Here is a 92521-nt window from a genome sequence, read left to right on the forward strand (position 1 = left end):
CACCTTTTCCGACGGCGTCAGCGCTTCGATATAAGCCGGGCGGCTGAAAATGCGCTCGGCGTACTTCATCAGCGGCGCGGCGTTCTTCGACAGCTCGATACCATAGTGGTCAAGGCGCCAAAGCAGCGGTGCGATCGCGACGTCGAGCATCGAGAACTCTTCGCCGAGCATGTACTTGTTCTTCAGGAAGATCGGCGCGAGCTGCGTCAGGCGATCGCGGATCGCGAGGCGCGCCTTCTCGTGATTCTTCTCCGCTGCCTTGCCCTTCTCATTTTCGAGCGTGCCGACGTGAACGAACAGCTCTTTCTCGAAGTTGAGCAGGAACAGGCGGGCACGCGCGCGCTGGACCGGATCGGCCGGCATCAGCTGCGGGTGCGGGAAGCGCTCGTCGATGTACTCGTTGATGATGTTCGATTCGTACAGAATCAGGTCCCGTTCGACGAGAATCGGCACCTGACCATACGGATTCATCACGGCGATGTCTTCCGGCTTGTTGAACAGGTCGACGTCGCGGATCTCGAAGTCCATGCCCTTTTCGAACAACACCAGCCGGCAACGCTGGGAGAACGGGCAAGTAGTGCCGGAATACAGAACCATCATGTTTACGTTTCCTCAAAAAGCTGAAGGGCCAGCGCGCGGAAAAACCGTTCAGCAGGTTTTTCCTGGCGCCGGCCCCACGCCATGTAACGGCGTGATTATTTGATATGTTTCCAGTACGCGGCGTTCAGTCGCCAGGCGAAAAAGCTCAGGATACCGAGGAACAACAGCACCCACACGCCAAGTTGCCTGCGGGTTTGCTGCGTCGGTTCGGACATCCATGACAGGTACGACACGAGGTCGGCCACAGCAGAATCATAATCTACCGGCGACATCGTCCCCGGAGTCAGTTGCTGGAAGCCGAGGAATTTGTGTACTTTTTCGCCGGTTTTTTCGTCGGTTTCGTCGCCGAATTTCGCCGCACGCTGCCCCTGAAGCTGCCACAGCACGTGAGGCATGCTCACGTTTTGGTACACCAGATTGTTCCAGCCGGTCGGCCGCGTATCGTCTCGGTAAAAACTCCGCAGATACGTGTAAAGCCAGTCCGTGCCGCGCGCCCGCGCCTCCACCGACAGGTCCGGCGGCGTCGCCCCAAACCACCCTTTCGCGTCCTCCGGGCGCATCGCCACGGTCATCGTGTTGCCGACCTTGTCGGTGGTGAACAGCAGGTTCGCCTGGATTTCGTTCGGCGTGATGCCGAGATCGGTCAGGCGGTTGTAGCGCATCAGGTTCGCGCTGTGGCAATTCAGGCAGTAGTTTACAAACAATTGCGCGCCGTGCTGCAAAGAAGCGAAATTGTTCGTGTTGTCCGGGGCGCGATCGAGCGGGAAATTCTCGTCCGCGTGAACCGGAGCGGCCAACAGCGCAAGCACGGTCGCGCCGACCAGCGCGCACATCGAAAGCAGTTTTTTCATCTTCATGTTCTCCTGGCTCGCGATTAGTGAGGCTTGAACCGCACCCGCTCGGGCGGCTGCTTGAACTTGCCAAGCCGCGTCCAGAAGGGCATGCCGAGGAAAAACGCGAAGTAGATCAGCGCGCAGATCTGGGCGATCAGCGTCGCGGCCGGCGATGGCGGTCGCGTGCCGAGGAAGCCGAGCGTCAGGAACGCGATCACGAAGATCCCGAAGAAAACCTTGTGGAAGAACGGCCGGTAGCGGATAGACCTGACCGGCGACCGGTCCAGCCACGGCAGGAAGAACAGCGAAATCACCGCGCTGCCCATCACCACGACGCCCCAGAACTTCGATTCGGTGAACACCATCGCGACGATCACCAGCACCGCAAGCACCGGCAGACCGAGCTTCCACTTGCCGCGCGCGCGCACGAGCGCCAGCAACCCGAGTAGCGCGATGACGATCATCAGCACGATCTTGAATGGATCGGTGGTGGCGCGCAGCATCGCATAAAAGGCGGTGAAGTACCACACAGGCGCAATTTCCGGCGGCGTCTGCAACGGATTCGCGGGGATGAAGTTGTTGGCTTCAAGGAAGTACCCACCCATTTCCGGCGCGAAGAAGATGATCGCGGCGAAGATCAACAGGAAGATCGCCACGCCCATGAAGTCGTGCACCGAGTAGTACGGGTGGAACGGAATGCCGTCGAGCGGCACGCCATCCGGGCCCTTCTTGGCCTTGATCTCAATGCCGTCCGGGTTGTTCGAGCCGACTTCGTGCAGCGCGACCAGGTGCGCGATCACGAGGCCGACCAGCACCAGCGGAATCGCGATCACGTGGAACGCGAAGAAGCGGTTCAGCGTGACGTCGGACACGACGTAGTCGCCGCGAATCCACAGCGACAGATCCGGCCCGATGAACGGAATCGCCGAGAACAGGTTCACGATCACCTGCGCGCCCCAGAACGACATCTGCCCCCACGGCAGCAGATAGCCGAAGAACGCCTCGGCCATCAGGCTCAGGAAGATCAGGCAGCCGAAAATCCACACGAGCTCGCGCGGCTTGCGGTACGAGCCGTACATGAGCCCGCGGAACATGTGCAGATACACGACGACGAAAAACATCGACGCACCCGTCGAGTGCATGTAGCGGATCAGCCAGCCCCACGGCACCTCGCGCATGATGTACTCGACCGACGAGAACGCGAGCGTCGCGTCGGGCTTGTAGTTCATCGTCAGGAATATGCCGGTGACGATCTGGTTGACCAGCACCAGCAACGCAAGCGAACCGAAGAAGTACCAGAAGTTGAAGTTCTTCGGCGCGTAGTACTCGGAAACGTGCTTCTTCCACGTGGCAGTCATCGGGAAGCGCTGGTCGATCCAACCAGCCAGCCCGGTCGTCTCTACTTCGTGTTCGCTCGCCATTACGCTTCTCCTTTTTCGTCCTTCCCGATCACAAGGGCCGTCGCCGACGTGAACATGAAGCGCGGGATGTCGAGGTTCTGCGGAGCGGGTTTGTTCTTGAAGACGCGGCCGGCCATGTCGTAGGTCGAACCGTGGCACGGGCACAGGAAGCCGCCGGGCCAGTCGTCGGGGAGATTCGGCTGCGGGCCTTCCTGGAAGCGCGGCGTCGGCGTGCAGCCCAGATGCGTGCAAACGGCAACAGCGACGAGCAGATGCTTGTTCTCGGCGCGTGAACGGAATTCGTTGTTGCAGTAGTCCGGCAGCGGCATCGAGAACGGATTCAGCGAGTGGGGGTCCGCTACCTGGCTGTCGGCTTTTTGAACATCGGCGAGCATGCGGTCCGTGCGGTTGATGATCCACACTGGCTTGCCACGCCAGGCGACCGTCATCATGTCGCCGGGCTTCAGACCACTGATATCGACCTCGACCGGGGCACCTGCGGCCTTGGCCTTTTCGGATGGTGCAAACGAACTAACAAAGGGTACGACAACGGCAACACCTCCTATGCCGCCTGCTACGGTCGTCGCTACCAGCCAGTTACGGCGGCTGCCATCGACGCGTTCCTCTTCTTTGTCTCGCATTACACGCCCCACTTCTGAGTTGGATTTTTCCTTCACGTCGCTTCTACCGCCGCTAGTTTGCTCGAATGGAGTCGCCATTTACAAGGGCCGATTGCCAAAAACCGTGCGAAGCCCTTGATAACTCAGGGTTTGTCCGTACCGATCGCAAACTTTTTCGCACCTCCTTTTAAGTGCCTTCTGCGGTATTCCTGCTTTGTTCTTCGTTAATGCAATTCGCAATTCAAACGGGATTGGGGATATCGATAAACAGATGTTCGATATCGAACGATTCGGACAGATGCTTGCCCACCGCCTGCACGCCGAAGCGCTCGGTCGCGTGGTGGCCAGCAGCCAGAAACGCGACGCCGCTTTCCGCCGCCGTATGCATCACCGACTCCGATACCTCGCCGGTCACGTAGACGTCGACACCCGCGTTGATCGCCGCGTCGAACATGCCTTGCGCGGCGCCCGTGCACCAGCCGACGCGGCGCAGTTCCATATCCGGATCGCCGAACACGAGCGGCGTGCGGCCCAGCGTCTGCTCGATTTCCGCGGTGAGGTGCGACAGCGTGATCGGCATCGGCAGCGTAGCGAGCCAGCCGAGATCGTTGTCACCGAAACGCGCGTCGCTGATCCAGCCCATCTTCTCGCCGATCTGCGCGTTGTTGCCGAACTCGGGATGATCGTCGAGCGGCAGATGGTAGGCGAACAGGTTCAGGTCGTTGGCGAGCAGCAGCTTCAAACGAGCATGTTTGCGGCCGGTTATCTGCGGTGCCTCGTTGCGCCAGAAGTAGCCGTGATGGACCAGCACGGCGTCCGCGCCCCAGTCGAGCGCGGACTCCAGGAAGGCCACCGACGCGGTCACGCCGGTCGCGAGTTTGTTGATCCGGCGGCGTCCTTCGACCTGCAATCCGTTCGGGCAATAGTCCTTGAAGCGCGCGGTTTCAAGGAGATTGTTCAAGTACAATTCAAGTTCAATCCGATCCATATAGACCTCTAGTCTTCAGATGCTTAGACGCTTCTGGCTGTTATTTGCCCAAGCGGTGACGGTGCTGTTGGCGCTGATGTTCATCATTGCGACCCTCAAACCGCATTGGCTGCAGCGTCAAGGACAATTCGGCAGACAACTCGCCGAACCGATCGTCGCGCTGCGGGAAGTGGCGCCGGGCATCGGCACTGGCCATGCCGAGACGTCCTATGCCGAAGCGGCGCAAAAGGCCATGCCCGCGGTCGTCAACGTGTTCTCCAGCAAGGATGGCTCGCTGCCTCCCGACCCGCGCGCCAAAGATCCGCTGTTCCGCTACTTCTTCGGCGACAGGAACAATCGCAAGCAGCAGGAGCAGCCTGCCTCGAATCTCGGCTCAGGCGTGATAGTGAGTTCGGAAGGTTACATTCTAACGAACCAGCACGTCGTCGACGGCGCCGATCAGATCGAAATCGCGCTCGCCGATGGCCGCACCGCCAGCGCGAAGGTCATCGGCATCGACCCCGAAACCGATCTGGCCGTGCTCAAGGTCAATATGACCAATCTGCCCACCATCACGCTCGGCCGGATGGACCAGACCCGCGTCGGCGACGTCGTGCTCGCGATCGGCAATCCGTTCGGCGTCGGGCAGACCGTGACGATGGGCATCGTCAGCGCGCTCGGCCGCAACCATCTCGGCATCAATACGTTCGAAAACTTCATCCAGACCGACGCCCCGATCAACCCCGGCAACTCGGGCGGTGCGCTCGTCGACGTGAACGGCAACCTGCTCGGCATCAACACCGCCATCTACTCCCGCTCGGGCGGCTCGCTCGGCATCGGCTTCGCGATTCCGGTGTCGACCGCGCGCAGCGTGCTCGAGAGCATCATTACGACCGGAACGGTCACGCGCGGCTGGATCGGCGTCGAACCGCAGGACGTAACGCCGGAAATCGCGGAGTCGTTCGGGCTCGATCAGAAGTCGGGCGCGATTGTCGCGGGCGTGCTGAAAAGCGGCCCGGCCGACCGCGCGGGCATCAAGCCCGGCGACATCCTGACGAGCGTAAACGGCCAGGCGATCACCGATACCACGCGTCTGTTGAACGTGATCGCGCAGATCAAGCCCGGTACGGCGGCGAAAGTGCATCTGGTGCGCAAAGGTCATCAGATCGATCTCGACGTGAAGATCGGCAAACGCCCGCCGCCGCCGAAACAGACGGAAGACGACAACGGCGGCGGCGATCAGCCGGATGACGAAGGCGGCTGAAGCTAATGCCGCGATTCCACGCAATGAATAAGGGCAGTCCGCAATGAACTGCCCTTTTTCATTTAACGCCCGGCACTGACTCGCGACACCTCAACTGGACGGCGGCGGACTCGCATCCTCCACGACCACCGGCTGCTTGCCGACGATCAACCGCGCCGCGACGATGCCAGCTTCATACAGCAGAATCAGCGGAACCGCGAGGATCAACTGCGAAAACACGTCCGGCGGCGTTACGACGGCCGACACCACGAACGCGCCGACGATCACATACGGCCGGATCTCCTTCAGCTTCTTCAGCGTCACCACGTTCATCCGCACCAGCAGCACGACGACGATCGGCACCTCGAACGTGACGCCGAACGCGATGAACATCGTCAGCACGAAGCTCAGGTAATTGTTGATATCGGTTGTCATTTCCGCGCCGAGCGGCGCGTTGTAGTGCGCCATCACGCGGAAAATGGTCGGAAACACGACGAAGTACGCGAACGCCATGCCGCATAGGAACAGCGTGTAACTGCTCGCGACCAGCGGCGCGACCAGCTTCTTCTCGTGCTGATAGAGCCCGGGCGCAACGAACGCCCAAATCTGGTACAGCACGACCGGCAGCGCGATCACGAAGGCGACCAGCATCGTCACCTTCATCGGCACGAAGAACGAGCCGGTGACGTCTGTGACGATCATCTTGCCGTCCTTCGGCAGATTCATCATCAGCGGACGGGCGAGCAGTTTGAAGATGTCCGGCGCCCAGTACACGAGCCCGATGAACACGACGACGACGGCGAGCCCCGCACGGATGATCCGATCACGCAGTTCGACGAGGTGGGAAATGAAGGTCTCTTCAGTGCCTTCGTTCTGGGATTGCTGGGGGTCGCTCACACCGGCCCTCGGTTAGAGATTGTCGATCTGAACATCAGAAGAACCGCGTCGGACGACGCAGGTTGGCAGGCGTGTGCCGCGCAACGCGCGCGGCGCCCGACTGCACGCGCGTGCGCCGCAGGCTCGCTCGCTTGTACCAGGTGGGCGTGGCGCTCTGCTGGACGCGCCAGGTCTTGCGTTTGGGCGCGGCGGCCGGCGTACTGACCGGCCACGAGGTGGCACCCGCGCTGCCGCTGGCCCCGCTGCCGGCGTCTTCGAGCGCGCCGCCGGCGATGCTCGGCGACACCGACGTACCGCTATTCCATGCTTCGTTCAGTTCATTCTCGTGCTTGCGCAGATTGTCCTGAACCGCCGTTTCGACATTGCTCGCGGCCTTCTCGAACTCGGTCTTCATGCGCCGCAATTCGTCGAGCTCGATTTCGCGCGTGACTTCGGCCTTAACGTCGTTGATGTACCGCTGTGCGCGGCCGAACAGCGCGCCGGCCGTGCGGGCGACACGCGGCAGGCGCTCAGGCCCGAGGACGACCAGCGCGACGACGCCGATCAGCGCCATCTTGGTTAGACCGAGGTCCAGCATGAAGTGGAATGTCCGTCAGAAACGCGGGAACGGCGCGAAGGCCGTGACTTAGCGGTAATCGCTCGATTGCTGCGTCTTTTCCTTCGCTTCGACGTCCACCGCGCCGTTGCGCGGCAGCTCGCGCTGCTGCTGTTGCGCGTCGGCCGACGACGAATCGGCTTCCTTCACGCCTTCCTTGAAGCCCTTCACGGCGCCGCCCAGATCGCTGCCGATGTTGCGCAGCTTCTTCGTGCCGAACACGAGCGCGACGATCAACAGAACGATCAACCAATGCCAAATACTCAACGAACCCATGACTACTCTCCTTAACCCCGGCGCCGCATCTCGATGCGGCCAATTTGCATAACCTGAAGCGCGTGCGCTTCATCTCCATATATCTCTACGTTACCGCAGGCTGCACCGCCTCGCTCGCAATGCGGCCAACGTCTCTACGCCTGTCATTGTGGCCACACGATCGCGTCGACGTTATTACACAGCGGTAAAAACAACGGCAGCGCTATTGTCCTCGACCAAAACTCGCGGCGGTGCGCACTTGCCACGCATCGCGCATGAACCGGCGCTCAGCCCATGCGTTGCCAGGGACGCGGTCCCGCGAGAATGTGCGCGTGCAGGTGATACACCTCCTGACCGCCGCCCGGACCGGTATTGATTACCGTGCGAAAGCCCGTTTCGCCGCCGTTATACGCGACCCCCAATTGTTCGGCCAGTCGCGCGGCCAGGATAAGCATTCTACCAAGCAGAGGCGCGTCGCTTTCCGTGCAGTTCGACAGCGTTGCAATGTGCTTGCGAGGAATCACCAGCACATGCGTTTCGGCCGCCGGACGGATGTCGCGGAAGGCGACGAACTCGTCGTCTTCGTGGACCCTGGTCGACGGGATTTCGCCAGCGGCAATCTTGCAGAAAAGGCAGTTCGGATCGTGACTCATCGTTTTCCTGACGCGGTATGACTTAGGCGAGCGAAGCCGCCCGCGCCGAAGTTCGATCCGAAAGCCGGCCCGCCCATACGGACCGGCTAGCGTTCAGACCCAACTGGCCGGATTCGCGAACGGCTTGTTATCGTACAGATACAGCCAGCCTTTGATAATACGGTACAACATCCATATGCTGACTGCCCACAGCACCGGAATGCCGATCACGACGAGCAGCAGCAACGCGCCGATCGCGTAACCGACGAGGCCCAGCCAGAACGTGCGGATCTGCCATTCGAAGTGCGCTTCGTACGGCGTACCGGCCACGTCCGACCGTTTGACGTAGTTGATGATGATCGCGATCAGAATGGTGAGCCCGCCGGTCAGCCAGTGGACCGCATACAGCGCGTACAGCACGTGCGTGAGCGTGCGCAGGCTGCGCTCGCGCTCAGGCTCCATCGCGTGGCGGTAGACCGGCGGCGGATAGCTTCCTTGCGGCTGTTCCATGCTTGCGTCCTCCCGGAGGTGCGGTTACCGCTATATTGGTGGCGCGCGCGACTTCAAGCGGAAACGCCAGATTTCCGCTCCGGCTGCTCAGTCGCCGTTTTCCTCGCGCTCGCGGCTCTTGCGCAGCGCCTTTTCCTCGATGCCCGACAGGCCTTCGCGACGCTCGAGTTCGGCGATCACGTCGGCGGGGCTCAGATCGAAATGCGACAACATCACGAGGCAGTGGAACCACAGGTCCGCAACCTCGCCGACCAGCGCCTTCGGTGCGCCGCCCTGGCGCACGTCCTTCGCGGCCAGCACGACTTCGGTGGCTTCTTCGCCGATCTTTTTCAGCACCGCGTCGTCGCCCTTGTGGAACAGGCGCGATACATACGAGATGTCCGGATCGCCGCCTTTGCGGCTGTCGATCACCGCCGCGAGGCGCAGCAGCGTGTCGAGCGTGGAAGCCGTGGCGGGCGACGGGTTTTGCGTGGATTGCGTCATTTGTAGATGTGTTCGGGGTCTTTCAGCACGGGATCGACGGCCTGCCAGTCGCCGTCGTCCACCGAGCCTTCGAATTTCTGGAAAAAGCACGAGTGGCGGCCGGTGTGGCACGCGATGCCCGATACCTGCTCGACTTTCAGCAGCACGACGTCTTCGTCGCAATCGAGTCGCACTTCATGCACATGCTGCACGTGGCCCGACTCCTCACCCTTGAACCACAGGCGCTGGCGCGAGCGCGAGAAATACACCGCGCGGCCGGTCTCGACGGTCTTCGCGAGAGCCTCGCGGTTCATCCACGCGAACATCAGCACGTCGCTCGTCGACGCTTCCTGCGCGATCACCGGCACGAGGCCGTTCGCGTCCCACTTGACTTTGTCGAGCCAGTTCACTGCCGAGGGATTCATCACGTCACAACCTCACCGAAATGCCCTGGTCGGCCATGAAGCGCTTGGCCTCGCCGACCGTGTGTTCGCCATAGTGGAAGATGCTCGCGGCGAGCACCGCGTCAGCGTGACCGCTCTTGATGCCGTCGGCGAGATGCTGCAGATTGCCGACGCCGCCCGAGGCGATCACCGGCACCGGCACCGCGTCCGACACCGCGCGCGTGAGCGCAAGGTCGAAGCCGCTCCTGGTGCCGTCGCGATCCATGCTGGTCAGCAGGATTTCGCCCGCGCCCAACTCGGCCATCTTGCGCGCCCATTCGACCGCATCGAGACCGGTGGCCCTGCGGCCGCCGTGCGTGAACACTTCCCAGCGCGGCGTTTCGCCGTCGGCCGACACGCGCTTCGCATCGATCGCGACGACGATGCACTGCGAGCCGTATTTGGCGGTCGCGTCCTTCACGAGTTGCGGATTCGCTACCGCCGACGAATTCATGCTGATCTTGTCGGCGCCCGCGTTCAGCAGGCGCCGCACGTCTTCGACCGCGCGCACGCCGCCGCCGACCGTCAGCGGAATGAACACCTGCGAAGCGACCGCCTCGATGATCGGCAGAATCAGGTCGCGCTGATCCGAGGTCGCGGTGATGTCGAGGAACGTCAGTTCGTCGGCGCCCTGATCGTCGTAACGGCGCGCGATTTCGACCGGGTCGCCCGCGTCGCGCAGTTCGACGAAGTTGACTCCCTTGACCACGCGGCCCGCGGTGACGTCGAGACAGGGGATGATGCGTTTAGCTAGAGCCATGATCGTGCAATTCTGCCTATACCGCTGATGAGGCCGCTCGCTTGCGAGCAAGCGGCACGGTGCCGGCGCGAGCGGTTGCGTCGCGCCGCGAGTGAGGTGCCGGCCGGAAGCTGGCGAGGTTCCGGGCGCTTAATCGTGCGACGCGCGTTACAGGCAAGCCATCGGTCGAGCGAGTGCCGCAAGCCGAGGTGAGCGCAACGCCGGCGGCGAGCGCAACCTGCCCAGCACGCGCGGCCGACGCCGTGCTTAAGCGTCGTCGGCTTCGCGCAGCTTGTCCGCGAGCGTCTGCGCGGCCGCGAAGTCGAGGTCGCCCGAATAGATCGCGCGGCCGCAGATTACGCCCTCGATGCCCTCGCCTTCGACTTCGCACAGCGATTCGATGTCCGCGAGGTTCGACAGGCCGCCGCTCGCGATCACCGGAATCTTGACCGCGCGCGCAAGGCGCACCGTCGCTTCGATATTGATGCCTTGCAGCATGCCGTCACGGCCGATGTCGGTGTAGATGATCGACTCGCAGCCGTAGTCCTCGAACTTGCGCGCGAGGTCGGCCACTTCGTGACCGGTCAGCTTGCTCCAGCCGTCGGTGGCGACCTTGCCGTCTTTCGCGTCGAGACCAACGATGATGTGACCGCCGAACGCGGTGCACGCGTCCTGCAGAAAGCCGGGGTTCTTCACCGCGGCCGTGCCGATGATCACGTACGACAAACCGTCGTCCAGATAGCGCTCGATCGTGTTCAGGTCGCGGATCCCACCGCCCAGCTGAACCGGAATCGCGCCGCCCACTTCATCGACTATCGCCCGGATTGCATCGCCGTTCTTCGGCTTGCCGGCGAACGCGCCATTCAGATCGACGAGATGCAGACGACGCGCGCCGCGGTCGACCCAATGTCGGGCCATTGCCGCCGGTTCCTCGGAGAAAATCGTCGCCTGGTCCATATCGCCCTGTTTGAGGCGTACACACTGACCATCTTTCAGGTCGATGGCGGGAATCAGCAGCATAGCAATCGGGTGTTATCTGGGAGTGGATTGAAGGTCGGCGGCAGCGGCTGGCGAGTCAGCCCGCCGCAATACCGTCTCGCTAGTTTAGTACAACTCGTTCGGCGCTCCAGTGGGGCGCCGGTCGGATGCGGAACCGCTGCACCGCGCGACGCGCGCGCGGCAACGGGATGAAAAAAGGCGTTCACGGGTTCCAGTGCACGAAGTTGCGATACACGCGCAAACCCGCCTCGGCGCTCTTTTCAGGGTGGAATTGGGTGGCAAAGATGTTATCCCGCGCTACCGCCGAGGTAAAGGCCACGCCGTAGACCGTTTCGCCCGACGTATGCGCCGGGTTGTCCGGCACCACGTAGTAGCTGTGCACGAAGTAGAAGAACGCGTTGTCGGCGACACCGTCCCACAGCGGATGCGGCTGCGCCTGACGCACGCGGTTCCAGCCCATCTGCGGGACCTTGAAGCGCGAGCCGTCGTCCTGCACCTGGCCTTCGAGCTCGAAGCGCACCACCTTGCCGGGCAACAGACCCAGACCCGGCGTGTCGCCCTCGGCGCTCCAGTCGAACAGCATCTGCTCGCCGACGCACACACCCATCAGCGGCTTACTGCGCGACGCCTCGACGACCGCTTCCTGCAAACCGGACGCGCCGAGACTGCGCATGCAGTCGGGCATCGCACCTTGGCCCGGCAGCACCACGCGGTCGGCCGAGCGGATCGCTTCCGGACGATCGACGATCGCCACGTCCGCTTCCGGCGCCGCTCTACGCAGTGCCTGGGCAACCGAGCGCAGGTTGCCCATTCCGTAATCCACAATCGCTATCGAAGTTTTCATTTCAAGTTTGGCCGCTCTGCCCTCGATCCATCGTTGCCGCCGCGCGGCGTCAAACGACGTGCCGGCAAATGCGGTCCTGCCCGATGAGTCGCTTGAAGGTGAGTGGCCTGAAGACGTTGGAGGCGGTGAAACCCGTGTTAAAGCCTGCTACGGCCATTACGTTAGAGGCTGCCCTTGGTCGACGGAATCTGTCCGGCCGCGCGCTCGTCGAGTTCGACGGCCATGCGCAACGCACGCCCGAATGCCTTGAATACCGTTTCGAGCTGATGGTGCGCGTTGATGCCGCGCAGGTTGTCGATGTGCAGCGTTACGCCGGCATGGTTCACGAAGCCGCGGAAGAATTCAATCGACAGGTCGACGTCGAACGTGCCGATGCGCGCGCGCGTGAACGGCACGTGAAATTCGAGGCCCGGACGGCCGGAAAAATCGATCACGACGCGCGACAGCGCTTCATCGAGCGGCACGTAGGAATGGCCGTAGCGGCGGATGCCCTTGCGATCGCCGATCGCCTTCGCGACGGCCTGGCCGAGCGTGATGCCGGTGTCTTCGACCGTGTGATGGTCGTCGATATGCAGGTCGCCATGCGCTTCGATCTCGAGGTCGAACAACCCGTGGCGGGCGATCTGGTCGAGCATGTGGTCCAGGAACGGCACACCGGTGGCCAGCTTCTGCTGGCCGGTGCCGTCCAGGTTGATCTTCACACGGATCTGCGTTTCGCTGGTGTTGCGAACGACTTCCGCAAGGCGCATGGCAATTCCTCGAATCTGGCTTAAAAGCGCTAGTAATTTGGGGTGGACAAACTGGCGGGCTGCTCAGTGCAGCCGTTCAACGCAGCGGCTCAGTGCCGCCGCTCAATGCGGCGGGTTACCGCAACACGAGTTTCAGGCCGGCGAGCAACTGGGCGTTCTCGTTCGGCGAACCGACGGTCAAACGCACGCAATTGGCCAGCAATGGATGCATTTTACTCACGTTTTTGATCAGAATCCGCGCCGTTAGCAGGGTCTCGAACAATACCGACGCATCGGGCACCCGCACGAGCAGGAAGTTGCCCGCGCTAGTGAACACTTCGGCGCCCGGCAGCGCCGCCACCGCCTGCGCGAGTTTCTCGCGTTCGTCGCGCAATTGCGCGGCCTGCGCATCGAGCACGCCGATGTGGTCCAGCAGGAAATCAGCGGCGGCCTGCGTCAGCACATTGGTGTTGTACGGCGGGCGAACCTTGTCGAACTCGGTCAGCCACGCGGGCTTGCCGACCAGGTAACCGAGGCGAATGCCGGCGAGGCCCAGCTTCGACACCGTGCGCATCACGACGACGTTGTCGAACTGGTCGGCGCGCGGCAGCCAGCTCTTCTGCGCAAACGGCTGATACGCCTCATCGATCACGACGAGGCTCTTGCCCGCCGCGGCGATGATGCGCTCGATTTCGGCGTCATCGAACAGCGTGCCGGTCGGGTTGTTCGGATACGCGAGATAGATGATCGCCGGTTCATGCTCGGCGATCGCCGCGAGCATCGCGTCGGTATCGAGCGTGAAGTCGGCTTTGAGCAGCACACCGACGAATTCGAGATGCGCCAGCTTCGCCGACATCTGATACATGACGAAGCCCGGCACCGGCGCGAGCACCTTCGCGCCCGGCTTCGCGCACGCGACCGACATGATGCTGATGATTTCATCCGAGCCATTGCCGAGCAGCACGTCGCACCCCGCCGGCACGCCCATCACGTGACGAATGCGCTCGATCAACTGCTCGGGGCGCGGCGCCGGATAACGATTCAGCGTGACGCCGGCCAGACGCTGGCCGAGATGCGCGGCAAGTTCCGACGGCAGCGGAAACGGATTTTCCATCGCGTCGAGCTTGATGAAGCCGGTGGCATCCGGAACCGGATAGCTCGTCATTGCGAGCACGTCGCTGCGGATGATGTCTTGAGGTGTCGTCATAGGTTCGGGGGCCGGGCCGGGCGAAAGACGCCGGGTCGGCGTCGTCAGCGCGGGGCGCTGGGGTTGGTCTCTGTCGTCGTTATTGAACGGGGCGGGTGGGCTCGATACGTCGCTCGAGCGGGTGGAAGCCGGAAAACATGGAAGCCGGTCGATGCGGCGGCGGTTGCCGCCCTCGCCGCTTCTCCTGCTCCCGCTTACGCCTGCTTGAGTTCCGCCGCGCGCCAGCGCGATCAGCGCTCCGCCTCAGCCGCGTTCGTTGTTGTTCTGCCGCATCCGGTATTCGGCGCTGCGTGCGTGCGCTTGCAGACCTTCGCCGTATGCCAGTTCCGCGGCAATCTCGCCGAGCGTCTGCGCACCTTCCGCGCTGACCTCGATCAGGCTCGAACGCTTGAAGAAATCATAGACGCCGAGCGGCGACGAAAACCGTGCGGTACGCGACGTCGGCAGCACATGATTCGGGCCCGCGCAATAGTCGCCGAGGCTCTCGCTCGTGTAACGGCCAAGGAAGATCGCGCCTGCGTGACGGATCTGCTGCGCCCACTGATGCGGCTCCAGCGCCGAAATTTCAAGGTGCTCCGGCGCGATGTCGTTGGCGATCGCGCAGGCCTCGGCCATGTCGCGCACCTTGATCAGCGCGCCGCGGTTTTCGAGCGACGTGCGGATCACTTCGTGGCGCTGCATGGTGGGCAGCAGTTCGTCGATCGCTTCCTGCACGCGCGCGATGAACGCGTCGTCGGGGCACAGCAGGATCGACTGCGCGAGCTCGTCGTGCTCGGCTTGCGAAAACAGGTCCATCGCGACCCAGCGCGGGTCGGTCGTGCCGTCGCACAACACGAGGATTTCCGACGGCCCGGCGATCATGTCGATGCCGACCGTGCCGAACACGCGACGCTTGGCCGACGCGACGTACGCGTTGCCGGGGCCGCAGATCTTGTCGGCCGCGGGCACGCTCGGCGTGCCGTACGCGAGCGCGCCCACCGCCTGCGCGCCGCCGATCGTGAACACGCGATCGACGCCACCCAGCAGAGCCGCCGCGAGCACGAGCGGATTCTTCACGCCGTCCGGCGTCGGCACGACCATCACGATTTCGCGAACGCCGGCCACCCGCGCCGGTATCGCGTTCATCAGCACCGACGACGGATACGCGGCCTTGCCACCCGGCACGTAGATCCCCGCGCGATCGAGCGGCGTGACCTTCTGGCCGAGCACGGTGCCGTCGGCTTCGGTGTACTGCCAGCTATGGCTGCCGCACTCGATCTTCTGCTTCTCGTGATAGCCGCGCACGCGTGCCGCCGCCGCTTCGAGCGACGCGCGCCGCTTCGGCTCGAGACTTTCGAGCGCCGCCTCGAGCTCGGCCATCGGCAGCTCGAGCTCGGCCACGCTTTTCGCATCGACGCGATCGAAGCGATTCGTGTACTCGAGCACCGCCTCGTCGCCGCGCGCCTTCACGTCGTTCAGAATCCGCGCGACCGCGCGCTCGATGGCTTCGTCTTCGCTCGCCTCGAACGCGAGCACCGCATGCAGCGACTTGTGGAAGTCGCGAGCGGTGGAATCGAGTTTGCGAATCTTGGTAGACATACAGGTATCCGTTTCGGTAAGGCGCGCTATCGGTGCAACGTCACATTGCCATCGTCAGTCAGGCCGCCGGGGCGGCGGTTTGCGACGAAGCATTGGCAAACGCGTCGAGAATCGGCCGCAACGCGGCGCGTTTGAGCTTCAGCGCTGCCTGGTTCACGACGAGGCGCGACGAAATCTGCATGATCTCCTCCACCTCGACCAGATTGTTCGCGCGCAGCGTATTGCCCGAGCTGACCAGGTCGACGATCGCGTCGGCGAGACCAACCAGCGGAGCGAGTTCCATCGAACCGTACAGCTTGATCAGATCGACGTGAACGCCCTTGGCGGCAAAATGCTCACGAGCGGTTTCAACATACTTGGTCGCGACCCGCAGACGCGCGCCCTGGCGCACCGCGTTCGCATAATCGAAACCGGCCGCGACCGCGACCGACATGCGGCAACGCGCAATGTCCAGATCCACCGGCTGATACAGGCCGCTGCCGCCATGCTCGAGCAGCACGTCCTTGCCAGCCACGCCGAAGTCGGCCGCGCCGTACTCGACATAGGTCGGCACGTCGGTCGCGCGCACGACGATCACGCGCAGGTTCGGGTCGGTGGTCGGCAGAATCAGCTTGCGCGAGCTCTCCGGATCTTCCGCTACCTCGATGCCTGCCGCCGCGAGCAGCGGCAGCGTTTCCTCGAAGATACGCCCTTTCGACAACGCGAGCGTGAGCGGCGCGCTGACCGCCGGCGACGACGACGTTTGCGGCATCGAACTCATGCCCCGCTCCCGGAAACCCGGCGCACCTTCGCGCCGATCGCATTGAGCTTCGCTTCCATACGGTCGTAGCCGCGATCGAGGTGATAGATGCGGTCGATCAGCGTCTCGCCCTCGGCGCGCAGCGCGGCGATCACAAGACTCGCGGACGCGCGCAGATCGGTGGCCATCACCTTCGCGCCGGACAGTTTTTCGACGCCGGTTACGAGCGCCGTGTTGCCGTCGATCGTGATGCTCGCGCCGAGACGGTTCAGCTCCTGGACGTGCATGAAACGGTTTTCGAAGATCGTCTCCACGACTTGCGACGTACCGTCCGCGATCGTGTTGAGCGCCATGAACTGCGCCTGCATGTCGGTCGGAAACGCCGGGTATTCGGAGGTGCGGAACGTGACCGCGCTCGGGCGCTTGTCCATGCGCACGCGCATCCAGTCGTCGCCTTCCTCGACCGTGACGCCCGCTTCGCGCAGCTTTTCGGTGACGGCTTCGAGCAGCAGCGGACGCATCTTGCTCAGCGTGACGTCGCCGCCGGCCGCCGCGACCGCGCACAGGAAAGTGCCCGCTTCGATGCGGTCCGGAATCACCGTGTGCTTGGCACCGTGCAGCTTGTCGACGCCATGGATCACCAGACGGTCGGTGCCGATGCCTTCGATCTTCGCGCCCATCGCGACGAGCAGATGCGCGAGGTCGACCACTTCGGGTTCGCGCGCGGCGTTCTCGATGACCGTCTCGCCTTCGGCGAGCACCGCCGCCATCAGCAGGTTCTCGGTACCGGTCACGGTGATCATGTCGGTGACGATACGCGCGCCCTTCAGACGCTTCGCGCGCGCTTCGATGAAGCCGTGCTCGATCGTGATCTCGGCACCCATCGCCTGCAGACCCTTGATGTGCTGATCGACCGGACGAGCGCCGATCGCGCAGCCGCCCGGCAGCGACACGCGCGCATGACCGAAGCGCGCGACGAGCGGACCGAGCACGAGGATCGACGCGCGCATCGTCTTCACCATTTCGTATGGCGCGACGAGATTGTCGACCTTCGACGCGTCGAGCGCGACGCGCCCTTCGCCGGCTTCGATACGCACGCCCATCTGGCCGAGCAGCTTGAGCATCGTGCGCACGTCCTGCAGATCGGGCACGTTCTCCAGATGCACCGGATCGGCGCTCAGCAGACCCGCGCACAGGATCGGCAATGCCGCGTTTTTCGCACCCGAGACAACAACTTCACCGGAGAGCGGGTAGCCACCTTCAATGATGAGTTTATCCATGCCTGTCGGTTCCTGATCGGTCAGGTTCGCGTCCGGACCTGCCTTGTCTGTGTTCGGCGCGCCGCTTGCGGCGTCGCGCCCTTCCTGAGTAATTCGCACTAAATTTCCAGATTACGCGTTCTGCCATTCGGCGGGCGTCAGCGTCTTCATGCTGAGCGCGTGGATTTCTTCGCGCATGCGGTCGCCGAGCGCCGCATACACGAGTTGGTGACGCTGGATCAGGCGCTTGCCTTCGAAGTTCGGCGAGACGATCGTCGCAAAGAAATGCTGACCGTCGCCTTCGACTTCGAGATGCTCGCACGCGAGTCCAGCTGCAATGTACTGCTTGACCTGTTCGGGAGTCGGCAACATGAGAGAAGCTCCTCGTCAGTGGCGCAGCTTGTAGCCGGTAGCGAGCATGCGCATCGCCACGACGGCCAGCACCACGAAGAAACCGGCGACGATCGCGAGGCTCACCAGCGGGTCGATATCCGACACGCCGAAAAAACCATAGCGAAAGCCGTCGATCATGTAGAAAAACGGATTGAGCCGCGATACTTCGCGCCATACGGGCGGCAGCGTATGCGTCGAGTAGAACACGCCCGACAGGAACGTGAGCGGCATGATCAGAAAGTTCTGGAACGCGGCGAGCTGGTCGAACTTCTCGGCCCAAATGCCGGCGATCAGACCCAGCGTGCCGAGAATCGCCGCGCCGAACATCGCGAACACGATGATGTAGAGCGGCGCGGTGAAGGCGAGCGGCACGAACCAGATCGTCACGATGAACACGCCGAAGCCGACACACAGCCCGCGCGCCACGGCCGCGAGCACGTAGGCCGCGAACATCTCGTGGTGCGACAGCGGCGGCAGCAGCACGAACACGAGGTTGCCGGTGATCTTCGATTGAATCAGCGACGAAGAACTGTTCGCGAACGCGTTCTGCAGCACGCTCATCATCACGAGGCCCGGAATCAGGAAGCTCGTGTATTCGACGCCCGGATAGACCTGCACGTGGCCGCGCAGTGCGTGGCCGAAGATGGTCAGGTAAAGCAGCGCGGTGATGACCGGCGCGAGCACGGTCTGGAACGACACCTTCCAGAAGCGCAGCAGTTCTTTGTAAAACAGCGTGCTAAATCCACTGTACCCGCTCATGCAAGCCCCTCGATCACTTCTGGACCGTTCATCACCTGAACGAATACGTCTTCGAGGTCGGCCTTGCGGACCTCGATTTCTTCGAATGTACAACCGGCCGCGCGGCATTGCGCGAGGATGCGCTCGACGTCGTCGTAGCTCGTCAGGCGCAGCAGATGCTGGCGGCCATTGCCGTTGCCGGCGCCGCTTTCCGCCTCGAGCGGACGCAGCTCGGCGGGCAGCACGCCCTGCGCGAAGCGCACGAACAGTTGCATGCCGGCGAAACGCTGCAACAGTGTGCCGGTGCGATCGAGCGCAACGACCTCGCCACGGCGCAGCATCGCGATGCGGTCGCACAACGATTCGGCTTCTTCAAGATAGTGCGTGGTCAGCACGATCGTGTGGCCTTCGCGATTCAGGCGCGAAATGAACTTCCACAGCGTCTGGCGCAACTCGACATCGACACCCGCGGTCGGCTCGTCGAGCACGATCACCGGCGGGCGATGCACGAGCGCCTGCGCGACCAGCACGCGGCGCTTCATCCCGCCCGACAGCGCGCGCATGTTGGCATCGGCCTTTTCGGTGAGATCGAGATTGGCCATGATCTCGTCGATCCACGCGTCGTTGTTGCGCAGCCCGTAGTAGCCGGACTGGATGCGCAAGGTTTCGCGCACCGTGAAGAACGGATCGAACACGAGCTCCTGCGGCACCACGCCGAGCGCGCGGCGCGCGTTGCGGAAATCGTCGACGACGTCGTGACCGCGCACCGCGATGCTGCCTTCGTCGGCGCGGGCGAGACCGGCGAGTATGCTGATGAGCGTCGTCTTGCCCGCGCCGTTCGGACCGAGCAGTCCGAAGAACTCGCCTTCTTCGACCGTGAGGCTGACGCCCTTGAGCGCCTGCAAGTCCTTGTAGCGCTTCTTGACGTTACGAATTTCTATGGCTGACATGACTATGGGCCGCGTGCGTCGCGGCGCCTGAAGAAGCCCCAATGGAGCTTGGGGACGCGCAAATGCTGGAAGAAACGGAACCGGGGCCGATTAGGGGGCCAGTTCAACGCCCCAAAAAAACGTTTGATTATAGGGCAAAAACTGAAAACCCCGGCCTGGCCGGAAGGAGGGAGACGACGCTAGAGGAGCGTCAATGTCGCGCTGACGCAACCACGCTGGAGGCGCCAGAAGAGAGAAGCGTATCGACGCCGTAGGCCTGCGCGAGACTGGCGAGCCCAGCCGGCAGATTGACGACTTCGAACTTGCCGCCGCGCGCCGCCGCGGCCCGCACCCACGCGAGCAGGACGGCCAGCGCCGACGAATCGAATTGCGTGAGCGGCGCGCAATCGACGCCGCCCGCACCCGCCGCGATGCGTTGCAGACCCGCCGCGAGCGCGGCGTTCGCGCTCTCGTGGGTCAGCGTCGTGCCGCTGTCGAAGCGGTTCGCAACCGGGTTTAGCACGTCGTTCACGACTGCTTGCCCGCGGCGAGTTGCTGATTGCGCTGCGTGAGGAACTGGATCAGTCCGTCCACACCCTTCTGCTGGATCTGCTCGTTGAACTGCTGCTGATACGCCTGGATCAGCCACGCGCCGAGCACGTTGATGTCATACACGCGCCAGCCCTGCGCCGTCTTGTACAGGCGGTAGTCGAGTTCGATCGGCTGGCCGTTGTTCATCACGACCGAGCGCACCACCGTGTCGGTGTCGTCCGGGTTCATGCGGAACGGCTTGTACTGGATCTGCTGGTCGCGCACCTGCGCGAGCGCGCCCGAGTACGTGCGGATCAGCAGCATCTTGAACTGCTCGACCACCTGGTTCTGCTGTTCGGGCGTCGCGGTGCGCCAGTTACGGCCCATCGCGAGCTGGGTGGTGCGGCGGAAGTCCGTGTACGGCAGGATCTTTTCGTTGACGAGCGCCGTGATGTGCTTGATGTCGCCCTGCTGGATCGACTTGTCGCCGCGAATCGCGTCCATCACCTGCTGGGTGACGGTCTTGATCAGCGCGTCGGGCGCGTTGGTGTCGACGGTTTGCGCCGATGCGCCCGCGCTGATGAACGAAAACAACGCGGCAAACAACGGAATCAGGAAGAATTTTTTCATATCGAGCTTTGCCTCAAAAATAGTGCAACAGTTTGGACCGACCTTATCACGCGAGTTCGACGGCAATCCATGCGCAAACTGCGAGAGTCGTATCGATCTGTTACGGCTGCACGTTCAATGCAATCTTAGGGACGGGAAGTTGAAGCGTGAGGGCGGCACCAACTGACCGGCCGGAATCTGCGTTTCCGGGCCGCCTTTCAGGTCGAGAGGCGGTGTTTCGGCGCCCGACGCGGCCTCCGGTGCCGACGCGCCTTGCGGCGTGCCCACGGCCGCGCCGGATGCGGGAGCCGCCTTGGCCGGCGCACCTGCCTCGCCCGTCTCGCCTTCGTCGTACTTCGGCAGCGGCGCTTCCTCTTCGTAGCTCGGCAGTTCCTGCGGACGCCGGCGGTTATCCGACAACAGATACTGCCGGCGCTGCAGATACGCGTTACGCACGAACGAGTATTTGTCGAGCGCCGCGCCTTCCAGCAGGTTGCTCGCTCCGAGCAGGTTCGCGCGCGTGTTGACGATGTTCAGGCCATACAGCGCCCAGCTCAGGCCCGGCGGGTCGACGTAGCTGATCGGGTTCACGTAGTAGTTGCCGAGCGAGCCGACCGCATCGCGCACCGTGCTCGGCCCGAACAGCGGCAGCACCAGATAGGGGCCCGCCGGCACGCCGTAGTGGCCGAGCGTCAGACCGAGGTCGTTGTCGTGCTTCGGGAGCTTCGCGAGCGTCGCGACGTCGAACAGGCCGCCGACGCCGAACAACGTGTTGATCACGATCCGCATGATGTCGGACACGCCGTCGGCGATGCGCAGCTGCAGCAGGTTGTTCGCCGCGATATAGACGTCGCCGATGTTCGAGAAAAAGTTCGTCACGCTGTCGCGAACCGGCTGCGGCGTGATCCAAACGTAGCCCTGCGCAACGGGCTTCAGCGCGTACTGGTCGATCTTGTCGTTGACTGTGAAGATTGTACGGTTCAGCCCTTCGAACGGGTCGCCCTTGGTAGGCGTCTGCACGGTCGTGCAACCGGCGAGCAGCGCAGCCGCCACGGCGACCTTGCCGAACTGTAGGACGCGCGCGCCGCTGCGCGGGGTCTGCAGTGTGGTCTGCATCTAATTCTCCTTGTTGGCCTTACTGGCCGGCAGCGCCGGAGGCCGGCGCGCCCGGCGCCGGTGCAGGGGCGGATGCGGCGGGCTTCGCCGCGCCGGAATCCGCGGCCTTGCTATACAGGAACTGGCCGATCAGGTTTTCCAGCACGATCGCCGATTGCGTCATCGAGATCGTATCGCCGGCTTTCAGCATTTCCGAGTCGCCGCCCGGCTCGAGCCCGATGTACTGCTCGCCGAGCAGACCCGAGGTCAGGATCTTCGCCGAAGTGTCCCTCGGAAACTGGTATTGCTTGTCGATATCGATCGTGACGAGCGCCTGGTAGGCGTTGCTGTCAAAGCCGATCGACGCGACCCGGCCGACCGTCACGCCGGCGCTCTTGACCGGCGCACGGGGCTTCAGCCCGCCGATGTTGTCGAACTTGAGCTTGACCGGGTAGGTTGCCTGGAACGACAACGAGCTCATGTTGCCGGCCTTCAGCGCAAGAAACAGCAACGCCACGAAACCCAGCACCACGAACAGGCCGACCCAGAAGTCGAGAACATTCTTTTTCATCGTCATCCCAAAGTGAATCCGCCGCGCCGCCGCCACTTCCCGCCGTGCGCGGCGCATCAAGCACCGCCGGCACCCGGCACGCTGCGCGGTCTTAGCTGAACATCAGTGCGGTCAGCAGGAAATCGAGCCCGAGCACCGCGAGCGACGCGTACACGACCGTGCGGGTCGTCGCGCGCGACACGCCTTCCGGCGTCGGCTTCGCCTCGTAGCCCTGAAACAGCGCGACGAAGGTCACCGCGAGGCCGAACACCACACTCTTGACGACCCCGGCGCCGACATCGCGCCACACGTCGACGCCGCTTTGCATCTGCGACCAGAACGCGCCGGCATCGACGCCGATCAGCAGCACGCCCACCACGTAACCGCCCAGAACGCCGACCGCGCTGAAGATCGCGGCGAGGATCGGCATCGACACGATGCCGGCCCACAGGCGCGGCGCGATCACGACCTTGACCGGATCGACGGCCATCATTTCCATCGCGGTGAGCTGCTCGCCCGCCTTCATCAGGCCGATTTCGGCGGTCAGCGACGTGCCCGCGCGCCCGGCGAACAGCAGCGCGGTCACGACCGGCCCGAGCTCGCGCACGAGCGACAGCGCGACCAGCAACCCGAGCGCCTGCTCGGAGCCATAACGGTTCAGCGTGTAATAGCCCTGCAACCCGAGCACGAAGCCGACGAACAGCCCCGACACCGCGATGATCACGAGCGAATAATTACCGACGAAGTGGATCTGCTTCGTGACAAGACGCGGGCGGCGCAGCAGCGGGAAAAATTCGAGCACGAGCCGCAGGAAGAAGCGCGTCGCGTAGCCGGCGGTGCCGAGCCCGGTGATGACCGAGCGACCGATCGTACTGATCATGACCTGCCTCCGCCAATGCCGAAGTCCGCCGCGAGCGGGGTCTGCGCCGGATAGTGGAATCTGAACGGGCCGTCCGGCGCGCCGTCGATGAACTGCCGCACGGTCGGATCGGTCGACGCGCGCAGTTCGTCGGGCGTGCCCTCGGCAAGCACACCGCCGTTGGACACGAAGTACACGTAGTCGGCGATCGCGAATGATTCCGGCACGTCGTGCGTGACGAGGATCGACGTGGCGCCGAGCGCCCGGTTCAGCGTGCGGATCAGGTTCGCGGTGATGCCGAGCGAGATCGGGTCGAGACCGGCGAACGGCTCGTCGTACATCATCAGTTCGGGGTCGAGCGCGATTGCGCGCGCGAGCGCCACGCGTCGCGCCATGCCGCCGGAAATCTCGGACGGCAGCAGGTCGCGCGCGCCGCGCAGACCGACCGCGTTGAGCTTCATCAGCACGAGGTCGCGCAGAAGTTCTTCTGGGAGATCGGTGTGCTCGCGAAGCGAGAAGGCGACGTTTTCGAACACCGACATGTCGGTGAACAGCGCGCCGAACTGGAACAGCATGCCCATCTTGCGGCGCAGCGCGTAAAGGCCTTCGCGCGTCTGCTCGCCGATGTCTTCGCCATGGAACAGCACCTGGCCGCGCTGGGCGCGCACGAGGCCGCCGATCAGCCGCAGCACCGTGGTCTTGCCGCAACCCGAGCCGCCCATGACTGCGACGACCTGACCGCGACGAAAGCGCAGATTCAGATTCGACAGGACGAGCCGGTCGCCGTAACCGAAGTCGACGTCGCGCAGCTCGAGTAAGGTCTCGGGATAGGAAGGCACCAAACTGACGATCCTTTTACAGGGAAGGCCGAATTATAGGGCCATCATGCAAAAGCTGCCGTGAGGTGCCCCGTTCCTTGACTATGCCTGACGATTATTGCGTAAACGTGTGTTGCAGTGCAGAAACGGCGGCGGCCGGGTCGGCCGCTTCCGTCACCGCGCGCACCACGGCCGCGCAGCCGACACCGGTCGCGAGCACGTCCGGCAGCACCTGCAGATCGATCCCGCCGATCGCGACGAGCGGCACCACGCCGTCGAGCAGCCGCACATAGCGTGCGAGGCGGCGCAAGCCCTGCGGCGCGGTCGGCATGACCTTGGTCGTGGTCGGGAACACGGCGCCCAATGCAATGTAGCTCGGCCGGAAATGCAGCGCCTTCAGCATCTCGTAGAAGCCGTGAGTCGACAGACCGAGCCGGATGCCCGCGTCGGCCAGCGCGGACAGATCCGCGGTATGCACGTCTTCCTGGCCGAGGTGCACGCCGTACGCGCCCGCCTCAAGCGCCGCCAGCCAGTGATCGTTGATGAACACCTGCGCGTCGTGCGCGCGGCCGGCCGCCACGCAGCGCGCGATTTCGCGCTTCAGCTCGTCGGCCGGTTCGGCCGACTTGCGGCGCAACTGCACCGTCTTCACGCCGAAGCCGACCACCCGTTCGACCCAGTCCGCGGTCGGCAACACCGGATACAGGCCGAGCCTTGCCGGGCAGCGCGGGAACGCCTTGGCGGGTGCCGCCGGCAGGTCGGTAAGGCGCGGAAAGCGAGCGAGGTCGGCCGGGAAAGCATCGTCGGCGCGGGTTTCGTCGCCATCGCGCCACGCGAGCGCGAGCACCAGCGCGTCGTGCGGATCGAAACCGCAGTCGAGGAACGCGGCAAGCGCGGGAATCCAGTCTTCCGCCAGATGGCCTTCGAGGCCGTACTTCTCGCCGCCCAGTTGCAGCGTCGCGCGGTTTTCCGCGGCGACGATCACGCCCGCACCCCGCGTCAGCCAGCGCGCGATCTGCTCGCCGTGCTGCTGTGCGTCGGCGATCACGATCAGGTCGCCACCGTTCGGTTCGTCGGGTGCGATCAGGCAGATGCGCCACGGCGCGTGCGTCGGCGGCCAGTCGCCGAGACGTGCGCGGATGCGCTCGGCGGCTTCGATGAGTTCGTCGGCCGTCGGCCAGAACAGATCGCGGTCCTTCAGCGTCAACGTCTGAGTCATGCGGCACCCCCATCCTGATGCCAGAACGGCATGCCGACCACCGGCGTGCTCGCGTGCGCGCTCTCGCGCTCGGCCATCGGGCCCGCGAGATACGCTTGCCGACCCGCCTCGACGCCCAGCGCGAACGCGCGCGCCATCGCGTCGGGGTGCGTCGCCTGCGATACGGCCGTGTTCAGCAGCACGCCGTCGAAGCCCCACTCCATCACCTGGGCCGCATGCGACGGCACGCCGAGCCCGGCGTCGACGATCAACGGCACGTCCGGCAGCCGCTCGCGCAACACGCGCAGCCCGTATGGATTGATCACGCCCTTGCCGGTGCCGATCGGCGCGCCCCACGGCATCAGCGCCTCGCAGCCGGCGTCGAGCAGACGGCGGCCGATCACCAGATCTTCGGTGCAGTACGGCAGCACCTTGAAGCCATCCTTGACGAGACGCGCGGCGGCTTCGATCAGGCCGACCGGGTCGGGCTGCAGTGTGTAGTCGTCGCCGATCAGTTCGAGCTTGATCCACTCGGTCTCGAAGATTTCGCGCGCCATGTGCGCGGTCGTCACCGCTTCGCCGACGCTCAGGCAACCCGCCGTGTTCGGCAGCAGCGGCACGCCGTGGCGCTTGAGCAGATCGAAGAAGCCCGCTTCGGCGTTGCCCTCGTTCATCTGACGGCGCAGCGCGACCGTCACCATGCCGGGGCGCGCGGCGTCGATCGAATCGGACAGCGATTGCAGCGACGGATAGCGCGATGTGCCGAGCAGCACGCGGCTTGCAAAAGTTTGACCGTATAGCGTCAGCGCGTCGGCGGTCTCGTGAGAAGTCATTTGCATCATCCTGGTTTGCCGTCGCGGCTAGAACCGACCGCGTTGCGGCAATGGGTTTTCGGCGACGGTTGTTGCGTTCGGTAAGCGACAGACTGGCGCGGTCGCGCTCAGCCGCCCGCGACCGGCTGCACGACGTCGAGCCGGTCGCCCGTTTGCAACGCGCGCGCCGCATGCTGCGCACGTGCGACGAAATCGCCGTTGAGCGCGACCGCGAACGGCGGACGCGCGCCAAAGGCGGCGAGCGCATCGGCGACAGTCGCGCCCTCGGGCAGCGACAACGGCTTCTGATTGATATGAATGTCCATGGTGTTCGAATACGGTTCAATCAATGGCGCAAGCGGCATCGCGCGCGGCACGTCGGCCGCTACGCTCGGGCCGGCTCGCGCGCGAAATGCTGCTGGAACAGCTCGCTCCAGCGTGAGTCGCGCCGCCAGCCGGCGAATGCGTCGGCATCACCGACGCGGCCGTCGAGCAGCGCGCTCGCGAAGCGCACGGCTTCGTCGGCGACTTCGGGCGCGATCATGTAGCCGTGCCGGTACAGGCCGTTCACGCGCAGCGTACGTGCGCCGTCCCACAGCAGCGCGGGACGATGATCGGGCAAGGTCGGCCGGCACTGCGAATTCAGCTCGAGAATGCGCGCCTCGCCGAAGCCGGGGTGCACCGAAAACGCCGCGCTCAGCAACTCGAGCGCCGAACGCACGCTGACGGGCGACATGTCCTCGCCCTCCACCTCGGTCGCGCCGATCACGTAGAGGCCGTTCTGCTTCGGCGCGATATACAGCGGGTAACGCGGATGCAGTAGCCGCACCGGGCGCGTCAGCTGCAGGTGAGGCGCATGCACGCGCGCAACTTCGCCGCGGATGCCGCGCAGCGTCGGCAGCACCGGCTTCGCGCCGAGCCCGCGGCAATCGATGGTGATGCCGGCGTCGGGCAGCGATGCGTCGTCGATCGGCGTGTTCCAGTGCGTGTCGACGCCGCGCTCGGCAAGCCCGGCCGCGAGCGCGGACAGCACCTGGCGGTTGTCGAGCTGGCCTTCTCGCGGCAGCAGCCAGCCTTGGCTGAAGCGGCCGGCCAACGCGGGTTCGGCGGCGCCGAGCTGCGCGCCCGCCAACGCGACGAAGCCGCCGTCGAGCAACTCCGCCGGCGCGTTCGCACGCACGCGCCGCTCGAATAGCGGCGCCTCAGTGCGATCCGCGTGATGCCAGACGACGAGCGTGCCGTTGCGCTGGAAAAACACCGGCTCCGGCAGTTCGGCAAGCACGCGCGGCCAGCTTTCGAGCGAACTCGCGCCAAGCCGCGTGATCAGCAGCTCGGCGCTCGCGGCCTCTGCCAGCGGCGCGAGCATCGCGGCGGCGACCCACGCGGCAGCCTGCGAACCGGTGGCATCGCCGCGCTCGTAGAGCGCCACGCGATGCCCGTCGCCAGCGAGGCGCCACGCGACCAGCCGGCCGCACAGGCCGCCGCCGAGCACGGCGAAATCGGGTCGGGCGGGACGGTTCATCGCGCGCGCTCCGTTCGACTGCGGTGGGCAAAACCAAAGCGGCACGGCTCGCCCGAGGCGGCGTGACGAAGGGAAAAATGCATGTCTGAAGAATAGGCGGTCATCGAGTCCTTTCCGTACGGCCAAAAACGCACGTACCCAGGACGAAACCGGCGGGTGAAGCCGGCCGGTCACGACGTGCACATGTGAGCTGCGCTCGCCGCCCGGCGGGGAATGGAAGATGGTTGCTTCCGGAAACTTCCCGCGCCGGTATTACCCGGATCGGGTGCAAAGGGTCTCTCTCAGCCTCGCCGCCCCGGCATGAAAGTCATGCCGCCTGTGGGCGAAGCACCCCTGTTTCGTCGCAGGTCATTAGACCATAAAAGGCGCGGCGCCCGCAAACCAGCGCCCCGCGGTCGCCACCCGGTTTTGATCTGGCACCGTCTATCGAGATGCCGGTGCGAAGCGGCCCGGCGCTCTGGCACAATGCCGTGACCGGTGCCGCAAAAACGCGGCGCGCGCGGTGCTCGTGGCCGCATGCGTGGCGGCGGCACCCCAGCGGATGCCGGCCCCGAAAATTAATTTTCGCTTAAGGGCGTCACGCCAGAATCGGGCGCCCGTCCGGGCTCGCGTTCATCGAGCGTGATAGCGCGATGCCCGGCCAGGCATCGCAGACCCGCGGCAGCCACGCCCTCGCAAAGGGGCCTGCTGCTCGCGGGATCGCCCGACATGGGTCAACCAGATCGGACCCGTACGCCGGAATGGCACTTCGGGTCAGCACTTCATCAGGACGCTCATGACACCACATACTTCCGCCAGCCCCGCGCTGCCGCCCGACGAAAAGGTCTCCGCGTGGACCCTGATCAAGCCCTACTGGGTTTCCGAGGAGCGAGGCATCGCGTGGGGGCTGCTCGTCACGATCATCGTGATGAATCTGCTCGTCGTCTGGATCAACGTGCGCCTGAATAGCTGGAGCAGGGACTTCTACAACGCGCTGCAGGCGAAGAACGTCCACGACTTCCCGCACCTGCTGATGATCTTTACCGGACTCGCGTTCGGTTTCATCATCCTCGCCGTGTATGGACGCTATCTGCGCCAGATGCTCGGCTTCCGCTGGCGCCAGTGGCTGACCACCCGCTACCTGAACGAGTGGCTCAACGACAGCGCGTTCTACCGCATCGAGCGCGACCGTCTCGCCGACAACCCCGACCAGCGGATCAGCGACGACCTGCAGTCGTTCGCGACCACCACGCTGTCGCTGACGCTCGATCTGCTGTCGACCGTCGTCACGCTCGTGTCGTTCATCACGATCCTGTGGTCGCTCGCGGGCGCGTTGAGCATCTCGCTCGGCGGCATGCCGCTGCAGATCCCCGGCTATATGGTGTGGGCCGCGGCGCTGTATGCGGTGGTCGGCTCGCTCATCACGCAGAAGGTCGGCCATCCGCTCGTGTCGATCAACTATCAGGCGCAGAAAGTCGAGGCCGATTTCCGTTTCGGTCTGATCCGGCTGCGTGAGAACGCCGAGCAGATCGCGTTCTACAACGGCATGGAAACCGAGAAGACGAACGCGCGCACGCTGTTCGGCCGTATCCGCGACAACTGGTGGCAGGTAATGAAGTACACGAAGCGCCTGACCTTCGTGCTGAGCTTCTACGGCCAGATCGCGATCATTTTTCCGATCGTCGTCGCCTCGCCGCGCTACTTCGCGGGCGCGTTCACGTTCGGCGTGCTGATGCAGATTTCGAGCGCGTTCGGCACGGTCAGCGATTCGTTCTCGTGGTTCATCAACAGTTATACGAGCCTCGTCGAATGGCGCGCGACCGTGAACCGGTTGCGCGAATTCAAGCGCGTCGTGCATTCGCCGCGTCTGAAGGAATCGGTGTCGCCGGCCACGGAACACGGCGGCATCAATCTGCATTTCGTCGACAGCAACACGCTTACCACCGACAGCCTCCAGCTCGCGCTGCCCAATGGCAACCCACTGTCGCGCATCCGCGATATCGCGATCCGGCCGGGCTCGCGCTGGCTCGTGCGCGGTCCGTCGGGCGCCGGCAAGAGCACGCTGATGCGCGCGCTCGCGGGCCTGTGGCCGTTTGGCGACGGCTCGATCGACGCACCGGTCAACGCGCGCATGATGTTCATCCCGCAGGTCAGCTACATGCCGATCGGCACGCTGAAGGCGGCGCTCGCGTATCCGTCGGCGGCGGACACCTATGGCGACGACGAATGCCGCGACGCGCTCATCACCTGCCATCTGTCGGAATACGCGGACCGTCTGCAGGAAACCGCGCACTGGACTCGCGTGCTGTCGCCGGGTGAGCAGCAGCGCTTCGCCGCCGCTCGCGTGCTGCTGCACAAGCCGGACTACCTGTTCCTCGACGAAGCGACCAGCGCGCTCGACGCGGAAAACGAGTCGCGGCTCTATCGGCTGTTCACCGAGCGGTTGCCGAAGGCGGCGATCGTCAGCGTCGCGCATCGCGAATCGCTCGCAGCGTTCCATGACGAAACGCTCGAAGTCGAGCGTTCTGCCGAAGCGGTAGCGGCGTGAGCGACGCGAGCGGCGCTCACGCCAGCGAAGCGCACGGCGCCGCCGCTCGCGTCGTGCTGATCACGGGCGCCGGTTCCGGCATCGGCGCGGCGCTCGCACGGCGCCTCGCGGCGCCGCATACGTCGTTGATGTTGCACGCGCGCGGCGCAGACGACGCGTCCCGTCGACGGCTCGTGCAGGTTGCCGCCGACTGCACGGCAAGCGGCGCACGCTGCGCGACGGTGTTCGGCGACCTCGCCGAGCGCGGTGCGGCGGAGCACGTGATCCATCAGACGCTCACGAGCTTCGGCGCACTCGATCAACTGGTCGCGAACGCCGGCCATGCGCAGCGCCAAACGCTGGCCGCGCTCGATCCCGACACCTTCGGCGCCGCCTTCGCCGCGATGCCGGCCGCCTTCGCCGCGCTCGTGCGGCGCGCGATGCCCGCGCTCGAAATATCGAAGCGCGGTCGCGTGGTCGCCTTGAGTTCGTTCGTCGCGCATCGCTATCGCGCGGATGCGCCATTCGCCGCGACGGCGGCCGCGAAAGCGGCACTCGAAGCGCTTGCGAAAACGGCGGCCGCGGAGCTCGCGCCGCTCGGCGTGACCGTCAATTGCGTGGCGCCGGGTTACACGCGCAAGGATCGCGGCCCAAGCGCCGACAACGCGGCTGTGTGGGCGCACGCCGCCGAAGCCACGCCGCTCGGTCACGTCGCCGAACCGGACGACGTCGCCGCGCTGATCGCATTCCTGCTGTCCGACGCGGCACGCCACATCACCGGCCAGGTGATTCACATCGATGGCGGCTTGACGCTCGGTTAAGCCTCGCCTGCGCGCCGGCACCTACGGACGCAACATCCGGAAAGACACGAGAAGAGTTCGAAAGCATTTGCGGAGCGCGCAAGCTGTTCCGCGCTTTGAAAATGCCTGCGAGCAGCGACGATAGTCGTACGGGCCGCGCCATGCGTCGGCCGTCGTTGATGTCAGTCACGTCTTTCATCGCAACCGCTCTTCGGACTCCTCGCCCATGTCATTCGCTCGCCGTGTTTCACCTTTGCTCCCGTCTTTGCTCCCGCGCATCGCGCTCGCCTGCGGCGCGGCGCTGCTGCTCACGAACGCCGCCGATGCCGCGCAAACGACCGAGCCGAACCAACCCGCCGATATCTGCCCGGCGCTCACGCACATCGTCGAAGCGAGCGATTTCCGGCAACTGCCGGGCGAGGCCGCCGCGCAACTGCCGGGTGTCTCCCGTACCGACGATTGCCGCGCCGGCCCGAACGCGTACGACTGCCACTGGCGCGCGCACTGGCAAGCCGACGGCGTCATCAACGATCCGCTCGAAGAACTCGGCGCCGACATCGCCGCCTGCTTTCCGCGCGTCGTGCACGACGTCAACACACCCGTGCGCCAGCATTTCGTCGTGACCACCGACGCCCACCGCGTGAACGTCACCGCGAGCGTGCAAGGTCAGAACGAACTGCGACTGCGCGTGACGCGCTGAGCGCGCGGCCGTCGCTGCTTTTGATGCTCCATCGCATTTTGTGACCGGGATCGGGCGCTGCCTCATGACCTCGTCGCCGACCGTGCGCGCGCCAGCGGCAACCAGGCATTGGCGCCTGTGTCTGGGCGCCTCGCTGATATGCCGGCGTCGTTGCGCCCTCGGCGCCTTCGTCGCGACGCTGACGCTCGCGCTCGACGGCTGCGCCTGGACGCTGATCCAGGCCGCCGACGCCACCGGCTCCGTCATCCAGGCCGGTTACGCGATCGCGTCGAACTACTCGTCGCCGACCTTCGTCAACGGGCGGCCCGCGGATTTGCAGCACGTCTGCATCGAAGTGAACCCGACGGTATCGGTCGGCGATTTCGTGCCGGCGCTGCAGCTCGCGCTCGAGCGCCGCGGTATTCGTTCGGACGTCTACAATCCGGGCACCTCGCCGGCCGGCTGCGAAGCGCGGCTCGTCTACAACGCCGCGATCGACTATGGCCGCCGCTCGTTCAGCGACGAATCGATCCAGTACCTGTCGATCATCGATCTGACGCTGATCCAGAGCGGCCGCATTCTGGTCACCGCGCGCTATCAGACCGGCGGCCTGAACACCGACCGTTTTTCGTCGGCCTCGGTCAAGCTCGGCGGACTGATCGAGCGGATGGTGATCGATCGGACCGATTTCCCGCGTCAAGCGCAGCAACAGCCGACCCTGCAAACCTCGCAGGCCTTCCCGCCGGCCCACTGAGTGCCCGCGGCTTTGCTTTCGCTTGCAGCGCCTTACACGGGAAAGGATTGGAAAGCGGTATACGCTTTGCGCGGCCCGTGCGCATCACTAAGATGACCTGAATGAACCAGACCATCCTGATCGTCGACGACGATCCCGTCGTACGCGAGCTCGTCAGCGAATATCTGCACGGCCGCGGCTTCAAGGTCGCCACGCTGGAAAATGGCTTGGCGTTGCAGCGCAGATTGCAGCACGAGCGGCCCGCGCTCGTCGTGCTCGACATCATGATGCCGGAGCTCGACGGCATCAGCGCGCTGCGCGCCTTGCGTGTCGCCGGCGACGACATTCCCGTGATCCTCCTGACCGCGCGCGCCGACCCGATCGATCGCGTGATCGGCCTCGAACTCGGCGCCGACGATTATCTCGGCAAGCCTTTCGAACCGAGCGAGCTCGTCGCGCGGATTCGCACCGTGCTGCGGCGTCGCGGCTCGATCGCGCCGGGCGCGCCCGAACAGCGCGCGCCCTATCATTTCGGCCGCTTCGAAGTGAATTTCCCCGCGCGCGAACTGCGCCGCGACGGCGATCGCATCACGCTGCGTTCGAGCGAATTCGCGATGCTGAAGGTGTTCGTCACGCACGCGATGACCGTGCTCACGCGTGCGCAGCTGCTCGAAAAACTGCACGGCAATAGCGAAGCGCATCGCAATCGCAGTCTCGACGTATCGATCTGGCGCTTGCGTCGATTGATCGAAGTGGACCCGTCGGAACCGCGCTACGTGCAGACCGTGTGGGGACGCGGCTACGTGTTCGTGCCGGACGGCGAGATCGGCGCGGCCGAACGCGGACCTGCGCCGCCGCCCGGTTAGCGGCGCCTGATGGTCGAAGCCGGCTGATCCAGCCCACGCGTCGCACGTAACGCGCAGCGCGGTGTCGCGCGCACCGCGCTAACCCGGCTGACGGTCAAAACGTCAGCACACTCAGAAACATCCTCTGCAGCCAGCCCATCGTCGTCGCATCGTTGACCATGCCGAGGCCCGCCTGCTCGATGCGCGCGTTCGCGACCTTGCTCGACGCGACGTAATTGCCTGCTTCGATGTCCTTGGGATTGACGATGCCCGAGAGTCGAAGACGGTCGCGGGTCCCGCTCATCGCGATCACCTTCTCGCCTGACACGACGAGATTGCCGCCCGACACCATGCCGATCACGGTCACGGCTAGCGTGCCCGTCATGTCGCTGATGTCGCTCAGATTGCCCTGCCCTTTGTAGTCGGTGCTGGCAGAGCCGATGTTGAACAGTTTCGCGAGTCGCGCGGCGGCATTCGTCGATTGATCCGCGGCGGTCGCGGTGATGCTGCTCGCGCGGTTCGCCGACGCGCTCGCGCTGTTGTTGCCGCTATACGATTCCGACAGCCGGATCGTCAGCACGTCGCCGACGTGCTGCGCGCGCGGCGTCTCATACAGCAGCAGCGGCGCGCCGGCCTGATAGATCGCGCCTTGCGTGTTGACGTTCAACGGCGCGGACGCGAGCGGCGGCGCCATCGGCGTTTCGACGATCGACCTGGTCTGCGCGCTCGAACAGGCCGCGAGACAGGTCGCGGCGCCGAGCACGAGGGTGAGACGTAGCGCGGTCATGCTGGCTCCGTGGCGGAAAGGATGAAAGGAGTCGAAGAGAGGCGGCCTATCCGGACACCGCCCGGTTTCGGCGTTGGGATCGCACCGGTAATCAGGGTTGCCAGGCAATCGTCAGCCCGCGTCGGCGCCGCTCGCCTGCCACTGCCGCACGACCGCTTTCAACCACGCATCCGAGCCCTTCAGCAGATACGTGAGCGTGCCGTTGCGGCTGCCGGGCAGAAAGCACAGCGTGATCGAACTCACCGCGTTCTCCCATACGTACATCGGCATCGCGCCCGGCGCCGCCGCGTTGCGCGTCGCGAGACGCGGCGGCCCGTAACGATCCTCGAGCGCGTCGCGCAGATCCTCGGCGGTCAGCTCGTCGATCACGAACGACATCTCGTAGAGACGCAGCGCGCCCTGCCCGTCGATGCGCGCGAAGCGCATCACGTGTTCGAGCGCCGGCGCACCATCGACCACGGCCTGCGACACCGCCCAGCGTTCATCATCGCGATGCGCCCAGCGGCACGCGACGCTCAGGCTATCGTGCGACTTCAGCCGCATGCCGAGCGCTCCGGCCTGCACGTCCGTCTCGCAGATCGGCACGCTGCCGACCGGCGTCGCGCGCACGGTCGAGCCCGCGCGGAATTCGTCGATCGTGATGCCGAGCGCGACGCCGCGAAACGAAAACGGCGCGTCCGGCGAGCGCCGCCGCGTGTAGGTGACGACGCTGTTCGATGCCGCGCCGGCCGCCTTCGCACTGCGCCCGACGAGCTGTGCATGCGCGGCGCACGACAGCACGCCGCCGAGCAGCATCAGTGCACCAACCATCCGGGTGAGCGTCATGATTCAATCGATCGCGGAAGCGCACATGTCGAAAGGCGTCGCCGCCGCATGGCCGACCACCGGCAGCACTTTCAGGGTCGCTGCCGTGAGCCGGCATGGCAGCGCAGCGGCGCCGCAGCCGCCGAGCGGCAACAGCAGCGCGCCGGCAACGAGCCACGCCACGGCGCGCCGCCGCTGCTCAGTAGTTCTGGATAACGGCACGCGGACCTCGCCGATTCACGCAGTCGTGTTGACCAGATGGCCGATGAGCCCCGTGCCCGGCGCAGGCAGTGCAGGCTGCCCGAGCCCGGCGCTCTGCTGCGATTTCGCCACTGCGCCCGTGGAGCTTGAACTGGCGGACTTCTCCGTGGCCGGCTTATTCGCCAGCGAGGAGAAAGGCGTGGAACTGAGCGTATTGTGGATCGTCATGATGGACCTCGCGAAGGCGCGCATTGCGCACCGGTGTCGGTTGAACGCCGCGCGCCGTCGTCCGAGGCAGCGGGCCTCGTTCGGCGTGCGGCGCGACTTGCTGCGGAACCAATCATCGCGCCGCGCGAGTGCCGACGATGGGCGAAGCAAAGCACGCTTTCGCGCGGTTGTTACGATCCGTTCCGTGGGCTTGCGAGGGCTTTCGAGTGCTTGCCAACTGTTGTCATCGCGTGCCTGTCGTCGCGCAGAGTCGGATCAGGCAGTGCTAAAGTAAGCGCTGCACCTTCGCTGATCCGCCCCGGCGCGAGCCCGCCAGCGCCGAGCGGCACACAGTAAGCGTTGGTAAGGAAATGCCCGGTCGCGCGTCGGGCGCGCCAGTCTAGAATTTCGCCATGAATCCACAGGTCCTTATCGTCGACGACGATCCGGTCGTACGCGATCTGCTTTGCAAGTTTCTGCAGTCGAACGGCTTCGATGCGTCCGTGCTGCACGACGGCACCCATTTGCAGCGTCGTCTCGAGCGTGAGCGGCCGTCGGTCGTCGTGCTCGACATCATGATGCCGAACACCGACGGCCTGCGCGCGCTCACCGCGTTGCGCGCCGCCGGCGACGACATCCCGGTGATCTTCGTGACCGCGCGCGGCACGGTGGCCGACCGCATCGTCGGCCTGTCGCTCGGCGCGGACGACTATCTGACCAAGCCGTTCGATCCGCGCGAACTGCTCGTGCGGATCCAGACCGTGCTGCGCCGGCGCGGGCCGTCCACCACGAGCGCACCCGAAGCACGCAAGCGCTATCGCTTCGGTCCATTCGAACTGGACTTCGCCACGCGCTCGCTGAGCCGCGACGACGCCAAGCTGCCGCTGCGCGACAGCGAATTCGCGCTGCTGAAGATCTTCGTCAACAATCCGTACAAGGTGCTGTCGCGCGTGCTGATTCACGATCTCGTGCATCGCGACAACCTCGCGTTCCGCGACCGTAGCCTCGACGTACCGATCTGGCGCCTGCGCCGCGTGATCGAGGACGACCCGTCGAACCCGTGCTACGTGCAGACGGTGCGCGGCAAGGGCTACGTGTTCGTGCCCGACGCCAACGGCACACCCTTCGAGGACGGGGCCGCCCCGAGCGCATGAGAAATCCGCTGAACACGCTGTTCGGCAGAATGGCGTTGCTGTCGGCGGCGGTGCTGTTCGCGATTCAGGCGAGCTGGTTCGTGCTGGTGACGATGCAGCCGCCGCGCCATGAAATCGACGGCTTCGCGCGCGGCATCCTGCTCGTGCTGCAGGCGATCAACGGCGAGCCGATCAAGGGCGCCGCGCTCGCGCCCGCGATGCGCGTGCATCTGGTGCCCACCTGGAACATGCCGACCAGCGTGCATCTGGGCGAGCCGCATGAGCATATGGTGGTCGAACTGAGCCGGCACCTGCGTGAGAACTTGCCGGCCGGCACGCAGATCGCCGTCGACGATCTGCGTCCGCCGCAACTGTGGGTGCTGGTCCCGGGCAAGTCGAACTGGGTCGTCGTGCCGGTCGACCTACCTCCGCCGCCGCGCTTTCTGATCGAATCGGTGTCGATGCTGGTCGCCGGGCTGATCCTGTCGTTGTTCGCGGTGTGGCAGATGCAACGGCCGTTGTCGCGCGTGGCCGATGCGTCGCGCGCGTTCGGCTCGGGCGGCCGGCCTGAACCCGTGCCGGTGCAGGGCCCGCGCGAGCTGCGTGACCTGATCGGCTCATTCAACGACATGATGCGGCGCCTGAACGAAGCCGGCGACGACCAGGCGGTGATGCTCGCCGGCGTCGCGCACGATCTGAAGGCGCCGCTCACGCGCCTGAAGCTGCGCGCAAGCGTGCTGGTCGACGAAAACGAGCGCGCGGGCCTGATCCGCGACGTCGATTCCCTGACCAACATCGTCCAGCAGTTCCTCGAATTCGCGGGCCAATCGGCGGACGCCGGACCTCCCGTCGAAGTCGACGAGTTCTTGCGCGAGCAGTTTTCCTCAGGCGATTACGCTGAGGCCGCTGAAACCGCCGAAGCGGCGGACCCCGCCGAAACCCCGCTGTTCACGCTCGATCTGCGCGCCGGCCCCTCGTTCACGCTGCCGCGTACGCTGCTCGACCGGCTGGTGACGAATCTCGTCGACAACGCGCTCGAACACGGCATGCCGCCGGTGGAAATCTCGACCGCGTGCGACGACCGTCATTGGACGATCAGCGTGCGCGACCACGGCGCTGGCATTCCCGACGACCGCATTGCCGCGGCGATGAAGCCGTTCGTGCGGCTCGACGCCGCGCGCGGCGGCGAAGGCCATTGCGGGCTCGGTCTCGCGATCGTCGCGCGGCTCGCACACGATCGCGGTGGACGCTGCTTCGTGCGCAATCACGCGCAGGGGGGGCTCGAAGTGCGGATCGAATTGCCGGTGGACCCGGCGCTGTCGTAAGGATGCTCGCAGGCAAACGCGGCGCGGACCGGACACTTACCTGCCCTTACCGCATCGACTGTCGCGCGGGGTGCGGCCTTATAGTCACTCTCGGCAACCTCGATGCAGCCCTTCCCGGTCCGCCCGCACCTCTGCGGCGGACTTTTTTTTGCGCTGCAGGAAGGCCAACGAAGCGTGCCAGCGAAGCGCGTCAATGCACGAGCCGATTGCGCAGCGCGTCGACCGTCGCCGTGGAAAGACCGAGGCCTTGCGTCAGGTAGCTCGCCATCGTGCCGTAGCTCGCCTGCACCTGGTCGAAGCCCGCCTGCAGATAATTCTCGTCGACGTCGAGCAACGGCGCTCTCGCCGTCGCAATGGCCGCGCCTTCCTGCGCGCGCAGTGTGGTGGTTTGCGCTGCGATCGATGGCGCGAGATAGACGTTGCTGAGCAAATAGTCCTGCATGATCACGTCGAGCGGAACGTTGGCGATGCTGAGCAGCAGCGCCGCGACCCAACCCGCGCGATCCTTGCCCGCGTTCGAGTGGAATAGCTGCGCGCCCGTGCCGTCGGCGAGCGCGCCGAGCAACGCGCCATAGGCGGCTCGCTGCGGGCCGCCCGTCACATACCCGCGCGCCTGCGCCTGCATGAACGCGACGGCGTTGACGGGAGAATCGACCGGGGGTGCGACGAAGTCGTTCATGCCGAGCACGTTCAGCGTCGAGGATGTCGCGCCGCTCGGCAGCACGTCGGCGGTGCGTGCGATTTCGGCGGGCGTGCGCAGGTCGTAGACCGACACGATACCGAGCTTGTCGAGCGTCGCCGCGTCGGTGCCGCTCAGCGTCAGCGCGTTCGCGCGATAGAACACGCCGCGCCGCATCTGTTTGCCGTCGACGGTCAGGTAGCCGGCACCCGCGCCGCCGACATCGCGGAAGTTGCTGACCGACACGAGCCGCGGCGTAGCCGGCTGATCGGCTTCGAGACTACCGCCGCAGGCGGACAGCAGGGTGCTGCCGAAACCCGCGGCCAGCATCGCACCGGCCGAGCCCCTCAGAAAGCGTCGCCGCGCCGCCGACGCTTCGCCGGGCATGCCGCGCTCCACGGGCACGGTCGTGCTCGCAAGGGCGCGGAAAGGCGAACGGTTTTTCACGGTAACGGACATCGGGGCGACAGGTGTATAGGAGGATAGTGGGGCAGCCGGGGCTGCAGACGCAGTTTAACGTTGACCAATACGTTTTGCGTTACATCGTAGCGGTTAGTAAGAAAAAAAGAGGGACGGTTGGCCCACTGATTTCCGTTCCCTTGCGGTGCCTTATCGGCCGTTACCTCGCGCACGCCCTTTTTGACCCCGACTGGCCTCACGACGCCGCATCCCCGTAGAATAATACGGACACCCTCCCATCCGGCCCCCGCAGGCACAAGAAACCTGGAGACCACAACAAAATATGTCTTCTCTCCAATGGTTCACCGAGCTGACCCCGCGCGAGCGTCGCACGCTATTCGCCGGTTTCGGCGGATACGCGATCGACGCGTTCGACTTCATGATCTACTCGTTCCTCATTCCGACGCTGATCGCGACGTGGGGCATGAGCAAAAGCGAAGCAGGCATGATCGCCACCAGCTCGCTGATTTCGTCGGCGATCGGCGGCTGGCTCGCCGGCATTCTTGCCGATCGCCACGGCCGCATCCGTGTATTGCAATGGACGATCGCCACCTTCGCGATCTTCACGTTCCTGTCTGGCTTCACGCAGTCGTTCTGGCAGTTGCTCGCCACGCGTACGCTGCAGGGCATCGGCTTCGGCGGTGAGTGGTCGGTCGTGACGATCATGATGGCCGAGACGATCCGCTCGCCGCAGCATCGCGCAAAGGCGGTCGGCACCGTGCAGAGCAGCTGGTCGTTCGGCTGGGCGGCCGCGGCGATCGTCTACTGGGCGGCTTTCGCGTTGCTGCCGGAGCAGTACGCGTGGCGCGCGTGCTTCTGGGTTGGCCTGCTGCCCGCCGCATGGATCATCTATATCCGCCGCAATGTCAGCGACCCCGACATCTTTGTCGCGACCCGTCGCGCGCGCGAAAGCGGCATCAACACGTCGCACTTCATGCAGATCTTCTCAGCCGAGCATCTGAAGACAACTGTGCTCGGCAGCGCGCTGTGCACCGGCATGCTCGGCGGCTACTACGCGATCACGACGTGGCTGCCCACCTATCTGAAGACGGAGCGACATCTGTCGGTGTTCAATACGAGCGGCTATCTGATCGTGCTGATCGTCGGTTCGTTCGCCGGCTATATCGTCGGCGCGATTCTGTGCGACAGGATCGGCCGGCGCGCATCGTTCGTGCTGTTCGCGGTCGGCTCGTTCGTGCTCGGCATGGTCTACACGATGCTGCCGATCACCGACGCGATGATGCTCGCGCTCGGCTTCCCGCTCGGCATCGTCGTGCAGGGGATTTTCGCGGGCATCGGCGCGTATCTGTCGGAGCTGTATCCGAACGAGATCCGCGGCTCGGGGCAAGGCTTCTGCTACAACCTCGGGCGCGGGCTCGGCTCGTTCTTTCCGATACTCGTCGGCACCTTCGCGCAGACGATGACGCTCGTGAAGGCGATGGGCATCGTCGCGGGCTCGGGGTATCTGCTCGTGATCGTCGCCGCGTTGTGCCTGCCGGAAACGAAGGGCAAGGTGCTAGGGGCGGCCGGCTCCGCCGCTTGAGATCGTCTGACACCGCAGTTCCCAATCATGAAAACGATCGTACTCGGCGGCGGCGTCATCGGCGTCGCCACTGCTTTTTATCTGTGCCAGCAAGGCTGCGACGTGACGGTGATCGAGCGCGAACCCGACGTCGCCCTGTCCACGAGTTTCGGCAACGCCGGCGTGATCGCGCTGGGCTACGTGACGCCATGGGCCGCGCCCGGCATGCCGGCGAAAATCCTCAAGTACCTGTTCAAGCCGGCCTCGCCGCTGATCTTCCGGCCGACGCTCGATCCGGCCCAATGGCGCTGGATCGCGCGCTGGCTGCGCGAGTGCGACCTCGACCGCTTTCGCGTGAACAAGCAGCGTATGCAGCGCATCGCGTACTACAGCCGCGCTTGCCTGCACGAATTTCGCGGCCGTCATCCGTTCGAGTACGGCCGCAGCCAGGGCTATCTGCAACTGTTTCGCAGCGAGTACGACGTCGAACTCGCGCAGCCGGCGCTCGCGGTGCTGCGCGATGCGGGCGTCGTGCATCGGGAAGTCAGCGCCGCGCAGTGCGCGGAGATCGAGCCGGGTCTGCACTGGGCGCGTCAGGCGCCGTTCTCGGGCCTCTATCTGCCCGACGACGAAGCCGGCGACTGCGCGCGTTTCACCCGCGAACTGCGCGCGATCTGTGAACGCAATGGCGTGAGCTTTCGCTTCGACACGCGCGTCACGTCGCTCGATGTCGAGGGAGCGACGGTACGCGGCGTGCGTATTCAAAGCGAGCGGGGCGCGCAGACGCTGCCGGCCGACGCGGTGGTCGTCGCGCTCGGCGTCGATAGCGCGGCGCTGCTCGCGCCGCTCGGCGTGAAGGTGCCGCTCTATCCGGTGAAGGGCTATTCGGCCACGCTGCCTGTGACCGACGAGGAAAAAGCGCCACGGGCGGCACTCATGGACGAATCGCTGAAGACGGCGATCACGCGCTTCGGCAACAACTTGCGCATCGCGGGTACGGCGGAGCTCGGCAATCGCCAGACGACGTTGCGCGAGCAGGCGCTGCAAACGCTGCTCACGGTGCTGCGCGACTGGTTTCCGTTCGCGGCCAATCCGACTTCCGCGCACTTCTGGGTCGGCCGCCGGCCGATGACGCCCGATGGCGCGCCGCTGCTCGGCCCGTGCAACATCGACAACTTATGGCTGAACCTCGGGCACGGCTCGACGGGCTGGGCGATGTCGATGGGCTCGGCGCGCGTGGTCGCGGATCTGATCGCGCAGCGCAATCCGGAGATCGATCTCGACGGTCTGACGCTCGCGCGCTATCGCCAATGAGGCGGACATAACGCACCGCGACGAGATAAAAGAAAACCGGGCTCCCCCTTTCAGGCGAGCCCGGTTTCTTTTTTACTGCATTGCTTTCCCGCTACAGGTGCCCTTCATGGGGCGCCTTGTCGTCTCCACGTCTTCCTGCAAATCGTGGCCGGCGCGCGCGGCCTGGAACTCCAGGCACGCGCACCGGCTGAAGACGCTTAACGCGGCAGTTCCGAATGCCCCATCAGGAACGCATCGACCGAACGTGCGCACTGACGGCCTTCGCGAATCGCCCAGACCACGAGCGACTGGCCGCGGCGCATGTCGCCCGCCGTGAACACCTTGTTCACCGACGTGTAGTACGCCTTGTCGCCCTCGGTCGTGGCGCGCACGTTGCCGCGCGCATCCTTGTCGACGCCGAACGCTTCGAGCACCGGCGACACCGGTTGCGTGAAGCCCATCGCGAGCAGCACGAGGTCGGCCTTCATTTCGAATTCGGAGTTCGGCACTTCGACCATCTTGCCGTCTTTCCATTCGACCCGCGCGGCGATCAGCTTCTCGACCTTGCCGTTCTTGCCTTCGAGACGCTTGGTCGCGACCGCCCAGTCGCGCTCGCAGCCTTCCTCATGCGAGGACGACGTGCGCAGCTTGATCGGCCAGTACGGCCATACGAGCGGCTTGTTCTCTTCTTCCGGCGGCTGCGGCAGCAGTTCGAACTGCGTGACGCTCTTCGCGCCATGACGGTTCGACGTGCCCACGCAGTCGGAACCGGTATCGCCGCCACCGATCACGACGACGTGCTTGCCCTTCGCGACGAGCTGGTTCGGCACTTTGTCGCCGGCGTTGACCTTGTTCTGCTGCGGCAGGAATTCCATCGCATAGTACACGCCTTCGAGCTCGCGGCCCGGCACCGGCAGATCGCGCGGCGTTTCCGAACCACCGGCGATCACGACCGCCTCGAACTGTTCGTTCAGCTCGGCCGGCGTGATGGTTTCCTTCGCCGTGTTGCCGATGTGCGCCGGCAGCGAGTCCGGCTTGCCGATGAACACGTTGGTGCGGAACGTCACGCCTTCGGCTTCCATCTGGCGCATGCGGCGGTCGATCTGCCACTTCTCCAGCTTGAAGTCGGGGATGCCATAACGCAGCAGGCCGCCGATCCGGTCGTTCTTCTCGAACACGGTCACGTCATGACCGGCGCGCGCGAGCTGCTGCGCGGCGGCGAGACCCGCGGGGCCCGAGCCGACCACGGCAACCTTCTTGCCGGTCTTGTGCTTCGGCGTTTGCGGCGCGACCCAGCCTTCGGCCCAGGCCTTGTCGATGATCGCGTGCTCGATCGACTTGATGCCGACCGGGTCGTCGTTGATGCCGAGCGTGCACGCCGCTTCACACGGCGCCGGGCAGATGCGGCCCGTGAACTCGGGGAAGTTGTTGGTCGAGTGCAGCACTTCGATCGCGTTCTTCCAGTCCTGACGGAACACCAGGTCGTTGAAGTCCGGGATGATGTTGTTGACCGGGCAGCCGCTGTTGCAGAACGGAATGCCGCAGTCCATGCAACGCGCGCCTTGAATCTTCGCTTCGTCGTCGGTCAGTGCCGCGACGAATTCCTTGTAGTGCTTCACACGCGTGAGCGGAGCCTCGTACGTCTCGTGGCGACGTTCGAACTCGAGAAAACCGGTTGCCTTGCCCATGTGGTTCTCTTCTCTATCTGTATCTAGGGGTAATCTGGACCCGCCGCGCGTCGATTGGTCGGAACGCGGCGGGTACGTCTAAAGTTGACTTCCGTGAAGGCAGCTCAGGCGGCGAGCACTTCGCTGTTCGCCTTCTTCGCGGCGAGTTCGCCGAGCGCGCGCTTGTATTCGGTCGGGAACACCTTCACGAACTGACGGCGTGCCGCGTCCCAGTTTTCGAGCAGCGCCTTCGCACGCGGAGAGCCCGTGAACTGGAAGTGACGCTCGATGAGCCCCTTGAGCAGCGCTTCGTCGGTCGTGCCGCGATGCCACACGCCCCGATCGACCGTGCGCTCCTGTTCGGCCTGTTGCAGCACCGGTTCCAGCGCGACCATCGACTTGTTGCACTTGCTCGCGAACATGCCGTCCGGATCGAACACGTACGCGATACCGCCCGACATGCCGGCCGCGAAGTTACGGCCCGTCTCGCCGAGCACGACCACCGTGCCGCCCGTCATGTATTCGCAACCGTGGTCGCCCGTGCCTTCGACGACTGCCGTCGCGCCCGAGTTACGCACGCAGAAACGCTCGCCGGCCACGCCGCGGAAGAAGGCTTCGCCTTCGATCGCGCCGTACATCACCGTGTTGCCGCAGATGATGTTCTCTTCCGACTTGCCGCGGAAATCGTTGGTCGGACGGATGATGATGCGGCCGCCCGACAGGCCCTTGCCCACGTAGTCGTTGCCGTCGCCGACCAGATCCAGCGTGACGCCCTTCGCGAGGAACGCGCCGAAGCTCTGACCCGCGGTGCCCTTCAACTGGATGTGGATCGCGTCGTCCGCGAGACCTTCGTGGCCGTACTTCTTCGCGATCGTGCCCGACAGCATCGCGCCGACCGTGCGGTTCACGTTGCGCACCGGCTGGATGAACGACACGTGCTCGCCTTTCTCGATCGCGGCCTTCGCCTTCTCGATCAGCGTGTGGTCGAGCGCGCGGTCGAGGCCGTGATCCTGCACGTCGACGTGCTTGCGCGCGACTTGCGCCGGCACTTGCGGCTGGTAGAACACACGCGAGAAGTCGAGGCCCTTCGCCTTCCAGTGCTCGATGCCCTTCTTCGTGTCGAGCAGTTCCGCGCGGCCGATCAGGTCGTCGAACTTGCGGATACCGAGTTGCGCCATGATTTCACGCGCTTCTTCCGCAACGAAGAAGAAGAAGTTCACGACGTGTTCCGGCTGGCCCTGGAACTTCGCGCGCAGCACCGGGTCTTGCGTCGCGACGCCGACCGGGCACGTGTTCAGATGGCACTTGCGCATCATGATGCAGCCTTCGACGACGAGCGGCGCCGTCGCGAAGCCGAACTCGTCCGCGCCGAGCAGCGCGCCGATCACGACGTCGCGGCCGGTCTTCATCTGACCGTCGGCCTGCACGCGGATACGGCCGCGCAGCTGGTTCAGCACCAGCGTCTGCTGCGTTTCGGCGAGACCCAGTTCCCACGGCGTGCCCGCATGCTTGATCGACGACAGCGGCGATGCACCCGTGCCGCCGTCATGACCGGCGATCACGACGTGATCGGCCTTCGCCTTCGCGACCCCCGCTGCAACCGTACCGACGCCCGACTCCGACACGAGCTTCACCGAGATGCTCGACGACGCGTTCACGTTCTTCAGATCGTGAATCAGCTGCGCAAGGTCTTCGATCGAGTAGATGTCGTGGTGCGGCGGCGGCGAAATCAGGCCGACGCCCGGCACCGAGTAACGCAGCTTGCCGATATAGTCCGACACCTTGTGGCCCGGCAGCTGACCGCCTTCGCCCGGCTTCGCGCCCTGCGCCATCTTGATCTGGATCTGATCGGCCGACGCGAGGTACTCCGCCGTCACGCCGAAGCGGCCCGACGCGACCTGCTTGATGCGCGAGCGCAGCGAATCGCCTTCCTTGAGCGGAATGTCGACGACCACTTCATCGCCGATCACGGACTTCATCGTGTCGCCGTTCTTGATCGGAATGCCACGCAGTTCGTTGCGATAACGGTTCGCGTCTTCACCGCCTTCACCGGTGTTCGACTTGCCGCCGATGCGGTTCATCGCGACGGCGAGCGTGGCGTGCGCTTCGGTGCTGATCGAGCCCATCGACATTGCGCCGGTCGCGAAACGCTTGACGATTTCCTTCGCCGGTTCGACTTCGTCGAGCGGGATCGCCTTGGTCGGATCGAACTTGAACTCGAACAGGCCGCGGAAGGTCATGTGGCGCTTGGTCTGATCGTTGATCAGATGCGCGTATTCCTTGTACGTCTGGTACGAGTTACTGCGCGCCGAGTGCTGCAGCTTGGCGATCGCATCCGGCGTCCACATGTGTTCTTCGCCGCGTACCCGGTATGCGTACTCGCCGCCCGCGTCGAGCATGTTCGCGAGGACCGGGTTGTCGCCGAATGCTTCGCGATGCAGACGGATCGCTTCTTCCGCGACGTCGAACAGACCAATGCCGCCGACTTTCGACGACGTGCCGTGGAAGTACTTCGACACCAGATCCGCGGCGAGACCGACCGCTTCGAAAATCTGCGCGCCGGTGTACGACATGTAAGTCGAAATACCCATCTTCGACATGACCTTCTGCAGGCCCTTGCCGACTGCCTTCGTGAAGTTGTAGACCGCCTTCTCCGCCGACAGGTCGCCCTTCAGGCCGGCCGCGAGCTGGCTCAGCGTTTCCATCGCGAGGTACGGGTGCACGGCTTCCGCGCCATAGCCCGCGAGCAGCGCGAAGTGGTGCGTTTCGCGCGCCGAACCGGTTTCGACGACGAGACCCGTGCTCGTGCGCAGACCCTGCTGAACGAGGTGCGTGTGGATCGCTGCCGTAGCGAGCAGCGCCGGAATCGCGACGTTGTCGCGGTCGGTCTTGCGGTCCGACACGATCAGCATGTTGTAGCCGGACTTGACCGCATCGACGGCTTCCGCGCACAGCGACGCAAGGCGTGCCTCGATGCCTTCCTTGCCCCAGGCGACCGGATAGCAGATGTTCAGTTCGTACGAGCTGAACTTGCCGCCCGTGTATTGATCGATCGCGCGGATCTTCGCGATATCCTTGAAGTCGAGCACCGGCTGCGACACTTCGAGACGCATCGGCGGGTTGATGTTGTTCGTGTCGAGCAGATTCGGCTTCGGGCCGATGAACGACACGAGCGACATCACCATGTTTTCACGGATCGGGTCGATCGGCGGGTTCGTGACCTGCGCGAACAGCTGCTTGAAGTAGTGATAGAGCGTCTTGTTCTTGTTGGACATGACCGCGAGCGGCGAGTCGTTGCCCATCGAGCCGACGGCTTCCTCGCCCGCTTGCGCCATCGGCGCCATCAGGAACTTGAGGTCTTCCTGGGTGTAGCCGAACGCCTGCTGGCGATCCAGCAGCGCAGCAGCTTCGCGGCGTTCCGTCACGACGTCTTCGGCCTTCGCCTCGATCTCGTCGAGCTTGATGCGCACGGCGTCGATCCAACTCTTGTACGGCTTGGCGTTCGCGAGGTTGTCCTTCAGTTCCTTGTCGTCGATGATGCGGCCGTGCTCCATGTCGATCAGGAACATCTTGCCCGGCTGCAGACGCCACTTCTTGACGATTTTCGACTCGGAAATAGGCAACGTGCCGGCTTCCGACGCCATGATGACGAGGTCGTCGTCGGTGACGATGTAGCGCGCCGGGCGCAGACCGTTACGGTCGAGCGTCGCGCCGATCTGGCGGCCGTCGGTGAACGCGATGGCGGCGGGGCCGTCCCACGGCTCCATCATGGCGGCGTGGTATTCGTAGAACGCGCGGCGGTTTTCGTCCATCAGCGTGTGCTGTTCCCAGGCTTCCGGAATCATCATCATCATCGCGTGGACGAGCGGGTAGCCGGCCATCACCAGCAGTTCGAGACAGTTGTCGAACGATGCCGTATCCGATTGGCCCGGATAGATCAGCGGCCACAGCTTCGGCAGATCGTCGCCGAGTACGTGCGAGGCGATCGCGCCGGTACGCGCGTTCAGCCAGTTGACGTTGCCCTTCACCGTGTTGATTTCGCCGTTGTGGGCGATCATGCGGTACGGGTGAGCCAGTTCCCACGCCGGGAACGTGTTGGTCGAGAAGCGCTGATGCACGAGCGCGAGCGCCGACACGACGCGCTCGTCCTGCAGGTCGCGGTAATACACGCCGACCTGACCCGCAAGCAGCAGACCCTTGTAGACGACCGTGCGCGCCGACATCGACGGCACGAAGTATTCCTTGCCGTGCTTGAGCTTCAGCGCCTGAATGCGATGGCTCGCGGTCTTACGGATGATGTACAGCTTCCGCTCGAGCGCGTCGGTCACCATGATGTCCTTGCCGCGGCCGATAAAGATCTGGCGGATCAGCGGCTCGCTCGCCTTCACGGTCGGCGAGATCGGCATGGCGTGGTCGACCGGCACGTCGCGCCAGCCGAGCACGACCTGCCCCTCGGCCTTCACCGTACGCTCGAGCTCCTGTTCGCAGGCGATGCGCGACGCGTGCTCCTTCGGCAGGAAAATCATGCCGACGCCGTATTCGCCAGCCGGCGGCAGCGTCACGCCCTGCCTGGCCATTTCTTCGCGATAGAAGCCGTCCGGAATCTGGATCAGGATGCCCGCGCCGTCGCCCATCAGCGGATCGGCGCCGACTGCGCCCCGGTGGTCCAAGTTCTCGAGAATCTTCAGGCCCTGCTGGACGATTTCGTGACTCTTGTGGCCCTTGATATGAGCGACGAAGCCGACGCCGCAGGCGTCATGCTCGTTTTGCGGGTCGTACAGACCTTGGGCGGCGGGAACCGGGTGAATCGGTTGCTGGTGGTCGTTCATGGGGACACCGTCTGTGAGGAGGCCGGACAGGCCGTTAAACCATTGTTTTTTGCCGCAGTGCGCTTCGCGACCGCGACGGCGCTCTTCTCGCAGCAAGACTGCGCGGGACGAAAAAGCGCCGGAAATCGGAATATACGCGACGAATCAAGGAAATAGCAAATAAAACCTAGTGATCGGCCCCCGATTATCAAATTGGTGCATCGCGATTATTTTTTATTGGTGCCATATCAATTTGGGGCAAAAGAAAACGGCATACGACATGCCGCCTTCATGCAGTCCCTTGATGCAAAACGCTTTAATCGGATTTAAAGCGGCTCTATCGGCGCCGTCTCACTGCGTATGCGGCGTCTCGCGCACCTTGCGTGGCCGGCCACGCGGTAGGGGCGACACACGTCGGTTGGCGGCGCGCGCCGCCCATTCGCGGTACGTGTCGCTGCCGAGCACCCAGCCCTTCAACGTGGCTTGCTGGAGCTGGCTTGCCTCGCGCTCGTCGAGCGGCTGCTCGCACAGTTCGCGATAAGCACGCTGTCGCTCGAACGGCGTATTGCCGAGCGACCAGTAAAGGGGGTGATCCGTGATCAGACTGTCGAGGGTGAGGCCGATGTGATGACGATAGCTCGACCAGCGATAATCCTCGGCCGCGTTGACCAGTTCCAAGCGCACCGGACACATTTCGACGACCCGGCTCGCAAGCAGGAAGTAGCGCTCACCTTCGATCACGGTGGCCCGGTAACGGCCTTCCCACAAGGTGCCGCGGCGCGCATAGCGCCGGTTGAAGTGCGCGACGTAGCGCCGCCCGACGGCCTGCATCGCCTTGGGCAGGCTCGACTCCTCGGTGGGCGTGACCAGCAGTTGCACGGCGCCCGGCATCAAGGCGTAAGCGTGGATGGAAAGGTGATGGTCCCGGGAGGCCGCCTTCAAACAGTCGATGAAAAGCTCGTAGTCCTGGTCGTCGACGAAGGCGGGCTGCTGGTCGAGCCCGCGGAGGATGACGTGCTGCGGCTGGTCGGGGACATAAAGACGTGCAAGCCGTGCCATGCTGGAGTGTCCAATAGTCGCGTTGGTATATACCCGAAGGTCCGAAGAGCCGCATGGGCGCAAGGTTCGGCGCCATGCGGCCAAGCCAGAAACCACGCGGCGCTTAGGGAGAAAACTCTAACCGCCGCGTATGGTTTGTTTCAAACGTTGTAGTCATAATGAGCGGGCCTTTTTTGGAGGAGCACATATGAAATTAAAACAGGCCGTAACGGGGATGGCAGTGCTAGCCTGCATGAGCACTGCAGCGCACGCACAATCGGCCGGCACCATTTACTTCTCGACCGGCTGGTTCCATCTGGCGCCCCAATCGAGCAGCGACCCACTGACCGTGACCAGCATTGGCGGTAGCCCCACCAACATCACCGAAGCTAACACCGGCGCCTCGCTGAGTTCGGCCGATACCATCGGTTTCACCGCCGGCTACTTCGTCACCGACCATATCGCAACCGAATTCGTCATTGGCGTCCCCCCTACTTTCGATCTGTACGGCACGGGCAGCTTCGCGCAGTTCGGCAAGCTCGGGCAGGCCAAACAGTGGAGCCCGACGCTGCTGTTCAAGTACTACTTCAACGCGCCGACTGCTTCGTTCCGCCCGTATCTCGGTCTCGGTGTGAGCCGCATCTGGTTCACCGACGCACACATTTCCAACAGCGCATTCGAAGCCAACGTTCTGCATGGTCCGACCAGTGTGTCGACGGATAGTTCGTGGGTACCTGTGTTTAATGCGGGCTTCACGTACGCCTTCAATCAGCATTGGTTCGCCGGCGTGTCGATCTCGTACCTGCCGCTCAGCACGACCGCAAAGCTCAGTTCGGCATCGACCACGCCAGTCGGCACGCTGACCGTGCAATCGCAAACCAAGATCAAGCTGAACCCGATCGTCACTTACGTCAACGTCGGTTACCGTTTCTAACGCTTCGCGAGAGCGGGTAGCTTGAATTAGGGTAGTCGAATTTTCGCGACCTGGGGAACGCCGTCATCGAACCGATGACGGCGTTTGCATTTGGCGTCTCTGTTGTATCGGGATGGCCACGTCATCCGGCATCAGCGTTTGTAAATTTGACGCGAATTCGGCGCGTCGGTGTGCAAAATCTGGCGACCATACGGGCACGCCCCATCCTGTCGCGAGCCGCACGCGTGCAGCGTTGCCGGCGATGCAGCGCTTGGCATCGAAGTTGCGTTTAGATGGCGTTTCCTACGCGACGACGTGATACTGCGTCTGCGCATAGCGTGTCCGCGCGACGATGCGCGGGGTCTTTCAACTCATCGACGGAGCGACCATGACAGCACTTCCAAATACGCGAGACGCCCTCGGCGAATCCTGGACCAGCGCGAGTCGCCGCGCGCGGCGCATCGCTCGCCATAGCCGCCACGCGGCCGAAGATATCGCGGTCGAGTTGCGCACCCTGCTGTCGGAACTCGAATCGACCTTGGCCGACGGCACGCAGGCCGACGCCGTGGCCCTGCGCGGCAGGCTGCGCAAACAGTTGGATGCCGCGCGCGAGCGGCTGAACGACACGCGCGACGCGATGCGCGATCGTGCGGGCGTCGCGATCTCGGACGCCGATCACTACGTGCATGAAAATCCGTGGCAGACGATTGCGATCGTCGGCGGGCTTGCGCTGGTGGCGGGCGCGCTGTTCGCGTCCCGTTCGCGATGACGCTGGCTTGCCCGGTTTGACGGTGCTGGCAAGGGGGCGCGACGGCCGCTTCGATGCGGCAAGGCTGAACGTTACACCGCTTGCCGCGCCCAGCCGCTAGCGCCTAGTTATCGTCGATCACGAACAGCCGCCGATACTCCTTCAGCGCGTAACGATCGGTCATTCCCGCGATGTAATGCGCGATCAAACGCGGCTGACGCGTCGCATCGGCCGACTGATAGTCCGGCGGCAGCAGCCGCGGGTCGTCGGTGAACGCGTCGAACAGGCCGACCACGACGCGGCGTGCCTTATTGGCCATGCGCATCACCCGATAGTGACGGTACATGTTTCTGAACAGGAAGCGCTTGAGCGCCGCGGCCTGCGCGGCGATCGCATCACTGTGCGCGACGAGCGGGGGCGCCGCGCGCACGTCGTCGAGTGACGCCGGCGCATAGCGCGCGAGATTGGCCCGCGTCGTTTCGATCAGATCGACGATCAGCGTATTGATCACGCGCCGCACCGTCTCGTGAATCAGCCGACGCCCCTCGATCTGCGGATAGTCGCCGCGCGCCGCCTCGCAGTGCATCTGCCAGAGTTCCACTTCGGCGAGCTGCTCGAGCGACAACAGACCGGAACGCAGACCGTCGTCGACGTCGTGATTGTTGTACGCGATTTCGTCGGCGACGTTGGCGATCTGCGCTTCGAGCGACGGTTGCCGCCCTTCGAGAAAGCGCTCGCCCAACGTCCCGAGCCGGCGCGCGTTGTCGCGCGAGCAATGCTTGAGAATGCCCTCGCGCGTCTCGAAGCACAGGTTCAACCCATTGAACGCTCCGTAGTGCTCTTCAAGTTCGTCGACGACCGCGAGGCTCTGCAGGTTGTGCTCGAAGCCGCCATGCTCGCGCATGCATTCGTTCAACGCATCCTGGCCGGCATGGCCGAACGGCGTATGGCCGAGATCGTGCGCCAGCGAAATCGCTTCGACGAGATCTTCATTGACGCGCAGATTGCGCGCAACCGAGCGCGCGATCTGCGCAACTTCGAGGCTATGGGTGAGGCGCGTGCGAAACAGGTCGCCCTCGTGGTTGACGAATACCTGAGTCTTGTATTCGAGCCGCCGGAATGCGCTCGAGTGGACGATGCGGTCGCGATCGCGCTGAAACTCGGTACGCGCGCTCGGCGCGGATTCCGCATAGCGACGCCCACGCGACTGGCTCGAATGCGCCGCGTACGGCGCGAGATGCGCTTCGAGCGCCTGCTGGGTCGGCGCGGGGACGGCGGGTGTGGCAACCGCGGCAGCGGCATCCGCGGTGCTGGCCATGGCGGCGATGACGCCGTTCCCGGCGCCTGCGCGCGCGCTCGTCGTGTCATGCTGGATATCGTCGCTGCGCCTGTCAGTCACCGGGTCCTCCGAAACATGGGCGGCGCCTCGTGACGCGGGGGCGTGAAGCGTGGCTGCAGGGCCGTGTCGAATCTAGACGGCGGCGGCCAGCGTCGCATGCACGTCGGCGTCGGGCGCGCGGGTGATCAGTGTCTCACCGAAACGCTTCAGCAGAATGAACTTGATCGCGCCGGCTTCCGCCTTCTTGTCGATCTGCATCAGCTCGATGTAACGATCCGCGCCGAGTGCGGGAGCACGAGTGGGCAGATGCGCGGCAAGCACGACGTCGACGAGCCGCTTGCGCGACGCTTCATCGAGATGGCCGAGCCTCACGGACAGATCCGCCGCCATCACCATTCCGCAGCCGACCGCCTCGCCGTGCAGCCACTCGCCATAGCCGAGTCCGGCTTCGATCGCGTGGCCGAACGTGTGACCGAAGTTGAGGATCGCGCGCAGACCACCTTCGCGCTCGTCCTGCGCCACCACCGACGCCTTGATCTCGCACGAGCGTTTGACTGCCTCCGTCAACGCCTGCGGTTCGCAGCGGTTCAAAGCCTCGATATTGGCCTCGATCCAGGTGAAGAAACCGGCGTCGGCGATTGCGCCGGTCTTGATGATCTCGGCGATGCCCGCCGCGAGTTCGCGTTCGGGCAACGTACGCAATGCGCCGATGTCAGCGATCACCGCCCGAGGCTGGTAGAACGCGCCGATCATGTTCTTGCCTAGCGGATGGTTGATGCCGGTCTTGCCGCCGACCGACGAATCGACCTGCGACAGCAACGTGGTCGGCACCTGGATGAACGGCACGCCGCGCATGTAGCAGGCGGCGGCAAACCCGGTCATGTCGCCGATCACACCGCCACCGAGCGCGATCAGCGTGGTCTTGCGGTCGGCGCGCGAGCCGAGCAGCGCGTCGAAGATCAGGTTCAGCGTCTGCAGATTCTTGTGTGCTTCGCCGTCCGGCAAAACCACCGTGGACACCTGCTTGTTCAGCGGCGCAAGCGCCGCGCGCAGCTTGTCGCCGTAGAGCGGATCGACGGTGCTATTGGTGACGATCGTGACCGAGTTGCCGGCGATATGCGGCGCGAACAGCTCGGTCCGGCCGATCAGGTCGGCACCGATATGGATGGGGTAGGCGCGCTCGCCCAGTTCGACGTTGACGGTAATCATACGGTCCATTATGACGCAGGAGGTTTGGCGACGCCGGCCATCTCGAGCTGCATCAGAACCATGTTGACGAGTCCGTTGACCGAGGGCCGGCCGGTTTCGATCACGAAGTGCGCGCATTCGCGGTACAGCGGGTCGCGCACTTCATAGAGCGCTTCGAGGCGCGCCTTGGGGTCTTCCGTTTGCAGCAGCGGGCGATTCTTGTCGCGCCGCGTGCGCAGCCACAGGTCATGCGGATTGGCGCGCAGATAGATCACGAGGCCACGGCTTTTCAACGCTTCGCGGTTTTCCGGCCGCAGCACTGCACCACCGCCGGTCGCGAGCACGATATTGTCGCGCCCGGTCAGCTCCGAGATCACGCTCGCTTCGCGATCGCGAAAGCCCGCTTCGCCCTCGAGCTCGAAGATCACGGGAATGCGCGCGCCCGTGCGCGCCTCGATTTCATGGTCGGAATCGAAGAACGGGCGCTCGAGACGGCGCGCAACCGCCCGACCCACAGTGGTTTTTCCTGCCCCCATGAGCCCTACGAAAAAAACATTGGCGTGTGCGTCCCGCGCTTGCAACGGTATCCTCTGGCTAATCCGGTGTAGTTCGTGCCGCAGCTTACTGGCAAAGCGGCTGCCTTGTCGAGCCTGCGCGCCGCCGGCGGACGGCGGCGCATGCGTGCCCTATATGCCCTAATTTTCCCGCACCACGCGCGGCGTGATGAAAACCGCCAGTTCGCTACGCGTGTCGCGATGAGTCCGATGGCGGAACAATGCGCCCAGAACCGGTATTTTGCCGAGGAGGGGCACCCGCTCGACGTCGTCACGGTCGTCGGTCTCGTAAATTCCGCCGATCGACACCGTACCGCCATCCTCGACCTCGACGCGCGTTTGCACGTGCTTGGTGTTGATCGCGGGCCCGGCGTCGGTCTGCTCGCCGACGCTGTCCTTCGCGACGTCGAGATCGAGCACCACGCGGCCATCCGGCATGATCTGCGGCTCGACCTCCAGTTTGAGCGTCGCGCGGCGAAACTGCACGCCCGATACGCCCTGGCCGACCTTCGCCTGATACGGTAGCTCGGTGCCCTGCTCGACGATCGCCTTCATCCGGTCCGCGGTAACGACCCGTGGGCTCGACACGATTTTCCCATGCCCTTCGGACTCGAGCGCCGAGAGCTCGATATTCAGCAGCCGGGTTGCGTGAGCCGCGAACAGCGTGAGGCCAGCGGTCGCGGCATCGAATCCGGAGATCGGTCGGGCCGACAGATCGTACACGGAGCCGTCCGTGCCACCCGTCAGCCCCCTCGACGTACCGTCCGCGCTGGTGCCGGCGAGCGACAGCCGCACCCCGAGATTGCGCGAAAAACCCTGGTCGCCTTCGACGATCTGAGCCTCGATCAGCACCTGGCGAGTCGGCCGGTCGACGGAAGCGATCAGCGCCGCGATCTGCTCGAGCCGCCCCGCGAGATCGGTGACGAACAGCAGGTTGGTGCGCGGATCAGCGGTGACGGCGCCACGTTTGGACAGCACGCGCTGGGTGCCGGAACCGGTCAGCAGGCGACGCACGTCCTCGGCGTGCGCGTAGTGCAGCTCGAAGGTGCGGCTCGCGAGCGGCTCGAGGTCCGCGGCGCGCGCGTGGGCTTCGAAGCGTTGCCGTTCGCGCGCGGCGAGCTCGGCGGCAGGCGCGACCCAGATTACGTTGCCGTGGCGCTCCATCGCCAGATTGTTGACGTCGAGCAAGGTGTCGAACGCGGTGCGCCACGGCACCTTGTCGAGACGTATCGACACGGCGCCGCGCACTTTGTCGCTGGCGACGATGTTCAGGCCGGTGAACTCGGCGAACGCTTTCAGGACTGCGCCAAGTTGCGCACGCTGAAAGTTCAGCGAGATCGGCTTGTTGCCGGCGGGAAGGCCCGAGTCCGCACCGGCCGCAGCGTCGGCGAGGCGCGGCCGCGGCGGCAGCGGGACCGGCGGGCCTTCGAGACTGGGCGTGCCGGCACTGTCGTCGCGAGCCGGGGTGGCGGGCTGGTTTGGCGAAGGCGGCGGCATCGGGCCGTTGGCGACGTCGTCCGGGGAAGCGTCGGGTGCTATCGCGGAACGCGGGGCCGGCTGGAGGGTGTCCGGCTCCTGGGCCGCGCCTGGCGTGGAAACGTCGCCGAACGGATTCGCCGCCTGGCCGATGCCGCCGCTCGGCAGCGGCGCCGTCTCGTAGGCGGTGCTGGCCGATACGGCCGGGTCGTCGAGCGCCGCGTAAGTCGGCAACGGCGGCAGCAGCAGTGGCGTCGCTGCCTGCGCGACGCCGGCACCCAGCGTCGCGGCGACGTAGAGCCCGAAACACCGTCCGGAGACGACGCGGACCTCGCGTCCGACACCCAGCGTCGCCACGCTCCATCGCTTGAGCGGGCGCATCATGACGGCTCCGTCAGCGTCAGCGTGCGCGTCGCGCCGCCGTTCGCGAGCGTAATGCCAAGCGCGTCGAGCTGTGTGACCCGCTCGACGCCCAGTCGTTGCCCGGCCGCGACCGTCGTCGTGCCGTCTGGCGCGTCGAGCAGCGCGAGCCCGCGGGTACGATCGCGCAGCAAACCGACAAGGCGCAAGTCAGAGGCATCGCCCAGCTCGCCGCTCGCGGAGATCTGCGACTTCGCAAACGGATCGAAGAACACGACGCCTTCGTCGTCATCGTCGGCAGCCTCGTCGGCGTCAGGGCTCGCGTCGGCGCTCGCAGCCGGGGTGTCGGGCACCGGTCGCAGCGCGGCGTACACCTGCAGCGTCGCGGCCACCGCGAGCCCTTTGCCGTCCTGCTTGACGGTCACGTCGACGGGAACGATCAGCACCGGCAGTTGTGCGAGCCCGTGGAAAAACGCCATCAGGTGAACGAAGTCGGTGCGCGCGGTGAGCTGCAGCACGCGCATCCGCTCGACGCCCTCGCCGCTCGCCGCGCCCGGTTCCACCGCAAGCAGCGCGACGCCGCTTTGCGTGGCCAGCTCGGAGACGATGCGCACGTCGTCGGCGGAGTTCCACGACACGGCGCTCGGCGCCGTGGCCGGCATCGCCGCGGCTGCACGGCGCAGCGACGGCAGCTGTGCTAGCGTGTGCCGCGCGTCCGAGAGACGCTGCGTGCTGACCGCGAGCGCCGCGCGGCTTGCTTCCAGTCCGGCGAGATCAGCCGCGTTCCAGCCGTACGCGCCGATACCGAACACGAGCGCGGCAAGCGTCGCCGCGACGAGCCAGCGACGGCGCCGGCTCCACGCCTCGAGCGGCACGCGCGCTCGCTTGACCCAGCGCGAAAAACCCGCGGACCCATGCGCCGCACCACCCGAGTCGAAAAAGGTCGTGTTCATCGCGCACCTCCCGTTTGTGCGGCCTTCAGGGCGCGTGTCGCTTTGTGCGGCGGATCACCCCAGCGCAGCCGCGCATCGAACTCCACGGGTCCGCTTATCGTCTGTTCCGTCGACGCGCCGCCCTTCCCCGTCGGCCGATGCAGATCGCGCATCTCCGCGCCCTGCACGCCGTGGATCGCGCCGAGCCGCTTGAGCCACTCAGCCGACGCGATATGGCCACTCGAAGTCGCCAGCAATTCAGTCTCGAACTCGCGCTGACGCAACTGCCGCAACACGACGCGATCGCCGGGTTCGAAGCTCAGCGCGTCGAGCAGATCGCGCAGATGTGCGAGCGGCCTCGCGAGACTCGCGGCGCGCGCCGCGGCTTCGCGCTGATCCTGTTGGGCCCGCGACAGCTTCGCGTGCTCCGCGAGCGGCGCGGCGAGCGGAGTCAGCGCCTGCCCGGCCGCCGCGCGCCGCGCATCGAGCCGCGCTGCGGCGAAGCTCTGCCAACCGGCGACGAGCAACACACCTGCGGCCCCGACACAAGCAGCCACAGCCCAGTCGCGCATACAGCGGCGCCGCGAGAGTCGCGCGTTGCGTTGGCGATACGGCAGCAGATTGAAGCCGCCCAGCCACGGTACAGCGGCGCGCTGATCGGCATTTGCGGCGACACCAGACGAAAACGACAGAACGGCCCTCATTCCAGCACCCCGCGCAACGCGAGCCCAAACGCGACCGCGCCAGCCGGCTCGTGCAGCAAGGCGTCGTCGAGCGGCCGCGCGTGGCTGCCGAGCAGCGCGCATTCGAACGGCAGCGCCGAGCAGCCGAGCACGTCGCCAATATCGGCGAGTGAAAAGCCGACGCCGTCAAGCAGATCGATTTCGCCGCCGATCAGCGCGCAGTCGAACTCCGGCCCGCGCATGAGATCGCGCAACGCGTCCGCGAGATCGGCATGCTCGGGCGCCGGGTAGCGCATCTCGCCGACGCTCGCGCCATCGACGACGCTCCAGCCGTACACGCCGTCCGTGCCGACCCATACCGCCGCGTATGGCTCGTTCGGGTCGAGCTCGCGACTGGCCGCGTGGCGCAGCGCGCGCAATGCCGCGTGCGGTTCGCCATCGATCGCGGACAGCGAAATCCCCGCGGTCGCGGCGCATTCGATCCGCGCTTCGAGATGCTGACGCGCGGTCGCGGCGATCTTCACCGAGCGCACCGGCGACGGCGTCTCGTCGACGTACCAGTCGACCGCGAGCGCATGACGCTCGAGGCCGGCGATGCGCTCCGCCTCTCCCATCACGGCGGGCGCGAGTCCAGCGAGCGCAACGCCGCCGTCCTCCGCCTCGCAGTCGCTCTGAGCGGCGAGCCGCGTGAGCGGCACTGTCGTCGTCAGCGTGGCCGACGAAGGCACGGCCATCGCGCAGCGCAGCGCGTGCGTCGCGCACACGCGCGGCAAACCGGCGAACGCATCGCGCAACGCCCGCGCGACGGCCTGCCGATCGACGATCTCGGCGCCCGCCATGGCGCCGGCCGCGAGCGGCACCGTGCTCATATATTCGAGATGCAGCGCGCCCCGGGCACGTTGACTCACCACGACGAGACGCACGTTTTGCGAACCGACATCGATGCCTGCGGCGAAACGCTGCCGGCCCTCCCGCACCGCCTGAAGCCACGAATTTTTATAGGCCATACCGCCCTCCCTTTGACTCACGCGACGAACCATTCGAACGCGAGTAACGAGGGATCATTGTCGGCAGACGCACGTCCTAACGACATTCAGCCGAATGGCTAACGCGGATGCGAAGCCGCCCCGAGCGACATCAAAGCGACTACAGTTGGGACTACAGCGAAGTCATTCCCGCGCCGCCTGGCGTGTGCCGATTGCACGTTATCCGTAAGCTTGTCGAAAGCAGAAAAACCCTGGCGGCTATAATCGCGGGACTGTTTTTCCGGTACTCCTATGCAAGCCACGTCTCCTACGTCCCCACCGCCCGCGCCGAAAAAGCGCAAACGTCCGTTATGGCTGAAGCTGATTCTCGGCTTTGTCGGCTTGATCGTGGCGGGCATCGTATGCGTGGCGCTGGTGCTCGGCTATGCGCTCGTGGTCGCGACGCCAAACCTGCCGTCACTCGATGCATTGACCGACTATCAGCCCAAAGTGCCGCTGCGAATCTATACGGCCGACCACGTGCTGATCGGCGAATTCGGCGAGGAGCGGCGCGACATCGTGCACATCCAGGACGTGCCCGACAGCCTGAAGAAAGCGATCCTCGCGATCGAGGACGCGCGCTTCTATGAGCACGGTGGCGTCGACCTCACCGGCATCGCGCGAGCCGGCTTCGTCGCGCTGACCAACGGTCATGCGACGCAAGGCGCGAGCACGATCACGATGCAGGTCGCGCGCAACTTCTTTCTGTCCAGCGAGAAGACGTACACGCGCAAGATCTACGAGATGCTGCTCGCGTACAAGATCGAGTCGAAGCTGAGCAAGGATCAGATTCTCGAGGTGTACATGAATCAGATCTATCTAGGTCAACGCGCGTACGGTTTCGCGAGTGCTGCGCGCGTGTACTTCGGCAAGGATCTGAAGGACCTGACGCTCGCCGAATCGGCGATGCTCGCCGGTCTGCCGAAGGCGCCGTCCGCGTATAACCCGGTCGTCAATCCGAAGCGTGCGAAGGTGCGCCAGGAGTACATCCTGCAGCGCATGTATGAATTGCACTACATCACTCAGGAACAGTACGACGAGGCGAGCCGGCAGCGGCTCGTAGTGAAGGGCATGGGCAAGGAGTACAGCGTGCACGCGGAATACGTCGCGGAAATGGTGCGGCAGATGATGTACGCGCAGTATCGGGAGGAAGCCTACACGCGCGGCCTGAACGTCGTGACCACGATCGACTCGGCCGATCAGGACGTCGCCTACCACGCGGTGCGCAAAGGCTTGATGGACTACGAGCGCCGTCACGGCTATCGCGGCCCGGAGGCGTTCATCGATCTGCCGGCCGACGCCGACGAGCGCGAGCAGGCCATCGACGACGCGCTGCTCGAACATCCCGACAATGGCGAAATCATTGCGGCCGTCGTCACGGCGGCGAGTCCGAAGCAGGTGCAGGCGGCGTTCATCGACGGCAATGTCGCGACCATTCAGGGCGACGGCCTGCGCTATGCGCAGTTCGCGCTCGGTCCGCGCGCGCAACCGACTCAGCGCATCCGGCCCGGCGCGATCGTGCGGCTCGTGAAGAACGATGAGGGCGACTGGTCGATCACGCAATTGCCCCAGGTGGAAGGCGCGTTCATCTCGGTGGTGCCGCAGGACGGTGCGATCCGCTCGCTGGTCGGCGGCTTCGACTTCAACAAGAACAAGTTCAATCACGTGACGCAGGCGTGGCGTCAGCCGGGCTCCAGCTTCAAGCCGTTCATCTATTCGGCGTCGCTCGAAAAGGGCCTCGGGCCCGCCACGATCATCAACGACGCGCCGCTTTTCTTCAGCGCCGCCGAAACCGGCGGCCAGGCGTGGGAGCCGAAAAACTACGGCGGCGGCTTCGACGGTCCGATGACGATGCGCACCGCGCTGCAGAAATCGAAGAACCTCGTGTCGATCCGCATCCTGAACCAGATCGGCCCGAAGTACGCGCAGCAATACATCACGCGCTTTGGCTTCGACGCGGACCGCCATCCCGCCTATCTGCCGATGGCGCTCGGCGCGGGCCTCGTGACGCCGCTGCAGATGGCGGGCGCGTTTTCGGTGTTCGCCAACGGCGGCTACCGGATCAATCCGTATCTGATCGCGGAGGTCACCGATCAGCGCGGCATCGTCGTCGCGCACGCGCAGCCGCTCGTGGCCGGGCAAAGCGCGCCGTTCGCGATCCAACCGCGCAACGCCTACGTGATGAACAGCCTGCTGCAAAGCGTCGCGCAGCACGGCACCGGGGCGAAGAGCAACGTGCTCAAGCGCACCGATCTCGCCGGCAAGACCGGCACGACCAACGATTCCCGCGACGCGTGGTTCGCCGGCTATCAGCACACGCTCACCGCGATCGCGTGGATCGGCTACGACAACCCGCGCAGCCTCGGCGACAAGGAAACCGGCGGCGGCCTGGCGCTGCCGGTGTGGATCGAGTACATGGGACGCGCGCTGAAGGGGGTGCCCGAGTACAAGATGGCACGCCCCGACGACGTCAGCGAAATCGGCTCGGAGCTTTATTTCGACGAGTTCACGCCGGGCCACGGTTTCATCGCGACGGTCGGCGTCAGTCAGGCGACGCTCGATGCGGAGGCGAGCGCGGCAGCCGCCGCGCCGGAACAGGTCGGCGAACAGGAAAAGCAGGACATCATGAATCTGTTCCGCGGGCACTGAGGCTGCGTCGATGTCCCGCTAGAAAAGAAAAACCGCCGCGTTCGATACGCGGCGGTTCTGTTTTGAGCGCGCTTCGCGCTTATTGCGCGGCGAAATGCACCGGCTCGCCAGCCTGCTGCGTCGCATACTGCGACAGCGCCGCGAAAAACTCCGCGCCGCTGCGCGTGTCGCGCCATTCACCGTCGACGAAACGGAAGTGGAAACCGCCGGCCTTCGCCGCGATCCAGATCTCGCTCATCGGCGGCTGAAGGTTGACGATGATCTTCGTGCGGTTCTCGAATTCGAGCGTCAAAACGTTGCCGCTGCGCTCGAGTTCGATGTCGGCGTCGGTGTCGTCGAGCGCGCTCTCGATGGCGGCCAGCACGGCTTCCGCACGGGACAGGTAATCACTATCGGACATGCTAAACTCCATCGATTATTCATTCAGGGACAGTCATGCGAGTCGTAACTCGGATGCGCGCGGCAGCGCCCGGCCGCGCGATTGTAGCGGTTTTAGCCATTCTCGCAGGTTGTGCGCTCACCGGCTGCGGCCAACGCGGCTCGCTCTATCTGCCGACCGTACCGCCGATGCCTGCCCCGCCGGCTCACCGCACGCAAACACCGTCGACCGATCAAACGCAACCGGCTAGCGGCAGCGCGGCCGACATGGGATCGATCCCGGACACCTCGGGCAAGCCGCTCACGCTCGCCCCCGAAGACCAGCTCACGGTGCCGCCTGCTTCGGCGGCATCGGCTCCCGCAGTCCCGCTGCCCGCCTCTGCCGTCCCTTCCGTTCAATAAGACTTTCGCATGACTCGATCCGCATTTGACTACGTCGACGGCGTATTGCACGCCGAAGGCGTGTCCGCCGTTTCCCTCGCCGAGCAGTTCGGCACGCCGCTCTACGTCTATTCGCGCGCCGCGCTCACCGCTGCGTGGAACGCCTATGCGGGCGCCTGCGGGGGGCGTCGCGCGAGCGTGCACGTGGCCGTCAAGGCCAACAGCAATCTCGCGGTGCTGAACGTTTTCGCGCGCCTCGGCGCGGGCTTCGACATCGTGTCGGGCGGCGAGCTCGCGCGCGTGCTCGCGGCCGGCGGCAAAGCGGAAAACACCGTGTTTTCGGGCGTCGGCAAGCAGGCAAGCGAAATGCGCGACGCGCTCGCGGCGGGCGTCAAATGCTTCAACGTCGAATCCATTCCCGAACTCGACCGCCTCAACGCGGTGGCGGGCGAGATGGGCAAGAAAGCGCCGGTGTCGCTGCGCGTGAATCCCGATGTCGATGCGAAAACGCATCCGTACATTTCCACCGGACTCAAGACCAACAAGTTCGGCGTCGCGTTCGAAGATGCGCGTGCCACCTACCAGGCGGCCGCGGCGATGTCGAATCTCGAGGTGATCGGCATCGACTGCCATATTGGCTCGCAGATCACCGAAGTCGCGCCCTATCTCGACGCGATCGACAAAGTGCTGGAACTCGTCGAGCAGATCGAGCAGGACGGCGTGACGATTCGCCATATCGACGTCGGCGGCGGTCTCGGCATCACCTACGACGACGAAACGCCGCCGGAAATCGGTGAGTTCGTGCGCACGTTGCTCGATCGCATCGAAGCGCGCGGCCACGGTCACCGCGAAGTCTATTTCGAGCCGGGCCGCTCGCTGGTCGGCAATGCGGGCGTGCTGCTCACACGTCTTGAGTTTCTGAAGCCGGGCGAGGACAAGAACTTCGCGATCGTCGACGCGGCGATGACCGATCTCGCGCGCCCCGCGATGTACGACGCGTATCACGCCATCGAGCCGGTCGTGAAGCGCGACGTCCCCGCGCACGTCTATGACGTGGTCGGCCCCGTCTGCGAAAGCGGCGACTGGCTTGGCCGCGAACGGCTGCTCGCGGTCGAACCCGGCGATCTGCTCGCGATCCGCTCGGCCGGCGCGTACGGCTTCGTGATGAGCTCGAACTACAACACCCGTGCGCGCGCCGCCGAGGTGATGGTGGATGGTACACAGGCGCATGTGGTTCGCGCGCGCGAAGAGGTCAAGCAGCTGTTTGCGGATGAAGCGATACTGCCGGCGTAAACGTCGGTACCTGCGGCAGAGCGCGAAGGTCGAGCGCAGCAACGAAAATGGCGATGCCACCGTGACATCGCCATTTTTATTTGAAACGGCGTGACGCCAATAAACTCGCCATCATCGTCGGCGCGTTCCCATCCGCCGCTCACGTATCCACACCACCAGCCGCCATCCCAGCAACGCGATCATCACCGCGCCGTAGATCTTCGGCAGCAACAGGTCGTGCTTGCCCGCCTTCATCCACCAGAAGTGCAAAATCGCGAGCGCGCCGATCACGTAGATCGCGCGATGCAGCGTCTGCCAGCGACGTCCGAGCTTGCGCACCATCGCGCGCGGCGACGTGACCGCAAGCGCGATCAGCAGCACGAACGCGGTGAAGCCCACCGTGATGAACGGCCGCTTGCCGATGTCCTTCAGAATCTCCGCAACATCGAACCACTTGTCGAACCACAGGTACGTGGTGAAATGCAGCGTCGCGTAGAAGAACGTGTAGAGCCCGAGCATGCGGCGGAAACGCACGAACGCGGCGACGCCGGTCAGACGGCGTAGCGGCGTCACCGCAAGCGTGATGCACAGGAACACGAGCGTCCACAGGCCGGTCGAGCGTGTGATGAATTCAATCGGATTCGCGCCGAGCCGGTCGGTCAGGCCGAACAGCATCAGGCGCGCGAGAGGATAGAGCGCCGCGATGAAGACTGCGACTTTCGTGGGCACGACCCAGCGCGCGCCGCCGGTGGAACGCGGCTTCGCCGCCGACGCCGACGACGTCCGCCGCGTCGCAGGCTCGGTGCGGGTGACAGTTTGCGTATCGGAAACCATCGTGCTCGCCCTAGAAGTTCTTCTTCAGGTCCATGCCCTGATAGAGCGACGCGACCTGATCGCCGTAACCGTTGAACATCAGTGTCTTGCGTTTCGGCGTGAAAAAGCCGTCTTCGCCGATGCGCCGTTCAGTGGCTTGACTCCAGCGCGGATGATCGACATTCGGATTCACGTTCGAATAAAACCCATATTCGTTCGACGCGTACGTGTTCCAGCTCGTCGGCGGCTGCTTCTCGACGAAGCGGATTTTCACGAGCGACTTCGCGCTCTTGAAGCCGTACTTCCACGGCACCACGACGCGCACCGGCGCGCCGTTCTGATTCGGCAGCACCTGGCCGTAGAGGCCCATCGTCAGTAGCGTCAGCGGATGCATCGCCTCGTCCATCCGCAGGCCTTCGGAGTACGGCCAATCGAGTATGGGTGCCGACAGCCCTGGCATCTGCGACGGATCGGCGAGCGTGAAGAACTGCACGTACTTTGCATTGCCGGTCGGCTCGACGCGTTTGATCAGCTCCGACAGCGAGACGCCGATCCACGGCACCACGATCGACCAGCCTTCGACGCAGCGATGCCGGTACACACGCTCCTCGAGCGGCGCGAGCTTCAGCAGATCGTCGATGTCGTACACCTTCGGATTCTTGATCTCGCCCTCGACGCTCACCTTCCACGGATGCGGCCGCAACGTGCCCGCGTGCTGCGAGGGGTCGGATTTATCGGTGCCGAACTCGTAGAAATTGTTGTAGGTTGTGATGTCCTTGTACGGCGTGATCTTGTCGAGCGCGACGAACCTGGTGTTGGTTTTCGCCGCGAGCTTCTGCGCCTTCGGATCGGGCGACGAGTAGGTCGCGAGCGCCTCGCCGCTCACGCCGATCAGGCCGCCGAGCGCCATCGCGCCCGCCGCCTGGAGGATGCGTCGCCGGTTCTCGAACACGTGCCGCGGCGCGATTTCGCTGCGCGCGATGTCATCGCCGGTCAGTTGAATTCTGTCGCTTCGCTTGATCCACATCGTGCTGCTCCTTGCCGGCCCGCCGCGTCGCGCGCGTTGCGGAGCCTTATTGATGATCGCCCCTTTGGGGGCGTCTGTCATCCACGGGTAGTTGCTCAGGTGCTCGACTGGCGAACACCGGGGAGCAACGAATATTCCATCGGCCATAAAAAAACCGCCGGTGCGAAAGCACGCGGCGGTTCTTAGTCGGTTCAGCGCGGCGGATCTTACAGCTTGCCGTAGCTATGCAAGCCCGACAGGAACATGTTCACGCCGAGGAACGCGAAGCTCGTGACCAGCAGCCCGGTCAGCGCCCACCACGCGGCGAGCGCGCCGCGCAGGCCCTTCATCATACGCATGTGCAGCCAGGCCGCGTAGTTCAGCCACACGATCAGCGCCCACGTCTCCTTCGGGTCCCAGCTCCAGTAGCCGCCCCAGGCTTGGGCGGCCCACAGCGCGCCGAGAATCGTCGCTATCGTGAAGAACGCGAAGCCGACCGCGATCGACTTGTACATCGCGTCGTCGAGCACGTCGAGCGCCGGCAGACGATCCGCGAGCACGCCGCGTTCCTTCGCCAGATATGCGACGCCGACCATCGCCGACAGCGCGAAGCTGCCATAGCCGATGAAGTTCGCCGGCACGTGAATCTTCATCCACCAGCTTTGCAGCGCCGGCACGAGCGGCTGGATTTGCTGCGCGTCGCGCGCGACCGAGTACCACATCAGGAAGCCGACGGCTGCGCTGATCACGAGCAACACGAACGCGCCAAGCGCGCGCGTGTTGTAGTGCTGCTCGTAGTACAGATAGAACAGCGCGGTGATCAGGCTGAACAGCACGAACACTTCATAGAGGTTCGAAATCGGAATATGGCCGACGTCCGCGCCGATCAGATACGACTCGTACCAGCGCACCATCATGCCGACGAAGCCCATCAGCACCGCCGCCCACGTCATCTTCGAGCCGATCGCGGCGCCGGTCGGCGAGCGCGACAGCAGCGCGATCCAGTAGAACACGGTCGCGAATACGAAGAGCGCGCTCATCCACAGGATCGCGGACTGACTCGACAGGAAATACTTGAGGAAGAAAGCGTTGTCGGCGCGGCTCAGATCGCCGTCGTAGATCTGGATCGCCAGCAGCGACAGGGCGGCGATTCCCAACATCAGCGGACGCACCGGCTTCCAGCGCCAGCCGAGCACGACGAAAACCGGCACCGAGCACATCAGCACCAGTTTGTCGTAGTAGTTCATGAACGGGTAATAGCGCGACAGCGCGAACCCGGTGCCCCCGACGAGCGCGAGCGCGAACAGCCAGTCGGCGATACCCAGGCGTTTCAGGAACGGCCGTTCGTCGAAATTCGGGAGTTCGGGCGTGCTGCTCGCAAACGCCGTCTCGGCGCGTGAAGCAGAAGAAGAGGAGGAGGAAACCTGAGTCAAGTCCATGATCTTACCGGGTCGAATCCTGTGAGCTTGCAGACGGAGCGGCGGCCTGAGCAGTCGGGCTGGCATCGGCTGCTTCGATGAGTTTCGCGCCCAGTGCGGCGCTCACGGCGGCGCGCGTCTGGACGAACTCTTTCTCGAAGTCTAGCGTCTTACGCGCGCTCGACATCGCCATTACGACGCTCGTGCCGTGATCCGTATCCTTGAGCCAGAACCACAGACGCCGTTCGCGAACGTAGAACATCGAGAAGATGCCCAATACGAGAAGCAGGCTGCCAAGATACACGACTTTTTTGCCCGGCGCGCGCGTCAACTGAAATACCGAAGCTTGCACCTGCTTGAATGAGTCAAGCTGCAAATAGACCGGCGATCCATACAGAAAGCTGTCGGAAATCGCATTAAGCGAACTCTGGATGAAGCGGCTCGTGTCCGCATCGGCGGGCGCGGCGGGCTCGCCGAGCCGCTGGCGCGACTGTTGCCACAAGTCCCACGTCACGCCTTCGAGCATGCGAAGCAGCAGGCCCGCGGCCTTTTCCTGCTCGCCCTTCGGTACCGAGCGGTCGATAAACTCAGCGACCGCCTGGAAGCCGCCGAGCGTTTCGCCATTCGGCATCTTCATGCTGCTGTCGGCGCCCGCAAAAAGGGTCAGCACCCGCAAGGCGCTTTCCTCCAGATGTTGCTGCAACTCCGCATTTGAACCCGGCACCGAACGCTGCGCGAATTGATGAGCGGCGATGGCCCGTTGGTTGGGGTCTTCCAGCGTGGCGCGCAGATTCATCCATTCCTTGAGCGTGCCGCCGCTGTCGGCGGGAATTCGCAGATAGCGGAACGGGTCGTCGGGATTCAAGCGCATGCCGGCGAGGAACATTTTCTCGCCGTTCACGTCGACGGGCAGCATGTAGTTGTTGTATTCGCGCGCCTGGCCATCCTTGCCGCGAATCTTGTACTGCACCGACGGGCCGACGTTGTGCAGATCGAGCGGCTTCGACGTTTTCGCGCCGGAGCCGAGGCGCTCGTCGAACGCTTCCTTCAGCGAGTGCTGCGCGGCAACCCCGCGCGCATCGTTCTGCCCGTTACCGTTCGAGATGTTTTCGACGTTGATCGCGCGGAAGTCGGTGAATTCGACGGTCTGGCCATCGGCCAGCGGCGTGGCCGAGCTCAACGGCGCGCTGCCGCCGATCGTGCCGCCAAACGGCGCGGGCTTTGCACTCGGGCCGGACATCGGGAAGGCAGTCATCTGCATCTGCGAGCCGCCGTCCTGGAAGCTCGATTGATAAATTGACACGCCGTCGTATTCGAACGGCTTGTTGACCTCGACGCGCGCCGGCACGCGCGCGCCGGTCTTGTGATCGATCACGACGATGTCGCTCGCGAACAGCTTCGGCATGCCGGTCGAGTAGTAATCGACGATGAACTTGTTGAGCTCGATCGAAAACGGCAGGTCCTGGATCAGCGAACCATTGGGCTGATTCAGGATCGCGGTCGACACGTGCTGCCCTTCGGGTACCCACGCGTAGCCGCGGAACGTCGGGTTCGATTGCGACAGCCGATGCTCAGGCGAAATCTCGTTGATGACCGTGTTCGAGTTGATCGGCGACTTGTCGAACAGCCACATTTGGAGCTTGATCGGCAGATTGCTGTCGAGCAGGCCGCCGAGGCAGATCACGACGATCGCGAGGTGCGCGGAGATGTAGCCGAACTTCGTCAGCGCGCCACGCTTCGCGGCGATCAACGTCGCGCCGTCCGACTCGCGCGTGACGAACTTGTAGCCGAGCTTCGCCGACAACCTTGCGAGCACCGCCGCCGACTGCGCGCGCGCGCCGTGCACCGCGAACTCGCCCTTGTGATGGAACGCGCGCAGGCTGCCTTCGCGAACCTTGTCCTTCCAGCTCCTCGCGTCGGCGACCATCTTCGGCCCATTGCGGATCACGCACAGCGACACGGACACCATCAGGAAGCCGAGAATCAGCATGAACCACCACGAGCTGTACACTGTGTAGAGGCTCAGCGCGCGGAAAATGTCCGCCCAGAACGGACCGAACTGGTTGACGTAGTTGGGATACGGATCGTCCTGCGTGAGGACGGTACCGATGATGCTGGCGATCGACAGAATCACCAGCAGCGCAATGGCAAAACGCATCGAGCTCAGGAGCTCGATGGCGCTGCGCATGACGCGATTGCCCGACTTCAACTGCAGACCCGACGTGGTGACGCTCATTCAAACTCCGACTGAACAGCAAAAAAGGGTGAAGGGCTGTCATAGCGACGACACCCTCACCCTTTTCTTGTTTTTCACCGGCCTCGCCGGGCCGGTTGGATTCGCGCGGACGAAGCGCTTAATGCAGGCCCGCGATGTAGTCGGCGACCGCTTTGATTTCGTTGTCCGACAGACGCGATGCTATCGCATGCATCGCGTCGTTGTTATTACGAGCGCCCGGACCTTGCGTGAACGCGGTCAATTGCGTCACCGAGTACTCGGCCCACTGCCCCGACAGGCGTGGATACTGGATCGGAATACCCTGCCCCGTGGGCCCGTGACAGGCCGCACAGGCCGGCACGCCGCGGTCGGCAATCCCACCGCGATAGATCTGCTGCCCCACCGCGACGGTGTTCTTGTTGTGTGCATAGCCAGGCTTGGGCGTCTGCGTCGAGAAGTAAGCCGCGACGTTGATCATGTCCTGATCGGAAAGCGCGGCGGCCATGCCCGCCATGATCGCATTGTTGCGCGCGGCCTGTTTGGCGCCCGGCTGCGCCTTGAAATCTCTGAGCTGCTTGACGAGATACTCAGGATGCTGGCCCGCCAGTTTCGGGTATGCGCCGCCGGCACTGTTGCCGTCTGCGCCGTGACATGACGCGCATACCTGTACCGCGATTGCCTGCCCCCGATTGATGTCCGGCTTTGCCGGATCTGCTGCTCGTGCCTGAATTGCCAAACCTGAAAGACCTGCCGTTACATGAAGCACCATCAGAGTCTTGCTCAGTCGATTCATTCGCACACCCTGTCTCGTCTTGTGGGATTTTAGAGGTTCTGCAAAGTACGACGACGGCGACCGAGTGACCGCCAGGAGCCGCCAAGGCACGTGGGGCGGCCTCCTAAGGTATTCAGTAAACCATCGTATTGTACAATAACTCGCTAATCGCTTAGACGCCAGTCGGGCTTGACCCCGTTCCCGCTGCGAGCTCCGCAGCTTCTCCATCTGGCTTCCACCATGCCCTTCCTGCTCCACGAATCCCGCTTCTATACCACCGTCAATCATCTGCGCGACCTGCCGGCCACCGCGCAGCCCGAGATCGCTTTCGCGGGACGCTCGAACGCGGGCAAGTCGACCGCGATCAACATCCTCTGCAATCAGAAGCGACTTGCGTTCGCGAGTAAGACGCCAGGCCGTACGCAGCACATCAATTATTTTTCGGTTGGCAAGGCAGATGAGCCGACCGCCTATCTTGTTGACCTGCCGGGCTACGGTTATGCCGAAGTGCCGGGAGCGGCGAAGGCGCACTGGGAGGCGCTGCTGTCCACGTATCTGCAATCGCGCTCGCAACTGCGCGGCATGATCCTGATGATGGATTCGCGCCGCCCTCTGACGGATCTCGATCGGCGCATGATCGAGTGGTTCGCGCCGACCGGCAAGCCGATCCACACGCTGCTCACCAAATGCGACAAATTGACGCGCCAGGAAAGCACGAACGCGTTGCGCACCGCGCAGAAGGGACTGGCCGAATATCGGGCTGCGGGCTATCGCGGCGAACTCACCGCGCAACTGTTTTCGGCGCTCAAGCGAACGGGGCTCGATGAAGCGCATGAGCTGATCGAGAGCTGGCTGATCCCGGAGGCAGCGGGCGAAACAGGCGAAATGCCGGCCGCGGGCTGAACGCATATCAATGCAGGAATCCCGCGACACGCGTGATATGCCTGTAAAACACGCGTCAGAGCGCGTTTGCGGCCGCGCATAAAAAAACCCGCCGCTTGAACGGCGGGTCAAACAGCCTAATCGAAAAACGACAGGCACCCGCTCAGGGAGGAGAAGCGGGGAGGTCAGCGCTAGGCGCCTTGCTCGATCGGTATGATATACCATTGTCTCGAAAAGTTTCCGGGAGCGGAGCCAGGTGCTATTTGTCCACTCCACCTATCCATGATCTTCGATTCGATATGAGCTTCTACCCTCACTACCGTCCGCGCCGCATGCGCCGTGACGACTTCTCTCGTCGCATGATGCGCGAAAACATCCTCACGACCAACGATCTGATTTACCCCGTGTTCATCGTCGAGGGAACCAACGTGCGGCAAGCCGTGCCGTCGATGCCGGGCGTCGAGCGGGTGTCGGTCGATCTGCTGATGGGCGTCGCCGAGCAGTGCGTCGAACTGGGCGTGCCGGTGTTGTCTCTGTTTCCGGCGATCGAGCCCTCGCTGAAAACACCCGAAGGCCGTGAAGCGGCCAACCCGGCGGGCCTGATCCCGCGCGCGGTGCGTGAGTTGAAGAAGAATTTTCCGGAGCTCGGCGTGCTCACCGACGTGGCGCTCGATCCGTATACGAGCCATGGTCAGGACGGCGTGCTCGACGAAGCCGGCTACGTGATCAACGACGAAACCGTCGAGATCCTCGTCGAGCAGGCTCGTGCGCAGGCGGAAGCCGGCGTCGACATCGTCGCGCCGTCGGACATGATGGACGGACGCATCGGTGCGATCCGCGAAATGCTCGAGAGCGAGGACCACATTCACACGCGCATCATGGCGTACGCGGCAAAGTACGCTTCGGCGTTCTACGGCCCGTTCCGCGATGCCGTCGGTTCCGCGACGAACCTAGGTAAGAGCAACAAGATGACCTACCAGATGGACCCGGCCAATTCGAACGAGGCGCTGCGCGAAGTGCAGGCCGACATCGACGAAGGCGCGGACATGGTGATGGTCAAGCCGGGCATGCCGTATCTGGACATCGTGCGTCGCGTGAAGGACGAGTTCCAGTTCCCCACCTACGTGTACCAGGTAAGCGGCGAATACGCGATGCTGAAGGCCGCCGCGCAGAATGGCTGGCTCGATCACGACAAGGTGATGATGGAATCGCTGCTCGCGTTCAAGCGTGCAGGCGCGGACGGCGTGCTGACGTACTTCGCGCTGGATGCAGCGAAGATCCTGCGTTCGTAGAAGTAAGCCTGGCGCGGTTTAGCGCGCGGCTGTCGAAAAAAAAACGGAGGCGAACCTTAGGGTTTCGCCTCCGTTTTTTTGTGCTGCCGTTGGCGAAGCGGCGACCTTGCAATGCCCCGCGGCCTTCGATTACACCCCCGACGCACTCGCCCGATCCAGTGTGCGCAGGAATTTATCCGCCGATTCGTAGCCGACCACCCGCAACACTTCCTTGCCACCCTGATCGAAAAAAATAATCCCCGGCGGCCCGAACAGATTGAAGCGCTTGAGCAGCGCCTGGTCGTCGGTATTGTTCGCAGTGACGTCGGCGCGCAGCAGATTCATCTGCTTCAGCTTCGCCTGAACGCGCGGGTCGCTGAAGGTGAATTTCTCCATCTCCTTGCAGCTCACGCACCAGTCCGCGTAAAAATCGAGCATGGCTGGCTGCGCCGCCGTTTTGACGGCCTGGTCGAGCTGATCCGATGAACGTACCGGCGCGAACGTCAAATCGCTTTGCGACGCCGTTGCGGCCGCGCTGGAGCCATCCTTCCCGATGCCTGCCTGATTGCCGACGCGAGCCGCGAGCACCGCCAGCGGTCGCAGCGGATCCGACGATCCCGCCGCGAGGCCAACTAGAAGCGCGGCTGCCCAAACTGCCATTACGACCCCGACCGCCCGCCCAAGCCGGTGCCATATCGAGGCGCCCGCAACCGACTTGGAAAACAGGCCGAGCGCAACCGCGGCGATCAGCAGCCAGAGCGCGCTCAACAGCATCGACGCCGCCCCGCCGAGCACCGGCCAAACAATCCACAGCGCCGCGGCCAGCAGAACGACGCCAAAGAACACTTTTACGCTGTCCATCCACTTGCCCGCGCGCGGCAGCAGCGTACCCGCGCCGAGGCCAATGATCAGCAGCGGCAGCCCGAGCCCGATGCCCATCGAGAACAGCGCCGCGCCACCGAGCACGGCGTTGCCGGTATGCGCGATGAACGCGAGCACCGCAAAAAGCGGCGCGGTCATGCAGGCGCCGACAACCAGCGCCGACAGCGCGCCCATCACGGCGACCGCGGTTAATTTGCCACCCGAGCGTCCCGCTGACGCGCTCGACATGCGTTCGCGCCAGCGCGGCGGCAGTTCGAGATCCACACCGGCGATCAGCAGCAGCGCGAAAATCATAAGAAGCCCGCCGAACGCGCCGAGCACCCACGGGTTCTGCAGCCATGCGCCGAGACTCTGCCCGACGAGTGCCGCCACGGCACCCAGCACCGTGTACACGAGCGCCATCCCGACTACATACGCGAGCGACAGCGCGAAGCCACGCCTGCGCGTGACGCGCGCTCCCTCACCGATGATGATCGCCGACAGAATCGGAATCATCGGATACGAGCACGGCAGCAAGCTTAGAATGGCGCCGGCAACGAAATAAAGCCCGACGATCGCAAAAAAACCGCCACGCTGCAGCAGCGACTGCGCGTAATCAGCGCTGGTGGCGCGTTCGTACCAGGGTTCGTTGTCAGTGGCGGCGGATTGTTGCGCGGTTGGGGTCGCCGCCCCGCTGCCAGCCAGCTGCAGCGCCTCGCTGCTCACGTGGTACACGCGCTCCATCGGGGGGTAGCAGATGCCCGCGTCGGCGCAGCCCTGCGACGTCACCGCAAGATCGAACGGTTCGGCAGCCTGCTTGACCGGAATACGAATAGTCACCTTGTTGCGATACGTCTCGACATTCTTGTTGAATGTCTGATCGAACTTCACGTGACCGCCTGGCAGTTCAGGCTCGCCAAGCGTCGCCGTGCCGTTGCGGGTCGCGAACGCGAAGCGCTCGCGGTACATGTAGTAGCCGTCTGCAATCTTGTAGGTGACGACGACTTGGCCGGGGGCCTCGGTCGCGCTGAACCGGAACGCGACAGACGGGTCGAGGAAGTCGTCCGCGGCGCGTGCGAGCGTGGCGACTTGCGCGAGGAACACCCAGCCGAGCAGAAAGAATGCGGTGCGCAGCGCAGCGCGCGCGCGCCGGTCGAGACCGTTAAACATGAAGAGAGCGTTGGGTTTCAGCAGTGATCCACTGGCCGTAGGCGGCGGAGGCAATCGCTTGCCATGAGAGGATTTCCGGCGTGCCGTACGGATGGTGAGCCTGAATGTATTGCTCCAGTTCGAGCGCGCGAGCGGCGCTGGTCTTGAACAGCAGCTGGATTTCCTGCGCGGTTTCAATCGCGCCCTGCCAGTGATAGCTCGACTGCACGCTGCCTAGCTGGGTGACGCACGCGCAAAGGCGAGCAGCGAGCGCGTCGGCTGCGAGCTTTTGAGCGACGGCCGCATCCGGCACCGTTGTCAGCACCAAGGTCACATTCACACTCACACTCACACCAAGCTCCGGCGGCGCAGGATTTCGATCCCGATATCGTATCACCTGGCCCTGTCGCCCTGCATGGCGCCACGCAGTGCGGCCGCGACATTTGGTCACTGCGACGCGGCTTTCGACATCGATGAAAAATCCGCCGCCGTGTCAAATCCTGGAATAGGTTGACAGTATTCAGATGCTAGAGTGCCCGACGCACCGCATCGAGCGTTTTGTATTTCGGCATGTGGCCGCTCATAGTTGTAGGTGCGCACCGACTGTTCGACCATCTTTGCCGCCTGCTTGAGATCGGCAGGACGCTGCAGCAAGAAGTCGCCTTCAGGAATGGCTTTGATTCGTTCGGCCAAGGCGTTCCGATAGTAGTCGTAGCCGTCCGTCATCGAACATCGCAAGCCGTGGCGCCGATGAATACCCTGATAGTAGGTCGAACAGTACTGCTTAGGTTCAACGAGTCGTCGCAACACCCGCCATCAAGCTGCGAATAGTAACTCCTCTAGCGCTTCTGCTGGCGTCTTCCATCCGAGTGTTTTGCGTGGTCGGCGGTTTAGCGCGTTGGCGACCGCGTCGAGTTCACGCTCCGAGTATCGGCTGATATCGGTGTCCTTTGGAAAGTATTGTCGAAGTAGGCCGTTGGTGTTCTCATCGATCCGCGCTGCCACGGGCTTTGTGGATCGGAGAAGTAAATTGCTAGGCCGGTGTCGATCTTTAGCTGGTATCCGTCAGCGGAACCCGTGTTGACGGAATCGCCGGGTTAGATGTCGACAATCTTTCGCAGCAGAGCGTACGAGACTCGCCAATGGCCTTCCGAATCATTAACGGCGATAGACGCAGTTTTCGCATTCAACCGGACGATGACGCCGACTCGTTCGCCCAGATGTTTGTCGGTGAAGCCAACGGTGTCGCCAATGAAGAATTCCTCGCGTTGTGCTCGCGGTGGCGGCGACGCGGGCGCGCGAGTCGGGCCGCTCACAGTGTCAGGGATAACCGCCGCGTATGGCACCGACCAACGCTGACGGCTCTGGTTATCCTGGATCACCGCCTGGGATTGCCGCAACTCCACCACCGTTCCGTGCGAAGGTGGTCCGAGCGGATCACCCCCGATATAGCTAACCTCCATTCCCAGGTGCAGGCGTTGACGCACTTCGAGAATCCGTCGCGGGTCGTCCAGCATTTTGCCGATGGCGAGATAGAGGCGATACAACTCGGCGCTGGGCGCCTGCCGAAGCGAGTCGAGAATGTCCATGGGCGGTGAGGTGTTTATCGGGCGAACGGCAACAGTTCGTACACCCGGTTGACAGGATACGATGGTAACTGCTCAAGCGTGCGCTGAAGCCACGAATAGGGCTCGATTGCGTTCAGGCGAGCTGTACCGATCAGGGAATACATCGTGGCGGCCGCTCGAGCGCCACGCGCCGAGCCTGCGAATATCCAGTTCGATCTTCCGACGGCAATCGGGCGAATCTGACGCTCCAGCGCATTGTTGTCCGGTAGCGGAATACCGTTCTCAGTGTAGCGACGAGCGCTGGCCAATGACGTAATGCATAGCCGAAGGCTTTCGCGAGTGGCGCCTGAGTCGGCAAACCGATGACGTTGCCCTCCAGCCATTGCCGGAACTGTTTGAGCACCGGCAGCGCCTCGGTTTGCCGCGCCGCATATTTGATGTCGGGTGTGTGATCCTTGATCCGCGACTCGATCGCATACAGTCGGGCGCTCCATTGCAGCGCTTGCGCTGCAAGTCCGGGTTTGCTTTGCGCCTTCGCGATTTCGAAGAAGCGTCGGCGGCAATGGGCCCAACATCCGATCTCGGGACGATGTCTCCTGTTTCGTAGAGCGCGTCATGCCCACTGTACGCGTCCGCCTGCAGATAACCTTTGTGCTTTTGCAGGTACCGCAGCGGATGCGAGCCCGCGCGCGATTCGGCGAACTCGAACACCACCGCCGGCGGGTGGTCGACCCAGACGCCGTTCTCCTCGCGTTGGCCGGCGCCCAGATAGCCCCATAATCGCGCCGTGCGCGTCGCCTTGCGACCTTTCTCGAGCAATGGCAACGTCGTGTCGTCCACGTGCATGCGCGGGGCTCGCAACTGGTGAGACCGTCGCGGTGGCAGCAGCACTTCGAGCAGTTCGGCTGCCGCCAGCTTCCATTCGCACAGCGTTGCCCGGGGCAGATGCACACCACGTCATGCATAGCGCATTTCCTGCCGGTTCAAAGGCAGATGATCGACGTAGGTATTGACCAGGACGTTAGCCAGTAGGCTTGCGCTCGCATCGCTCTTCGGCAGCGGCGAAGGCTGTGCGCTTGCGGTTACGATGGTCGACTCACCGTCTTTCCTTGCCGCGTACCTGAAGCGGATGTGCTCGATGACGGTGAGCCTGGACAGTTCGTAGTGCAGCGTCTCGCTGCGCTCTTCGCCGATACTCTCGAGCGAATCGAATGCGACTTTCTGTTCGTCGCTCAGATCGTATTCAACTCGCCTGCGCGGCAGATTCTTCGGCAGCGTCGGACGCCCCTTGCGGGTGTGGCCCGCGACCGCTACCTCCACGGACTCAGGTGGGACGGGCAACTCCGTGGTCGCATCGAACAGTTCCGCTTGGCACGACAGCCGCTCGGAACTGACACCGAAGCGCGCGCGGTTCGCCTGGGCAATCTGGTGCTGCAGGATTTCCAGCTGCTCCCACAGCACGCATGCCAGCCTGTTCTGTTCGAGCGCGAAGGCTTGCAGCGCATCGGGCTCGACCGGCAAATCCGCGACAGTGATGGCGGTGGGCGACATGGCTATCATGATGCCCAACTCGCGCGACGTTTACAAGATCGGAGAGCGTTGTATCTGCGCAGGCAATAGCCAGTTCAGCTCACGCGCGTCACTGCGACGGCGCGATGCGGCTCCTGCGCCGGGATCTCAATGCCTTCGAACCATGCGTTGAGCTCGGCGAGGTGTGAAGCCGCGTAGCGCGAGCGCCAGCGGTGACGGAAGGCGGCCCTTTCAAGGCGCGTGTACCAGAGCGCGAAGCCGGTGCGATCCCAGTAAAGGCATTTGACTTTCGAGCGGTCCCGGCCGACGAACACAAACAGATTGCCCGAGACAGGGTTCTGGGCGTTCCGCCCCACGCTCAGCCTTCAATTGGGCGACTGTGGCCCGATACGTTAGCGTATTTCAGGATGAGTCGCAGAAAACAAAAAAGCCAGGCGATGCGCCTGGCTTTTTGTCGAAGCAGAAAGCTTACTCAGCTTCTTGCACTTCCGTTTCTTCAACTTCCGGACGGTCGAGCAGTTCGACCAGTGCCATCGGCGCATTGTCACCAATGCGGAAGCCGAACTTCAGCACGCGGAGGTAGCCGCCCGGACGGTTTGCGTAGCGCGGGCCGAGCACGTCGAAGAGCTTCGTGACCGAGTCACGATCGCGCAGGCGGTTGAACGCCAGACGACGGTTTGCGAGCGACGGCTTCTTGCCGAGCGTGATCAGCGGCTCGACGACTTTACGAAGTTCCTTCGCCTTCGGCAGCGTGGTCTTGATGACTTCGTGCTCGATCAGCGAGTTGGACATGTTACGGAGCATTGCCAAACGGTGGCTGCTCGTGCGGTTCAGTTTCCGCAGACCATGACGGTGACGCATGTTAATTCCTTCAGTTCAAAGTTTTGGTCCAGCTCTTCTATCGCACTCGTTCTGCAGCATCAACAACAAACAGCGAGCGCACGGGCCGGTAGTGACAACAGACAAGACGCGGATTTTAAAGGAAAATCCGCGTCTTTGCCAGTACAGTACAGCGGCGCAATTCGCGGGTTACACCCGACCGAGTTGTCCGCTTACTTGTCGAGACCAGCCGGCGGCCAGTTTTCGAGCTTCATGCCGAGCGTCAGACCACGCGATGCCAGAACTTCCTTGATCTCGTTCAGCGACTTCCGACCCAGATTCGGAGTCTTGAGCAACTCGTTCTCGGTACGCTGGATCAGGTCGCCGATGTAGTAGATGTTCTCGGCCTTCAGGCAGTTCGCGGAACGAACCGTCAGTTCGAGATCGTCGACCGGACGCAGCAGGATCGGATCGATCTGCGGTGCGCGCGACGGCGCTTCCGCCGCTGCTTCGGTACCTTCCAGCGCCGCGAACACCGACAGCTGATCGACCAGAATGCGCGCCGATTGACGGATCGCTTCTTCCGGCGAAATCACACCGTTGGTCTCGATGTTCATCACGAGCTTGTCGAGGTCGGTGCGCTGCTCGACGCGAGCGCTTTCGACCGCGTAGCTCACGCGACGAACCGGCGAAAACGAGGCGTCCAGCACGATCCGGCCGATGATCTTGGCCGACTCTTCACCGTAGCGACGTACATTGCCCGGCACATACCCGCGGCCCTTTTCGACCTTGATCTGCACGTCGAGCTTGCCGCCCTTCGACAGATGCGCAATCACGTGATCGGGATTGATGACTTCGCAATCGTGTGCGAGTTCGATATCGCCGGCCGTGACCACGCCTTCGCCTTCCTTCCGCAGTGTAACCGTCACTTCGTCACGGTTATGCAGCTTGAAGACGACGCCCTTCAGGTTCAACAACAGGTTGACCACATCCTCTTGCACACCGTCGAGCGTCGAATACTCGTGCACGACGCCTGCAATCGTCACCTCGGTCGGGGCGTAGCCCACCATCGACGACAACAGCACGCGCCGAAGCGCGTTACCCAAGGTGTGGCCATAACCGCGTTCAAACGGCTCCATGACCACTTTCGCGTGGCTCTCGCCAAGCGATTCAACTGCAATAATCTTGGGCTTCAACAAACTGGTTTGCATAGGTTTTCCTTTTCAATACCCTCGGCTCGTTACACCGATAAGGCTGACCGGTAACAACCTGAAAAATAAACAGCCGAGACACCCCCTTGCGCAACGCAATCAGGGCGCCCCGGCCGTCAATCCGTTTACCGCGAATACAATTCGACGATCAGGCTTTCGTTGATGTCGCCAGCGATGTCGCTGCGTTCCGGCTTCTGCTTGAAGGTACCTTCGAACTTCTTCGCGTCGACCGCGACCCAGCTCGGCATGCCGCCTTGTTCAGCGAGCGACAGCGCCTCAACGATGCGAGCCTGCTTGCGCTTCTGTTCGCGTACGGCGACGACGTCCCCAGCCTTCACTTGCATCGACGGGATGTTCGTCACGACGCCGTTCACCGTGATTGCCTTGTGGCCAACGAGCTGACGTGCTTCAGCGCGCGTCGAGCCGAAGCCCATGCGATACACGACGTTGTCCAGACGCGATTCGAGCAGTTGCAGCAGGTTTTCACCCGTGTTGCCCTTCAGGCGGTCTGCTTCAGCGAAGTAGCGGCGGAACTGGCGCTCGAGGACACCGTAGATACGCTTTACTTTTTGCTTCTCGCGCAGCTGAGTGCCATAGTCGGACGTACGTGCGCCCGAGGTACGGCCGTGCTGGCCGGGCTTGCTGTCAAGCTTGCACTTGTCGGCGAGCGAACGGCGCGCGCTCTTCAGGAAGAGGTCAGTGCCTTCACGGCGGGACAGCTTGGCCTTGGGGCCGATATAACGTGCCACGTTGATTCCTTCTGTGATTTATCACGCGAATGCTTCCACTCGCGCTAGTCCGAACCCTTTGGGTCGAACGGTGGGCTTAGTCAATTCAATAACGCGCGCAGCCCGCCACCGCGCAAGGCGGCAACAGGCGCTCGCAATCCCAGCGTCTTAGATACGACGACGCTTCGGCGGACGGCAGCCGTTGTGCGGGACCGGCGTCACGTCGGAGATCGCGGTGATCTTGATGCCAAGACCGTGCAACGCGCGCACCGCCGATTCACGGCCAGGACCGGGGCCCTTGATCCGCACTTCGAGGTTCTTAACGCCGTATTCCATCGCCACCCGGCCTGCCGACTCAGCTGCGACCTGAGCTGCAAACGGGGTCGACTTACGCGAACCCTTGAAGCCCTGACCGCCTGACGTTGCCCAAGCAAGCGCGTTGCCTTGACGGTCGGTAATCGTGATGATGGTGTTGTTGAACGACGCGTGAACGTGAACCACGCCCTCGGCGACGTTCTTCTTGACCTTCTTGCGAACGCGTTGCGCCGCGGAGTTGTTCGAAGCCTTAGCCATTACGTTTTCCTGTAACTGTCAGTTCCGCTTACTTCTTCAGCGATTGCGCTGCACGACGCGGCCCCTTGCGCGTACGGGCATTCGTACGCGTACGCTGGCCGCGCAGGGGAAGACCCTTACGATGCCGCACGCCACGATAGCAGCCGAGATCCATCAGGCGCTTGATGTTCATCGTCGTTTCACGGCGCAGATCGCCTTCAACGATGAACTTGCCGACTTCTTCACGCAGCTTTTCGAGGTCTGCGTCAGTCAGGTCTTTGACCTTCTTCGAAAATGCCACACCAGCAGCGACGCAAATGTCGCGCGAGCGCGTGCGACCGACACCGTAAATAGCCGTCAGGCCGATTTCAGTATGCTGGTGATTCGGGATGTTAACCCCTGCGATACGAGCCATTGTTTTTCCTCAAACAAAAAGCGCAAGCAAAAGCGCGGCGTTCAGCCTTGACGCTGTTTGTGGCGCGGATCAGAGCTGCAAATCACGCGCACAACGCCTTTGCGCTTGATGATCTTGCAATTGCGGCAAATGCGCTTAACCGATGCCATCACTTTCATGATATTACCCTTTTTTCAAATCACTTCGCCCGGAACACGATCCGCGCACGCGACAGATCGTAAGGCGTCAATTCAACCGTCACCTTGTCGCCCGGCAAAATCCGGATGTAGTGCATCCGCATTTTGCCGGATATGTGTCCCAACACGACATGGCCGTTTTCCAGCTTCACCCTGAAGGTAGCGTTAGGCAGGTTCTCGATTACTTCGCCCTGCATCTGGATAACATCGTCTTTGGCCATAAGTCCTTTCAACGCATCGGGACGCCGCCGCCTTTGAAGTTAGCTTTCTTCAGCAGCGATTCATACTGTTGCGACATAACGTACGACTGCACCTGTGCCATGAAATCCATTGTGACGACGACAATGATCAGCAGCGACGTTCCACCAAAATAAAACGGCACGTTCCAGCGCAGCACCAGAAATTCGGGCAGCAGGCAAACGAACACGATGTAGATCGCACCGGCCAACGTCAGACGCGTTAGGATGCGGTCGATATATCGCGCCGTCTGATCGCCCGGGCGGATGCCAGGGACGAAAGCGCCGCTCTTTTTCAGGTTGTCGGCCGTTTCCCTGCTGTTAAACACCAGTGCGGTGTAAAAGAAACAGAAGAAGACGATCGCCAACGCGTACAGCAACACGTACACGGGTTGACCGGGCTTCAGGGCTTCGGCCACGTTGTGCAACGTGTCTGCGAACCAGCTGGTACGCGAACCCGAACTGAACCAGTTCAGGATAGTTGCCGGGAAGAGAATGATCGACGATGCGAAGATCGGCGGAATCACACCCGACATGTTCAGCTTCAGCGGCAAATGCGAAGACTGGCCGCCGTAAATCTTGTTGCCCACTTGCCGCTTCGCGTAATTCACAAGAATCTTGCGCTGGCCACGTTCGATGAACACCACCAGATACGTCACAGCCGCAATCAGCGCGACGACGATAATCGCCGAGATGATGCTCATGGAGCCGGTTCGCACCAGTTCAAAGAGACCACCGATTGCGTTCGGGAAACCTGCCGCAATACCGCCGAAAATGATGATCGAGATACCGTTACCAAGCCCGCGTTCCGTGATCTGCTCACCCAGCCACATCAGGAACATCGTGCCGGTCACTAGCGTCACGACCGTCGTCAAGCGGAAAACCATCCCCGGATCGATCACGAGGCCCGGCTGATTTTCCAGCGCGACGGCAATACCGAAGGCCTGGAACGTCGCCAGCACAACCGTGAAGATCCGCGTGTACTGCGTAATCTTCCGCTGACCTGCCTGCCCTTCCTTTTTCAGCGCTTCGAGCTGCGGCGAAACAATCGCCAGCAACTGCATGATGATCGACGCCGAAATGTACGGCATGATCCCAAGCGCGAAAATCGTGAACCGCGAAAGTGCGCCACCCGAGAACATGTTGAACATGCCAAGGATGCCGCCCGACTGGCTTTGGAACAGCTTCGCCAGTTGGTCCGGGTCGATACCCGGCACCGGAATGTGCGCGCCGATTCGGTAGACGACCAAGGCCAGCAGCAGGAACACTGCTCGCCGGCGCAGATCACCAAACTTCGCCGCGCTGCGACCGGGTTTTGCGAGACTCGGGCTGTTAGCCAAGTACCTTCTCCGATGCAAATGCTAGTGACGGCAAATAACTTGCGCGTTACTCGGCAAAAGAGCCACCGGCTGCCTCGATAGCAGCACGTGCGCTCTTGGTCGCACCCAGACCCTTCACAACGACCTTGCGCTTGAGCTCGCCCGTTGCAATGATCTTGGCGCTACGGATCAGCTCGCCGACCAAGCCGGCTTGCTTGAGAGCCAGCAGATCGATTTCGTCGACCGGCAGCTTCTCCAGATCCGAGAGACGCACTTCACCGACGAATTCCTTCGTCAGCGAGGTGAAGCCACGCTTCGGCAGGCGACGTTGCAGCGGCATTTGACCGCCCTCGAAGCCAACCTTATGAAAGCCGCCCGAACGCGACTTCTGACCCTTGTGACCACGGCCAGCGGTCTTGCCGAGGCCGGAGCCGATGCCGCGACCAACGCGACGCTTTGCGTGCTTCGCGCCTTCAGCCGGCTTCAGGTTATTCAATTCCATTATCAACTCCTTGAGTCCTGGTCAGCCGCTTAGCTGATGACCTTAACGAGGTACGAAACCTTGTTGATCATGCCGCGCACAGCCGGCGTGTCCTGCAACTCGCTAACCGAATTGAGTCGGCGCAGACCCAAGCCACGCACCGTTGCACGGTGCGATTCACGGGTGCCGATCAGGCTCTTGACGAGCTGGACCTTGACAGTTTTATCAGACATGGTGTCCACCTTTAGCCCAGAATGTCTTCGACGGACTTGCCACGCTTCGCAGCGATGTCGGCCGGCGTGGACTGCTTGCGCAGGCCGTCGAGCGTCGCACGAACGAGGTTGTACGGGTTCGTCGAACCGTGGCTCTTGGCCACGACGTTCTGCACGCCCATCACGTCGAACACTGCGCGCATCGGGCCCCCAGCGATCACGCCGGTACCGTCCTTCGCCGGAGCGAGGAGAACCGTCGATGCGCCGTGCTTACCGTGCACTTCGTGTTGCAGGGTACCGTTCTTCAGCGGCACCTTGAACATGTTGCGACGAGCCTGCTCCATCGCCTTCTGAACAGCGACCGGCACTTCCTTCGCCTTGCCCTTGCCCATACCGACGCGGCCATCACCGTCGCCAACCACGGTCAGTGCAGCGAAGCCGAGAATACGGCCACCCTTCACGACCTTGGTCACGCGGTTGACCGAGATCATCTTTTCACGAAGGCCGTCGTCGCGTTCGTCAGCCTGAACTTTAGCTTGCATCTTTGCCATGACGAATTCTTCCCTTAGAACTTGAGTCCGGCTTCGCGCGCCGCATCAGCCAGCGCTTTCACGCGGCCGTGGTAACGGAAACCCGAACGGTCGAAGGCGACGGATTCGATGCCGGCAGCCTTAGCCTTTTCAGCAATGCGCTTGCCGATCAGGGTCGCAGCAGCAACGTTGCCGCCCTTGCCCGATTGATCGGCCAGTTGCGCACGCACTTCGGCTTCGAGCGTCGACGCGCTGGCGAGCACCTTGGTGCCGCACGGCGAGAACACTTGCGCATAGATGTGCGTGTTCGTGCGATGCACGGCGAGACGTGCGACCTGCAGCTCAGCGAGCTTGATACGCGTCTGACGAGCGCGGCGCAGGCGAGATTGAGTCTTATCCATGATTGCGCACCCTTACTTCTTCTTCGTTTCTTTGAGGATCACAACCTCATCGGAGTAACGCACGCCCTTGCCCTTGTAGGGCTCCGGCGGACGGTAGCCGCGCACTTCTGCAGCGACTTGACCGACTTGTTGCTTGTTGATCCCCTTGATCACGATTTCGGTTTGCGACGGGGTTTCTGCCTTGACGCCAGCCGGCATCTGGTGCACCACCGGGTGCGAGAAACCCAGCGACAGGTTCAGCTTGTCGCCTTGCGCTTGTGCGCGATAACCGACGCCAACCAGCGTCAGCTTGCGCTCGAAACCCTTCGTCACGCCGTGCACCATGTTCGCAACAAGCGCGCGCATCGTGCCCGACATCGCATTTGCTTCGCGGCTTTCATCGACCGGCTCGAACTTCAGCGTGCCGCTGTCGTTCACTACCTTCACGAGGCTGTTGGCAGCCTGCGAAATCGTACCCAGCGGACCCTTGACAGTAATGCTGTCGGCGCTCAGGGCCACCTCCGCGCCTTGCAGCGCGATCGGGCTCTTACCTACTCGAGACATGTTTCTCTCCTTTCGGCCTTAAGCGACGTAGCAGATGACTTCGCCGCCAACGCCCGTTGCACGTGCCTTGCGGTCCGTCATCACGCCCTTCGGCGTCGACACGATTGCCACGCCCAGGCCATTCATGACCACAGGGATGTCGTTACGGCCGCGGTACACACGCAGACCAGGCTTCGAGACGCGTTCAATGCGCTCGATGACCGGACGGCCAGCGTAATACTTCAACACGATGTTCAATTCCGACTTCGCACCTTCGGACTTCACTGCGAAATCGTCGATATAACCTTCGTCCTTCAGGACCTGCGCAATTGCAACCTTGACTTTCGACGAGGGCATAGTCACCGAAACCTTCTCGACCATCTGCGCATTGCGGATGCGAGTCAGCATATCGGCGATAGGATCACTCATGCTCATTTATGTTTCTCCTATTACCAGCTCGCCTTGGTCAGGCCAGGGATCTCGCCGCGGAACGCGATTTCGCGAATCTTGTTACGCGCCAGCCCGAATTTACGGAACGTGCCGCGCGGACGACCGGTAATTGCGCAACGGTTGCGCTTACGGGTCGGGTTAGAGTTTCGCGGCAGTTGCTGCAGTTCCAAGCGTGCTGCGTAGTGCTCTTCTTCCGACTTGCTCGCATCGCCAATGATTGCCTTCAATGCTGCACGCTTGGGAGCGTACTTGGCGGCGAGGCGAGCACGCTTCTTTTCACGTTCGATCAGTGCCAGTTTAGCCACGGTAACCTCAGTTTCTGAACGGGAACTTGAAGCTGGCGAGTAGAGCCTTTGCTTCGTCGTCAGTCTTCGCAGTCGTCGTGATGCTGATGTTCAGCCCACGCAGTGCGTCGATCTTGTCGTAGTCGATTTCGGGGAAAATAATCTGCTCTTTCACACCGATGTTGTAGTTGCCGCGACCATCGAACGCCTTGCCCGACACGCCACGGAAGTCGCGCACACGGGGGAGCGCAACCGTCACGAAACGGTCCAGGAATTCGTACATTGCCTGGCCACGCAGCGTGACCATTGCACCGATCGGATAGCCCTGACGGATCTTGAAGCCAGCGATTGCCTTGCGTGCCTTCGTGATCACCGGCTTCTGGCCCGCGATTTTCGTCAGATCGCCAACGGCGTTTTCGATGATCTTCTTGTCAGCGACGGCTTCGCCAAGGCCCATGTTCAGGGTGATCTTGGTGATGCGCGGCACTTCCATCACGGACTTGTAACCGAACTTCTCGATGAGGCCGGGTACAACCTTCTCTTTGTAAAACTCTTGCAAACGAGCCATTTTTTACTCCGCAGCGTCAGGCGCTCAGTACGGCACCGGTCGTCTTCAGGAAACGGACCTTCTTGTCCCCTTCGACCTTGATGCCTACACGCGATGGCTTGCCATTCGCGTCCACCAATGCGACGTTCGAAATTTGCAGCGGCATCGTCTTGGCTTCCACGCCGCCCGTCGTACCCTTCATCGGGTTCGGCTTGACGTGCTTCTTGACGAGATTGATGCCCTCGACAGTCACGGTCTCGCCGTGAACGGCCAGCACTACGCCACGCTTGCCCTTATCTTTGCCGGTGATGACGATAACTTCGTCACCCTTGCGAATCTTGTTCATCGCGACTCCTTACAGCACTTCAGGCGCCAGCGAAACGATCTTCATGAATCGTTCGCTACGCAACTCGCGCGTGACAGGCCCGAAAATACGGGTACCGATCGGTTCGAGCTTGGTGTTGAGCAACACAGCTGCGTTGCCGTCGAACTTGATCAGCGAGCCGTCCTGACGGCGCACGCCCTTGGCGGTGCGAACCACCACGGCGTTGTAGATTTCGCCTTTCTTCACGCGCCCGCGCGGCGTTGCCTCTTTGACAGTCACCTTGATGATGTCGCCAATGCTGGCATAACGACGCTTCGAGCCGCCGAGCACCTTGATGCACATGACTTCACGTGCACCCGTGTTGTCGGCCACTTCAAGCCGAGTTTCGGTCTGGATCATGGTTTATCTTTCCCAACTTAATCCGGTCACACCACCATGGCGCTTCCCGGTCAGTCTTGGTCCCGTCAGCCGATCGGCTGCTTGGGTTAGAACAGCAGCGACGGCAAACGAAACCCGCCATCGCAATCCGGTGAATCCTTCGGTCTAGGCTGGCGCCTGAACCGCTTCCCCCACCAACTTCGCCCGCGACGGGGCTCCCATAAAGAGGGAAGACCGAAATTATATCAAATAATCTCGGTCTTGCAAGCGAAACTTACTGCGATTTCAACTACTTCTAAAGCTTGGCGACATTAGATGACGCGAGCAGCCTCGACTAGGCGAGCCACAACCCAAGCCTTCGTCTTCGAAATCGGACGAGTTTCCTGGATTTCAACGAGGTCGCCCTCGTTGTACGTGTTCGCGTCGTCATGCGCGTGGTACTTCTTCGACCGCACGACGTACTTGCCGTAGATCGGGTGCTTCACGCGGTGCTCGACCAGCACGGTAACCGTCTTGTCCATCTTGTTGCTGACGACCTTGCCGACCAGCGTCCGCTTGAGCGAGGTTTTTACGCTATCGTTCATTTCTGGTTCGCCTTCTCAGTCAGGACGGTCCGCACACGTGCGATGTCGCGACGGACCTTCTTCAGCTGGCTCGTGTTCGTGAGCTGCTGGGTCGCGAGTTGCATGCGCAGGCCGAATTGCGCCTTTAACAGGTCCGACAGCTCCTTGTTGAGCGCGGCCTGATCTTTCTGGTGAAGTTCGGAAGCCTTCATCATTTGCTCCTTAGGCGCCGAGCTGACGCACGATAAACGTCGTCTTGAGCGGCAGCTTCGCTGCAGCCAGACGGAACGCTTCGCGCGCCAGTTCTTCGGTTACGCCGTCCATTTCGTACAGCATCTTGCCCGGTTGAATCTCAGCGACGTAGTACTCCGGGTTACCCTTACCGTTACCCATACGCACTTCCGCCGGCTTGGTCGAGATCGGCTTGTCCGGGAAGATCCGGATCCAGATGCGGCCACCGCGCTTGATGTGACGCGTCATTGCACGACGCGCCGCTTCAATCTGGCGCGCGGTCAGACGGCCACGACCGACAGCCTTCAGGCCGAACTCACCGAACGACACCGCGTTGCCGCGGGTAGCAACGCCGGTGTTACGACCTTTCTGCTCTTTGCGATACTTTCTGCGTTTCGGTTGCAGCATCGTTATTCTCCAGTCTTCCCGTCGCCGCCAGCACCGCCAGCACGACGAGGAGCGCCACGGCGTGCACCTGCCGGGCCACCACCTTCACCATCACGACGCGGACGGCGATCGCCACCCGGACGCGCGTTGCGGCGCGGACGCTTTTCTTCGGCGACTTCTTCGACCACCGGCGCGTCGTTGCGGCCGAGCGTGTCGCCCTTGTAGACCCACACCTTCACGCCGATGATGCCGTACGTCGTCTTTGCTTCCGACGTTGCGTAGTCGATATCCGCACGCAGCGTATGAAGCGGCACGCGACCTTCGCGATACCATTCCGTACGGGCGATTTCGATACCGTTCAGGCGGCCAGCGCTCATGATCTTGATGCCTTGAGCACCCAGACGCATCGCGTTCTGCATCGCACGCTTCATCGCGCGACGGAACATGATCCGGCGCTCGAGCTGTTGCGTGATCGAATCAGCGATCAGTTGCGCGTCGGTCTCCGGCTTGCGGATTTCTTCGATGTTGACGTGAACCGGAACGCCCATGCGCTTTTGCAGCTCGGACTTCAGCAGTTCGATGTCTTCACCCTTCTTACCGATCACGACACCCGGACGCGAGCTGAAAATCGTGATGCGGGCGTTCTTTGCAGGACGCTCGATCACAACGCGACCGACGGACGCGTTCTTCAGCTTCTTCTTCAGGTATTCACGAACACCGATGTCTTCCTGCAACATCGCCGCGAAATTGTTGTTGTTCGCGTACCAACGCGACGCCCAATTGCGGCTGACGGCCAAACGGAAGCCAGTCGGATGAATTTTCTGTCCCATCGTATGACCCCTTAATTCCCGACCGTCACAGTGATGTGACAGGATTGCTTCTCGATGCGGTTACCGCGGCCTTTAGCGCGCGCGGTGAAACGCTTCAGCGATGCTGCCTTGTCGATGTAGATGCTCTTGATCTTGAGCTCGTCGATATCGGCACCTTCGTTGTGCTCCGCATTCGCGATCGCCGACAGCACGACCTTCTTCACGATTCCCGCAGCCTTCTTCGGCGAGAACGTCAGAACGTTCAGCGCCTTGTCGACCGGCAAACCGCGGATCTGGTCAGCCACAAGGCGCGTTTTCTGCGCCGAGATGCGGGCACCGCGATGAATTGCTTTCACTTCCATCTTGATACCCCTTATTTCTTGGCCTTCTTGTCGGCCGCGTGACCCTTGAACGTACGGGTCAGTGCGAACTCGCCAAGCTTGTGGCCGACCATGTTTTCCGTGACATACACCGGAACGTGTTGACGGCCGTTGTGAACGGCGATCGTCAGGCCGATGAAGTCCGGCAGGATCGTCGAGCGACGCGACCAGGTCTTAATCGGTTTCTTATCACGCGATGCCGCAGCCGCCTCAACCTTCTTCAGCAAATGGGCGTCGCAGAACGGACCTTTCTTAATAGAACGTGCCATTGCCTACTCCTTAACGCTTGTGACGGCGCTGGACGATCATGCTCGTCGTGCGCTTGTTGCTGCGGGTGCGATAGCCCTTCGTCGGCGTGCCCCACGGGCTCACCGGATCGCGGCCTGCCGCAGTCTTGCCTTCGCCACCACCATGCGGGTGGTCGACCGGGTTCATTGCAACGCCACGCACCGTCGGGCGGATACCGCGCCAGCGGTTCGCTCCAGCCTTACCGATTTGACGGAGGCTATGCTCTTCGTTGCCTACTTCACCGATCGTTGCGCGGCATTCAACGTGAACGCGGCGGATTTCGCCCGAACGCAGACGAACCTGCGCGTAGATGCCTTCGCGAGCCAGCAGCATCGCCGACGTACCCGCCGAACGCGCCATTTGCGCGCCCTTGCCCGGCAGCATTTCGATGCAATGAATCGTCGTACCGACCGGGATGTTGCGGATTGGCAGCGTGTTACCTGCGCGGATCGGCGCCTCCGAACCCGACATCAGCTGTTGACCAACAGTGATACCCTTCGGAGCGATGATGTAGCGGCGCTCGCCGTCTGCGTACAGAACCAGTGCGATGTTCGCGCTACGGTTCGGGTCGTACTCGAGACGCTCGACCTTTGCGGGAATACCATCCTTCGTGCGACGGAAGTCGACGACACGATAGTGATGCTTGTGACCACCACCCTTGTGACGCGTGGTGATGTGACCGTTGTTGTTACGGCCGGCGGTCGACGACTGCGTGTCGAGCAGCGCTGCGAACGGCTTGCCCTTGTGCAGTTCCTTGTTGACCACCTTGACCATCGCGCGGCGGCCCGGCGAAGTCGGCTTAACTTTCACGATTGCCATGATTACTTGGCCTCCGCTTCAAAGTTGATTTCCTGGCCGGGCTTCAGGCAGACGTACGCCTTCTTCACATCCTTGCGCTTGCCCATGAAGCGGCCAAAGCGCTTGGCTTTGCCCTTTGCGACCAGCACATTGACGGAATCGACTTCCACCTTGAACAGCAGCTCGACTGCAGCCTTCACTTCCTGCTTCGTGGCATCCGGCGCGACTTCGAACACAACTTGCTCGTTCTTGTCGGCAACCAGCGTCGCCTTTTCGGAGACCACCGGCGCGAGCAGGACCTGCATCAAACGATGATCGTTCTTGCGAATCTCGCTCATGACAGCAACTCCTCGATCTGGGCGACCGCAGCCTTCGTGATCAGGATCTTTTTGAAGTAGATCAGCGACAGCGGGTCGGCGTAACGCGGCTCGACAACCGCCACGTGGGCGAGGTTGCGCGACGCGAGGTACAGGTTTTCGTCAACCGTGTCGGTAATCACCAGCACGGAGTCGAGACCCATCGCCTTGAATTTTTCGGCCAGCAGCTTCGTCTTCGGCGCTTCGAGCGTCAGCTCGTCGACGACCGAGATGCGGCCTTCGCGGGCCAGCTGCGAGAAGATCGAGCACAGACCTGCGCGATGCATCTTCTTGTTGACCTTGTGCGAAAAGTTTTCTTCCGGCGAATTCGGGAAGATACGGCCACCGCCGCGCCACAGCGGGCTCGACGACATACCGGCACGGGCGCGGCCGGTACCCTTCTGGCGCCACGGCTTCTTGGTCGTGTGCTTGACCTGCTCACGATCCTTCTGCGCGCGGTTGCCGCTACGGGCATTCGCCTGGTACGCCACCACCACCTGGTGAATCAGGGCTTCGTTGTAATCGCGGCCGAACACGACGTCCGACGCGCTAACGCCCGCACCTTCCTGACCATTGGCACTCAGGAGCTTAAGTTCCATTATTTCGCTCCTTTCACGGCACGTGTCTTCACGGCCGGCGTAACGAATACCTTGCCACCCTTCGCACCCGGAACGGCGCCCTTGACCAGCAGCAGCTTGCGGTCAGCGTCAATACGAGCGATTTCGAGGTTTTGCACCGTTACCTTCTCGTCACCCATGTGGCCGGTCATGCGCTTACCCGGGAAAACACGACCCGGATCCTGCGCCATACCGATCGAGCCCGGCACGTTGTGCGAGCGCGAGTTACCGTGCGACGCACGGCCCGACGAGAAGTTGTAACGCTTGATGGTACCGGCGTAGCCCTTACCGATCGACACGCCTTGCACGTCGACCTTCTGGCCCACTTCGAACAGCTCGGGACCAACCACGGTGCCGCTCGACAACTCGGCAGCCTTAGCGGCATCGATCTGGAACTCTTTGAGGATTTCACCGGCCTGAACGCCGGCTTTGGCGAGATGACCTGCCAACGGCTTCGTCACGCGCGATGCGCGGCGTGTACCGAAGGCAACCTGCACGGCCGTGTAGCCGTCGGTTTCAACAGTCTTGATCTGCGTCACGCGGTTGTCGGACACGTCCAGCACGGTGACGGGAATCGAATCCCCTTCAGCCGTGAAGATACGGGTCATGCCAACCTTGCGACCTACGAGTCCAAGGCTCATCGTTTTCTCCATTCCCGACTGCGATTGGTCGGGGCTAATTTACAAAATGTCGGCGCTGTTTCGGGCATGAAACCATGCTGCAGCACGCCGACTTTTTTGCGCAAATGCGCGAAAAGCCTACTATGATAGCGAGTCTTTTCGTTTTTCGCAAGCAATCAATGACTTAGCGCTGCCCGGCTTGCCGGACAAAGGGTGAAGCCTTACTGCAGCTTGATTTCAACGTCCACGCCAGCCGGCAGATCCAGCTTCATCAGCGCGTCGACAGTCTTGTCCGTTGGGTCGACGATGTCCATCAGACGCTGGTGCGTGCGGATCTCGAGCTGGTCACGCGACGTCTTGTTGACGTGCGGCGAACGCAGGATGTCGAAGCGTTGAATGCGGGTCGGCAGGGGCACTGGACCACGAACGATTGCGCCAGTCCGCTTCGCCGTATCGACGATTTCAGCTGCCGATTGGTCGATCAGGCGATAGTCGAAAGCCTTCAGGCGAATGCGGATTTTCTGGTTCTGCATGACAAATTCCTTAAAAAGAGCGAGGCGATATTGCACCGCCGATTAGAAAAAGAACGTAGGCTCGGACGCTCGCGAAGAGCGAGTGCCCGAGCCCGGGCGCTACAGACTGTTACAGCAATGCGCGATTTTACTCGATGATCTTGGCGACGACACCAGCGCCGACCGTACGGCCACCTTCGCGAATTGCGAAGCGCAGACCTTCTTCCATCGCGATCGGGTTGATCAGTTTCACCGTGATCGACACGTTGTCGCCCGGCATCACCATTTCCTTGTCCTTCGGCAGTTCGATCGAGCCCGTCACATCCGTCGTACGGAAGTAGAACTGCGGACGGTAGTTGTTGAAGAACGGCGTGTGACGGCCGCCTTCGTCCTTGCTCAGCACGTACACTTCAGCCGTGAAATGCGTGTGCGGGTTGATCGAACCCGGCTTGGCCAGAACCTGACCACGCTCCACGTCTTCACGCTTCGTGCCGCGCAGCAGGATACCGACGTTGTCGCCTGCCTGACCCTGGTCGAGCAGCTTGCGGAACATTTCCACGCCCGTGCAGGTCGTCTTGGCCGTTGCGCGGATACCGACGATCTCGATTTCCTCGCCGACCTTGACCACGCCACGCTCGACGCGGCCCGTCACCACCGTGCCACGACCCGAGATCGAGAACACGTCTTCCACCGGCATCAGGAACGCACCATCAACCGCGCGCTCCGGCGTCGGGATGTACGTGTCCAGCGCATCGGCCAGGTTCATGATCGCCACTTCGCCCAGTTCGCCCTTGTCGCCTTCCAGTGCCAGCTTGGCCGAACCCTTGATGATCGGCGTGTCGTCGCCCGGGAAGTCGTACTTCGACAGAAGTTCGCGAACTTCCATTTCGACGAGTTCCAG

General features: G+C 63.4%; 107 protein-coding genes, 4 pseudogenes and 1 riboswitch (1 of these 112 running past the window's edge). Of the genes and pseudogenes, 17 read left to right on the plus strand and 94 right to left on the minus strand.

Annotation, left to right across the window (positions count from 1 at the left end; translation table 11 throughout):
• The 5 genes from HDG39_RS23835 to HDG39_RS23855 all read right to left on the minus strand — a co-directional run.
• Nucleotides 1–600 carry the 5' portion of a glutathione S-transferase N-terminal domain-containing protein gene (locus HDG39_RS23835; RefSeq protein ID WP_006052302.1) on the minus strand. The gene continues 12 nt to the left of window position 1, outside the view, so the window shows 600 of its 612 coding nt (coding positions 1–600); its start codon is at nucleotides 598–600; its stop codon lies beyond the left edge, outside the window.
• A gap of 95 nt (nucleotides 601–695) precedes the next feature.
• Entirely contained in the window at nucleotides 696–1451 is a 756-nt protein-coding gene (locus HDG39_RS23840) for a cytochrome c1 (RefSeq protein ID WP_026225716.1), read from the minus strand.
• 23 nt (nucleotides 1452–1474) lie between these two features.
• Nucleotides 1475–2854, minus strand: a complete 1380-nt coding sequence (locus tag HDG39_RS23845; protein ID WP_184009174.1) for a cytochrome b — start codon at nucleotides 2852–2854, stop codon at nucleotides 1475–1477.
• On the minus strand, nucleotides 2854–3474 hold the full coding sequence (gene petA, locus HDG39_RS23850; protein ID WP_090802072.1) for a ubiquinol-cytochrome c reductase iron-sulfur subunit: 621 nt from the start codon (nucleotides 3472–3474) through the stop codon (nucleotides 2854–2856). Before petA ends, HDG39_RS23845 begins: the two co-directional genes overlap by 1 nt.
• Before the next feature lie 220 nt (nucleotides 3475–3694).
• Nucleotides 3695–4441 carry a Nif3-like dinuclear metal center hexameric protein gene (locus tag HDG39_RS23855; RefSeq protein ID WP_184009176.1) on the minus strand — a complete coding sequence of 249 codons (747 nt, stop codon included), beginning with the start codon at nucleotides 4439–4441 and terminating at the stop codon, nucleotides 3695–3697.
• 19 nt (nucleotides 4442–4460) lie between these two features.
• Between HDG39_RS23855 and HDG39_RS23860 the strand changes: the two genes are divergently transcribed.
• Nucleotides 4461–5684: a Do family serine endopeptidase gene (locus HDG39_RS23860; protein ID WP_018420079.1), complete on the plus strand. Its 1224-nt coding sequence runs from the start codon at nucleotides 4461–4463 to the stop codon at nucleotides 5682–5684.
• Between the two features lie 90 nt (nucleotides 5685–5774).
• Here HDG39_RS23860 and tatC read toward each other — a convergent pair whose 3' ends face one another.
• The 28 genes from tatC to HDG39_RS24000 form a co-directional block, all read right to left on the minus strand.
• Entirely contained in the window at nucleotides 5775–6560 is a 786-nt protein-coding gene (gene tatC, locus HDG39_RS23865; protein ID WP_018420078.1) for a twin-arginine translocase subunit TatC, read from the minus strand.
• Between the two features lie 34 nt (nucleotides 6561–6594).
• Nucleotides 6595–7137 (minus strand): Sec-independent protein translocase protein TatB, encoded by a 543-nt coding sequence (gene tatB, locus HDG39_RS23870; RefSeq protein WP_090802078.1) that lies wholly within the window; start codon nucleotides 7135–7137, stop codon nucleotides 6595–6597.
• A gap of 48 nt (nucleotides 7138–7185) precedes the next feature.
• A complete protein-coding gene (tatA, locus tag HDG39_RS23875; RefSeq protein WP_018420076.1) occupies nucleotides 7186–7431 on the minus strand; it encodes a Sec-independent protein translocase subunit TatA in 246 nt (81 codons plus the stop codon).
• A 266-nt stretch (nucleotides 7432–7697) separates the two neighbouring features.
• Nucleotides 7698–8063, minus strand: coding sequence for a histidine triad nucleotide-binding protein (locus HDG39_RS23880; RefSeq protein WP_018420075.1), 366 nt, complete (start codon nucleotides 8061–8063; stop codon nucleotides 7698–7700).
• Nucleotides 8064–8156: 93 nt separating this feature from the next.
• Entirely contained in the window at nucleotides 8157–8552 is a 396-nt protein-coding gene (locus HDG39_RS23885; RefSeq protein WP_184009178.1) for a DUF4870 family protein, read from the minus strand.
• 87 nt (nucleotides 8553–8639) lie between these two features.
• A complete protein-coding gene (locus tag HDG39_RS23890; protein WP_184009180.1) occupies nucleotides 8640–9035 on the minus strand; it encodes a phosphoribosyl-ATP diphosphatase in 396 nt (131 codons plus the stop codon).
• The gene (hisI, locus tag HDG39_RS23895; RefSeq protein WP_018420072.1) at nucleotides 9032–9439 is read right to left on the minus strand and encodes a phosphoribosyl-AMP cyclohydrolase; all 408 of its coding nucleotides are present in this window, start codon (nucleotides 9437–9439) and stop codon (nucleotides 9032–9034) included. Before hisI ends, HDG39_RS23890 begins: the two co-directional genes overlap by 4 nt.
• Nucleotides 9440–9443: 4 nt before the next feature.
• Complete coding sequence (gene hisF, locus HDG39_RS23900) at nucleotides 9444–10217, minus strand: imidazole glycerol phosphate synthase subunit HisF (RefSeq protein ID WP_184009182.1); 774 nt, start codon at nucleotides 10215–10217, stop codon at nucleotides 9444–9446.
• Between the two features lie 246 nt (nucleotides 10218–10463).
• The gene (gene hisA / locus HDG39_RS23905) at nucleotides 10464–11216 is read right to left on the minus strand and encodes a 1-(5-phosphoribosyl)-5-[(5-phosphoribosylamino)methylideneamino]imidazole-4-carboxamide isomerase (RefSeq protein WP_018420070.1); all 753 of its coding nucleotides are present in this window, start codon (nucleotides 11214–11216) and stop codon (nucleotides 10464–10466) included.
• Between the two features lie 181 nt (nucleotides 11217–11397).
• Nucleotides 11398–12039 carry an imidazole glycerol phosphate synthase subunit HisH gene (gene hisH / locus HDG39_RS23910; RefSeq protein WP_184009184.1) on the minus strand — a complete coding sequence of 214 codons (642 nt, stop codon included), beginning with the start codon at nucleotides 12037–12039 and terminating at the stop codon, nucleotides 11398–11400.
• A gap of 161 nt (nucleotides 12040–12200) precedes the next feature.
• The gene (gene hisB / locus HDG39_RS23915; RefSeq protein WP_013090696.1) at nucleotides 12201–12788 is read right to left on the minus strand and encodes an imidazoleglycerol-phosphate dehydratase HisB; all 588 of its coding nucleotides are present in this window, start codon (nucleotides 12786–12788) and stop codon (nucleotides 12201–12203) included.
• Between the two features lie 115 nt (nucleotides 12789–12903).
• Nucleotides 12904–13974, minus strand: coding sequence for a histidinol-phosphate transaminase (gene hisC / locus HDG39_RS23920; RefSeq protein ID WP_184009186.1), 1071 nt, complete (start codon nucleotides 13972–13974; stop codon nucleotides 12904–12906).
• 243 nt (nucleotides 13975–14217) lie between these two features.
• Nucleotides 14218–15552, minus strand: a complete 1335-nt coding sequence (gene hisD, locus HDG39_RS23925) for a histidinol dehydrogenase (RefSeq protein WP_184009188.1) — start codon at nucleotides 15550–15552, stop codon at nucleotides 14218–14220.
• A gap of 58 nt (nucleotides 15553–15610) precedes the next feature.
• Nucleotides 15611–16312 carry an ATP phosphoribosyltransferase gene (gene hisG, locus HDG39_RS23930; protein ID WP_184009190.1) on the minus strand — a complete coding sequence of 234 codons (702 nt, stop codon included), beginning with the start codon at nucleotides 16310–16312 and terminating at the stop codon, nucleotides 15611–15613.
• On the minus strand, nucleotides 16309–17571 hold the full coding sequence (gene murA / locus HDG39_RS23935; protein ID WP_184009192.1) for a UDP-N-acetylglucosamine 1-carboxyvinyltransferase: 1263 nt from the start codon (nucleotides 17569–17571) through the stop codon (nucleotides 16309–16311). The genes hisG and murA overlap by 4 nt, the downstream gene beginning before the upstream one ends.
• A 111-nt stretch (nucleotides 17572–17682) precedes the next feature.
• Entirely contained in the window at nucleotides 17683–17922 is a 240-nt protein-coding gene (locus HDG39_RS23940) for a BolA family protein (protein ID WP_008918725.1), read from the minus strand.
• A 15-nt stretch (nucleotides 17923–17937) separates the two neighbouring features.
• Nucleotides 17938–18702: an ABC transporter permease gene (locus HDG39_RS23945; RefSeq protein ID WP_018420063.1), complete on the minus strand. Its 765-nt coding sequence runs from the start codon at nucleotides 18700–18702 to the stop codon at nucleotides 17938–17940.
• Nucleotides 18699–19631, minus strand: coding sequence for an ABC transporter ATP-binding protein (locus HDG39_RS23950; protein WP_018420062.1), 933 nt, complete (start codon nucleotides 19629–19631; stop codon nucleotides 18699–18701). The genes HDG39_RS23945 and HDG39_RS23950 overlap by 4 nt, the downstream gene beginning before the upstream one ends.
• 190 nt (nucleotides 19632–19821) lie before the next feature.
• Nucleotides 19822–20142 carry an STAS domain-containing protein gene (locus HDG39_RS23955; RefSeq protein WP_184009194.1) on the minus strand — a complete coding sequence of 107 codons (321 nt, stop codon included), beginning with the start codon at nucleotides 20140–20142 and terminating at the stop codon, nucleotides 19822–19824.
• Nucleotides 20139–20771: an MlaC/ttg2D family ABC transporter substrate-binding protein gene (locus HDG39_RS23960; protein WP_018420060.1), complete on the minus strand. Its 633-nt coding sequence runs from the start codon at nucleotides 20769–20771 to the stop codon at nucleotides 20139–20141. The genes HDG39_RS23955 and HDG39_RS23960 overlap by 4 nt, the downstream gene beginning before the upstream one ends.
• A 114-nt stretch (nucleotides 20772–20885) precedes the next feature.
• On the minus strand, nucleotides 20886–21866 hold the full coding sequence (locus tag HDG39_RS23965) for an MlaA family lipoprotein (protein WP_184009196.1): 981 nt from the start codon (nucleotides 21864–21866) through the stop codon (nucleotides 20886–20888).
• Between the two features lie 19 nt (nucleotides 21867–21885).
• Complete coding sequence (gene mlaD, locus HDG39_RS23970) at nucleotides 21886–22416, minus strand: outer membrane lipid asymmetry maintenance protein MlaD (protein ID WP_035470668.1); 531 nt, start codon at nucleotides 22414–22416, stop codon at nucleotides 21886–21888.
• Nucleotides 22417–22507: 91 nt separating this feature from the next.
• Nucleotides 22508–23275 (minus strand): lipid asymmetry maintenance ABC transporter permease subunit MlaE, encoded by a 768-nt coding sequence (gene mlaE, locus HDG39_RS23975; protein WP_018420057.1) that lies wholly within the window; start codon nucleotides 23273–23275, stop codon nucleotides 22508–22510.
• Entirely contained in the window at nucleotides 23272–24096 is an 825-nt protein-coding gene (locus HDG39_RS23980) for an ABC transporter ATP-binding protein (RefSeq protein ID WP_221305840.1), read from the minus strand. Before HDG39_RS23980 ends, mlaE begins: the two co-directional genes overlap by 4 nt.
• Before the next feature lie 91 nt (nucleotides 24097–24187).
• Nucleotides 24188–25291 carry a thiamine phosphate synthase gene (gene thiE, locus HDG39_RS23985; RefSeq protein ID WP_184009200.1) on the minus strand — a complete coding sequence of 368 codons (1104 nt, stop codon included), beginning with the start codon at nucleotides 25289–25291 and terminating at the stop codon, nucleotides 24188–24190.
• Nucleotides 25288–26103, minus strand: coding sequence for a thiazole synthase (locus HDG39_RS23990; protein ID WP_129958952.1), 816 nt, complete (start codon nucleotides 26101–26103; stop codon nucleotides 25288–25290). Before HDG39_RS23990 ends, thiE begins: the two co-directional genes overlap by 4 nt.
• 107 nt (nucleotides 26104–26210) lie before the next feature.
• Nucleotides 26211–26408: a sulfur carrier protein ThiS gene (gene thiS, locus HDG39_RS23995; RefSeq protein ID WP_026225709.1), complete on the minus strand. Its 198-nt coding sequence runs from the start codon at nucleotides 26406–26408 to the stop codon at nucleotides 26211–26213.
• A gap of 59 nt (nucleotides 26409–26467) precedes the next feature.
• A complete protein-coding gene (locus tag HDG39_RS24000; protein WP_184009202.1) occupies nucleotides 26468–27604 on the minus strand; it encodes an FAD-dependent oxidoreductase in 1137 nt (378 codons plus the stop codon).
• A gap of 221 nt (nucleotides 27605–27825) precedes the next feature.
• Nucleotides 27826–27949, minus strand: a riboswitch (TPP riboswitch).
• 430 nt (nucleotides 27950–28379) lie between these two features.
• Here HDG39_RS24000 and HDG39_RS24005 point away from each other — a divergent pair.
• The 5 genes from HDG39_RS24005 (at nucleotide 28380) to HDG39_RS24025 (ending at nucleotide 33188) form a co-directional block, all read left to right on the plus strand.
• Nucleotides 28380–30131, plus strand: a complete 1752-nt coding sequence (locus tag HDG39_RS24005) for an ABC transporter ATP-binding protein/permease (protein ID WP_184009204.1) — start codon at nucleotides 28380–28382, stop codon at nucleotides 30129–30131.
• The gene (locus HDG39_RS24010) at nucleotides 30128–30931 is read left to right on the plus strand and encodes an SDR family NAD(P)-dependent oxidoreductase (protein ID WP_184009206.1); all 804 of its coding nucleotides are present in this window, start codon (nucleotides 30128–30130) and stop codon (nucleotides 30929–30931) included. The genes HDG39_RS24005 and HDG39_RS24010 overlap by 4 nt, the downstream gene beginning before the upstream one ends.
• 205 nt (nucleotides 30932–31136) lie before the next feature.
• Nucleotides 31137–31610 carry a hypothetical protein gene (locus HDG39_RS24015; RefSeq protein ID WP_184009208.1) on the plus strand — a complete coding sequence of 158 codons (474 nt, stop codon included), beginning with the start codon at nucleotides 31137–31139 and terminating at the stop codon, nucleotides 31608–31610.
• 64 nt (nucleotides 31611–31674) lie between these two features.
• Nucleotides 31675–32343 (plus strand): hypothetical protein, encoded by a 669-nt coding sequence (locus HDG39_RS24020; RefSeq protein ID WP_184009210.1) that lies wholly within the window; start codon nucleotides 31675–31677, stop codon nucleotides 32341–32343.
• Between the two features lie 101 nt (nucleotides 32344–32444).
• Complete coding sequence (locus tag HDG39_RS24025; RefSeq protein WP_018420197.1) at nucleotides 32445–33188, plus strand: response regulator; 744 nt, start codon at nucleotides 32445–32447, stop codon at nucleotides 33186–33188.
• A gap of 94 nt (nucleotides 33189–33282) precedes the next feature.
• On the opposite strand, the gene HDG39_RS24030 is transcribed toward HDG39_RS24025, so the two are convergent.
• The 4 genes from HDG39_RS24030 to HDG39_RS35670 form a co-directional block, all read right to left on the minus strand.
• Nucleotides 33283–33954: a flagellar basal body L-ring protein FlgH gene (locus HDG39_RS24030; RefSeq protein WP_184009211.1), complete on the minus strand. Its 672-nt coding sequence runs from the start codon at nucleotides 33952–33954 to the stop codon at nucleotides 33283–33285.
• A 111-nt stretch (nucleotides 33955–34065) separates the two neighbouring features.
• The gene (locus tag HDG39_RS24035; RefSeq protein WP_184009214.1) at nucleotides 34066–34779 is read right to left on the minus strand and encodes a hypothetical protein; all 714 of its coding nucleotides are present in this window, start codon (nucleotides 34777–34779) and stop codon (nucleotides 34066–34068) included.
• A gap of 3 nt (nucleotides 34780–34782) precedes the next feature.
• On the minus strand, nucleotides 34783–34980 hold the full coding sequence (locus HDG39_RS35665) for a DUF6726 family protein (protein ID WP_035470661.1): 198 nt from the start codon (nucleotides 34978–34980) through the stop codon (nucleotides 34783–34785).
• A gap of 15 nt (nucleotides 34981–34995) precedes the next feature.
• On the minus strand, nucleotides 34996–35187 hold the full coding sequence (locus HDG39_RS35670) for a hypothetical protein (protein WP_260328970.1): 192 nt from the start codon (nucleotides 35185–35187) through the stop codon (nucleotides 34996–34998).
• A gap of 392 nt (nucleotides 35188–35579) precedes the next feature.
• Between HDG39_RS35670 and HDG39_RS24050 the strand changes: the two genes are divergently transcribed.
• Both HDG39_RS24050 and HDG39_RS24055 read left to right on the plus strand, forming a co-directional pair.
• On the plus strand, nucleotides 35580–36320 hold the full coding sequence (locus tag HDG39_RS24050) for a response regulator (protein WP_018420192.1): 741 nt from the start codon (nucleotides 35580–35582) through the stop codon (nucleotides 36318–36320).
• On the plus strand, nucleotides 36317–37624 hold the full coding sequence (locus HDG39_RS24055) for an ATP-binding protein (RefSeq protein WP_184009218.1): 1308 nt from the start codon (nucleotides 36317–36319) through the stop codon (nucleotides 37622–37624). Before HDG39_RS24050 ends, HDG39_RS24055 begins: the two co-directional genes overlap by 4 nt.
• A 190-nt stretch (nucleotides 37625–37814) precedes the next feature.
• Here the strand turns inward: HDG39_RS24055 and HDG39_RS24060 are convergent, their stop codons facing one another.
• Entirely contained in the window at nucleotides 37815–38690 is an 876-nt protein-coding gene (locus HDG39_RS24060) for a tyrosine-protein phosphatase (protein ID WP_184009283.1), read from the minus strand.
• A 355-nt stretch (nucleotides 38691–39045) separates the two neighbouring features.
• Between HDG39_RS24060 and HDG39_RS24065 the strand changes: the two genes are divergently transcribed.
• Both HDG39_RS24065 and HDG39_RS24070 read left to right on the plus strand, forming a co-directional pair.
• Entirely contained in the window at nucleotides 39046–40305 is a 1260-nt protein-coding gene (locus HDG39_RS24065) for an MFS transporter (protein ID WP_184009220.1), read from the plus strand.
• 27 nt (nucleotides 40306–40332) lie between these two features.
• A complete protein-coding gene (locus HDG39_RS24070) occupies nucleotides 40333–41598 on the plus strand; it encodes a D-amino acid dehydrogenase (protein WP_184009222.1) in 1266 nt (421 codons plus the stop codon).
• Nucleotides 41599–41795: 197 nt separating this feature from the next.
• Here HDG39_RS24070 and HDG39_RS24075 read toward each other — a convergent pair whose 3' ends face one another.
• The 3 genes from HDG39_RS24075 to HDG39_RS24085 form a co-directional block, all read right to left on the minus strand.
• Nucleotides 41796–43265, minus strand: a complete 1470-nt coding sequence (locus HDG39_RS24075) for a glutamate synthase subunit beta (RefSeq protein WP_184009225.1) — start codon at nucleotides 43263–43265, stop codon at nucleotides 41796–41798.
• 104 nt (nucleotides 43266–43369) lie between these two features.
• On the minus strand, nucleotides 43370–48073 hold the full coding sequence (locus HDG39_RS24080) for a glutamate synthase-related protein (protein ID WP_184009227.1): 4704 nt from the start codon (nucleotides 48071–48073) through the stop codon (nucleotides 43370–43372).
• 330 nt (nucleotides 48074–48403) lie between these two features.
• Nucleotides 48404–49111: a transposase gene (locus HDG39_RS24085; RefSeq protein WP_018420184.1), complete on the minus strand. Its 708-nt coding sequence runs from the start codon at nucleotides 49109–49111 to the stop codon at nucleotides 48404–48406.
• A gap of 187 nt (nucleotides 49112–49298) precedes the next feature.
• Between HDG39_RS24085 and HDG39_RS24090 the strand changes: the two genes are divergently transcribed.
• Together HDG39_RS24090 and HDG39_RS24095 are read left to right on the plus strand one after the other, a co-directional pair.
• Nucleotides 49299–50024, plus strand: a complete 726-nt coding sequence (locus HDG39_RS24090; RefSeq protein WP_184009229.1) for an OmpW/AlkL family protein — start codon at nucleotides 49299–49301, stop codon at nucleotides 50022–50024.
• A 367-nt stretch (nucleotides 50025–50391) separates the two neighbouring features.
• Entirely contained in the window at nucleotides 50392–50772 is a 381-nt protein-coding gene (locus HDG39_RS24095) for an ElaB/YgaM/YqjD family protein (RefSeq protein ID WP_013090729.1), read from the plus strand.
• Nucleotides 50773–50875: 103 nt separating this feature from the next.
• Here HDG39_RS24095 and HDG39_RS24100 read toward each other — a convergent pair whose 3' ends face one another.
• From HDG39_RS24100 to pilM, 7 genes are all read right to left on the minus strand, one after another.
• On the minus strand, nucleotides 50876–52069 hold the full coding sequence (locus HDG39_RS24100; RefSeq protein ID WP_221305846.1) for a deoxyguanosinetriphosphate triphosphohydrolase: 1194 nt from the start codon (nucleotides 52067–52069) through the stop codon (nucleotides 50876–50878).
• 153 nt (nucleotides 52070–52222) lie between these two features.
• The gene (gene aroB, locus HDG39_RS24105; RefSeq protein ID WP_184009233.1) at nucleotides 52223–53308 is read right to left on the minus strand and encodes a 3-dehydroquinate synthase; all 1086 of its coding nucleotides are present in this window, start codon (nucleotides 53306–53308) and stop codon (nucleotides 52223–52225) included.
• The gene (locus tag HDG39_RS24110; RefSeq protein WP_184009235.1) at nucleotides 53308–53859 is read right to left on the minus strand and encodes a shikimate kinase; all 552 of its coding nucleotides are present in this window, start codon (nucleotides 53857–53859) and stop codon (nucleotides 53308–53310) included. The genes aroB and HDG39_RS24110 overlap by 1 nt, the downstream gene beginning before the upstream one ends.
• Nucleotides 53860–53973: 114 nt before the next feature.
• A complete protein-coding gene (locus HDG39_RS24115; RefSeq protein WP_184009237.1) occupies nucleotides 53974–55692 on the minus strand; it encodes a type IV pilus secretin PilQ in 1719 nt (572 codons plus the stop codon).
• Nucleotides 55689–56621 carry a hypothetical protein gene (locus HDG39_RS24120; protein WP_184009239.1) on the minus strand — a complete coding sequence of 311 codons (933 nt, stop codon included), beginning with the start codon at nucleotides 56619–56621 and terminating at the stop codon, nucleotides 55689–55691. Before HDG39_RS24120 ends, HDG39_RS24115 begins: the two co-directional genes overlap by 4 nt.
• Nucleotides 56618–57304: a fimbrial assembly protein gene (locus HDG39_RS24125; RefSeq protein ID WP_184009241.1), complete on the minus strand. Its 687-nt coding sequence runs from the start codon at nucleotides 57302–57304 to the stop codon at nucleotides 56618–56620. Before HDG39_RS24125 ends, HDG39_RS24120 begins: the two co-directional genes overlap by 4 nt.
• On the minus strand, nucleotides 57301–58290 hold the full coding sequence (pilM, locus tag HDG39_RS24130; protein WP_184009243.1) for a pilus assembly protein PilM: 990 nt from the start codon (nucleotides 58288–58290) through the stop codon (nucleotides 57301–57303). The genes HDG39_RS24125 and pilM overlap by 4 nt, the downstream gene beginning before the upstream one ends.
• 270 nt (nucleotides 58291–58560) lie before the next feature.
• On the opposite strand from pilM, the gene HDG39_RS24135 reads away from it, so the two are divergent.
• Nucleotides 58561–60957 (plus strand): penicillin-binding protein 1A, encoded by a 2397-nt coding sequence (locus HDG39_RS24135; protein WP_184009245.1) that lies wholly within the window; start codon nucleotides 58561–58563, stop codon nucleotides 60955–60957.
• Nucleotides 60958–61036: 79 nt separating this feature from the next.
• Here HDG39_RS24135 and cyaY read toward each other — a convergent pair whose 3' ends face one another.
• Nucleotides 61037–61357 (minus strand): iron donor protein CyaY, encoded by a 321-nt coding sequence (gene cyaY / locus HDG39_RS24140; protein ID WP_184009248.1) that lies wholly within the window; start codon nucleotides 61355–61357, stop codon nucleotides 61037–61039.
• Nucleotides 61358–61392: 35 nt separating this feature from the next.
• Here cyaY and lptM point away from each other — a divergent pair, with 35 nt between their 5' ends.
• Both lptM and lysA read left to right on the plus strand, forming a co-directional pair.
• Entirely contained in the window at nucleotides 61393–61737 is a 345-nt protein-coding gene (lptM, locus tag HDG39_RS24145) for an LPS translocon maturation chaperone LptM (protein ID WP_026225730.1), read from the plus strand.
• 9 nt (nucleotides 61738–61746) lie between these two features.
• On the plus strand, nucleotides 61747–63009 hold the full coding sequence (gene lysA, locus HDG39_RS24150; protein ID WP_184009250.1) for a diaminopimelate decarboxylase: 1263 nt from the start codon (nucleotides 61747–61749) through the stop codon (nucleotides 63007–63009).
• Nucleotides 63010–63120: 111 nt separating this feature from the next.
• On the opposite strand, the gene msrQ is transcribed toward lysA, so the two are convergent.
• The 5 genes from msrQ to HDG39_RS24175 form a co-directional block, all read right to left on the minus strand.
• Entirely contained in the window at nucleotides 63121–63822 is a 702-nt protein-coding gene (gene msrQ, locus HDG39_RS24155) for a protein-methionine-sulfoxide reductase heme-binding subunit MsrQ (protein WP_184009252.1), read from the minus strand.
• A 10-nt stretch (nucleotides 63823–63832) separates the two neighbouring features.
• The gene (gene msrP, locus HDG39_RS24160; RefSeq protein ID WP_184009255.1) at nucleotides 63833–64828 is read right to left on the minus strand and encodes a protein-methionine-sulfoxide reductase catalytic subunit MsrP; all 996 of its coding nucleotides are present in this window, start codon (nucleotides 64826–64828) and stop codon (nucleotides 63833–63835) included.
• A 206-nt stretch (nucleotides 64829–65034) separates the two neighbouring features.
• On the minus strand, nucleotides 65035–66246 hold the full coding sequence (gene ccsB, locus HDG39_RS24165) for a c-type cytochrome biogenesis protein CcsB (RefSeq protein ID WP_184009257.1): 1212 nt from the start codon (nucleotides 66244–66246) through the stop codon (nucleotides 65035–65037).
• Between the two features lie 4 nt (nucleotides 66247–66250).
• Entirely contained in the window at nucleotides 66251–68461 is a 2211-nt protein-coding gene (locus tag HDG39_RS24170; protein ID WP_184009259.1) for a cytochrome c biogenesis protein ResB, read from the minus strand.
• 118 nt (nucleotides 68462–68579) lie between these two features.
• On the minus strand, nucleotides 68580–69233 hold the full coding sequence (locus tag HDG39_RS24175; RefSeq protein WP_184009285.1) for a c-type cytochrome: 654 nt from the start codon (nucleotides 69231–69233) through the stop codon (nucleotides 68580–68582).
• Nucleotides 69234–69452: 219 nt separating this feature from the next.
• Between HDG39_RS24175 and yihA the strand changes: the two genes are divergently transcribed.
• Both yihA and hemB read left to right on the plus strand, forming a co-directional pair.
• Nucleotides 69453–70115 carry a ribosome biogenesis GTP-binding protein YihA/YsxC gene (yihA, locus tag HDG39_RS24180; protein ID WP_184009261.1) on the plus strand — a complete coding sequence of 221 codons (663 nt, stop codon included), beginning with the start codon at nucleotides 69453–69455 and terminating at the stop codon, nucleotides 70113–70115.
• Nucleotides 70116–70393: 278 nt separating this feature from the next.
• Nucleotides 70394–71386, plus strand: coding sequence for a porphobilinogen synthase (gene hemB, locus HDG39_RS24185; protein ID WP_184009263.1), 993 nt, complete (start codon nucleotides 70394–70396; stop codon nucleotides 71384–71386).
• 129 nt (nucleotides 71387–71515) lie between these two features.
• On the opposite strand, the gene dsbD is transcribed toward hemB, so the two are convergent.
• The 40 genes and pseudogenes from dsbD to HDG39_RS24380 all read right to left on the minus strand — a co-directional run.
• A complete protein-coding gene (gene dsbD / locus HDG39_RS24190; RefSeq protein WP_184009265.1) occupies nucleotides 71516–73396 on the minus strand; it encodes a protein-disulfide reductase DsbD in 1881 nt (626 codons plus the stop codon).
• A complete protein-coding gene (gene cutA / locus HDG39_RS24195) occupies nucleotides 73389–73721 on the minus strand; it encodes a divalent-cation tolerance protein CutA (protein WP_311667241.1) in 333 nt (110 codons plus the stop codon). The genes dsbD and cutA overlap by 8 nt, the downstream gene beginning before the upstream one ends.
• Nucleotides 73722–73902: 181 nt before the next feature.
• Nucleotides 73903–74158: pseudogene (locus tag HDG39_RS24200) on the minus strand (integrase core domain-containing protein); the annotation flags it as partial.
• 7 nt (nucleotides 74159–74165) lie between these two features.
• Nucleotides 74166–74418 (minus strand): annotated as a pseudogene (locus HDG39_RS35220) (IS30 family transposase); the annotation flags it as partial.
• 54 nt (nucleotides 74419–74472) lie between these two features.
• Nucleotides 74473–74964: a hypothetical protein gene (locus HDG39_RS24210; RefSeq protein WP_184009266.1), complete on the minus strand. Its 492-nt coding sequence runs from the start codon at nucleotides 74962–74964 to the stop codon at nucleotides 74473–74475.
• Nucleotides 74965–74978: 14 nt separating this feature from the next.
• The gene (locus tag HDG39_RS35885) at nucleotides 74979–75107 is read right to left on the minus strand and encodes a transposase domain-containing protein (RefSeq protein WP_409259204.1); all 129 of its coding nucleotides are present in this window, start codon (nucleotides 75105–75107) and stop codon (nucleotides 74979–74981) included.
• 24 nt (nucleotides 75108–75131) lie between these two features.
• Nucleotides 75132–75523 (minus strand): annotated as a pseudogene (locus HDG39_RS35890) (IS66 family transposase); the annotation flags it as partial.
• A 20-nt stretch (nucleotides 75524–75543) separates the two neighbouring features.
• Nucleotides 75544–75894 (minus strand): annotated as a pseudogene (locus HDG39_RS35895) (IS66 family transposase); the annotation flags it as partial.
• Nucleotides 75895–75900: 6 nt separating this feature from the next.
• The gene (locus HDG39_RS24225; protein ID WP_184009272.1) at nucleotides 75901–76503 is read right to left on the minus strand and encodes an IS66 family transposase; all 603 of its coding nucleotides are present in this window, start codon (nucleotides 76501–76503) and stop codon (nucleotides 75901–75903) included.
• A 65-nt stretch (nucleotides 76504–76568) separates the two neighbouring features.
• The gene (gene tnpB, locus HDG39_RS24230) at nucleotides 76569–76829 is read right to left on the minus strand and encodes an IS66 family insertion sequence element accessory protein TnpB (RefSeq protein ID WP_184009274.1); all 261 of its coding nucleotides are present in this window, start codon (nucleotides 76827–76829) and stop codon (nucleotides 76569–76571) included.
• A 112-nt stretch (nucleotides 76830–76941) separates the two neighbouring features.
• Complete coding sequence (rplQ, locus tag HDG39_RS24235; protein WP_018420158.1) at nucleotides 76942–77334, minus strand: 50S ribosomal protein L17; 393 nt, start codon at nucleotides 77332–77334, stop codon at nucleotides 76942–76944.
• A gap of 191 nt (nucleotides 77335–77525) precedes the next feature.
• Nucleotides 77526–78503, minus strand: coding sequence for a DNA-directed RNA polymerase subunit alpha (locus HDG39_RS24240; protein ID WP_007730697.1), 978 nt, complete (start codon nucleotides 78501–78503; stop codon nucleotides 77526–77528).
• 125 nt (nucleotides 78504–78628) lie between these two features.
• Nucleotides 78629–79252 (minus strand): 30S ribosomal protein S4, encoded by a 624-nt coding sequence (gene rpsD / locus HDG39_RS24245; protein WP_062128339.1) that lies wholly within the window; start codon nucleotides 79250–79252, stop codon nucleotides 78629–78631.
• Between the two features lie 147 nt (nucleotides 79253–79399).
• Nucleotides 79400–79804, minus strand: a complete 405-nt coding sequence (gene rpsK, locus HDG39_RS24250; protein WP_006052224.1) for a 30S ribosomal protein S11 — start codon at nucleotides 79802–79804, stop codon at nucleotides 79400–79402.
• Nucleotides 79805–79832: 28 nt separating this feature from the next.
• The gene (rpsM, locus tag HDG39_RS24255; RefSeq protein ID WP_013589830.1) at nucleotides 79833–80198 is read right to left on the minus strand and encodes a 30S ribosomal protein S13; all 366 of its coding nucleotides are present in this window, start codon (nucleotides 80196–80198) and stop codon (nucleotides 79833–79835) included.
• Nucleotides 80199–80239: 41 nt separating this feature from the next.
• Nucleotides 80240–80356, minus strand: coding sequence for a 50S ribosomal protein L36 (rpmJ, locus tag HDG39_RS24260; RefSeq protein WP_004199844.1), 117 nt, complete (start codon nucleotides 80354–80356; stop codon nucleotides 80240–80242).
• Between the two features lie 20 nt (nucleotides 80357–80376).
• On the minus strand, nucleotides 80377–80595 hold the full coding sequence (infA, locus tag HDG39_RS24265; protein ID WP_004521905.1) for a translation initiation factor IF-1: 219 nt from the start codon (nucleotides 80593–80595) through the stop codon (nucleotides 80377–80379).
• 8 nt (nucleotides 80596–80603) lie between these two features.
• Complete coding sequence (secY, locus tag HDG39_RS24270) at nucleotides 80604–81950, minus strand: preprotein translocase subunit SecY (protein ID WP_013090753.1); 1347 nt, start codon at nucleotides 81948–81950, stop codon at nucleotides 80604–80606.
• Nucleotides 81951–81996: 46 nt separating this feature from the next.
• Complete coding sequence (rplO, locus tag HDG39_RS24275) at nucleotides 81997–82431, minus strand: 50S ribosomal protein L15 (RefSeq protein WP_018420156.1); 435 nt, start codon at nucleotides 82429–82431, stop codon at nucleotides 81997–81999.
• A 29-nt stretch (nucleotides 82432–82460) separates the two neighbouring features.
• Nucleotides 82461–82643 (minus strand): 50S ribosomal protein L30, encoded by a 183-nt coding sequence (gene rpmD / locus HDG39_RS24280; protein ID WP_008923335.1) that lies wholly within the window; start codon nucleotides 82641–82643, stop codon nucleotides 82461–82463.
• Nucleotides 82644–82654: 11 nt separating this feature from the next.
• Nucleotides 82655–83173, minus strand: coding sequence for a 30S ribosomal protein S5 (gene rpsE / locus HDG39_RS24285; protein WP_007730604.1), 519 nt, complete (start codon nucleotides 83171–83173; stop codon nucleotides 82655–82657).
• Between the two features lie 14 nt (nucleotides 83174–83187).
• A complete protein-coding gene (gene rplR, locus HDG39_RS24290; protein ID WP_018420155.1) occupies nucleotides 83188–83553 on the minus strand; it encodes a 50S ribosomal protein L18 in 366 nt (121 codons plus the stop codon).
• 12 nt (nucleotides 83554–83565) lie between these two features.
• On the minus strand, nucleotides 83566–84096 hold the full coding sequence (gene rplF, locus HDG39_RS24295; protein WP_184009275.1) for a 50S ribosomal protein L6: 531 nt from the start codon (nucleotides 84094–84096) through the stop codon (nucleotides 83566–83568).
• 18 nt (nucleotides 84097–84114) lie between these two features.
• Nucleotides 84115–84510 carry a 30S ribosomal protein S8 gene (rpsH, locus tag HDG39_RS24300; protein WP_006052216.1) on the minus strand — a complete coding sequence of 132 codons (396 nt, stop codon included), beginning with the start codon at nucleotides 84508–84510 and terminating at the stop codon, nucleotides 84115–84117.
• Nucleotides 84511–84524: 14 nt separating this feature from the next.
• Nucleotides 84525–84830, minus strand: a complete 306-nt coding sequence (rpsN, locus tag HDG39_RS24305; RefSeq protein WP_018420153.1) for a 30S ribosomal protein S14 — start codon at nucleotides 84828–84830, stop codon at nucleotides 84525–84527.
• A 7-nt stretch (nucleotides 84831–84837) separates the two neighbouring features.
• Nucleotides 84838–85377, minus strand: coding sequence for a 50S ribosomal protein L5 (gene rplE, locus HDG39_RS24310; protein WP_008923339.1), 540 nt, complete (start codon nucleotides 85375–85377; stop codon nucleotides 84838–84840).
• Between the two features lie 16 nt (nucleotides 85378–85393).
• On the minus strand, nucleotides 85394–85702 hold the full coding sequence (gene rplX / locus HDG39_RS24315) for a 50S ribosomal protein L24 (RefSeq protein WP_008923340.1): 309 nt from the start codon (nucleotides 85700–85702) through the stop codon (nucleotides 85394–85396).
• A gap of 9 nt (nucleotides 85703–85711) precedes the next feature.
• Entirely contained in the window at nucleotides 85712–86080 is a 369-nt protein-coding gene (rplN, locus tag HDG39_RS24320) for a 50S ribosomal protein L14 (protein WP_006998478.1), read from the minus strand.
• A 290-nt stretch (nucleotides 86081–86370) separates the two neighbouring features.
• Nucleotides 86371–86643: a 30S ribosomal protein S17 gene (rpsQ, locus tag HDG39_RS24325; protein WP_007180129.1), complete on the minus strand. Its 273-nt coding sequence runs from the start codon at nucleotides 86641–86643 to the stop codon at nucleotides 86371–86373.
• Nucleotides 86640–86834, minus strand: coding sequence for a 50S ribosomal protein L29 (rpmC, locus tag HDG39_RS24330; protein ID WP_007180130.1), 195 nt, complete (start codon nucleotides 86832–86834; stop codon nucleotides 86640–86642). Before rpmC ends, rpsQ begins: the two co-directional genes overlap by 4 nt.
• A 10-nt stretch (nucleotides 86835–86844) precedes the next feature.
• A complete protein-coding gene (gene rplP, locus HDG39_RS24335) occupies nucleotides 86845–87261 on the minus strand; it encodes a 50S ribosomal protein L16 (protein WP_008923342.1) in 417 nt (138 codons plus the stop codon).
• Nucleotides 87262–87263: 2 nt separating this feature from the next.
• A complete protein-coding gene (gene rpsC, locus HDG39_RS24340; protein ID WP_012434570.1) occupies nucleotides 87264–88070 on the minus strand; it encodes a 30S ribosomal protein S3 in 807 nt (268 codons plus the stop codon).
• An 11-nt stretch (nucleotides 88071–88081) separates the two neighbouring features.
• A complete protein-coding gene (gene rplV / locus HDG39_RS24345; protein WP_018420150.1) occupies nucleotides 88082–88411 on the minus strand; it encodes a 50S ribosomal protein L22 in 330 nt (109 codons plus the stop codon).
• 11 nt (nucleotides 88412–88422) lie between these two features.
• The gene (gene rpsS, locus HDG39_RS24350; protein ID WP_006998484.1) at nucleotides 88423–88698 is read right to left on the minus strand and encodes a 30S ribosomal protein S19; all 276 of its coding nucleotides are present in this window, start codon (nucleotides 88696–88698) and stop codon (nucleotides 88423–88425) included.
• Between the two features lie 10 nt (nucleotides 88699–88708).
• The gene (gene rplB / locus HDG39_RS24355; RefSeq protein WP_018420149.1) at nucleotides 88709–89536 is read right to left on the minus strand and encodes a 50S ribosomal protein L2; all 828 of its coding nucleotides are present in this window, start codon (nucleotides 89534–89536) and stop codon (nucleotides 88709–88711) included.
• Between the two features lie 2 nt (nucleotides 89537–89538).
• Nucleotides 89539–89853, minus strand: a complete 315-nt coding sequence (rplW, locus tag HDG39_RS24360; protein ID WP_008923345.1) for a 50S ribosomal protein L23 — start codon at nucleotides 89851–89853, stop codon at nucleotides 89539–89541.
• On the minus strand, nucleotides 89850–90470 hold the full coding sequence (gene rplD / locus HDG39_RS24365; protein ID WP_184009277.1) for a 50S ribosomal protein L4: 621 nt from the start codon (nucleotides 90468–90470) through the stop codon (nucleotides 89850–89852). The genes rplW and rplD overlap by 4 nt, the downstream gene beginning before the upstream one ends.
• Complete coding sequence (rplC, locus tag HDG39_RS24370) at nucleotides 90470–91129, minus strand: 50S ribosomal protein L3 (RefSeq protein WP_026225726.1); 660 nt, start codon at nucleotides 91127–91129, stop codon at nucleotides 90470–90472. Before rplC ends, rplD begins: the two co-directional genes overlap by 1 nt.
• Nucleotides 91130–91329: 200 nt before the next feature.
• The gene (rpsJ, locus tag HDG39_RS24375; RefSeq protein ID WP_006998489.1) at nucleotides 91330–91641 is read right to left on the minus strand and encodes a 30S ribosomal protein S10; all 312 of its coding nucleotides are present in this window, start codon (nucleotides 91639–91641) and stop codon (nucleotides 91330–91332) included.
• A 127-nt stretch (nucleotides 91642–91768) separates the two neighbouring features.
• Nucleotides 91769–92521 (minus strand): elongation factor Tu (locus HDG39_RS24380; RefSeq protein ID WP_184009279.1); only part of this gene is annotated, 753 nt, incomplete at its 5' end.

The organism is Paraburkholderia lebeckiae, from assembly GCF_014201005.1.
Taxonomy (GTDB): domain Bacteria; phylum Pseudomonadota; class Gammaproteobacteria; order Burkholderiales; family Burkholderiaceae; genus Paraburkholderia; species Paraburkholderia tuberum.

Bases quoted from the DNA above. Each gene is read 5' to 3' on its own strand.
- HDG39_RS23845 (WP_184009174.1), bottom strand. From the start codon at position 2,854: ATGGCGAGCGAACACGAAGTAGAGACGACCGGGCTGGCTGGTTGGATC.
- cyaY (WP_184009248.1), bottom strand. From the start codon at position 61,357: ATGTCCGATAGTGATTACCTGTCCCGTGCGGAAGCCGTGCTGGCCGCC.
- HDG39_RS35670 (WP_260328970.1), bottom strand. From the start codon at position 35,187: ATGACGATCCACAATACGCTCAGTTCCACGCCTTTCTCCTCGCTGGCG.
- msrQ (WP_184009252.1), bottom strand. From the start codon at position 63,822: ATGGTTTCCGATACGCAAACTGTCACCCGCACCGAGCCTGCGACGCGG.
- HDG39_RS24240 (WP_007730697.1), bottom strand. From the start codon at position 78,503: ATGCAAACCAGTTTGTTGAAGCCCAAGATTATTGCAGTTGAATCGCTT.
- rpmC (WP_007180130.1), bottom strand. From the start codon at position 86,834: ATGAAGGCTTCCGAACTTCACCAGAAAGATCAGGCCGCGCTCAACAAG.
- rpmD (WP_008923335.1), bottom strand. From the start codon at position 82,643: ATGTCTGATAAAACTGTCAAGGTCCAGCTCGTCAAGAGCCTGATCGGC.
- HDG39_RS24065 (WP_184009220.1), top strand. From the start codon at position 39,046: ATGTCTTCTCTCCAATGGTTCACCGAGCTGACCCCGCGCGAGCGTCGC.
- HDG39_RS23960 (WP_018420060.1), bottom strand. From the start codon at position 20,771: ATGAAAAAATTCTTCCTGATTCCGTTGTTTGCCGCGTTGTTTTCGTTC.
- rpsK (WP_006052224.1), bottom strand. From the start codon at position 79,804: ATGGCTAAGGCTTCGAACAACTCCGCGGCGCAACGCGTTCGCAAGAAG.
- HDG39_RS23950 (WP_018420062.1), bottom strand. From the start codon at position 19,631: ATGTCAGCCATAGAAATTCGTAACGTCAAGAAGCGCTACAAGGACTTG.
- HDG39_RS24025 (WP_018420197.1), top strand. From the start codon at position 32,445: ATGAACCAGACCATCCTGATCGTCGACGACGATCCCGTCGTACGCGAG.
- HDG39_RS24000 (WP_184009202.1), bottom strand. From the start codon at position 27,604: ATGAACCGTCCCGCCCGACCCGATTTCGCCGTGCTCGGCGGCGGCCTG.
- rpsJ (WP_006998489.1), bottom strand. From the start codon at position 91,641: ATGCAGAACCAGAAAATCCGCATTCGCCTGAAGGCTTTCGACTATCGC.
- murA (WP_184009192.1), bottom strand. From the start codon at position 17,571: ATGGATAAACTCATCATTGAAGGTGGCTACCCGCTCTCCGGTGAAGTT.
- mlaD (WP_035470668.1), bottom strand. From the start codon at position 22,416: ATGAAAAAGAATGTTCTCGACTTCTGGGTCGGCCTGTTCGTGGTGCTG.
- rpsH (WP_006052216.1), bottom strand. From the start codon at position 84,510: ATGAGCATGAGTGATCCTATCGCCGATATGCTGACTCGCATCCGCAAT.
- rplO (WP_018420156.1), bottom strand. From the start codon at position 82,431: ATGGAATTGAATAACCTGAAGCCGGCTGAAGGCGCGAAGCACGCAAAG.
- aroB (WP_184009233.1), bottom strand. From the start codon at position 53,308: ATGGACCGTATGATTACCGTCAACGTCGAACTGGGCGAGCGCGCCTAC.
- HDG39_RS35885 (WP_409259204.1), bottom strand. From the start codon at position 75,107: ATGTATTCCCTGATCGGTACAGCTCGCCTGAACGCAATCGAGCCCTAT.
- HDG39_RS24080 (WP_184009227.1), bottom strand. From the start codon at position 48,073: ATGAACGACCACCAGCAACCGATTCACCCGGTTCCCGCCGCCCAAGGT.
- hemB (WP_184009263.1), top strand. From the start codon at position 70,394: ATGAGCTTCTACCCTCACTACCGTCCGCGCCGCATGCGCCGTGACGAC.
- rplX (WP_008923340.1), bottom strand. From the start codon at position 85,702: ATGAACAAGATTCGCAAGGGTGACGAAGTTATCGTCATCACCGGCAAA.
- HDG39_RS23965 (WP_184009196.1), bottom strand. From the start codon at position 21,866: ATGCAGACCACACTGCAGACCCCGCGCAGCGGCGCGCGCGTCCTACAG.
- hisD (WP_184009188.1), bottom strand. From the start codon at position 15,552: ATGTCTACCAAGATTCGCAAACTCGATTCCACCGCTCGCGACTTCCAC.
- HDG39_RS24225 (WP_184009272.1), bottom strand. From the start codon at position 76,503: ATGATAGCCATGTCGCCCACCGCCATCACTGTCGCGGATTTGCCGGTC.
- hisG (WP_184009190.1), bottom strand. From the start codon at position 16,312: ATGAGTTCGATGCCGCAAACGTCGTCGTCGCCGGCGGTCAGCGCGCCG.
- rplW (WP_008923345.1), bottom strand. From the start codon at position 89,853: ATGAGCGAGATTCGCAAGAACGATCATCGTTTGATGCAGGTCCTGCTC.
- rplP (WP_008923342.1), bottom strand. From the start codon at position 87,261: ATGCTGCAACCGAAACGCAGAAAGTATCGCAAAGAGCAGAAAGGTCGT.
- HDG39_RS24070 (WP_184009222.1), top strand. From the start codon at position 40,333: ATGAAAACGATCGTACTCGGCGGCGGCGTCATCGGCGTCGCCACTGCT.
- HDG39_RS24015 (WP_184009208.1), top strand. From the start codon at position 31,137: ATGTCATTCGCTCGCCGTGTTTCACCTTTGCTCCCGTCTTTGCTCCCG.
- HDG39_RS24005 (WP_184009204.1), top strand. From the start codon at position 28,380: ATGACACCACATACTTCCGCCAGCCCCGCGCTGCCGCCCGACGAAAAG.
- petA (WP_090802072.1), bottom strand. From the start codon at position 3,474: ATGCGAGACAAAGAAGAGGAACGCGTCGATGGCAGCCGCCGTAACTGG.
- HDG39_RS24135 (WP_184009245.1), top strand. From the start codon at position 58,561: ATGCAAGCCACGTCTCCTACGTCCCCACCGCCCGCGCCGAAAAAGCGC.
- infA (WP_004521905.1), bottom strand. From the start codon at position 80,595: ATGGCCAAAGACGATGTTATCCAGATGCAGGGCGAAGTAATCGAGAAC.
- HDG39_RS24175 (WP_184009285.1), bottom strand. From the start codon at position 69,233: ATGAATCGACTGAGCAAGACTCTGATGGTGCTTCATGTAACGGCAGGT.
- ccsB (WP_184009257.1), bottom strand. From the start codon at position 66,246: ATGGACTTGACTCAGGTTTCCTCCTCCTCTTCTTCTGCTTCACGCGCC.
- rplB (WP_018420149.1), bottom strand. From the start codon at position 89,536: ATGGCAATCGTGAAAGTTAAGCCGACTTCGCCGGGCCGCCGCGCGATG.
- pilM (WP_184009243.1), bottom strand. From the start codon at position 58,290: ATGGCCTATAAAAATTCGTGGCTTCAGGCGGTGCGGGAGGGCCGGCAG.
- HDG39_RS23990 (WP_129958952.1), bottom strand. From the start codon at position 26,103: ATGACTTCTCACGAGACCGCCGACGCGCTGACGCTATACGGTCAAACT.
- HDG39_RS24055 (WP_184009218.1), top strand. From the start codon at position 36,317: ATGAGAAATCCGCTGAACACGCTGTTCGGCAGAATGGCGTTGCTGTCG.
- HDG39_RS23940 (WP_008918725.1), bottom strand. From the start codon at position 17,922: ATGTTGCCGACTCCCGAACAGGTCAAGCAGTACATTGCAGCTGGACTC.
- msrP (WP_184009255.1), bottom strand. From the start codon at position 64,828: ATGTGGATCAAGCGAAGCGACAGAATTCAACTGACCGGCGATGACATC.
- HDG39_RS24020 (WP_184009210.1), top strand. From the start codon at position 31,675: ATGACCTCGTCGCCGACCGTGCGCGCGCCAGCGGCAACCAGGCATTGG.
- HDG39_RS24030 (WP_184009211.1), bottom strand. From the start codon at position 33,954: ATGACCGCGCTACGTCTCACCCTCGTGCTCGGCGCCGCGACCTGTCTC.
- hisH (WP_184009184.1), bottom strand. From the start codon at position 12,039: ATGAAAACTTCGATAGCGATTGTGGATTACGGAATGGGCAACCTGCGC.
- rplC (WP_026225726.1), bottom strand. From the start codon at position 91,129: ATGAGCCTTGGACTCGTAGGTCGCAAGGTTGGCATGACCCGTATCTTC.
- rpsQ (WP_007180129.1), bottom strand. From the start codon at position 86,643: ATGAACGATAGCGTAAAAACCTCGCTCAAGCGGACGCTGGTCGGCAAG.
- rpsM (WP_013589830.1), bottom strand. From the start codon at position 80,198: ATGGCTCGTATCGCAGGGGTTAACATCCCGAATCACCAGCATACTGAA.
- rpsS (WP_006998484.1), bottom strand. From the start codon at position 88,698: ATGGCACGTTCTATTAAGAAAGGTCCGTTCTGCGACGCCCATTTGCTG.
- HDG39_RS23880 (WP_018420075.1), bottom strand. From the start codon at position 8,063: ATGAGTCACGATCCGAACTGCCTTTTCTGCAAGATTGCCGCTGGCGAA.
- dsbD (WP_184009265.1), bottom strand. From the start codon at position 73,396: ATGTTTAACGGTCTCGACCGGCGCGCGCGCGCTGCGCTGCGCACCGCA.
- HDG39_RS23885 (WP_184009178.1), bottom strand. From the start codon at position 8,552: ATGGAACAGCCGCAAGGAAGCTATCCGCCGCCGGTCTACCGCCACGCG.
- thiS (WP_026225709.1), bottom strand. From the start codon at position 26,408: ATGGACATTCATATCAATCAGAAGCCGTTGTCGCTGCCCGAGGGCGCG.
- HDG39_RS23860 (WP_018420079.1), top strand. From the start codon at position 4,461: ATGCTTAGACGCTTCTGGCTGTTATTTGCCCAAGCGGTGACGGTGCTG.
- hisB (WP_013090696.1), bottom strand. From the start codon at position 12,788: ATGCGCCTTGCGGAAGTCGTTCGCAACACCAGCGAAACGCAGATCCGT.
- rpmJ (WP_004199844.1), bottom strand. From the start codon at position 80,356: ATGAAAGTGATGGCATCGGTTAAGCGCATTTGCCGCAATTGCAAGATC.
- rplV (WP_018420150.1), bottom strand. From the start codon at position 88,411: ATGGAAGTGAAAGCAATTCATCGCGGTGCCCGCATCTCGGCGCAGAAA.
- HDG39_RS24115 (WP_184009237.1), bottom strand. From the start codon at position 55,692: ATGATGCGCCCGCTCAAGCGATGGAGCGTGGCGACGCTGGGTGTCGGA.
- HDG39_RS23890 (WP_184009180.1), bottom strand. From the start codon at position 9,035: ATGACGCAATCCACGCAAAACCCGTCGCCCGCCACGGCTTCCACGCTC.
- HDG39_RS23840 (WP_026225716.1), bottom strand. From the start codon at position 1,451: ATGAAAAAACTGCTTTCGATGTGCGCGCTGGTCGGCGCGACCGTGCTT.
- rplD (WP_184009277.1), bottom strand. From the start codon at position 90,470: ATGGAACTTAAGCTCCTGAGTGCCAATGGTCAGGAAGGTGCGGGCGTT.
- HDG39_RS24060 (WP_184009283.1), bottom strand. From the start codon at position 38,690: ATGCCCGGCGAAGCGTCGGCGGCGCGGCGACGCTTTCTGAGGGGCTCG.
- HDG39_RS24170 (WP_184009259.1), bottom strand. From the start codon at position 68,461: ATGAGCGTCACCACGTCGGGTCTGCAGTTGAAGTCGGGCAATCGCGTC.
- lptM (WP_026225730.1), top strand. From the start codon at position 61,393: ATGCGAGTCGTAACTCGGATGCGCGCGGCAGCGCCCGGCCGCGCGATT.
- HDG39_RS24100 (WP_221305846.1), bottom strand. From the start codon at position 52,069: ATGGCCAGCACCGCGGATGCCGCTGCCGCGGTTGCCACACCCGCCGTC.
- HDG39_RS24125 (WP_184009241.1), bottom strand. From the start codon at position 57,304: ATGAGGGCCGTTCTGTCGTTTTCGTCTGGTGTCGCCGCAAATGCCGAT.
- rplQ (WP_018420158.1), bottom strand. From the start codon at position 77,334: ATGCGTCACCGTCATGGTCTGCGGAAACTGAACCGCACGAGCAGCCAC.
- tatA (WP_018420076.1), bottom strand. From the start codon at position 7,431: ATGGGTTCGTTGAGTATTTGGCATTGGTTGATCGTTCTGTTGATCGTC.
- hisC (WP_184009186.1), bottom strand. From the start codon at position 13,974: ATGACGACACCTCAAGACATCATCCGCAGCGACGTGCTCGCAATGACG.
- rplN (WP_006998478.1), bottom strand. From the start codon at position 86,080: ATGATCCAGACCGAAACTCGGCTTGAAGTGGCCGACAACACGGGTGCA.
- rpsE (WP_007730604.1), bottom strand. From the start codon at position 83,173: ATGGCAAAGATGCAAGCTAAAGTTCAGGCTGACGAACGCGACGACGGC.
- mlaE (WP_018420057.1), bottom strand. From the start codon at position 23,275: ATGATCAGTACGATCGGTCGCTCGGTCATCACCGGGCTCGGCACCGCC.
- hisF (WP_184009182.1), bottom strand. From the start codon at position 10,217: ATGGCTCTAGCTAAACGCATCATCCCCTGTCTCGACGTCACCGCGGGC.
- lysA (WP_184009250.1), top strand. From the start codon at position 61,747: ATGACTCGATCCGCATTTGACTACGTCGACGGCGTATTGCACGCCGAA.
- HDG39_RS24085 (WP_018420184.1), bottom strand. From the start codon at position 49,111: ATGGCACGGCTTGCACGTCTTTATGTCCCCGACCAGCCGCAGCACGTC.
- tatB (WP_090802078.1), bottom strand. From the start codon at position 7,137: ATGCTGGACCTCGGTCTAACCAAGATGGCGCTGATCGGCGTCGTCGCG.
- thiE (WP_184009200.1), bottom strand. From the start codon at position 25,291: ATGACTCAGACGTTGACGCTGAAGGACCGCGATCTGTTCTGGCCGACG.
- rplF (WP_184009275.1), bottom strand. From the start codon at position 84,096: ATGTCTCGAGTAGGTAAGAGCCCGATCGCGCTGCAAGGCGCGGAGGTG.
- HDG39_RS24095 (WP_013090729.1), top strand. From the start codon at position 50,392: ATGACAGCACTTCCAAATACGCGAGACGCCCTCGGCGAATCCTGGACC.
- rplE (WP_008923339.1), bottom strand. From the start codon at position 85,377: ATGGCTCGTTTGCAAGAGTTTTACAAAGAGAAGGTTGTACCCGGCCTC.
- HDG39_RS23855 (WP_184009176.1), bottom strand. From the start codon at position 4,441: ATGGATCGGATTGAACTTGAATTGTACTTGAACAATCTCCTTGAAACC.
- HDG39_RS24050 (WP_018420192.1), top strand. From the start codon at position 35,580: ATGAATCCACAGGTCCTTATCGTCGACGACGATCCGGTCGTACGCGAT.
- HDG39_RS24120 (WP_184009239.1), bottom strand. From the start codon at position 56,621: ATGAACACGACCTTTTTCGACTCGGGTGGTGCGGCGCATGGGTCCGCG.
- HDG39_RS24090 (WP_184009229.1), top strand. From the start codon at position 49,299: ATGAAATTAAAACAGGCCGTAACGGGGATGGCAGTGCTAGCCTGCATG.
- HDG39_RS24035 (WP_184009214.1), bottom strand. From the start codon at position 34,779: ATGACGCTCACCCGGATGGTTGGTGCACTGATGCTGCTCGGCGGCGTG.
- HDG39_RS23945 (WP_018420063.1), bottom strand. From the start codon at position 18,702: ATGAGCGGGTACAGTGGATTTAGCACGCTGTTTTACAAAGAACTGCTG.
- yihA (WP_184009261.1), top strand. From the start codon at position 69,453: ATGCCCTTCCTGCTCCACGAATCCCGCTTCTATACCACCGTCAATCAT.
- hisA (WP_018420070.1), bottom strand. From the start codon at position 11,216: ATGCTGCTGATTCCCGCCATCGACCTGAAAGATGGTCAGTGTGTACGC.
- hisI (WP_018420072.1), bottom strand. From the start codon at position 9,439: ATGAATCCCTCGGCAGTGAACTGGCTCGACAAAGTCAAGTGGGACGCG.
- rpsC (WP_012434570.1), bottom strand. From the start codon at position 88,070: ATGGGACAGAAAATTCATCCGACTGGCTTCCGTTTGGCCGTCAGCCGC.
- HDG39_RS24075 (WP_184009225.1), bottom strand. From the start codon at position 43,265: ATGGGCAAGGCAACCGGTTTTCTCGAGTTCGAACGTCGCCACGAGACG.
- HDG39_RS24210 (WP_184009266.1), bottom strand. From the start codon at position 74,964: ATGGACATTCTCGACTCGCTTCGGCAGGCGCCCAGCGCCGAGTTGTAT.
- rplR (WP_018420155.1), bottom strand. From the start codon at position 83,553: ATGGATAAGACTCAATCTCGCCTGCGCCGCGCTCGTCAGACGCGTATC.